This is a genomic window from Enterobacter sp. SES19 (genome assembly GCF_011765665.1).
Lineage (GTDB): Bacteria > Pseudomonadota > Gammaproteobacteria > Enterobacterales > Enterobacteriaceae > Enterobacter > Enterobacter pseudoroggenkampii.
The window spans coordinates 2,855,617-2,970,959 of the sequence record NZ_CP050320.1 but is presented as its reverse complement, the minus strand read 5'-3'; the positions used below and the strand labels follow the sequence as shown (position 1 = coordinate 2,970,959).

The following is a 115,343-nucleotide window of genomic DNA, read 5'->3' as shown; positions in this document are numbered from 1 at the left end:
CCACCCAGTTTGTTGATGCCTTTATTGTTGGAGAGCGGGCCGCCGACGGTGACTTCGGTGAACACTTTCATGCCCTGAACTTCCAGCACTTTCAGCTGTACGCGACCGTCGTCAAGCAGCAGGATATCGCCAGGTACCACGTCAGCCGGCAGGCCTTTATAGTCGATACCGACTTTTTCTTTATCGCCTTCGCCTTTGCCCAGGTTGGCATCCAGCAGGAATTTGTCGCCGATATTGAGGAAAACTTTACCTTCTTTAAAGGTTGAGACACGGATTTTGGGACCCTGCAAATCACCGAGGATAGCCACGTGGCGGCCCAGTTTTGCTGCGATTTCACGCACTTTGTCGGCACGTAATTTATGGTCTTCTGGCGTACCGTGAGAGAAGTTCATACGCACCACGTTGGCACCAGCGGCGATAATTTTCTCAAGATTATTATCGCGATCGGTGGCCGGGCCTAAGGTGGTTACGATCTTGGTTCTGCGAAGCCTTCTGGACATGTAATACTCCGTTGACTGAAACAACTTTGGTGTTGCGTGAACATTGAATCGGTCTTCATCTGCTGCAAGGCAGCGGAGAGTGGACCGAATGCCGTAAATCGTTACATCGTAATTATTGGTTACGTCTTCGTTATCAACTATCAGGGAACATCGCTCTTTATAAGCAATTCTTTATCAAAACGCGATTCCTTCAGCGCTTCCTTGACCCGCTTCAAGTTATCCCGGAATTTTGCGCCCCGACGTAAGGTAAAACCGGTCGCCAGCACGTCAATCACGGTGAGCTGCGCCAGTCTGGAAACCATCGGCATATAAATGTCGGTGTCTTCCGGCACGTCGAGGGTGATTGCCAGCGTTGCTTCACGCGCCAGCGGCGTGCCTGCCGTGGTGAGGGCAATCACCATGGCATCGTTTTCACGGGCCAGCTGCGCCAGCTCTACCTGACTCTTGGTGCGGCCGGTATGTGAAATCAGTACCACGACGTCATCCTCACTGCAATTCATACAGCTCATGCGTTGCAGCACAATGTCATCGGAATAAATAACCGGGACGTTAAAGCGGAAAAATTTGTTCATCGCGTCATGCGCCACGGCCGCCGATGAGCCGAGACCGAAGAACGCAATCCTCTTCGCCTGGGTAAGTAAATCCACCGCGCGATTCACGGAACTCATGTCCAGAGACTGTCGGACGTGGTCAAGCGAAGCCATAGCCGACTCAAAAATTTTCGCGGTATAGGCATCAACGCTGTCGTCTTCATCCACATTACGATTAACATAAGGGGTGCCGTTAGCCAGACTTTGTGCCAGATGCAGTTTAAAATCAGGGAAGCCGCGCGTTTCCAGGCTGCGGCAAAAGCGATTGACCGTGGGTTCGCTAACACCCGCTTCCTGTGCCAGAGCGGCGATGCTTGAATGAATCGCCTGAGCGGGAGAGGCGAGAATGACCTCGGCCACTTTTCGCTCGGATTTGCTAAGGTGTTCCAGTTGAAACTGGATTTTTTCCAGCATGTTCATGTTAACAGGATGCTCATGGGTGTAAACGATTTCATAAATTGATGAAATCGTGATTCGATTTAGCCGATATTACCCTTGTGGCTTCCATTAAGGGTAACAATCGACAAGATAATGTTGTTGTTTTTTTTCATTACTTGATCGGTGTCGGGTTTTACTGTGACCCTGTTGCGCAAAGAAACGACGGTTGTTGCGTCATTAAGCCGTCGTAATCATCCAAAGGGTGAAAAATCGCGGTATCGCACGCGACGATAAGCGCTAATGGTTTCGGGAATGACGTAAAAGCAGTACAGTGCATTGTAATAAAATTACAACGATACCTGGCAGAAGTACCAGGTGATCCAACTGAGGAGAATGACATGGCGGTAACGCAAACAGCCCAGGCATGTGACCTGGTCATTTTCGGCGCGAAAGGCGACCTTGCACGCCGAAAATTGCTGCCTTCCCTGTATCAACTGGAGAAAGCGGGTCAAATTCATCCGGATACCCGTATCCTGGGTGTAGGGCGCGCCGACTGGGACAAGGACGCTTATACCAAAGTCGTCCGCGAGGCGCTCGAAACTTTCATGAAGGAAAAAATTGATGAAAGTTTGTGGGATACCCTGAGTGGACGTCTCGATTTCTGCAACCTGGACGTTAATGACGTCAGCGCGTTTACCCGCTTAGGCGCGATGCTGGATCAGAAAAACCGTGTCACCATTAACTATTTCGCCATGCCGCCAAGCACCTTCGGCGCCATCTGCAAAGGCCTGGGCGAAGCCAAACTGAACGCCAAACCGGCGCGCGTCGTGATGGAGAAGCCGCTGGGTACCTCGCTGGCAACCTCGCGTGAAATCAACGACCAGGTGGGCGAGTTCTTTGAAGAGTGCCAGGTCTACCGTATCGACCACTATCTCGGTAAAGAGACGGTACTGAACCTGCTGGCGCTGCGTTTTGCTAACTCCCTGTTTGTAAATAACTGGGACAACCGCACTATCGACCACGTGGAAATCACCGTGGCGGAAGAGGTGGGGATTGAAGGTCGCTGGGGTTACTTTGACCAGGCCGGTCAGATGCGCGACATGATCCAGAACCACCTGCTGCAGATCCTGTGCATGATTGCTATGTCTCCACCGTCTGACCTGACGGCGGACAGCATCCGTGACGCAAAAGTGAAAGTGCTGAAGTCACTGCGCCGCATCGACCGCTCCAACGTGCGTGAGAAGACCGTTCGCGGTCAGTACACCGCCGGGTTTGCGCAGGGCAAAAAAGTGCCTGGCTACCTGGAAGAAGAGGGCGCGAACAAGTCCAGCAACACCGAGACGTTCGTGGCAATCCGCGTGGATATCGACGACTGGCGTTGGGCGGGGGTTCCGTTCTACCTGCGCACCGGTAAACGTCTGCCGGCCAAATGTTCCGAAGTGGTTGTTTACTTCAAAAACCCGGAACTGAACCTGTTCAAAGAGTCCTGGCAGGAGCTGCCGCAGAACAAACTGACCATTCGTCTGCAGCCGGACGAGGGCGTGGATATCCAGATCCTGAACAAAGTGCCGGGTCTGGATCATAAACACAACCTGCAGACCACCAAGCTGGATCTGAGCTACTCTGAAACCTTTAACCAGACGCACCTGGCCGATGCTTACGAGCGTCTGCTGCTGGAAACCATGCGCGGTATCCAGGCGCTGTTCGTGCGCCGCGATGAAGTGGAAGAGGCGTGGAAATGGGTCGACTCCATCACCGAAGCCTGGGCTGCCGACCAGGATGCGCCAAAACCGTATCAGGCGGGCACCTGGGGACCGGTCGCGTCGGTGGCGATGATCACCCGCGATGGCCGCTCCTGGAACGAGTTTGAGTAAGATAATCCGCTAGCCCGAAAGTGTTATTTTACCGGTAACATGATCTAACTCAGCTAGTGGCACAATTTTCAACTTTTAAGCTCCGCGTGGATTCACCCGCGGAGCTTTTTTTATTACACTGCCGGAAGTGATTTTGCCCCTGAGCTCCGGACAGCAAGCGTTTCAGCGTTGTTAACAACTGCCAGCGACTTTGTAAACTCCAGAGCCCGGACAGATAAATTAGAGGAGCTTTTATGAATCCGACATTGTTACGCGTAACACAACGCATTATTGAGCGCTCGAAAGAGACCCGCTCGGCCTACCTCGCCCGGATTGAACAGGCAAAGAGCAACACCGTCCACCGATCTCAACTGGCCTGCGGTAACCTGGCGCACGGTTTCGCCGCCTGCCAGCCTGATGATAAAGCGTCGCTGAAAAGCATGTTGCGTAACAATATCGCCATCATTACCTCCTATAACGATATGCTCTCCGCGCACCAGCCCTATGAGGTTTACCCGGATATCATCCGTAAAGCGCTGCACAGCGTGAATGCGGTCGGCCAGGTGGCGGGTGGGGTACCCGCCATGTGCGACGGCGTGACGCAGGGCCAGGACGGTATGGAACTCTCCCTGCTGAGCCGCGAAGTGATTGCTATGTCCGCGGCGGTTGGCCTGTCGCACAATATGTTTGATGGCGCGCTCTATCTCGGCGTGTGCGACAAGATTGTCCCGGGCCTGGTAATGGCGGCGCTGTCGTTTGGGCATCTGCCAGCGATCTTCGTGCCGTCAGGCCCAATGGCGAGCGGTCTGCCGAACAAAGAAAAAGTGCGCATCCGCCAGCTGTACGCGGAAGGGAAAGCAGACCGTCAGGCGCTGCTGGAGGCGGAAGCTGCGTCCTATCATGCGCCGGGGACCTGTACGTTCTACGGTACGGCTAACACTAACCAGATGGTGGTGGAATTTATGGGGATGCAGCTTCCGGGCTCGTCCTTTATCCAGCCGGACGCGCCGCTGCGCAAGGCGCTGACCGAGGCCGCGGCCCGTCAGGTTACGCGTCTGACTGGCAACGGCAACGAATGGATGCCGATGGGCAAAATGGTCGACGAAAAAGTCATCGTCAACGGGATTGTCGCGCTGCTGGCAACCGGGGGGTCAACCAACCACACCATGCACCTGGTGGCCATGGCGCGTGCGGCGGGCATTCTGATTAACTGGGATGACTTCTCCGAGATCTCTTCCGTGGTGCCGCTGATGGCACGCCTGTACCCGAACGGTCCGGCGGATATTAACCACTTCCAGGCCGCGGGCGGCGTACCGCTGCTGATGCGCGAGCTGCTGAAAGGCGGACTGCTGCATGAAGACGTAAATACCGTGGCAGGCTTTGGCCTTCAGCGCTATACCCAGGAGCCGTGGTTGAACAACGGCGAGCTGGACTGGCGCGAAGGGGCGAGCGCGTCTCTTGATGCGCAGGTGATCGCCACCATCGACAAACCGTTCTCTCCACACGGCGGCACCAAAGTGCTGAGCGGCAACCTCGGTCGTGCGGTAATGAAGACCTCTGCAGTACCGGAAGAGAACCAGATTATCGAAGCGCCGGCGGTGGTGTTTGAAAGCCAGCACGACGTGTTACCCGCCTTTGACGCCGGTCTGCTCGACAAAGACTGCGTGGTGGTGGTGCGTCATCAGGGGCCTAAAGCTAACGGGATGCCAGAATTACATAAACTTATGCCACCACTTGGTGTATTATTGGACCGCCGTTTCAAAATTGCGTTAGTAACCGATGGACGCCTCTCCGGGGCATCCGGCAAAGTGCCTTCAGCCATCCACGTGACGCCTGAAGCCTACGACGGCGGGTTGCTGGCGAAAGTGCGCGACGGTGACATGATCCGCGTTAACGGTCAGACAGGCGAGTTAACCCTGCTGGTGGATGACGCCGAGCTGGCGGCACGTCAACCCCATATTCCTGACCTGAGCGCATCGCGCGTGGGGACCGGACGCGAAATGTTCAGCGCGCTGCGTGAGAAGCTCTCCGGTGCGGAGCAGGGCGCAACCTGTATTACGTTTTAAGACGACTTGATTTTAACGATCTGGCGAGAGAAAACTCTGATGAAAAACTGGAAAACAAGTGCAGAAGCAATCCTGACCACTGGCCCTGTCGTGCCGGTTATCGTGGTAAACAAGCTGGAGCACGCTGTACCGATGGCGAAAGCGCTGGTTGCGGGTGGCGTTCGCGTTCTGGAAGTGACCCTGCGTACCGCCTGCGCGATGGATGCCATTCGCGCGATTGCTAAAGAAGTGCCGGACGCCATCATCGGTGCGGGTACCGTGACGAACGTAAAACAGCTGGCTGAAGTGACCGAAGCGGGCGCGCAGTTTGCCATCAGCCCGGGCCTGACCGAGTCGCTGCTGAAAGCCGCGACCGAAGGCACTATTCCGCTGATCCCGGGCATCAGCACCGTCTCTGAACTGATGCTGGGCATGGACTACGGTCTGAAAGAGTTCAAATTCTTCCCGGCTGAAGCGAACGGCGGCACTAAAGCGCTTCAGGCGATTGCGGGTCCCTTCTCTCAGGTACGCTTCTGCCCGACGGGGGGTATCTCTCCTGCCAACTACCGTGACTACCTGGCGCTGAAAAGCGTGCTGTGCATCGGTGGCTCATGGCTGGTTCCGGCGGATGCGCTGGAAGCGGGCGACTGGGATCGCATCACAAAACTGGCTCGCGAAGCGGTGGAAGGCGCGAAGCAGTAAGCCATTCGCCGCATGAAAAACGGGCCTTTCGGCCCGTTTTTTTATCCCGTTACCTTAACGCTTGCTGCGGCTGCTTTCGCTCTCGCCACGGCGTCGTCAACGTTATCCCCGGTGGCTAATGCCACGCCAAGACGACGGGTACCGTCGATCTCCGGCTTGCCGAACAAACGTACCTGCAACCCGGCACCCACTGCCGCGTCGACGTTTTCAAACGTAACGTTCTGGCTGGTTAACTGCGGCAGGATGACCGCCGAGGCGGCCGGGCCGTACTGACGGATACCGCCGACGGGCAGGCCGAGGAAGGCGCGCACGTGCAGGGCGAACTCGGAAAGATCCTGCGAAATCAGCGTGACCATGCCGGTGTCATGCGGGCGAGGGGAGACTTCACTGAAAATCACCTCATCACCGCATACAAACAGCTCTACGCCGAACAGGCCATAGCCGCCCAGCGCGAGGACGGTTTTACGGGCGATCGCCTGAGCACGCTCCAGCGCCAGGGCGCTCATCTGCTGCGGCTGCCAGGATTCGCGGTAATCGCCATCTTCCTGACGGTGGCCAATCGGATCGCAGAAATGGACGCCGTCAACGGCGCTGACGGTCAGCAGGGTGATCTCGAAATCAAACTTCACGACGCCTTCAACGATGACGCGACCGGCGCCGGCGCGGCCACCCTGTTGGGCGTAATCCCACGCCTTATCGAGCGTGCTGCTGTCGCGAATGAAGCTCTGCCCTTTACCGGAGGAGCTCATCACCGGCTTAACGATACACGGGTAGCCAATCTCCTCTACGGCCTGCAGGAACGCGGCCTTATCGCCCGCAAAACGATAGCTCGAGGTGGGCAATCCCAGCTCTTCTGCCGCCAGGCGACGAATGCCTTCACGGTTCATGGTCAGCTTTGCGGCTTTCGCACAGGGCACCACGCGCTGGCCTTCCTGCTCCAGGGCGATCAGCGTATCGGTGGCAATCGCTTCAATTTCCGGTACAACGAAATCGGGCTTCTCGCGCGTAATCAGTTCGCGAAGGGCATCGCCATCCAGCATGTTAATCACATAAGAACGATGGGCGACGTGCATGGCGGGTGCGTCGGCGTAACGGTCTACGGCGATGACTTCCACACCTAAACGTTGGCACTCAATGGCGACCTCTTTTCCCAGCTCGCCCGATCCCAACAGCACCACTCGCGTCGCCGCAGGTCGCAGCGCAGTTCCTAAACGAATCATAACAATCCCCCTAAAAAAGTTGCGCGCAGTATAAACGAAAACGTTTGCGTCTGTCTTGCGCAGGGATAAACGCGAGGGCAGAAATTTGCGCTTCTTTAGCCCGACCAGACATTTCCTGACGCCCGCTCGCTTACGCTGTGGAACATGTTCACCGTTAAGTGAGGGAAACCATGTCTGGCTGGTTAAATCAATTGCAATCCCTGTTAGGGCAGAAAACATCTTCTGGCGAACGGGACCTGAGCAAACTGCTGGTACCCGGGGCGCTCGGCGGGCTGGCAGGCCTGCTGGTCGCGAATAAATCCTCACGCAAGCTGCTGGCAAAATATGGCACAGGTGCACTGCTGGCCGGCGGCGGCGCTATCGCGGGCACCGTGCTGTGGAATAAGTACAAGGACCGGGTACGGACCGCGCACAGCGATGAACCGCATTATGGCGAGCACACCTCGCCGCTGGATCTGCGTACCGAACGGCTCATTCTTGCGCTGGTTTTTGCCGCGAAAAGTGACGGGCATATTGACGATAAAGAACGATCGGCGATCGAGCAGCAGCTGCGTGAAGCCGGCGTTGAAGAGAAGGGCAGAGCGCTGGTGGCGCAGGCCATCGAACAGCCGCTTGAGCCGCAGCGTCTTGCGCAAAGTGTGAAAAATGAGGAAGAGGCGCTGGAGCTCTATTTCCTCAGCTGTGCCGCCATCGATATCGATCACTTTATGGAGCGGGGCTACCTTAACGCCCTGGGTGATGCGTTAAAGATCCCTCAGGACGTGCGCGAGGGCATTGAGCGGGATATCCGCGAACAAAAACAGGCGTTACAGGGATAGCCTCCGCCGTCGCGACGCTGTTTCGCTTGCATCATGCGTGGGTTTTGCCAACCTTATAGGGTGTAAAACTTAAAAGAATGATGACATGCCACCGAAAGCTCGACGTACTCCTTATGCGATCACCACGCATGGCGATACGCGCATAGACAACTATTACTGGCTGCGGGACGATTCGCGCTCCCGGCCAGAGGTACTCGACTACCTGCACGAGGAAAACGACTATGGCCGCAAGGTCATGTCCAGCCAGCAGACGCTTCAGGACCAGCTGCTGAATGAGATGGTGCAGCGTATTCCTCAGCGCGATATCTCCGCGCCCTGGACCAAAAACGGCTATCGCTATCGCCATATTTACGAGCCCGGCAATGAGTATCCCATCTACCAGCGTCAGTCGGTATTAAGCGCCGAATGGGATGAGTGGGATATTCTGCTGGATGCCAACCAGCGCGCCGCCCACAGCGAATTTTATACCCTGGGCGGCATGTCCATTTCGCCGGATAACGCGGTGATGGCGCTGGCGGAGGATTATCTCTCCCGTCGCCAGTACGGCCTGCGTTTTCGCAATCTGGACACCGGCAACTGGTATCCGGAAATGCTGGAAAACGTCTCCCCGGATTTTGTCTGGGCGAATGATTCCGAGACGGTTTACTACGTCAAAAAGCACGCCTCGACGCTGCTGCCTTATCAGGTGTGGCGACACACCGTGGGAACGGACTCCGCTGACGACGAGCTGGTCTATGAAGAGAAAGACGAAACGTTCTATGTCAGCCTGCATAAAACCTCCTCGCGCCACTATGTGATTATCTTCCTGGCCAGCGCGACGACCTCGGAAGTTCTGCTGCTGGATGCCGAACTGCCCGACGCCCAGCCGCTCTGTTTCCTGCCGCGCCGCAAGGATCACGAGTACAGCCTGGATCACTTCCAGCACAGCTTTTATTTGCGCTCTAATCGCGAGGGCAAAAACTTTGGTCTCTATAAAACCAAAGTGCGCGATGAGCGCAAATGGGAGGTGCTTATCCCCGCGCGGGATCAGGTGATGCTTGAAGGGTTCACCCTGTTTACCGACTGGCTGGTGGTGGAAGAGCGTCAGCGAGGGCTGACCAGTATCCGGCAAATCAACCGTAAAACGCGGGAAGTGGTGGGGATCGCGTTCGACGACCCGGCCTATGTGACGTGGATTGGTTTCAACCCTGAACCTGAATCCTCGCGGCTGCGCTACGGCTACTCATCGATGACCACGCCGGACACCCTGTTTGAGCTGGATATGGATACCGGGCAGCGTCAGGTGATTAAACAGACCGAGGTCAAAGGGTTTGAGTCTGAAAACTACCGCAGCGAGCACCTGTGGGTCACCGCCCGGGATGGCGTCGAGGTCCCCGTCTCGCTCGTCTATCACAAAGCCCACTTCCAGAAAGGCAAAAACCCGATCCTGGTGTACGGTTACGGTTCGTATGGCTCAAGCATGGACGCCGATTTCAGCAGCAGTCGGTTAAGCCTGCTCGATCGCGGCTTTGTCTTCGCCATCGCCCATATTCGCGGTGGCGGTGAGCTGGGGCAGCACTGGTATGAAGACGGGAAATTCCTGAAAAAGAAAAACACCTTCAATGACTACCTCGACGTCTGCGATGCGCTGATTGAGCAGGGCTACGGGGATCCGCAGCTTTGCTTTGGGATGGGCGGCAGCGCGGGCGGCATGCTGATGGGGGCGGCGATCAACCAGCGTCCCGACCGCTTTAAGGGGATTGTCGCGCAGGTTCCGTTTGTCGATGTGGTGACGACCATGCTCGATGAATCCATCCCGCTTACGACAGGGGAGTTTGAAGAGTGGGGTAATCCGCAGGATGAGATGTACTACCGCTATATGAAAACGTACAGCCCGTACGATAACGTGGAGGCGAAAGCCTACCCGCATATGCTGGTTACCACCGGTTTGCATGATTCTCAGGTGCAGTACTGGGAGCCAGCAAAATGGGTGGCAAAACTGCGGGAGCTGAAAACCGATGACAACCTGCTGCTGCTGTGTACCGATATGGACTCCGGTCACGGCGGGAAATCGGGACGATTTAAATCCTACGAAGGAGTTGCCCTGGAATATGCCTTTTTAATAGGCCTGGCGCAGGACACGCTGCCAGGCCGTGCGGAGCGTTAAGCGTCGCCCAGATAATGTTTCAGCGTTAAGCGCAGTTCCGGGCTCATTCTGTCGAGGTTGTTATACAGCCAGCGCAAATAGCCCGGGTCTTTATCCGCCACCTCGGACACCGGCTTCCCGCGATATTTCCCAAAGGTAAATGTGGTCAGAAGTGCAGGACGGCCGGTGATGGTCGCCATATCATCCGGCGTCCAGCCAGAGATATTCATAATATCTATCAGTAACGCGGCGGTGATATAGCAGTCATACAGGGCCCGGTGATGGTGCAGTCCCTCAGGCGTTCTGACGCTGAGCTTGCGGGACTTGTACAGCGCCATGTTGCTGTATTTAATTCCCGGCCAGAGGCGACGCGCCAGCTTCATGGTACAAATCCATTCCCCCGGCATTTCAGGTAACACCCGGCGGTCAAAACTGGCGTTATGCGCGACGTACCACGGGCTACCGTAGTAGTGCGGAATGATCTCTTCGATCCACGGCTTATCCGCTACCATCGATTCGGTAATGCGATGGATAGCCATCGCCTGAGGGCTGATGGGGCGGTCGGGACGCACCAGATGGCTCATTGGATTGACGATTTTACCATCAACCACGTCGACAGAAGCCACTTCCACTATTCCGCCCTGAAGATCGCAAGTTTCGGTATCGATGACGCGCAGCATTGAACACTCCTGAGCTTAAAACGCCTAGCCTAAAGGAATGATATCGCCTTGCCAACCCTCTCCGCCGAGCGTGCCGGTCAACAGCAGCTCGCCTCGATCTGCGCGGACGATCAGCTGGCCTTTTTCATCCCACAGCGCGCTACCGCCGCAGGCGTTCGCCATCAGCACCGCAATGGCATATTTATGCGCGAAGCGCTGCAGGGTACTGATGGACTGCCGCCAGCGGTGATCCTCTACGGACTGACTGCTGGTAAACAGCGACGCTCTGGGATCGAGATTGGGTGAATCGGCATGCGCATCAATAATGCTGAGCTGTTTCTCCCCCGGCACCAGGCTGGCACCGCTACCTTGCGGGTAGCGCAGGATGCGGTGACGGGCGGGCGTGAAGAGCGCGAGGCCTTTCTGGCGCTGACCGTTCCGTTCCAGGGGGAGCCCGGCAATCACGGTAATCCGGTAAAAATGTGCCGCGTCAAGCAGCGGTTCCAGCTGCGCGTCATCGGGTGGGGGAGGTAACGTCGGTGCGCCTGAGCCCGTTAATGAGAGTTCAGGGAAGACCAGCAAATCACATCGCTGCCGTGCTGCTTCGGCGATGAAGCGCAGGTGGTGCGTAACATGGTCATCCACACTCTGGTGCTGACCGCCATACTGAGCTGCCGCTATATTCCAATGTGACATCGTGACTTCCTTATACACTGAGTCGCAGAGATTTAAGAATACACCTAAATTTATCAGGGTTTTCTTATCCTGCCAGATTCCGCGTAAGGAAGTGTAACGGCTCGTTAAGCTTATTTAACTTTAGGTTCGTACGGTAAACGGGAGAGGTTAACCGAGGCGAGACGGTGGGCGATGAGTCTTTCGCGAAACCAGTCGCGCAGATGGGCGGGCTGTTCCCGTTCAACGACTTCAGCCACAACAGGCATGTTGTAACGCTCTTTAAACGCGACGCCAGCGGCAGCGAGATCGACATTTACTTTATCCATCTCGTCCTGTGGAAGGGCGGCCAGATTGATCTTCATTACCTTCTCCTTTTTATGCGGCGGCAACGTTACCGCGATTGCACGACGATGACAAGCGGAGGCAGGATGTTCCTCGACTCGCTTATTATACAGCGTTATTCTTTAGCATACAGACATAACAAAAAGGAATGATTGCGATGGGTTTCTCCGCTTCCCGCGCGGTATGCGCACTGGTTTTTCTGACCTCTACAATGATGACCTCCTCCGCGCTGGCGCATGCGCATCTTAAGCAGCAGATCCCAGCAGCGGACAGCGTGGTGAGCGCTCCGCAGGCACTTACGCTGCATTTTTCAGAAGGCATCGAACCGGGATTTAGCGGTGTGGTGGTGACGGACGCGCAAAAGCAGGTCATCAAAACGGGTACCGCTACGCGAGACGAAAAGAACAAGGCGCTACTCACCGTTCCGCTGGAACAAACGCTGACGTCAGGGACGTACCAGGTAGACTGGCATGTCGTCTCTGTAGACGGTCATAAAACCAAAGGCAGCTATCACTTTAGCGTGAAATAGCATGCTGGCGCTGTGTTATATCGGGTTGCGCTTTATCCATTTCGGGGCGCTGATGCTGGTTTTTGGCAACGCGCTTTACAGCGTCTGGTTTGCGCCTTCTTCCCTCCAGCGGCTGATGTCCCGGCGTTTCCAGCTGCAGCAGAAAGTGGCGGCCTTGGTGAGCCTGGAGGCTGCACTCCTGATGTTTATGCTTCAGGGCGGACTGATGGGTAACGGCTGGGGAGATGTGTTTGCCCCGCAGGTCTGGTACGGCGTGATGAGGACACAGTTTGGCGGCGTCTGGCTGTGGCAAATGATTCTCGCTGCGATGACGGTCGCTGCGGCATGGCTCGCGCCGCTGAAGGGGTCGCGGCTGCTGCTGCTCGCCATGGGCCAGCTTATCCTGCTGGCTGGGGTAGGTCACGCGGCGATGAACGACGGTCCGATGGGGGCGTTGCAGCGGCTTAACTATGCTTTTCACCTGATCTGCGCTGCAGCCTGGCTTGGCGGATTACTGCCCCTGCTGTTCTGCATGCGTCTGGCGAAAGGGCGCTGGCAGAATGCCGCCATCTATACCATGATGCGCTTCTCGCGCGTGGGCCATTATGCCGTCGCGGGCGTGCTGCTCAGCGGAGCGATCAATACGCTCATGATACTGGGCGTCCATATACCCTGGCAGGCTGGCTACGTGCAGTTTTTGTTGTTCAAATGTGCGCTGGTGGCGTTGATGGTGGTAATTGCGCTGGCAAATCGGTATTTTCTGGTGCCACGGTTTCGTCCGGAGACCGGGCGAGCACAACAGATTTTTATCAGGATGACACAGGCAGAAGTGGTGCTGGGCGCGCTGGTACTGGCAACGGTCAGTCTGTTCGCTACCTGGGAACCCTTCTGACAAGGTTAAATATCATATGAAAAAGACAGTACTTTCTCTCATATTGCTGGCCTGCACGGGGAGCGCGCTTGCCGCACCGCAGGTTATCACCGTCAGCCGTTTTGAAGTCGGTAAGGACAAATGGGCGTTCAATCGCGAAGAGGTGATGCTGACCTGCCGTCCGGGCCATGCGCTGTATGCCATTAACCCGAGCACGCTTGTGCAATACCCGTTAAATGATACCGCAGAGCAGCAGGTAGCCAGCGGCAAGAGTAGCGGCCAGCCGATCAGCATTATTCAGATCGATGACCCGGCGCATCCGGGACAAAAGATGAGTCTGGCGCCGTTTATCGAGCGTGCCGACAAGCTCTGCTAACGTTCAGGTTTCCAATAAAAAACCGCAGATGCTTGCGAAAGCACTGCGGTTTTTCACATTTTATGATGCTCTGGCGCTTTTTTTCCGACCGCTTTAGCTGTGGACTGGAAAACCTGGCGTCGTCATCTATTCTTAAAAGGCAAGGCGACTTAGCCTGCATTAATGCCAACTTTTAGCGCACGGCTCTCTCCCAAGAGCCATTTCCCTGGACCGAATACAGGAATCGTATTCGGTCTCTTTTTATCTGTCTTATATTTCAGTCACTTACGACGCTCTGTCCGAAAATGTCCCAAAATTGTCCGAACTTCAATATCCGGCAATTCCCGTTATACCACACCGTTTTTTAAATTAACAACCAAACTCATGCAATGCTGGGAATGCTCTGCACAGACGATCTCAGAGTTTTGCAACCATGCGATCTCTCGTTTCAAGGCAAGACTGCTTATAAGGTGCGTTTACCTTAACTCGGCGATTCATGATCCTCACACTTCCAGTTGGGAGAATTGAGAACAGACGTCCTTTCGCAAATGCTACAACCCCCATGGTCTGAAAGTCGTTAATGTTAACTACTCCATCATCAATTGTTTCGAAATCAAAAATTTCAGGGTTTGTGGCAAGTAATTGAAGAACATCATTATCTATAGAGTTAAGTACCGAGGCATACGCAGATGCTGTCCCCATGTATGCGTGAGTCTGTTTTTTGCAATCATATGAACTCGAGGAAGGACCCTGCTTACACTGTTGAGTTTGTTAGCAAATGCATAAGAGGCGTAAATCTCAGGATGGTAATTTAAGACCGTAAATGAGAGAAAATGCATTTCGCCAGCCGCCCAGATGATCTGATTATTCCCTCATCGCGCCATATCTCGACCGAAATCGGCCGCACGAAAGCGAAGCTGGCTAATTTTCAGCGTCTGCAGGGGCTGGGGAATGACTGATCTACCGAAATGCCCCAATTGTGGCATGTCCTCTTCACTGAAGGTCCGAAGTCGTGGGTTGAACTGGGGGGGCGCAGAAATTAGGTGCTCTAACGGTTGTTCAAAATGGCGAGTTGGATTCTCTTTTCCGCCAGGAGGGGAGAGGGGGGCTCGAAGAGAGCTTGCAGATAACTGGCATAAGGTTGTGGAGAAAAGTTAACCCACTAATTGTATTATTTGCTTTTATGTATGAAAAAAATTCAACAACACCGACAAAATGGATCGGCTAGCAGATCTGCAATATAATTATTCTATTATTCAATCCACTGACTAAACTCAGAGGGACAAGTTCCAAACACAGGGTAGGTGATATGTCTATGAAGCAAATTAAATCAAGGGATATGACAAACATTGCGGCAAAAAGGATGTATTATATTTTTCTTGTCGGGGTTATACCTTTGCTTCTGATTTTTTTATTATATGCTAACAACCAAGGGAGCGATTTTCTAAATTGTTTGTATACTTTATCTGGTAAAGTTCCTGAGCTGATTTCAGCCAGTAACCCATTATTAAGTGGTGTTATGAGTTTTTATGTTAAAATCGCTCCTTTGTTAGGTGTTTTGTTTTTTTTGATTGCGCGGAGAGAGTTAAATTTAAAAACCACTTTTTCTTTCACGAAAGGTATTTTGGCTTTTATGCTATTCACCGTGTTTTATATTGCAATTGTTTATTATTTGTTGGTGTGTAACGTGGAGTTAACTGAATCAGGACGATTTATGAGGCTTTTATCAGGGAACGATTATCTTCTTACCGTTTTTTTTGTAAGCGTATTTTATGTGTGTTATATACTCACCTGCTATTACATCAGCTATGCTTATGCAGTTTTCTTGATTTTAAAGTTAAAAATAAAGCACCGTTGAAAGCTAAGGGGCAGATAACATCTCTGCCCCTTTTAGATTAATGAGCTGGTCTGATTATTTCATTGTTGATTTTATCAACGATTTTATCGTCAATGAATGAAGCCAGATAACTGATACCGATAATTCCTGCAATTGTTAATGCAGTAATAGGAAGCCCGACGGTTGTCGCAACAAAAGATGCCAGGGCGCCAAAGATTCCCATAGCCACACCGACAGCAATGCCACTAATAACCCAGGACTCTACCTCTAGCATCAATGGACCCCAGTTTCCTGTTTCATACCCTTCAATACTTTTCTCTCGGATTTTTTCGACTTTGATTACCAGATCTGCAGTCTTAAATGCTTTGCTTAGATTGCCGAGTTTGTTTGCCATGTCACTTGCATTCAGACTTTTCCATGCGTTAACGATCGCAGTTTTATCACCTTGATTAATTTTCATCCCCGGATTGGCAATAATCTTATTCAGAGAGGTCATTGCATCATTGTAGTTACGAATTGTTTTACCTTGGAAGTTTTTAACGTTACTTGCGATGTCCCTTGACACATCTTTATATTTTTGCCCCAGGTGACTACCAACTTTTTCCCCCATGTCAGCAATAATTTCGCTGGCTTTTTGTAATGCTTCAATTTGTTTATCTTCATCGAGCATCTTCTGGACATTTTCGCGCAAATTACCCCGGGCTGCTTTTGGTATACTTCCATCCCGCACTGCTTGTTCATATAAGTTCTTAAGCGCTTTTCGGGAAACTTTATCACTGGAGCCATAGTACTTTGCCGTCCTATCCCAGGTAGATGGAGCACTCGTAGTGCTATTTCCATTTTGATTCTGGGAGTTATTACTACCAGACTGTGAACCTGAGTTAACACCATTACCACCGGAGCCTTTACCTGAATGACTGTCTACTCCGGAACTGATAGCAATTGCACCACCGGCAGAAAATACTCCAGCCGCATCACCTCTGTTAGCAGCATTCACCTGTGCACTGTTGTTTGGATCCACAGAAAATCCATTAATATTCTGTGTACGGCCACCATTCCCTCCATTTCCTGATGTACCGGAATGGCTGCCAGAACCAGAGTTACCGATGCCAGGATTTTTGCCACCACTGAACGCATTGTTGTGTGCGTTGTCGCCACCATTACCACTCATAGTTAATTCCTCTTTGACGGTTAAAAGTTAGATAATGCTGTATATAAACACATTGTTATATATACAGTAGTTCGAATCCTACGCCGCTGTTTCTAACGTGTCAATGACAGATTTTGGGGTATGACTGAGAGCGGAAAATCCTGATAAGCTACTGATGGGAATATTGTTTACTGGAAAGGAGATCTTCATGAATAAATCTAACGGATTATTCGTGTGTGCGTTGTTAACATCATCTTTGATGAGCAGCGCATGCACCCCTCAAACAAGTGCAGAACGCCATGCACGCCAGTATGTATATGCTGCAGATGACGGCTTTGACCCGAATGTACGCGTTATAAAAGCCGACAGTATTAAGATGGCGGTGCCATTCTTTAAAACTTTTCATGATCTGGGAGCAAAAGACCGCTTATCAGGCATGTCTTTAGAGGACGCGAACAAGCGTGCAGATAAGTTTCGTAGCGAGGCATTTCTGAACTCCATCCAGAGTGAAACTATTTTTGCGGGCACTCGTTACGTCGACAATAAATCATGGTCTGCTAAACAGCGTAAAGCCATGAGCGATGCTATCTCTGAAGCTTACATTGATGGTTATAAAGGAAGGATGTGAGTATTTATAACAGTAGATTTCGGTACCCGTTTCTGCATTACATTCACGAACACACCTGGTTGTGGATCATTAACATCAAAGTTTTAGTTAGGGATGATTTTATATGGTTTCTCTTGAGTCAGAGAATGGTGTTTAGTGCTTTTTTATTAATCGCTTACCCGCTTGTGCGGTTTTTTGACCCAAATTCTTGACCCTCAGTTTTTAGTTGAGCTCTATAAACATACAGTTAGGTGTTAGGGGGTTATCATGGGTTTTCAATCTCCTGCATTAGACCTCGCTGAAGAGATACTCACTATTACCAACCTTTGCGGTCATGAGGACAACTGCCGAACTATCGAAACATCAGCTGAGTACGTGATAATTAATATTGCCAGAAATCCGGAAATAGGTGACACCATCCTGATTGCGCTCTGCGGTAGGCTGGACTTCGCAAAAGTTCAGGGGAAGGCATTAATAACTCAGGATGGCGAGGCTATAGCGGGTGATTCAGATCATTAAAATTAATGGTGTGAAAGGTAAGTTGATTTTTGCGTATAATAAGCAATCTACTCACATTGGCTGAGGCAGAAGAATGGAAAAGTTGCAATTGAAGATTGGGTTAACTGATTTGGTTTATTCAATTACTGTTCATAGCTTTCATATTTTTTTGGATCGGCATTGGGCTTCTGTTGATAGGTGACATTGGGTTGCTGTTCAGTGGTGCATAGTCCAACATACTGACCGTATTAGGTGGCTATATGATTTTTGTAGCTTTGATAATGGAAGGTGTAAAAGCGCTTTTCAATAAGCTGGTCTGGAAGCAGTTTCTCTAAACTCATAGCCTTTACTCTGTAAGATTTCTTCAGGAACAGCATAAAATAGATCTATGAAATTAGCATTCCTACATACACATTTGTTGTAGTTCTTTTAGAGTAAAGTGATGACTGGAGTTTGTGTAATGGAAGCATTTACTGAATCTGTTTATTTGGCTATTTTTAGAGAGCATGCAGCTAAGGCGGTTCAGGGTATGGAGAGACATGGCTGTTACTGGTTTACGGGTATCAGGCCATCATATGGGATTGTTGTTGAGTTGCTGGAAGATGCTGGGTATTCAGTGATAACTTTCAACCCGCCGCCTGTATACGAGTTCGCAATATATCTCTCTGATAGTTATCCATCTCAAGTTGAGCTGGAGAGAATCGCAATGTATCGACAGTCACTACGAGACAAGGGCGTATCAGAGGATAAATTACCCGTTTCATTAGCATAGCCCCCTACGGGCGGTTTTTATTGTAATACCGCTAACAAGAAAACGAGATGACAGTAAACACAGCTACGCTATGAAATATCCAGGTGTTATCTCACTATGCCTTCAGGCACTCAATGAGTTAAATCATACGGTTGAAAATTTACAATCAGGAAGCCGCAACCCGTAGTATGCAGGAACGGGGGCGGCTGGTAAATTTGATATGAATCGATTCGAAATACGTCCGAATTTGTCCGGAATTTTAAGTAACTATATGATTTTTAGTGCCTGAAAACGCATCACCAGATGTATGCTTTTTAATCTGGTTGATGCGTATGTGTTTGATATACCGCAGAAATATAAATTGCAGGTATAAACAGGAATCGCATTCGGTCTGTTTATCTGTATGAAAGTAAACGAGTAATCCCAATAGTTCTTTCTCATACAGCGCGCTCGTCCTGTTCGACTGCTTAAAACATAACGCAACACAGCATGCGGAAGTCCAGCCCTTTTTGCCTGTTTTGTTAAATTTTCGTGTGCAATCAGTAAAAGCCAGAACCGTGTTTAAAAGCGGGATTTAACGGATGCCTCAATTTCATCAAGCAGTTCAAAGCGACGGCGGTATTCGGCACGCTTTTTACTGGCGATCTCCTCAAGGGATTTGCGCTCCATCTGCAATGGCAACTGCCAACTGAAGGTTGAACGTTTTTGACCGTCGATAGAGGCCCAAAACTCATCGTAGCTGGCGTGGAAATGGCGACCTTTACTCAGACGATAACGCAGTGCACGGAAGATATGACCTTCATCGCTGACCGCATAAATGGCTTTGATGCCGGAAAGTGTGGCCAATTGGAAAAGCACTTCCATCAACACGCGTTTCGGGAAGAGACCATGGCAGGCTCGGGTTGCCTGTTTGATCACATCACGGGATACGCTGCGTCGCGGGCCCTGAAGACCGCCAATCACCAGAACATATTCTCCGTTTTCGCGAGCAACGCAAAATGTCACACTGGCAAGCAGGGTATTTTCGTTATCACGCAGCCACAGCGTACATTCGCCCTCACGCTCTGCTTTACTGGCATTCATGGCGTTGACGTTATAGCTCACGCCATCTTTGGCATGAAACTCAACAATGGATTGCTCTTGTGGTCCGGTTAAGGCCTTGACCAGGCCGACGTCTTTCAGAGAGTCAATCCACTGATAATGGCTGACGATGGCATCAGCACGCGCATTGGCGTTCATGCCACGCATCAGATACTGGCGATGTGTTTTGCTCGGCAGGGTGATCTGCGAAGCCAGTAACTGATCAAAATCGTCGCGGCGAGCCAGCGCATCGAGCATGCGATGCGTAGAAGACCAGAACAGCAATGAACGTAACAGAAATTTAAGACGGTACTCGCGTTTTTGCCAGATAGGGCCTGGAACGAGTTTGCCTTTCACCAGTTCGGAAATGATATGGGTACGATGCGATTGTGGCGCATCGTTTTGCAGGCGCGTATTTGACACGGGAAAACCTCAAAGTTTATGCAATGCATATTTTAGGGGGCATGCAAAAGAGTATTAATACTGGTGAAACATTTATTTATCCTTAGTTTACTGTTTGTTTAGCTTCATGAAAAGCGCTCCTGTGCAGCGTCCCTACACATAAGTCAACTGTAACTATACTTCCTATGGGAGGGCTTATGTATCAGCGAATTGAAGGTGGGATGTGGCGTCACGTCTGGGTTGTCAGCGATATACACGGCTGTTATCAGTGGCTTATGGATGAGCTTAAACGCCGTCATTTTAACCCGTATGAGGATTTGCTTATTTCTGTCGGGGATATCATCGATCGTGGCCCTGATAGCGTGAAATGCCTGCAGTTAATACATGAAAAATGGTTTCGTGCCGTGCGGGGCAACCACGAGCAAATGGCGCTCGACAGTCTGGATAATAACGATTTTTCGCTCTGGACGATGAATGGCGGAATGTGGTTTGCGCATCTTGAACGCGACCAGCAACAGCTTGCGCTGTCGTTGCTTGAGGCCTGTCGCGATTTACCGCATATCATCGAGATAACCTGTGCGAACGGTCTGAATGTGATAGCCCATGCGGATTATCCGGCTGCGGAATACCAATGGCAAAAACCGGTCAGCGCTCAGCGCGTCTTATGGAACCGCGACAGGTTGATGGGATTTATGGTGGGCAAAGGGCAGGGCATCAGCGGCGCGGATCATTTCTGGTTCGGACATACGCCCCTCGACAGAAGGTATGATTTTAATAATCTCCACTACATTGATACGGGCGCCGTATTTGACGGTTACTTTACGCTGGCGCAGCTGCAGTAATAAATAACCCGCCTTCGGGCGGGTTCTCTTTAGGTCAGGCAAGACGCATGACCCAGGCATCGGTTTTACTATCGTAATGCTCACGGTAAAGGACAGAGTGTTCGCCATCAAGTATTGCCGGGACGCTGGTATCTGCATCCCATGCATCGAGCTGCATGCACAAATCCGGGTCGGATTTGCAGGGAATACTTAACGTTCGATCGCCTTGTGCTTCGCCGCGCAGCTCTGCGTCGTCGATCTCAAAAGCGCCAATACGCACGCTGGTTTTCGTCATAGTGCTCTCCGGTTCTGTTGTCAAAATCTGGTATGACCAGTGCAGTCACCCATTTTTGATCGTAGACAAGGAGAGCAAAATCGCCAGTAAAAAAATGCGCTTTTTTTCAGCCCGTGCGATCGTTACCGGTAAACAGCCGACCATCCCGAACCAACTCGCGCGGATAGCTGTTTTTCAGCCTTGAGCCGACCTTTTTTGCCAGCCCCAGCGGGTATCCCTGATACGTCACTATCACTTCATCGCCTGATGGCGCGCTGTCCGGATAGACATCGCGACCACGATACCACTCTTCGGCTTCCTGATGCGTCAGGGCAAAGGTATTCTCGCGTCCGGCAAGCGCGATAACGGCCTCATGCTGCCAGCGATACCCTTTGTTATGCACTTCCGCCAGGCGGATCCCGATTCGCGAAAAACGGACCTTTCCGATGAGCGGCTCGATCTGTGCCGGGAACAGCCATATCTCTTTATCACGCATCCAGGGGCACAGGCTCTCATCCCAGACCAGCCCAACCTTTTTGGCGGCGGCTTCAAGCTGTGCTGCATCGCGACCTTTAAGAGGGGCAAACGGGAAGTTGCCGACCTTGAATTTAGGTGCGGGCAGGGGAGCAACCGCCTGCGTTTTACGAAGACGCGCCACAAAGAACCCTTCGCAGTCGTAAATCTGCGGGAACACGTGGAGGAAACCTTCGGGGGTGACCGCCTCTTGTGCTGAGGCAAACAGATCGTTCAATGGCAGGAACTCGACCGCATCCGGGTAGTTCGCTTTCAACCACAGGCAGACGTCTTCGTTTTCATCGCGGTTTAAGGTGCACGTTGAATAGACCAGCGTGCCGCCAGGGCGCAAAGCGTGAAATGCGCTCTCGATCAGCTCTCGCTGCGTGGCGGCGATCTCCAGGTTGCTTTCCACGGACCAGTTCTTTAACGCATCTGGATCTTTGCGCACCACCCCTTCGCCGGAGCAGGGGGCGTCCAGCAGAATGGCATCGAAGGCTTCCGGTAGGGCGGCGCCAAACACCCGTCCGTCGAAGTGCGTCAGGGCAACATTATGGATACCGCAGCGGCTGATGTTGGCATGCAGCACCTTCACGCGGCTGGCGGAAAACTCGTTAGCAAGGATCGCCCCCTGGTTACCCATCCGGGCGGCAATTTGCGTGGTTTTTGAGCCGGGCGCCGCGGCAACATCCATCACGCGCTCAGGCGAATTGCCATCGGTAAACAGGGCGGCAACAGGCAGCATCGAGCTGGCTTCCTGAATATAGAACAGGCCGCTCAGATGTTCAGCGGTGCTGCCCAGCGGGAGTGAGGCTTCGTCATCGCGCTCGATCCAGAACCCCTCAGCACACCACGGTACCGGCGTAAGCTGCCAGCCGTACGGCGAGACCAGTGCCAGAAAATCATCGACGCTGATTTTCAACGTGTTGACGCGAATACTTCGGCGTAACGGACGCTTGCAGGCGGCGATAAAATCGTCTAACGACAGGTGAGAAGGAAGCGCCTCGCGCATCTGCGCCAGGAATTGTTCAGGAAGAAATACGGAGTTTTGAGCCACGGGCACACCACAGGGAAAAGTTCAGGTGCGCAGTGTAACATAAAGGCTCCGGTGCGTTGACACCGGAGCCTTGCTGTTTAACGTGGCAGGGCGGTTCCCCATTCGCGCCACTCTTTCGGTTCGCTTTCGAGCAGCAGGAAGTGTTTACCTGGCTGCGCTTTCGGCGCCAGCGGCGTTCCCGGCGGCGTGGCAAACGCGATACCGCCGCGAATGAACTGGTTGAAGGTGCCGGTTTTCACCACGCCACCCGTCAGGCCGAAGTCCAGCGAGTAGCCGGATGCCAGCCAGAATACCGAGTTATTTCGAACCAGGTGCTGGTAGCGTTCGCTGATGCGTAACGCCACCATTACGCGGTCGGAGAGCGTACCGAGCGTCAGGCCCGTGACCGTACCTACTTCAATACCGCGGAACAGTACCGGCGTGCCGATGTTCAGCGAGCCTGCTTCCGGCACTTCCACCACGATGCTCAGGCCGCCAAGGTAGCGTGAGTCGGTGATCGTGGCTTCCTGCAGCTCGAAATCGCGACGGGCATTACCCTGGCCGGGCTCAACGTTGATGTACGGCTGCAAAATGGTGTCGAGATGCTCAACGCCCGCGGCCGAGATCTGCGGCGTGACCACCGAGAAGCGCGAGCCCGTGCGGGCGAAGGTCTGCACATATTCCGGGTAAAGCACGGCGGTGGCCTGCACCTCGTTACGTGAGGTAATCAGCGTCAGCTTCTGGATCTGCCCGATATCAATACCCAGATAGCGAATTGGCATGCCTTCCGCCAGCTTACCGGCATCAAACGCGTGCAGGGTAATCTGCCCGCCTACTGCACGTGCGGCGGTTTCGGACGGGAAGAGAATACGCTTATCACCTTTGCGCAGATTCGCACCCGCGCCGCTGAGATTATCGAAGCTAATCGCCCCGCGCAGCGCGCGTGAGAGCGGGGAGGCCTGCACGGTCAGCCCGTTACCGTTAAGCTGAACTTTCGCGCCGCCTTCGGCCCAGAAGACGCTGTTTGGCGTCAGCAGCTTGCGGTACTCCGGCTTGATGTGCAGTTCGATATCAAAGGCGTCCGCACGCGGGCGAACGGTGATCACTTCCCCGACTTCAAATTTGCGATACAGCACCACGGATCCCGCCTGTACGTCCGGCAGCGTTTCGGCGCTTAGCGTCAGCGTGGTGGTCGGAAGATCGCTCAGGCTGTTTTCAATCGCTTTCTCCAGGTTGGCATACAGCGGATAGCTGTCGCGCACGGGGCCTTTATCGCCATGCAAAATACGGATGCCGCCGTTCACCCATTCGCTGGCGCTGGCGCCGAGGAACTCCACGCCGTCCAGACCCACCTTCACATCGACGCGACTGTTCACCACGAATTTGCTGTCACCGTGCACCAGGTCGCTGTATTGCGGATCGATGGCGACCGAGAACGTCACGCCATCCGCGGAGAGCTTACGCTCCAGCACCTGACCGACCTGCACGCCGTGTAAAATTAGCGGCTGTCCGGCTTCGATACCGTAACTTTCTGGCGCATTAAGCGTGACGGTTACCACGCCCGGCTTTTGCAGCAGGGCTTTATCCGCCGGGGCAATCACGAAGCTATTGCTGGGTTCTCCTTCACCGGGAATGAGCTCAAACGTATTGCCGGTCAACAGCGTGCTGAGGCTGGTATCATTCAGAGAGAGCTTTGGACTGCGCATTTCGATGCGCGTTTTCTCGCGCAGGAGATCGACCACGCTTGGATCGACCGTCATTTCGCCGGTGACCGATCCGCCCGGGTTGAGCGTCATTTTGGTGAGCTGGCCGACCTGCAGCCCCTGATACATCAGCGGCGTTGAGCCCGCTTTTAGCCCTTTAGCATCGGGCAGGGCAAGTTTGACGATCACGCCGCGCTGGCTGTGCGCCAGGTCGGCGTACAATCCAAATGAGTCATCAGCGGTGGCAGGGCTTGAGTTTTCCGGGGAGTCAAAGGCAATAGCGCCATTCACCAGCGCGGCCAGACTCTCCAGCTTCACTTTCGCACCGCTCAGGCTGAGGTCCGCATCCACGCCGGAGACGTTCCAGAAGCGGCTGCCTTTTTTCACCAGATTGGTGAAGCGACGCTCGATAAGCACGTCGATGGTGACGCCCTGTTTATTCGGGTTAATCGCGTAGTCGTACACGCGGCCAACCGGGATTTTGCGGAAATAGACCAGTGAGCCACTGTTCAGAGAACCGAGATCCGGCGCCTGCAGATGGATCATTAAATCGCCGTTATTGAGGCGGTACTTGGGCTGCGTATCCAGAGCAACAAAGTGATCCTGCGGCTCGCCTTTACCTGGCATCATGCCAATATAGTTACCGCCCACGAGCGCATCCAGCCCGGACACGCCGGCCAGAGAGGCTTTAGGCGTCACCAGCCAGAACTGCGTTTCGCTGCGCAGGGCATCCTGCATGTCAGATTTAATACTGACCCGCACCTGAATCTTGTTCAGCCCTTTTCCAAGGGAGATGTCCTGAACCGTACCCACTTCAACCCCCTGGAAGCGAACGGGCGTTCGCCCGGCGACGATGCCGTCGGCGGTCTGGAAATCAATGGTGACCGTACTCCCGCGATCTTCATAGCTCGTCCAGATAAGCCAGCCTGCAATCATCAGGGCGATGACGGGCAGCAACCAGAATGGCGAAATGCGGCGTTTTGTTTTAATTCTCGCTTCAGTCGGCGAAGCGGGGGTTTCCTGACTCATGTGCATCCCAAAGTAAGCGGCTATCCAGCCATTCCACAGCAAGAATAGTCAATATCACCGCAGAGCCGAAATAAAAAGCCGCGGGTCCCATTGTAAAAGCAAGTAGCTGGTCGCGATTGATGAGCGACATCATCAGCGAAATCACGAACAGATCTAACATTGACCAGCGGCCAATCCAGGTGACGAACCGCAGAAGCAGAATGCGTGTTCGTAAGCCTTGTTCACATTTAAAGTGAATGCTGATGAGCAGGGTAAACATCACCACCACTTTGGTAAAGGGAACCAGGATACTGGCAATAAAGACGATCGCCGCCACCCCGACGTTACTGTGTGCAAGGGAGATAATCCCGGAGAGGATAGTATCCTCCTGACGCCCGCCATTCACGTAAATGATAGAAATCGGCAGCATATTGGCTGGGATCAGAAACACCAGGGAGGCGATCAGCGCGGCCCAGCATTTTTGCAGGCTATTGTTGCGGCGCAGTCTCAGCGGAATGTGGCACCGCGGGCAGCGTCCACGCGCGTCGGGTAAGCCGGTATAGTGGCATCCCAGACAGACGCGCAGATTTTCATCGGGACGCGTAGCGGGGCGCTGAGGGTAAAACCGTTCCCAGAGCTGCTCAACGTTCAGGTGAATCAGCGTCAGGATGCTTAGCAATACCAGGCAGATGAAAGCAAAGAGCCCGATACCGGGCTGCAAAAAGGCGTAGTCCTGTACCTTTATTGACGCAACGCCCACTCCCACCAGATAGATATCCAGCATCACCCACTCTTTGAGCTTATCCAGCATCAGCAGCACCGGGCGAAGGTTCATGCCGAGGATATTGCCAAACCAAAGATAGGCAATGGCGGCAACCAGCACCAGCGGCGCGCCAACGGTGCAGAACAGCACCATGGCGGCGGTGATGGGATCGCCCTGACGGGTCATCTGCCAGATACCCTGCAGCACGTTGGCGTCAATGCGCACGCCAAGCAGGTAGAGTTTCAGCAGCGGTTCGCTCCAGGCGAAGGGCATCAGCAGCAGCATGGTGACGGCCATGGCGGCGAGACGGGTTAACGACCAGTCTCGGCCGTCGCGAATTTTGGCGTCGCAGCGGGGACAGAAGGCACTTTGGTGCGATTTCATCTTCGGCAACATAAAAAGCGTATCGCACTGGGGGCAACGCTGATAATGTGCACGTGGCAAAGCTTCGCTTACCGTATGGACAGTTATCTTTCTTGTCGGCGTAATTTTGGTTGTTTTTAAGGCCATCAGCTGCGCACAAATAAGTATTGTTGAAAGTTATAATAACTCATGAACGGATTCATCTTGAGCATGAGCGCATTTAATGCTTATTTTAATAGGCTATGCGGTAAATTTGTAAGACAACTAAGTGATTGAATAATGAACAAAACAGAATTCTACGCGGATCTGAACCGCGATTTTAAGGCATTGATGGCGGGTGAGACCAGCTTCTTAGCCACTCTGGCAAATACTAGCGCATTGCTGTTTGAACGTCTCTCTGACGTGAACTGGGCCGGCTTTTACCTTCTGGAAGGTGAAACGCTGGTGCTCGGTCCGTTCCAGGGCAAACTGGCCTGCGTGCGTATTCCGGTAGGGCGCGGCGTATGCGGCACGGCGGTGGCCGAGAATCAGGTCCAGCGTGTGGAAGATGTTCATGCATTTGACGGGCACATTGCCTGCGATGCCGCCAGTAATTCTGAAATCGTTCTGCCTCTGGTGGTCAAAAATCAGATTATTGGCGTTCTGGATATCGACAGTACGGTCTTCAGTCGCTTTACAACCGAGGACGAACAGGGGCTGCGCGAGCTGGTGGCTAATCTGGAAAACGTACTCGCGGCAACCGATTATCAAAAATTCTTTGCGAGCGTCGCAGGATAATCAACGGATAACGTAGCATTTACTGATAGCGTCATTATAATGACGCCTGTTCATGCCTGCGCTTGTTGGCAACGTCCGTTGTAATCAGGAAATTTCATGGAAAATCAACCTAAGTTGAATAGCAGTAAAGAAGTTATCGCATTTCTGGCCGAGCGTTTCCCGCAGTGCTTCAGCGCGGAAGGTGAAGCGCGTCCCCTGAAAGTCGGTATTTTTCAGGATCTGGTGGCACGTGTTGAAGGGGAAATGAACCTCAGCAAAACTCAGCTGCGTTCCGCCTTACGTCTTTATACTTCGAGCTGGCGTTACCTGTACGGTATCAAAGCTGGCGCGACCCGTGTGGATCTCGACGGCAACCCGTGTGGTGAGCTGGACGAGCAGCACGTTGAGCACGCGCGCAAGCAGCTTGAAGAAGCCAAAGCACGCGTTCAGGCACAACGTGCAGAACAGCAGGCGAAAAAACGCGAAGCCGCCGCGGCAAACGGCCAGGAAGATGCGCCTCGTCGTGAGCGTAAACCACGCCCTGCGCCGCGCCGTCACGATAATAACGATCGCAAACCGCGTGCAGACAAACCAGCAGCAAAAGCCCCGCGTGCCCCTCGTGAAGAGCCGCGCCATACGCCGGTTTCTGACATTAACGCCCTGAGCGTAGGTCAGGCGCTGAAGGTAAAAGCGGGTAACAATGCTATGGACGCCACCGTACTGGAAATCACCAAAGATGGCGTTCGTGTACAGCTGACTTCTGGTATGTCAATGATTGTACGCGCAGAACACTTGTTGTTCTGAAACGGAGGCCAAGCCTGGCATGAACACTTTTTTTAAGCTCACCGCGCTGGCGGGCCTGTTTGCCATAACAGGTCACGCTTTTGCAGTGGACGATATCACGCGTGTTGATCAAATTCCGGTTCTCAAGGAAGAGACGCAGCACGCGACGGTGAGCGAGCGCGTGACCTCACGTTTTACCCGCTCGCACTATCGTCAGTTCGATCTCGATCAGGCCTTTTCGGCCAAAATCTTTGACCGCTATCTGAACTTGCTGGATTACAGCCATAACGTTTTGCTCGCCAGCGATGTCGAGCAGTTCGCTAAGCGCAAATCCGAGGTGGGTGATGAGTTGCGCTCAGGCAAGCTGGATCTGTTCTACGATCTCTACAACCTGTCGCAAAAGCGCCGCTTCGAACGCTATCAGTACGCGCTGAAAGTGCTGGAACGTCCGATGGACTTCACCGGCAACGACACCTTTAATCTGGATCGCAGTAAAGCACCCTGGCCGAAAGATGAAGCCGAGTTGAATGCGCTGTGGGACGGTAAAGTTAAATACGATGAACTGAGCCTCAAGCTTACCGGCAAAGACGAAAAAGAGATCCGTGACACGCTGACGCGTCGTTACAAATTCGCCATTCGTCGTCTGGCGCAGACCAACAGTGAGGATGTCTTCTCGCTGGCCATGACGGCCTTTGCTCACGAAATCGATCCGCACACCAACTATCTCTCTCCACGCAACACCGAACAGTTCAATACCGAGATGAGCCTGTCTCTTGAAGGTATCGGCGCGGTGCTGCAGATGGACGATGATTACACGGTGATCAATTCGATGGTTGCGGGTGGCCCGGCATCCAAAAGCAAAGCGATTAGCGTAGGCGATCGTATTGTGGGTGTAGGACAAACCGGACAGAACATGGTCGACGTGATCGGCTGGCGTCTTGATGACGTGGTTGCGCTGATCAAAGGTCCGAAAGGCAGCAAGGTTCGTCTGGAAGTCCTGCCAGCCGGAAAAGGCACCAAAACCCGTATCGTTACCCTGACCCGCGAGCGTATCCGTCTGGAAGACCGCGCGGTGAAAATGTCGGTGAAAACCGTGGGTAAAGAGAAGGTGGGGGTCCTGGATATTCCTGGCTTCTACGTAGGGCTGACTGACGATGTGAAAGTTCAGCTGCAGAAGCTTGAAAAGCAGAACGTCAGCAGCATTATCATCGACCTGCGCAGTAACGGCGGCGGAGCGCTGACGGAAGCGGTTTCACTCTCTGGTCTGTTCATTCCATCGGGTCCCGTGGTGCAGGTGCGCGATAACAACGGTAAAGTGCGTGAAGATGCCGACAACGACGGTGTGGTCTACTACAAAGGCCCGCTGGTGGTCCTGGTTGACCGCTTCAGTGCTTCCGCGTCTGAGATCTTTGCCGCTGCCATGCAGGATTATGGCCGTGCGCTGATCGTCGGTGAGCCAACCTTCGGGAAAGGCACCGTTCAGCAGTATCGTTCTCTTAATCGTATCTACGATCAAATGCTGCGTCCGGAATGGCCTGCACTGGGCTCGGTTCAGTACACCATTCAGAAATTCTACCGCGTGAATGGCGGCAGTACGCAGCGTAAGGGCGTAACGCCGGACATTATGATGCCGACAGGCACGGAAGAGACGGAAACCGGCGAGAAGTTTGAAGATAACGCGTTACCGTGGGACAGCATCAATGCCGCGACCTACGTGAAAGCGGGTGATATGACGCAATTTGGCCCTGAACTGCTGAAAGCGCATAACGACCGCATCGCGAAAGATCCGGAATTCCAGTACATCATGAAGGACATCGCACGCTTCAATGCCCTGAAAGATAAGCGGAATATCGTTTCTCTGAACTACGCACAGCGTGAGAAAGAGAACAACGAAGACGATGCAACCCGCCTGGCGCGTATCAACGATCGCTTCAAGCGTGAAGGCAAGCCTCTGCTCAAAAAACTGGACGATCTGCCAAAAGATTACCAGGAGCCGGATCCGTATCTGGATGAGACGGTGCATATCGCTCTCGACCTGGCGAATCAGGAAAAAGAGAAACCTGCCGTACAGCCCGCTCCGGCAAAATAATCTCCCAACAGGCACAAGAAATTGTGCCTGTTTCTTTTTGTTCTTCATCCTTCCGTCAGCCAGATTTCCAATTGTGTAAAGTTGTGTCTTTCTGGTGACTTACGCCCGCCGGATGCTTGAAAATAACCGGAATACCCATACGATGTGGGTAATCGCATAGTGCGTTTTGTTAAACTGAGGTAAAAAGAAAATTATGATGCGAATCGCGCTCTTCCTGCTCACCAACCTGGCGGTCATGGTGGTTTTCGGGCTCGTGCTAAGCCTGACAGGAATTCAGTCGAGCAGCGTTCAGGGTCTGTTGATTATGGCGCTGCTGTTTGGTTTTGGTGGCTCGTTCATCTCCCTGCTGATGTCGAAGTGGATGGCACTGAAATCGGTGGGTGGTGAGGTTATTGAACAGCCGCGTAACGATATGGAACAGTGGCTGATGAATACGGTGGCTCAGCAATCCCGTCAGGCCGGCATCGCCATGCCGCAGGTGGCGATTTACCATGCCCCGGACATCAACGCGTTTGCCACGGGCGCCCGTCGCGATGCGTCACTGGTTGCCGTCAGCACCGGTCTGCTGCAGAACATGAGCCGTGACGAAGCTGAAGCGGTTATCGCCCACGAAATCAGCCATATCGCCAACGGTGACATGGTGACCATGACCCTGATTCAGGGTGTGGTGAACACCTTCGTGATCTTCATCTCCCGTATCCTGGCGCAGATTGCGGCTGGCTTTATGGGCGGCAACCGCGACGAAGGTGAAGAGAGCAACGGCAACCCGCTGATCTACTTCGCCGTGTCGATGGTTCTGGAACTGGTATTCGGTATTCTGGCCAGCATCATCACCATGTGGTTCTCTCGTCACCGTGAATTCCACGCGGATGCCGGCTCTGCGAAGCTGGTTGGTCGTGAGAAGATGATTGCCGCGCTGCAGCGTCTGAAAACCAGCTACGAGCCGCAGGAAGCGAACAGCATGATGGCCTTCTGCATTAACGGTAAATCCAAATCGCTGAGCGAGCTGTTTATGTCTCACCCGCCGCTGGATAAACGTATTGAAGCGCTGCGCAGTGGGGAATACCTGAAGTAACGCCAGGAACCCTAATAAGCCGGGCAGGAGAACACTCTGCCCGGCTTTTTTTATGCCTGAACCCTGGGCTGTGTCACCCGCAGGCCGCTGACGACCGCCGCGAGGGAAGCAAGGGCACCTGCGGTGAGAAGCGCAATGTGGTTACCGTTTTGTCCGGCAAGGTTAAACATCAGGGCGACCAGTGCCGCACCGCTGCTTTGGCCCAGCAGACGCGCGGTCCCCAGCATACCGCTGGCTCCTCCGCTGCGATGACGCGGCGCGGAGGTGATAATGGTGTGGTTGTTAGGGGACTGGAACAGACCAAACCCCGCGCCGCACAGGATCATGCGCCAGATGATGTCCAGATCGGTTGGCGATGACGGTAGCAATGCCAGCGCGAAAAGGCCTGTCGCCATCACCGCCAGCCCCAAAGCACCCAATAAACCGGCATGGACGCGTTCAATTAAATAACCTGCCAGCGGTGCCATCACCATGGTCGCCAGCGGCCAGGGGGTGAGCAGCAGGCCGGTCTCCACCTCTGAACGTCCAACCACGCTTTGCAGAAAGAAGGGTAGGGAGACCAGTGCCAGCATCTGGGCGCAGAACGAGCAGACAGACGTGCAAATGGAGAGGGAAAAGAGGGGAATACGCAGCAGATCAACAGGCAGTAGAGGCACAGGGAGAGTGAGCTGGCGGCGAACAAAGAAGAAGCCGATCGCCAGCAGGGCGATAAGCTCCGCGCCGGTAAGCATCAGAGACTGTCCCTGCGCAAATCCGCTCAGCGCCGTAATCAACAGGCCAAAGGTCAGGGCATTCATCACCGCACTCGCCACATCGAAGCGCGGCATGGTGCTTTTGGGACCGTTAGCGGGAAGAAAGCGCAGGGCAAAGAAGATGGCGACAATACCCAGCGGCACGTTGATGGCGAACAGCCACTGCCATGACGCAACGGAAAGGATCGCCGCCGCAATCGTTGGCCCGGCGGCAGAAGAGACGGCGACAATAAACGAGTTTATCCCCATTCCTCGCCCCAGATGACGCTGCGGATAAATTAAGCGGATCAGCGCCGTGTTTACGCTCATGAGCGCCGCGCCGCCAAAACCCTGCGCAATGCGGGCAAGCGTCAGGGTATGCAGTGAATCTGAAAGAGCACAGAACAAAGACGTAAAGGTGAAAACCACCAGACCGCACTGATACACCCGACGGTAACCGAACATATCGCCCAGGAAAGAGAACGAGAGCAGGGAAACCACGATCGCAATCTGATAGGCGTTAACAATCCATATCGAACTGGCGGGAGAGGCGTGCAGGTCGCTGGCGATGGTTGGCAGGGCAACGTTTGCGATTGCGCCGTCAAGGACCGCCATTGATATACCGATAATGATGGTCGCTATCGCGCCATACCGCTGGGGTAAAGGCAGGCCATCGGAAAGGGTCTTTTCCATTAGGGTTAAAAAAGCTCAGCGTGAAATTATTCTCAGGGTAACTATTTTAGCATTGTTACAGCCGTGATATGTCGCAGATTTGTAACGAAGTAAACGGGGATTGATTGCAGGTGACATGACGGGAACTTATAATAAAAACCGGTTCTGATTTTTATAAAACACTCGCTATGAGGTGGTAAATGGCTATTGCGGATTTGGATAAACAGCCAGATTCTGTTTCTTCCGTGCTGAAGGTGTTTGGCATCTTACAGGCTCTGGGAGAGGAGCGTGAAATAGGTATTACAGAGTTGTCACAGCGCGTGATGATGTCAAAAAGCACCGTATATCGCTTTTTGCAGACCATGAAATCGCTGGGTTACGTTGCCCAGGAAGGCGAATCTGAAAAATACTCCCTGACGCTGAAGCTGTTTGAGCTGGGTGCCCGCGCGCTACAAAATGTTGACCTGATCCGCAGCGCCGATATTCAGATGCGTGAAATCTCTCGCCTCACTAAAGAGACCATCCATCTCGGCGCGCTGGATGAAGACAGCATAGTTTACATCCATAAAATCGACTCCATGTACAATCTGCGCATGTATTCGCGCATTGGTCGTCGCAACCCGCTCTATAGTACCGCCATTGGTAAAGTTCTGCTGGCGTGGCGCGATCGTGAGGAAGTGAAGCAGATCCTCGAAGGCGTGGAATACAAGCAAAGTACCTCACGAACCATTACCAGCACGGACGCGCTGCTAACGGTGCTCGATCGCGTACGCGAACAGGGGTATGGCGAAGATAACGAGGAGCAGGAAGAGGGACTGCGCTGCATCGGCGTTCCGGTATTTGACCGTTTTGGCGTGGTGATCGCGGGCTTAAGTATCTCCTTCCCAACCTTACGTTTTTCTGAAGAGCGTCTGCATGAGTATGTGGCTATTCTCCACACTGCCGCACGTAAGATTTCTGAACAGATGGGGTATCACGACTACCCGTTCTAATCTCTGTTCACATAAAAAAACGCCGCATCTGTTGCGGCGTTTTTTGTCGGTCATTTACCCGGCTGACTAGCCATTATCAATCACGACGGAAGTCTTACGCAGGACCGGACAGTGGGTTAAGCCAACAATCCCGCTGTCAGTATGCAGATATTGCGCAGTGCTCATTCCTTGTGCTGTTAAGTATTTACACTGAATGCCTAACCCGGCAGCATTTTCGGTGCTTCCCACAAGTACGCCATAACCCGTTAGCAGAAGGCCAATCCAGACAATGGCCAGTGCAATAATTGTTCGAATGATTAAGCGCATCATTACCTCTTTTATCGTTGTTATCATAATGCTAGCGTAAACGGTTTACGAAACGAAACAAGTGCAGGATTCTGAAAAAAGCGCGATGGCGGCACAGTTAGCCCTTGTTTAAGATAAGCGTGATAACCTCGTTACATCAGGTCATTAGACGGAGTGTGGAGTGAAAAAAATACGCTGGGTAATTCTGATTATCGTGCTGATAGCGTGCGTGGTGTTATGGACGCAGACGATCAATGTGATGTGCGATCAGGATGTACAGTTTTTTAGCGGCGTTTGCGCAATCAATAAATTTATTCCGTGGTAACACGCATTTTTTCTCAAGGTGATGTCCTTCCTTCGCGCCAGTGGTAAAATAGACGTTTTTATTGAGGTGGTGAAATGGGTGAGTTACTGAATTCAGGGCTGCTGAATATAGCATCCCTGATGATTTCTTTGGTTGTTCTGCTTGTCGGGCTGGTCATTTGGTTTTTCGTGAATCGCGCCAGTTCCCGTACTAACGAGCAGATTGAACTGCTGGAAGCGCTGCTCGATCAGCAAAAACGTCAGAATGCGCTGCTACGCCGTCTGTGTGAGGCTAACGAACCGGAAGAGAAAGACGCGCCGAAAGACGCAGTCGCTGAAGATAACAAAGACGAAGATGACTTTATCCGCCTGGTGGCTGAGCGTTAATCTTTTTGTCCTGGGAGGTGGCTGTGGTCTGGAAAAACCCCTGGTATGACCCCTCCCTGAAACATCACACCCCGAACGGTTTTCGTAATACCGATCCTGTTGGACATCAACCCGGCGACCTTGACCGCTGGCGTAAAGCGCGTAAAGAGGCCGGATTACCGAAGCCGCCCGCGCTGGGTTATGAAGACTTTATCCGCCAGTGGTGGCAACCGGTTGAGCTTACGCTACCTCAGGAAGATGGGGTATGGTGGCTCGGACACGCGAGCGTGTTGCTGCAGCTGGACGGCAATATCATCCTTACCGATCCGGTGTTTTCTCGACGTGCTTCTCCGCTCCCTTTCCTGGGACCACAGCGCAAAACGCCTCCCGCGCTGTCAGTCGACCAGCTTCATCAGCTTGATGCGGTCGTCATCTCCCATAATCATTACGATCATCTTGATGACGCAACCCTTCGCCGTATCCTCAAACGCTTCCCCGACGTCAGTATTTTTGTTCCGTTGGGCCTCGCCGACTGGTTTCGTCGCCGGGGAGCAAAACGCGTGGTCGAACTCGACTGGTGGCAGAGTTTCACCTCGCAGGGGATGACGCTGACCGCCGTACCGGCACAGCACTGGAGCATGCGCACGCCATGGAACCGCAATCGTTCCTTATGGTGCGGCTGGGTGATGGAAGGACGGCATCACCGTTTCTGGTTTAGCGGTGATACCGGTTATTCACCTGAGCTGCTGTTAATTCCTGAACGCCTGGGCCAGATAGATGCCGCCGCGTTACCGATTGGTGCCTATGCCCCACGATGGTTCATGGCTGTCCATCATATGGATCCGCAATCTGCGGTGGCATTGTGGCAGCAGCTGGGCTCACCTCTGGCGTTCCCTATTCACTGGGGCGTGTTTGAACTGGCAGATGAATCCTTAGATGAACCTGTGCAGGAGTTAACTCACGCACTCGATAATTTAGCACCAGTTAACCATTCTTTCAGGATACTGAAGATTGGTGAATATTTATCCTTATAAACGAAGCGATAAATTGTTGCATATATTGTTGATGTAAAGGCGCGCAGGAATGTTTTATTTTTATCGAAACGTTTTGCTTGCCTTCTTTTGATGCAGAGTCATAAAAATTTCATTATTTTGGTGCATAACGCTGTTTATTCGCTGGTGCATTTTAATACAGCTGGGCGCGGGTTATTAACACTGTTTTTTCTCTGAAACAATTTGGTCGCGTTACAATGATTTAAGCATAAGTTTTCACAAATTGTTCTAACTCAATCAAGACGTAAGATTTCTTTTCCTGTTTGCTGGACGGTTCGTAATGATTGAGCTATGTTAAAAAAGTCTTAGATTACAGCGGTTGTGAAAGCAACGCTGGGTCTTTGTTACGCAGCAGGGCTGTCTGGACGTGATGCGCATAATTGTGCAAAACCTGACAGGCACTGTTCGAATTTGTGCGGCGGATCGAGACATGTTTAAAAATGGCTTGCCATATTAAACATAGTGTGTGATAACACGTTTTGGGTCAAACGAGGTACAGTTCTGTTTATGTGTGGCATTTTCAGTAAAGAAGTCCTGAGTAAACACGTTGTCGTTGAATACCGCTTCTCTGCCGAACCTTATATTAGTGCCTCATGCAGTAATGTCTCAGTTTTATCTCAGTTAATGCCTGCGGGCTAAGAAAACACTCTAAGGAATTTTGCAAAATGGCAAAGATTAAAGGTCAAGTTAAGTGGTTCAACGAGTCTAAAGGTTTTGGTTTCATTACTCCTGCTGACGGCAGCAAAGACGTGTTCGTACACTTCTCTGCAATCCAGGGTAACGGCTTCAAAACTCTGGCTGAAGGCCAGAACGTTGAGTTCGAAATTCAGGACGGCCAGAAAGGCCCAGCTGCAGTTAACGTAACTGCTATCTGATCGAACCGCTGCTGACTGAAGCGCTTAGCACTTCACTCTCAGACATAAAGCCTCGCATAACGCGGGGCTTTTTTATGTCCTTAATCTTTCAAAATATTACCATTCACGGTCTTGTTAGTAACTTGTTGCAAAGCTGCGAGGTTAGTAGCACTGTTTCGCCTCCCTAAGCGCATCTTTTCCCGTTAAATCAGGGCGTTGTTTAACAGTCCTGGGGTTCAGGTGAAGAAGAAATTGATAATGACCGCTGGCAATTTCACGCCAGCGCGTTTTGCGCTGCTCTGTTTAGCTATTTTCTGTAGTCTGGCCTTTTTACTTGGCCGCGTAGCCTGGCTGCAAATCATCAAGCCTGACAATCTGGTGAAGCAGGAAGATATGCGCTCCCTCCGCCAGCTGGCGATTGATGCGCCGCGCGGCATGATAATGGATCGCGAAGGTCGTCCCCTGGCGGTGAGCGTGCCTGTACGGGCCGTTTGGGCCGATCCTAAAACGGTGCTGGCAAAAGGAGGCGTTGGCGTCGACGAACGCTGGCAGGCGTTGGCAAACGCGCTACATCTCTCCCTGGGCGCACTCTCGGCGCGAATCAACGCCAACCCGCAGGGCCGTTTTATTTATCTTGCCCGTCAGGTCGATCCGGCACAGGCAAAGTGGATAGATAAACTCAATCTGCCCGGCATCAATTTACGCGATGAATCCCGCCGTTTTTATCCTGCCGGCCATGTGGCAGCGAACCTGATTGGCTTCACCAATATTGACGGGCAGGGCATTGAGGGCGTGGAAAAAAGCTTCAACGCGCAGCTGACCGGCAAGGCGGGTGTGCGCCAGGTAAGGGAAGATCGCTATGGACGCGTGGTTGAAAACCTGACGGAAGTTGCGCCCGCGCCGGCGCATAACATCCAGTTAAGTATCGACGAGCGTCTGCAAACCATCACCGAGGATGCGCTCGATAATGCCGTGGCCTGGAACAAGGCCGAGTCTGGGGCCTCGGTGCTCATTAATATCCCCACAGGGGAAATACTCGCCATGGCGAGCTATCCGGATTTCAACCCCAATAACCGGGAAGGCGCAACGATAAACGATTTTCGCAACCGTGCGATCAGCGATACGTTCGAACCGGGTTCCACGGTCAAGCCGCTGGTGCTGATGACGGCCCTGCAGCAGGGGCTGGTGCAGCCGGACAGCGTCATTGACACGCATCCGTATACCCTCGACGGGCATCGTATCCGCGATGTGGGCTATTATCCTGAACTGACAATGACCGGGATCCTGCAAAAATCGAGCGACACCGGCGTGTCCCGACTGTCCCTGGCAATGCCTGTCCAGCATCTTATTGATACCTACCGAAATTTTGGATTCGGCACGAATACGGGGCTTGGCTTAACGGGTGAGAGCGCGGGGCTGTTGCCCCAGCGTAAATACTGGAGCCAGCTCGACCGCGCGACATTTGCCTTCGGCTACGGGCTGATGGTGACGCCGCTCCAGCTGGCGCACGTCTACGCCACGATTGGCGGCTTCGGGCTTGAGCGACCTCTCTCGATTACGCGTATCGATCCCCCTGTTATCGGGCAACGCGTCATGCCAGAAGAGATTGCGCACGAGGTGGAGCATATGATGGAGAGCGTTGCGCTGCCGGGCGGCGGAGGGGTTAAGGCCGCCGTTCGTGATTACCGGGTGGCGGTGAAAACCGGTACGGCGAAGAAAATTGACGATAGCGGGAAGTATGTCGATAAATACGTCGCCTACACCGCAGGGGTTGCACCTGCCAGCAATCCGCGTTTTGCCCTGGTGGTGGTGATTAACGATCCGCAAAATGGTGCCTACTACGGCGGGGCCGTCTCCGCCCCTGTCTTCAGTGAGATTATGGGCAACGTGCTGCGTCTGGAAAATGTGAAACCTGACGGGTTACCGGCAGGGTCCGATCACCTTATCGTTATGCGTTAACCGGGCGTTTATAACCAGGGCGAATAGCGGTACACTTCGCCCTTTGATTATGCTCCGGAGTCACCATGTCCTTCAGCTGTCCCCTTTGCCACGCCCCCCTGACGCACTCAGATAAAAGTTATACTTGTCCGCAGGGGCATCAGTTTGATAGGGCAAAAGAAGGCTACGTGAATCTTCTGCCGGTGCAGCATAAACGCTCCCGCGATCCAGGCGACAGTGCAGAGATGATGCAGGCGCGACGCGCATTTCTTGATGCCGGGCACTATCTGCCGCTGCGGGAGACCGTCGCGCAGATGCTGGATGACATTCTGCCGGATTCAGCCACCGCCATGCTCGATATCGGCTGTGGGGAAGGATACTACACCGCACGGTTTGCGGAGGTTGCTCGTGAGAAGGGCGCACAGACGTTCGGTCTGGACGTGTCGAAAGTGGCGATTCGCGCAGCGGCAAAGCGTTACGCGGACGTGACGTTCTGCGTGGCGTCCAGCCACCGGCTGCCGTTTGACGATGCCAGCATGGACGCGGTTATTCGCATTTACGCGCCCTGCAAGGCGGAAGAGCTGGCTCGCGTGGTAAAACCGGGCGGATGGGTAGTCACCGTGACGCCGGGCCCGCGTCATCTGATGGAGCTGAAAGGGCTGATCTACGACGAAGTGCGTCTGCATGCCCCGCATTCTGAGCAGCTGGCCGGTTTTACCCTGAAGCAAGCGGAATCGGTGGCGTACGAAATGACGCTGAAAGGGGAAGAGGCCGTCGCGTTATTGCAGATGACGCCGTTCGCGTGGCGGGCAAAACCGGAAGTATGGGAAGCGTTAGCGGCACACTCAACATTTGGCTGCCAGACGGACTTCAGTATCCACCTCTGGCAGCGCGAAGATTAACCGGCGAAGTGTGCCCAGAGGATTTGGGCACCAATGCCAATCAACACAATCCCCCCCAGGATCTCAGCGCGTTTACCCAGCAGCGGGCCGATAAACCGTCCGACCATCATGCCCAGCGTGGACATAATCAGGGTTGCGCAGCCGATGGCCAGCGCGGTGGCAATGATATTGACCTGCAGGAATGCCAGACCGACACCGACGGCCATCGCATCAAGGCTGGTGGCAATGGCCGTGGTGACCAGCAGCCAGAACCCGTGGCGGTGCTGAGGCTCCTCGTCTTCTTCATCGCTGCCGCGAAAACCTTCAATCACCATTCGGCCACCGAGAAATACCAGCAGGACGAACGCAATCCAGTGGTTCCACTCCAGCACGAACTGGCTGGCGAGCATGCCAAGACCCCAGCCGATAAGCGGCGTCAGCGTTTCGATAGCGCCAAAAATCAGACCGGTACGCAGGGCTTCTGAGAACTTAGGTTTGTGGAGCGTGGCGCCTTTTCCGATGGAAGCAGCGAATGCGTCCATGGACATGCCAAAAGCGAGAAGGATCGTAGCGGAGATATTCATAACAGCGTCCAGACCGGGGATATCCATATGACACATCACTGCCCCCAGTAAACAGCAGTTGATGTATCTATGGTCTCGCCTGATCGCGCTGCACATAAGATGTGCTGTCAGCGATCCGTACGTGCCACGTTTTTCAACGAGTATGTTGACACGTACATTTCCTGCGAACAGGAAATCGGCTACTCCCCAACGACGGGCGCAACCTTAACATATTTTGAGAATATAAAACAACATTGAAGAGGCATTATTTAAAACACTTGTTGATAACGATTTTCATTTGTCTTTAAGCGTGAAAATATCGTTAACAAATAGAGATAAAATTAACGAAGGAGATATAGCTTTGGCTATATTTCTTGCGCAAGATAAACGCAATATATAGCCATTGCTATATATCTAACTCATTGAGTTTTAACGAGTAACTTGTATATCTTTTCCAGGTCGTCAATATTCTTCACCCGAATAAGCAGGCGGCGTTGTTCTAATTGCATCACCAGCACGCCGTCTTCGGATAAATTCATCTCTTTAATACGGTTATATTCTATCCACACATTGGCGAAGAAAAATCCGTGGGATTTAAAAATGATTTTCGGCGTGCGGATCCAGAACAGATAAATCGCCATTAATGCCAGCGCACATAATAACCATGTGGTTAATAATGCACCATGGCTGGTAACGTTATTGTAAATAAGAATGGCGATGAGACCCACGAAGATAAAGGCATCCACGCGCCCGCGTCGCAGAAGGGGAAGGGAGAGCAGCGTCTCGCCGTGACGGCGGGGCATGATGAACTCGTCATAGATCGCGTAAGCCAGAAGGGCAACAACAAATAAAACCAGTACGATGTCCGTGACAGTCATTCATCCTCCAGATAAAAAAAACCGGGGGCAAGCCCCCGGCCTATAGCATTGATACTTACAGACCCAGCAGGCCGACGGCGTAGCCCGCAATACCGATGACGAAGAAGCCAACGATGATCCACAGCGGGTTCACTTTCTTACGCAGCAGCCACATGCAGGCGAAGGTCAACAGCAGCGGGACCAGGCCCGGCATCAGCTGATCCAGAATCGTCTGCACGGTGGTGACGCGCGTCTGACCATCCTGCCCGGTGATGGTTGATACCACCAGCGGGATGTTCACGTGCGTCCACTTGTTAACCAGTGCCCCCATGACAAACAGGCCGAGGATTGACGCCCCCTCAGTCAGTTTCTGCAGGAAGCCGCCGCCCATGTCCTTAACGATGTCCACCCCTTTACGGTAGCCATAGGCCACGCCGTAGTAACGGGTCAGCAGACGCACGGCGTTGAACAGGATGAAGAACAGCAGCGGGCCAAGCAGGCTGCCGCTCATCGCGATACCGGCACCCAGTGCCGCGAAGACCGGACGCACGGTACCCCAGAAGATAGGGTCACCGACACCGGCCAGCGGACCCATCAGACCGACTTTGATACCGTTGATAGCACCATCGTCAATCTCTGCGCCGTTTGCACGCTGTTCTTCCATTGCCAGCGTTACGCCCAGTACGGGAGCCGCAACGTAAGGATGGGTGTTAAAGAATTCCAGGTGACGCTTGATGGCCTGACGGCGCGCTTCGTTGTTTTCCGGGTACAGGCGTTTGATCGCCGGTACCATGGAGAAGCAGAAGCCCAGCGCCTGCATACGTTCGAAGTTCCATGAACCCTGAAACAGGTTAGAACGGATGAACACGCCACGAATATCACCCGGAGTGAGTTTTTTCTCGGTGGTAGTTTTTGTCATATCAACCATTTCGCTCACCTGTTAGTCCAGTTCGTTATCGAGATCGTTGTTACCAGCAGCCTGCGCTGGGGCACCCGCGACGCGGTTATATTTCGGGCTGAGCTGGATGTAGAGAATCGCCATCACCGCACCGATCACACCCAGTGCAACCAGGTTGAAGTTGGTGAAGGCCGCGGTCACGAAGCCGAGGTAGAAGAACGGCATCAGGTAGCCTGCGCGCATCATGTTGATGACCATCGCATAACCAACGACCACGATCATACCGCCCGCGATGTTCAGGCCGCCGGTGACCACTTCAGGAATGGCGTTCAGCATGCTCTGGACTTCACTGGTACCCACAGAGATCGCCACGATAACCGCCGGGATCGCGATACGCATCGCCTGCAGGAACAGGGATGAAACGTGGATCCATGACAGGGCCGTGAGGTTGCCGTTGTCGGCCGCCTTATCCGCCGCGTGCTGGAAGGCAACGGTAATAGTACGAACGATGATGGTCAGAACCTGGCCTGCGGCTGCCAGCGGGATTGCCAGGGCGATACCTGCACCAATACTCTGGTGACCGGCAATAACCAGAACGGTCGAAATGATAGAGGCCAGCGCGGCATCGGGCGCAACCGCCGCGCCGATGTTCATCCAGCCCAGGGCGATCATTTCCAGGGTACCACCGATGATGATACCGGTTTTCATGTCACCCAGAACGGCCCCAATCAGGGTACAGGCCACCAGCGGGCGGTGGAACTGAAATTCATCAAGTACGGATTCCATACCCGCAATACATGCGACCACGAACACCAGCACAATCTGAAGAGTGGTAATCTCCATTGCACTTCTCCTATTACGTAAACTTTATATGAGAACCGGCGCGGGCTTATTTCCCAACTTTGCCGATCAAATCCATCATTTTCAGTTTTTGATCCGTGGAAACCTTACGGGCTTCCAGCTCAATACCGCGCGCATTCAGCTTGTTGAATGCCTCGATATCTTTCGCATCGACTGAAATGGCGTTGTTGACCTGCGTTTTGCCCTGACGGAATGCCATACCACCAATGTTCACGGAGGTGATTTTCACGCCGCCTTCAACAATGCGCTCAACGTCTGTCGGGTTAGTGAACAGCAGCATCACGCGTTCACCCGCGTATTTCGGGTTGTTGTAAACGCGGATCATCTTGGCGACATCCACGACGTGCGCGGTAACGCCAGGAGGAGCAACCTGAGTCAGAAGGGTTTTACGAACGGAATCGGCGGCCACTTCGTCGCTGACCACGATAATGCGTCGAACGTTGGTCTCTTTGGTCCAGCGCGTGGCGACCTGGCCGTGGATTAAACGGTCATCAATACGCGCAAGGCCGATAACCATGTAATCGTTCGGGCCCATCGGTTTTGCCGGTGCTACCGCTTTCGGTGCCGCTGCAGGCGCAGGGGCAGGTTTTTCAACCGGCTGCGCTTTCAGGGCCTTAACCCCTTCGCGACCAGTTTCAACGGCCAGTGCCACCAGCTCATCGAACGCCGGATTGTCGTCGCGCGCCATGAAGGTTTCCACCAGCATGGGAATGTTGACCCCGGCGACAACTTCATAGTGCTCTTTATCGACGACAATGCGGCTGGCAGCATTGAACGGGCTGCCGCCCCATGTATCAACGAGAAACAGCACGCCTTTGCTGGTATCCAGCTTCTCGAGTTGAGCGTTGTACTTCTCAATCAGCGTCTCGGCGTTTTCACCGGGAACGAAATCGATCCAGCCGACGTTTTCCTGCTCGCCCAACAGCATCTCTGCCGTTTTGAGTAGCTGCTCAGCAGCCCAACCATGTGTGCCTATGACAATAGCAATGGTCACTTGCTACCTCCTTTTATTATCATTAATACGCCTGCCAGGCAGTCGTACTGAGAATCGTATTGGCGAACCGAATCGATTCAGATAAGGGTTAGAGTTCAAAAAACTAAGACTTCCGCGAATTATTTTAGATAGTGAAAAAATAATTTATGTGATGAAGATCCGTAATTTAGCCACGCGTTACAGATTTATCTGTAGCGTAAAGCGGCTGTGTTACAGAACTTTGCAAAGGAACGTAAATCTTTGCTAAAAACACAGTGTCTCTGATATGTTTAGCCTCCGTTTAATTGTTCAGGAGTATAGGGCTACAGCCCACTATATGGACCGTCACCGACGTCAGTCATCTACCAGGCCATTTCGCGCCTTATTCACCGGCGATCCTCGCCACGTATCGACTCTGTTTACCTCTGTTTTGCCCACATTGAGTGGGGCACCGTTTCGTCATTCCTTTAGCAGGAGCTTGTCATGGAATTCTTAATGGACCCGTCAATCTGGGTGGGATTGCTCACGCTGGTGGTGCTGGAGATTGTTCTCGGCATTGATAACCTGGTGTTTATCGCCATCCTTGCGGACAAACTGCCGCCAAAACAGCGTGATAAAGCGCGTCTGATTGGTCTCTCGCTGGCGCTGGTCATGCGACTGGGGCTGCTCTCCGTCATCTCCTGGATGGTCACGCTGACCAAACCGCTGTTCTCCGTCATGGATTACACCTTCTCCGGGCGTGATTTAATCATGCTGATTGGGGGGATATTCCTGCTCTTCAAAGCGACGACAGAGCTTCACGAGCGGCTGGAAAACCGTCAGCACGATGATGGGCACGGTAAAGGCTATGCCAGCTTCTGGGTGGTGGTACTGCAGATCGTGGTGCTTGATGCGGTCTTCTCGCTGGATGCGGTGATCACGGCGGTCGGCATGGTGAACCATCTACCGGTAATGATGGCGGCTGTCGTTATTGCAATGGCGGTGATGCTGCTGGCCTCGAAGCCGCTGACGCGCTTCGTCAACCAGCATCCAACGGTGGTCGTGCTGTGTCTGAGCTTCCTGCTGATGATTGGTCTGAGCCTGGTGGCGGAAGGCTTTGGCTTCCATATTCCGAAAGGCTACCTGTACGCCGCGATTGGCTTCTCGATCCTGATCGAGCTGTTCAACCAGATTGCGCGTCGTAACTTTATTAAGCAGCAGTCGAATCAGCCGCTGCGTGCCCGTACCGCAGATGCCATTCTGCGCCTGATGGGCGGTCGTCGTCAGGTGAACGTTCAGTCTGATTCCGAAAACCATAATCCGGTTCCGGTCCCGGAAGGGGCGTTTGTGGAACAGGAACGCTACATGATTAACGGCGTGCTCTCCCTGGCCTCCCGTTCGCTGCGCGGCATCATGACGCCGCGCGGGGAAATCAGCTGGGTCGATGCTAACCTGAGCGTGGATGAAATTCGCCAGCAGCTGCTCTCTTCACCGCACAGCCTGTTCCCGGTGTGTCGTGGTGAGCTGGATGAGATCATCGGCGTCGTGCGGGCGAAAGAGATGCTGGTGGCCCTGGAAGAGGGCGTCAACGTGGAAGCCGTTGCTGCGGCGTCGCCTGCGATTGTCGTGCCGGAAACCCTGGATCCGATCAACCTGCTCGGGGTGCTGCGTCGCGCTCGCGGTAGCTTTGTTATCGTCACCAACGAGTTTGGCGTGGTGCAGGGGCTGGTCACGCCGCTGGACGTGCTGGAAGCGATTGCCGGTGAGTTCCCGGATGCAGACGAAACGCCAGAGATTGTTGCCGACGGTGAAGGCTGGCTGGTTAAAGGTACCACCGACCTGCACGCGCTCTCGCACACGCTGGGGCTGGAAAACGTGATTAACGATGAAGAAGACATCGCGACCGTTGCCGGTCTGGTGATCGCCGTTAACGGGCAAATCCCGCGCGTCGGAGATGTGATCGAGCTTTCGCCGCTGCACATTACGATCGTTGAAGCCAACGACTATCGCGTTGATATGGTTCGTATTGTTAAAGAACAATCAGCCCACGACGAAGATGAGTAAGCCGGCTTAGCGCAGCGGCATTAAGGGCACGATGTGCCCGTTATGATGCGCTGGCGGGGGCGCGCTCCCCGCCAGCCACTTCGGAAAATCCCGTAGCGGCATGGGCCGCGCATAGAAAAAGCCCTGCAGGACAGGCACGCCGTGGCGGCGCAAATAGCGCGCCTGCTCCTCTGTCTCGACCCCCTCAGCAACCAGTTCAATATCAAGCCGCTGGCCCAGCGCAATAATCATATCCGTCACCGTCGAGTTCACGGCGTCGGTGCCGATGGCGGTGGTAAAGGACTGGTCGATTTTCAGTACGTCCGGGTGCAGCTTCTCAAGCCAGGAGAGAGAGCTGTTTCCGGTGCCAAAATCGTCGATGGCGAGCTTCACCCCTTTGCGATGCAGTTCGCGCACGATGCGATAATCCGCATCCAGCAGCGCATCCCGTTCCGTGAGTTCTATCACCAGCTGCTGGCGCGGAAAGGCGCTGAACCAGAGACGGTTCAGGTCCTGTATCAACACCGCGTGACGGAAATGGCTGGCGGCAACGTTAATGCCGATGTGAAAACCGGCGCTGGAAGGGAAGTAGCCTATCTGGCGCACCGTTTCGGCGATGACATAGCGGGTCAGGGGGACAATCTGGTTATGTTCTTCTGCCAGAGGAATAAACACCTCCGGGGTGATCCAACCCTGACGGGGGTTGTTCCAGCGCAGCAGGATCTCCACGCCAGTACACGCCTGGGTGCGGGCATTCACCAGCGGCTGGCAGAAAAGCTCAAATTCCCGCCCCGCAATGCCCATATCAATCTCCCACGTAAAGCTCATCCGGTTTGCCGTCGCCAGCCAGGCGAGATAGCCCAGCAACAGGCTCAGCATAAGCCCCAGCGGCAGCTGGGCTGGCAGGCTTTTTAAGGCTAATGCTCCAGGACCTGGCCCGCTGACCGTAATGGTGAAAGGATTTCGGGTTGATGACTGCTGGAAAAGAGAGTCTTCATCATCAAACGTCAGGCTGTCGCTGACGCGTTGACCATAGCGCAGAAAGCGATCGCCCACGGTCAGCGCCACGTCATTGATAAGCGGGCGCTGGGGCTCGAGGATCATTTTGGCGATCAGATCGATATTGATGATCTCGATGACGCCTGCTTCACCGTCCTGAGAAACGGGATACCACTGAATCAATATCGGGCTGTCCTTAAGCAACCACTGGTCGGTGGATAAAATCAGCTTCGTCGTGCTGGCGGGGAGTTCTTTCAGGAAGTCACGAACGGGCACATCGCGGCTTCCGAAAATACTCGAGCAGTACAGGATACCGTCTTTAATCAGGGCGATAGAGCGTACCGTCTGCAAAATGGCGGCCTGCTTTCGCAGCGCCAGGTGCGCCTGGGGACAGGGCTGTCCCACCAGGGGCTGCAGCACGCTGCGGCGGTTCTCCAGAGAAAGCAGTATGTTATCAAGAGCGCGGACGGTGTGGCTGGTAAAATCGAGGATCCGCTGTTGGTTAACATTGCGCTGTGAAATAAAGCGAATGCCTAACGTCAGGATGAGTGTGAGGAGCGCAACCGTGACACAGACGATAACGCGTTTTCGGCGATAGTTTTTAATGATCGTTTGTGCAGTTTGCATGAACGGTCGCCTGATAAGCCACCAGCCACAAAAGCCGGACGCAACAGTGAAAGTGTAGTGGGGAAAACAGCGGGAGACGAGGAAGAAGAGGGAAATTCGCCCATCCGTTGCAGATGGGCGAAAGGCAGTATTAGTCGCACTGCACCTTAATGGCCAGGCCACCACGGGACGTCTCGCGGTACTTCGCGTTCATGTCTTTGCCCGTTTCGTACATGGTTTCAATCACCTTATCCAGCGATACGCGAGGTTCGCTGGTACGGCGCATCGCCATACGTGAGGCGTTGATGGCTTTCACCGAGGCAATCGCGTTACGCTCGATGCACGGCACCTGCACCTGGCCCGCGACCGGGTCACAGGTCAGACCGAGGTTATGTTCCATACCGATTTCAGCCGCCACGCAGACCTGCTCAGGGCTTGCGCCCAGCAGCTCTGCCAGACCTGCCGCCGCCATGGAACAGGCCACGCCGACTTCACCCTGACAGCCCACTTCCGCACCGGAGATGGAGGCGTTCATCTTGTACAGCGCACCGATGGCACCTGCCGCCAGGAAATAGCGAATATAGATGTCCGGCGTCACGGGCTCAATAAAGTGGTCGTAATACGCCAGCACCGCAGGAACAATACCGCACGCGCCGTTGGTTGGCGCCGTCACGACGCGGCCACCGGCGGCGTTCTCTTCGTTAACGGCCAGGGCAAACATGTTTACCCAGTCAACCACGTTCATCGGGTCGTTGGAAAACTTGTCCGTGGTCACCAGCATACGGCGCAGGGCGGAGGCACGACGCGGTACGCGCAGTGGACCCGGCAGAACGCCTTCGGTGTTCATCCCGCGATCGATACAGGCGCGCATGGTTTGCCAGACGTTCGCAAAATAGTCTTCAATCTCTTTTTTGCTGTGCAGGGCCAGTTCGTTCTGCATCACCATACCGGACAGTGAAAGACCGGTCTGTTTGCAGTAACCCAGCATCTCGGTCGCCGATTTGAACGGGTACGGTACGTTGACGTCGCCGACGCTGTCTTTGCCAAAATGCTCTTCATCCACGATGAAACCACCGCCGATGGAGTAGTACGTCTTGCTGTAGATCTCTTTTTCACCGCTCCAGGCGTGAATGGTCATGCCGTTTTCATGCAGCGGCAGGTTGTCGCTACGGAAACGCATGCCGTCATCCTGCGGAAAATCGACTTCCTGCTGGCCGTTTGCCAGCAGCAGGCGGCCGCGTGTTTCCACGTCGCGGATAAATGCCGGGATGGCATCAATATCAACGGTATCCGGCATGTTGCCTGCCAGACCCATAATAATGGCGATATCGGTGTGGTGGCCTTTACCCGTTAATGACAGCGAGCCGTAAACATCCACGGCGACACGGGTAACGCTTTCCAGTAATCCTTTTTCGACCAGATCATCGACGAACTGTTTACCGGCCTTCATCGGGCCAACAGTATGGGAAGACGAAGGGCCAATTCCCACTTTGAACATGTCGAATATACTAATCACTTTCACACTCCTGACAGGGTTACCGGGGTTCCAGTAACGATGTTATAACTGCGCATAGTGTAAGAGGGAACACCGACCTCGGCTTAACTATTCACATGAATTAAACTAATGGTTAACGATGGGTTTTGCTAATAGCGCGACGCAGATCGCAAACCTGGCAGAAGAGGGCGGAATGTAAAGTATAGTCAAGGCTTCAGGCCGATTTGCAACGCCAGCTCACGAATAATGCCCGCCGTCATGCCCCAGACAAAATAATGCTGATACCAGGACAACCAGACCCGATGGTCATGCCCACGACGCTGAATATCCAGCGGGTGGTAACGACTCAGTCGGAGGGCTTCCTCCAGCGGCATTTCAAACACCGCGGAGACTTCATCGACGCTGGCGTGATACTGCAGGCCTGGCGGGATAATGCCGACAACCGGCGTGACCTGAAAACCGGTGACGCTGTCGACGGGCGGCAGCACGCCGATGACCTCAACGGCCTCCGGCGGAATGGCCACCTCTTCCTGCGCTTCGCGCAGCGCGGCGGCAATCAGCGAGGCGTCGGAGCTGTCTACCGCGCCCCCCGGAAAAGCGACCTGACCCGCGTGCTTGCGTAAATGGGCGGAACGCTGGGTGAGCAGCAGGCCCGGCTGCGCGCGACGCACGACCGGGATCAGCACGGCCGCCTGACGTTGATTCAGCGCTTCGCGGTTAACCTGCGGCCGTAATAGCTGAAAACGCGATAAAAAGTCATCCAGCGTCAGGTTCTCTTTTTCCACCCGTGATTACTCCAGTTGTTTCAGGATACGGTTAACTTTATCAAAGGTTTCCTGATATTCCGCATCGACCTCACTGTCGGCAACAATGCCGCCCCCGGCCGAACAGTAAAGGTTTCCGTTGCAGGCGGTCAGCGTACGAATGGTAATGCTGGTATCCAGCGTGCCGCACAGACTGATATAGCCGATGCTGCCGCACCAGGCGTTGCGGCGGTGCGGCTCCAGCTCATCAATGATCTCCATCGCCCGCACCTTTGGCGCGCCGGTGATGGAGCCGCCCGGGAACGCCGCGCGCAGCAGGTCGCAGGCCGTGCGCGAGTCAGGCAGCCGCGCGGTAATGGTGCTGACCAGATGATGCACCGCCGGGAAAGGCTCGACGACAAACAGTTCCGGCACGCGGACGCTGCCCGGAACGGCCACCCGGCCAATGTCGTTACGCATCAGATCGACAATCATCAGGTTTTCGGCGCGGTCTTTCGGCGAGGCGGCGAGTTTTTCCGCCTGCTTGCGGTCGGCGTCGGGATCGGCAAGACGCGGCAAGGTGCCTTTAATCGGACGGGTTTGAATCGTGCCCTCGGCCAGATGAATAAAACGCTCGGGCGACAGGCTGAGGATCGCCCCCTGTTCCAGACGCACAAACGCGCTAAACGGCGCCTTATTGCTGGCATTAAGACGGGTAAACGCCTGCCACTCATCTCCCCGATATGTCGCCTGGAAGCGCTGGGCAAGGTTAACCTGGTAGCAGTCGCCGCTTTGCAGATACGCCTGAACGCGCGCGAATTTTTCGCCATACTCCGCGGCGCTCATGTTCGAGCGCCAGTCGGAGGTCAGCGTGAATGGCCCGGCAGGTGCAGGCTGCTGTGCCTCAAGCCACGCCAGACGCGCCTGCACGTCACGATGGCTCAGCAGGGAAACCGTTTTTTTCTGGTGATCAACAACTAACGCCCAGTCATACAGCCCCACGGCCATGTCGGGCAGGGAAATATCAGCCTGCGCATGCTCCGGCAGCGTTTCGAAACGGCGACCCAGATCGTAGCCAAACAGGCCCAGCGCGCCCCCCTGAAAAGGAAGGTCCGGGTTGGGTGTGGCAGATAAGCCCAGCGCGTTAATGTCGTGCTGAAGCTGCACCAGCGGATCGTCCGTCAGCGAAAGGTCATCGGTTGTCAGCGTCTTCAGCGGATCGGCGACCAGAATATCAAAGCGGCTATAGGGATGATCCGCATGGCCGGAATGCAGCAGCATCGCAAACGGAAGATGGCTCAGGCGGGCAAACCAGTATTCAGCGGCGTCTGTCCGCCAGGGCAGGGTAATAACAGTGGGGAAGCGCATGTTCATGTATGGCATACTACCGGGCAGCGTGAAATAATTAGCGCGAATAATTTAGCAGGAGTTGACGATGTTTGCAGGTTTACCTTCTCTGAGCCATGAACAGCAGCAGAAAGCGGTTGAGCGAATTCAGGAACTGATGTCCCAGGGGATGAGCAGCGGACAGGCGATTTCCCTGGTGGCGGAAGAACTGCGCGCCACGCATACCGGCGAGCGGATCGTGGCGCGTTTCGAGGATGAAGATGAAGAGTAATCGGGCTTAAACGGCCGCGATAATCTTAATCTCGACCTTGTATTCCGGCTTCATCAGCGTGGCCTGTACGGTGCAGCGTACAGGCGCGTGACCCGCCACCACCCACGCATCCCAGGCTTTGTTCATTGCCGCGAAGTCATCTTTGTTTGCCAGGAAAATCGTCGCATCCAGAATGCGGGATTTGTCGCTGCCCTGTTTTTCCAGCACCGCGTCAATCTGCGCCAGGGTATTTGCCGTCTGCTCGAACGCATCCGCGTCCAGGTTAGCCGGGACGCCGGTGTAGTAGAGCGTCTGGTTATGGATCACCACATCAGACCAGCGGGCTTCGGCATCAATGCGCACAATTGTCATAAACGTTTCCTCGTTATTTTTCGTCATCAGGCGGCAAGACTGCCATATTGTTCTCCTGTCGTCACTATTTGGGGTGGCACATGAGAGGATGGGCTGACATAATCCCTGTGCAAAAATACAGTGAGAGAGCACCGTGGCAGACGATTTTTCCCCTGAAGGTCAATTAGCGCTGGCTATCCCCGGCTTCAAACCCCGTGAGCCTCAGCGACAGATGGCGCACGCCGTTGCACGCGCCATCGATAAGGCTCAGCCGCTGGTGGTTGAAGCCGGTACCGGCACGGGTAAAACCTATGCTTACCTTGCGCCGGCGCTGCGGGCGAAAAAAAAGGTGATTATTTCCACCGGTTCAAAAGCGCTGCAGGATCAGCTCTACAGCCGCGATTTGCCCACGGTAGCTAAGGCGCTGAAATACAAGGGACGTCTGGCCCTGCTGAAGGGGCGATCCAACTATCTCTGCCTGGAGCGCCTTGAGCAGCAGGCGCTGGCGGGCGGCGATCTGCCGGTACAGACGCTGAGCGACGTCATTATCCTTCGGTCATGGGCGAACCAGACCGAAGAGGGCGATATCAGCACCTGCGCGAGCGTGCCGGAAGATTCCCCGGCCTGGCCGCTGGTGACCAGCACCAACGACAACTGCCTCGGCAGCGACTGCCCGCTGTATAAAGACTGCTTCGTGGTGAAAGCGCGCAAAGCGGCGATGGACGCCGACGTCGTGGTGGTAAACCATCACCTGTTTCTCGCGGATATGGTGGTCAAGGACAGCGGTTTCGGCGAGCTGATCCCCGAGGCGGACGTGATGATCTTTGATGAAGCGCACCAGCTTCCGGATATCGCCAGCCAGTACTTCGGCCAGTCGCTCTCCAGCCGTCAGCTGCAGGATCTGGCGAAAGATTTCACCATTGCGTACCGGACCGAACTCAAAGATACCCAGCAGCTGCAGAAGTGCGCCGACCGCCTGGCGCAGAGCGCGCAGGATTTCCGCTTACAGCTCGGCGAGCCGGGCTATCGCGGTAACCTGCGCGAGCTGCTGGCGGACAAAAATATCCAGCGCGCGCTGCTGCTGCTCGATGACGCTCTGGAGCTCTGCTACGACGTAGCGAAACTGTCCCTCGGCCGCTCCGCGCTGCTGGATGCAGCCTTCGAGCGCGCTACGCTCTATCGCGGTCGGCTCAAACGGCTGAAAGAGATCAACCAGCCGGGGTACAGCTACTGGTACGAGTGCACCTCGCGGCATTTCACGCTGGCGCTCACGCCGCTGACGGTGGCTGATAAATTTAAAGAGGTGATGGCGCAAAAGCCGGGAAGCTGGATCTTTACCTCGGCAACCCTGTCGGTGAATGACGATCTGCACCACTTCACCGAGCGCCTCGGCATTGAGCAGGCGGAATCGCTGCTCCTGCCCAGCCCGTTCGACTACGAAAAACAGGCGCTGCTCTGCGTTCCCCGTAATCTGCCGCTGCCGAACCAGCCGGGTGCGGCGCGCCATCTGGCTGCAATGCTAAAACCGATGATCGAGGCCAACAACGGCCGCTGCTTTATGCTCTGCACCTCCCACGCCATGATGCGCGATCTCGCCGAGCAGTTCCGCGCCACCATGACGCTACCGGTGCTGCTGCAGGGCGAAACCAGCAAAGGCCAGCTGCTGCAGCAGTTTGTCAGCGCCGGTAATGCTCTGCTGGTGGCAACCAGCAGCTTCTGGGAAGGGGTGGACGTGCGCGGCGACACGCTTTCGCTGGTGATCATTGATAAGCTGCCGTTTACCTCCCCGGACGATCCGCTGCTGAAGGCGCGGATGGAAGACTGCCGTCTGCGCGGCGGCGATCCGTTTGACGAGGTACAGCTGCCGGATGCGGTCATCACGCTTAAGCAAGGGGTAGGGCGCTTAATCCGTGACGTCACCGACCGCGGCGTGCTGGTCATCTGCGATAACCGGCTGGTGATGCGTCCTTACGGGGCGACTTTCCTCGCAAGCCTGCCGCCCGCGCCGCGGACGCGGGACATAAAACGCGCGGTGCGTTTCCTGGCAAACCCAACGGCGGAGTAATTTACCCCGGAGTGTGCTAAGATGCGCGCCATTTTGTGACTGACCCTTGCGAGAGCGCGACGACCGATGCGAATTCTGGCTATTGATACCGCGACAGAGGCTTGCTCTGTTGCTCTGTTGAACGACGGTGCTGTTTCTGCCCATTTCGAAGAGTGCCCCCGGGAACACACCCAACGCATTCTGCCCCTGGTAAAAGCCATTTTAACCCAGGGCAACACCTCCTTAACCGACCTCGACGCGCTGGCCTTTGGCCGCGGCCCCGGCAGCTTTACGGGCGTACGTATCGGGATAGGCATTGCGCAGGGGCTGGCGCTGGGCGCCGAACTGCCGATGATCGGCGTATCTACCCTCGCCACCATGGCGCAGGGCGCATGGCGCATGACCGGGGCAACGCGCGTCCTGGCCGCAATAGATGCCCGCATGGGCGAAGTCTACTGGGCCGAATACACCCGCGACGAGCAGGGCGTGTGGCACGGTGAAGAGACGGAAGCCGTGCTTAAGCCAGAAGCGGTCACAGAACGACTGAAGCAGCTGTCCGGCGAGTGGGCGACCGTCGGCACGGGCTGGCCAGCGTGGCCTGAGATGGCGAACGACACCGGATTGACGCTGGTGGACGGCAACATGCTGCTCCCGGCTGCTGAAGATATGCTTCCGATTGCCAGCCAGCTGCTCGCAGCAGGAAAAACCGTGGCCGTTGAACAGGCGGAACCGGTTTATTTGCGAAACACCGTCGCGTGGAAGAAACTTCCGGGCCGCGAGTGAATCTCAGTAACAGGAACTGAGAAAAAGGAGTCGCATCATGGCGGTTCAGACTAAAGTAGTACGCCTTATTATGGCAGGCGCAGTTGCCATAGCACTGAGCGGATGCGTTTCCGTTCCTGATGCGATTAAGGGCAGCAGCCCGACGCCACAGCAGGATCTGGTTCGGGTGATGAATGCGCCTGAGCTGTACGTCGGCCAGGAAGCGCGCTTTGGCGGTAAGGTCATAGACGTACAAAACCAGCAGGGGAAAACCCGTCTGGAGATCGCGACCGTTCCGCTGGACAGCGGCGCGCGGCCTGTACTGGGCGAGGCCTCCCGGGGACGTATCTATGCGGACGTCAGCGGTTTCCTCGATCCGGTCGATTTCCGCGGACAGCTGGTGACCGTCGTCGGGCCGATTACCGGCGCCGTGCAGGGCAAAATCGGCAACACGCCGTACAAATTTATGACCATGCAGGTCAACGGGTATAAACGCTGGCGGCTTGCACAGCAGGTGATCATGCCGCCTCAGCCGATGGATCCGTGGATGTGGGGTCCACATCCTTATCGTTATGGCTACCCGGGCTGGGGTTGGTACAACCCGGGCCCTGCACAGGTTCAGACGATCGTTACTGAGTAACTTACTGTTATTGTTAGAAAAGAGACAGCGGCTCAGCCGCTGTCTCTGTTTTTTTACGGATAAAACGAAAAAAAAGAGTGACGCGCTTCGCAACCTTAAATCTGAACAATTAATAAACTGGTACGCTGAGTTAATATAATGTTAACAAACTGTTTATTATCGGGGTTGTGATGACGACGAACACTCATTTCAGAGGTGATGCATTGAAGAAGGTTTGGCTTAACCGTTATCCCGCAGATGTTCCTGCTGAGATCAATCCTGACCGTTATCAATCCCTGGTGGAATTATTTGAACACTCGGTAAGGCGCTATGCGGACCAGCCCGCATTCGTGAATATGGGCGAGGTGATGACGTTCCGTAAGCTGGAGGAGCGCAGCCGGGCGTTTGCGGCGTATCTGCAGGAAGGGTTGGGGCTGCAAAAAGGGGACCGCGTCGCGCTGATGATGCCGAACCTGCTGCAATACCCGGTGGCGTTGTTCGGTATCCTGCGAGCCGGGATGATTGTCGTCAACGTCAACCCATTGTACACCCCGCGCGAGCTAGAGCATCAGCTGAACGACAGCGGCGCGGTTGCGATTGTCATTGTGTCCAACTTCGCCCATACGCTGGAAAAGGTGGTCGACAAAACCCAGGTGAAACACGTTATCCTGACGCGCATGGGGGACCAGCTCTCCACCGCCAAAGGCACGCTGGTTAACTTTGTCGTCAAATACGTCAAACGTCTGGTGCCAAAATACCATCTGCCGGACGCCATCTCCTTCCGCCGCGCGCTGCATGCGGGCTACCGTATGCAGTATGTGAAACCCGAAGTGGTCGCGGAAGATCTTGCGTTTCTGCAATACACAGGCGGGACCACCGGCGTCGCCAAAGGGGCCATGCTTACCCACCGCAATATGCTGGCAAACCTTGAACAGGTAAACGCCACCTACGGGCCGCTGCTGCATCCGGGCAAAGAGGTGGTGATCACCGCGCTTCCGCTGTATCACATCTTTGCGTTGACCATGAACTGCCTGCTGTTTATTGAACTGGGTGGTCAGAACATCCTCATCACCAACCCGCGCGATATCCCGGGCCTGGTGAAAGAGCTGGCGAAATACCCGTTCACCGCCATGACGGGGGTAAATACCCTGTTTAACGCGCTGCTGAATAACAAAGAGTTCCAGCAGCTGGACTTCTCCACGCTGCATCTCTCTGCGGGCGGAGGCATGCCGGTTCAGCAGGCGGTCGCCGAGCGCTGGGTGAAGCTCACCGGTCAGTATTTGCTGGAGGGCTATGGCCTGACGGAATGCGCGCCGCTGGTCAGCGTTAACCCGCATGACATCGACTATCATAGCGGAAGCATTGGTTTGCCCGTTCCTTCCACTGAAGCGAAACTGGTCGATGATAACGATAACGAAGTCGCGCCGGGCGAGCCGGGGGAGCTGTGCGTCAAAGGTCCGCAGGTGATGCTGGGCTACTGGCAGCGCCCCGATGCGACCGACGAAATCATCAAAGACGGCTGGCTGCACACCGGTGATATTGCGGTGATGGATGACGAAGGCTTCCTGCGCATCGTCGATCGTAAGAAAGACATGATCCTGGTCTCCGGTTTCAACGTCTATCCGAATGAGATCGAAGACGTGGTTATGCAGCACAGCGGCGTGCTCGAAGTGGCGGCAGTCGGCGTGCCTTCCGGCAGCAGCGGTGAAGCGGTGAAGATATTTGTGGTCAAGAAAGATCCTTCTCTCACCGAGGAAGCGCTGGTAACGTTTTGTCGTCGTCAGCTGACGGGCTACAAGGTGCCGAAGCTGGTGGAATTCCGCGACGAGCTGCCGAAATCCAACGTCGGGAAGATATTACGACGAGAATTACGTGACGAAGCCCGTGGCAAAGTAGACAATAAGGCCTGAGCTTCACGCTAATCGCCCAGACGCCGGTTAAGCCGGCGTTTTTTATGGGCGCAAACAAAAGAGAACCCGTTTTGAATTACCAGATGATCACGACCAACGACGAGCTGGCTTCGCTGTGCGAAGTGACGCGCGACTTTCCTGCCATTGCCCTGGATACCGAGTTTGTCCGTACCCGGACCTATTATCCGCAGCTGGGTTTGATTCAGATGTACGACGGTAAACACGTGTCGCTGATCGACCCTCTCGGCATTACCGACTGGACGCCGATGCGTGACCTGCTGCTCGATACCGCCGTGACGAAATACCTGCACGCAGGCAGTGAAGATCTGGAAGTCTTTCTGAACACCTTTGGCATCATGCCTCAGCCGCTGATTGACACGCAGATCCTCGCGGCATTCAGCAATCGTCCGCTCTCATGGGGCTTTGCTGCCATGGTAGAGGAGTATACGGGCCTGACGCTGGATAAAAGTGAATCCCGTACCGACTGGCTGGCGCGTCCGCTAACCGAGCGTCAGCTGGAGTATGCGGCGGCAGACGTGTTTTACCTGCTGCCGATTGCCGGACAGCTGATGAAAGAGGCAGAAGCCTCCGGATGGCTGCCTGCGGCGCTCGACGAGTGTCGTATGACCCAGCAGCGTCGTCAGGAAGTGGTTGACCCGAAAGAGGCCTGGCGCGATATCAGCAACGCCTGGCAGCTGCGTACGCGTCAGCTGGCGTGCCTGCAGCTGCTGGCAGACTGGCGTTTGCGTAAAGCGCGCGAGCGCGATCTGGCCGTTAACTTTGTGGTTCGCGAAGAACATCTCTGGGCGGTGGCGCGCTATATGCCGGGCAGCCTGGGCGAGCTGGACAGCATTGGGCTTTCGGGCAGCGAGATCCGCTTCCACGGCAAAACCCTGCTGGCGTTGGTCGCAAAAGCGCAGGAGCTGCCGGAAGATGCGCTACCGGAACCGCTGCTGAACCTGATGGATATGCCGGGCTATCGCAAAGCGTTTAAGGAGATCAAAGCGCTGGTGCAGAACGTTGCAACGGAAAGCAAGCTAAGCGCTGAACTGCTCGCCTCACGTCGTCAGATTAACCAGCTGCTGAACTGGCACTGGAAGCTGAAGCCGCAGAATGGCGTACCGGAAATGATGGCGGGATGGCGCGGGGAATTGATGGCCGATCGCCTGAATACCCTGCTGGAAGGTTATCCGCGATAAAAAATATGCCGGGTGATAAACCCGGCATATTCCCCCGGTGGCGCTGCGCTTACCGGGGCTACGAAATCACAAACCTACGGACGCGACTCTTCCGCTTCCGGGAGCGTAACGTTCAGCTCCAGAATCGAAATATCCCCGTCTTTTTGTTCCAGCTGCACCGTCACCATCTCCGGGTCAATCTGCACGTACTTACAGATCACTTCCAGGATGTCCTTACGCAGCTGTGGCAGGTAGTGAGGCTCGGCGTCGCTACGACGACGCTCCGCAACGATAATTTGCAGACGTTCTTTTGCGATGTTGGCGGTGTTCTTTTTCCGCGAGAGAAAAAAGTCCAGTAATGCCATAACTTATCCTCCGAACAGGCGTTTGAGGAAACCTTTCTTCTCTTCTTCAATGAAGCGGAAAGGACGTTCTTCTCCCAGCAGACGGTCAACGGTATCGGCGTAAGCTTTACCTGCATCTGCCAATGTATCAAGGATCACTGGCTCGCCCTGGTTAGAAGCGCGTAACACGGACTGATCTTCCGGGATAACGCCCACCAGCTTAATGCGCAGGATCTCCAGCACGTCTTCCATGCTCAGCATGTCACCTTTGTTCACGCGGCCGGGATTGTAGCGGGTGAGCAGCAGGTGTTCTTTAATCGGGTCTTCGCCATTTTCCGCACGACGGGATTTAGAGGCGAGGATCCCCAGAATGCGGTCTGAGTCTCGCACGGATGAAACTTCAGGGTTAGTGGTGATGATCGCTTCATCAGCGAAGTACAGTGCCATCAGGGCACCGGTTTCGATACCGGCAGGGGAGTCACAGACGATGAAGTCGAAATCCATTTTTTTCAGCTCATCGAGCACCTTTTCCACTCCTTCACGGGTCAGGGCGTCTTTGTCACGCGTCTGAGAGGCCGGGAGAATGTAGAGGTTCTCGGTGCGCTTGTCTTTAATCATCGCCTGGTTCAGCGTGGCATCGCCCTGAATGACGTTCACGAAGTCATACACGACGCGACGCTCACATCCCATGATGAGGTCGAGGTTACGCAGACCGATATCGAAGTCGATAACGATGGTTTTCTTTCCCTTCTGGGCCAAACCAGTAGCGATGGCCGCGCTGGAGGTGGTCTTGCCAACGCCTCCTTTACCCGAAGTAACAACAATAATGCGTGCCATAGAAATTCCTTGTTAAAAAGGGATCAATTCAACGGTTGAACGGTCAACGCGTCGTCTGCCAGAAGCAGGCGAGCCGCTTTGCCATAAAATTCGGCTGGGATCTTGTCGCTCAGCCAATATTCACCTGCGATGGACACCAGTTCCGCCGTCAGGTGAGTACAAAATATTTGCGCGTCTCGATCGCCACTTGCACCCGCGAGCGCACGTCCACGCATCATACCGTATACGTGAATGTTGCCATCTGCAATCAGCTCAGCGCCAGCACTGACGTGGCTTGTAACAATCAGATCACAGTTTGGTGCATAAATGCGCTGACCGGAACGAACCGGCACATCAATCATTCGCGTTTTTGTGACGGTAGTAACGTTTTGCACCGCAGGAGGGGGCGTTTGCACGGCAACGGGTGCCGCACGCGAGGCTTTTTCTTTGCCCTCATTCAGAAGAGGCAGCCCCGCACGCTCAATTTCCGCTTTCAGCTCAGTATCTTTGCAGCCGCTGATGCCCACGATACGCAGTCCGGTCGAGGAGACGGCCTGCTGGAGAAGTTTCCAGTTAACCGGAGCCTCAAGACCGCTAACGTTGATAACAACAGGGGCGTGCTTCAGAAAGGCGGGAGCCTGGGCGATTTTGTCCTCTAACGCCTGACGAATAACCTCGGGTTTTGCATCATGCAAATGTACCACTGATAAGGTGAAGCTACTGCCTTTAAGCTCGATGGGCGTGTTTGACATCCTGGCCTTACTCAATTTGCTATTAACCGCAACCACTCGCTGCGATATTCCGAAGAGTATCAGGCATGTTATAGTCAGGAGTATATTGAGGCAAGCAACCACCCATTAATTCAGAGTAAAAACATGTTTTGTGTGATCTACAGAAGTACAAGCCGTGACCAGACCTATCTTTATGTCGAAAAGAAAGACGATTTTTCACGCGTGCCTGAAGAATTAATGAAGAACTTTGGCCGACCACAGCTGGCGATGCTGCTGCCGCTTGATGGTCGTAAGAAACTGATTAATGCCGATCTGGATAAAGTAAAAACGGCCTTAGCCGAGCAAGGCTATTATTTACAGCTTCCACCGCCACCCGAGAATTTATTAAAACAGCATCTTGAGGCGAACGGTAAAAAATAGTCTCAACTGTTTTTGGGCACAACACATCAACCGTTTAGGGGTCGACCATGTATCAACATCACAACTGGCAAGGTGCATTACTGGATTATCCCGTCAGCAAAGTCGTCTGCGTGGGCAGCAACTATGCAAAACATATTCAGGAGATGGGCAGCGCGACGCCAGAAGAGCCGGTTCTGTTCATTAAGCCTGAAACGGCGCTTTGCGATATCCGCCAGCCGCTGGCCCTGCCGCAGGGGCTCGGCTCGGTGCATCACGAAGTTGAACTCGCCGTGCTGATCGGCGCAACGCTGCGTCAGGCCTCCGAAGATCATGTTCAGAAAGCGATTGCCGGCTACGGCGTGGCGCTGGATCTGACGCTACGTGACGTGCAGGGCAAAATGAAGAAAGCCGGGCAGCCTTGGGAAAAAGCCAAAGGGTTTGATAATTCCTGCCCGATCTCGGCGTTTGTGCCGGTGAGCGAATTTACCGGCGATCCGCAGGACACCCCGCTCAGCCTGAAGGTTAACGGTGAAATCCGCCAGCAGGGCACCACGGCAGACATGATCCATAAGATTGTGCCGCTGATCGCCTACATGAGCCGCTTCTTTACCCTGAAGCCGGGCGATGTGATCCTGACCGGAACCCCAGAAGGTGTTGGCCCGCTGCTCAGCGGTGACGAGCTTGAGGTCGGTTTTAACGGCCTGTCGCTGAAAACCCGCGTGCTGTAACCTCCTCTTGCCGCCTGAAAAGGGCGGCAAAACTTGCATCGACGTGCCAGACTCGTTATAAGGTGCGCTTTCTTTTGACGTGTGGACATCCTGATGAACGACATCCCTTTCTGGCAAAGCAAAACTCTCGACGACATGACGGACGCGGAATGGGAATCCTTATGCGACGGCTGCGGTCAGTGCTGCCTGCACAAGCTGATGGATGAAGACACGGACGAAATCTACTTCACCAACGTTGCCTGCAAGCAGTTAAACATTAAAACCTGCCAGTGCCGTAACTATGAGCGCCGCTTCGAGTTTGAGCCGGATTGCATCAAGTTAACCCGGGATAATTTGCCCACCTTTGAATGGCTGCCGCATACCTGCGCGTATCGCCTGCTGGCGGAAGGGAAAGGTCTGCCTGACTGGCATCCGCTGTTAACCGGTTCAAAAGCGGCGATGCACGGTGAGCGCATTTCAGTGCGCCACATCGCGGTGAAAGAGTCCGAGGTGCGTGACTGGGAAGACCACATCATGAACCACCCGACCCGTTGAGATAAAAAAACCCGCCTAGGCGGGTTTTTTCTTGTGTTTGTGCGGCCTGATGCCCTCACCCCAACCCTCTCCCACGGGAGAGGGCGCAAACACTAAAAACGGCAACCTCGGTTGCCGTTTTGCTTTTACCTTCCGAACAAATCGCGTTTCTTCGGTTTGAACGGCTGGGCAATCAGCACCAGCAGCGCCACGACGAAGTATGCGGCAAAAATGCCCACCAGCCACTGCGGCATCTCCAGCGTCAGGAATTCCCACTGACGAACGGAGCAGTCACCGGATGCGACAAACACCTGCGGCAGCCATTTGTCCAGCGGCAGCCAGCTCGGGAAGCGGGCGGCAAAATCACAGGTCATAAACGGTGACGGATGCAATTGCATCATGGTGTGCTGCCAGGAGAGTTCAATTCCTTTCCAGGCGCTGTATATCCAGATGGCAATACCGGCATAGCGAAGCGGCGATTTTGGGGCAATCGCGCCCACCAGGCCCGCACCCATAATGCCGAACAGCGCGCAGCGTTCATAAATACAAAGCACGCAAGGTTTGAGTCCCATTACATGCTGGAACCACAGCGCGACCATTTCCAGCGCAAAGGCGGTCAGGGCCATTAACAACCACGCTCCGCGACCGCGGGAGCACTGGTTTAAAAATCTCAACATAATCATTTCCCTGGAACATGCTTAGAAATCGCAGTGTAAACGAATTCGTTTTTCGCGCCACCTGTACCTGGCGAAATAAAACGTAATTGGATGTTTATCGTGCGAAAAGGCAAACGGGCAGCGAACTGCCCGAGATGCAGTGTTTATTGCGCCGCAAGTATACCCGCTTGTATCAACCATTGCGTACAGGGAATGAGGGTAATTTTGACGCAAAGCAATCCCACGATCGTGAGCACCAGCGTATAGGGCAGCGCCATCCACACCATCCTGCCATAAGAAAGTCGTATGAGCGGCGCGAGGGCGGAGGTCAGGAGGAACAGGAAGGCGGCCTGGCCGTTTGGCGTCGCCACCGATGGCAGGTTGGTGCCGGTATTGATCGCCACGGCCAGCAGCTCAAACTGTCCGGCGCTGATAACGCCTTGCTCCATAGCCGCTTTGGCCTCGTTGATATAGACCGTCCCGACGAAGACGTTATCTGAGATCGACGAGAGCAGGCCGTTGAACAGGTAAAACAGCGACAGCTGAGCATCCGGCGATGCCTTTAAGACAAAGGCAATAATCGGCGCGAACAGATGCTGGTCGATTATCACCGCCACGACGGCAAAGAACACCGCCAGCAGGGCGGTAAATGGCAGGGCTTCGGTAAACGCCTTACCGATGGTATGCTCGTCCGTCACGCCGGTAAAGGTGGTGGCGAGAATAATGACCGACAGGCCAATCAGCCCCACTTCGGCAAGATGGAACGCCAGCGCGGCGATCAGCCAGACGCCGATGATCCCCTGGGCAATCAGACGCAGCGTCTCCTGGCGCGTCCGCTGGCGTCGGCTCTGCAGATCGAATTTATGCAGCTCCTGACGTACCGGCTCCGGGAGCTGGGCCCCATAGCCAAAGAGGCGAAACTTCTCCACCAGCAGACAGGTCGCCAGCCCGCAGAAAAGCACCGGTATGCTCACCGGCGCCATTCTCAGGAAGAACTCACCGAAGTGCCAGCCCGCCGCTTTGGCAATGATCAGGTTTTGCGGTTCGCCCACCATGGTCATCACGCCGCCCAGCGCGGTACCGACGCCAGCATGCATCATCAGGCTGCGCAGGAAGGCGCGAAACTGTTCCAGTACCTCACGATTATGCGCATCGACGTGGCTGTCATCCTGCAAATCCTCGCCCGGACGAGAGGAGGCCACGCGGTGATAAATACCGTAAAACCCCACCGCTACGCTTATCACCACCGCGACGACCGTCAGCGCATCCAGGAAGGCCGACAGGAAGGCGGCCGCAAGGCAAAACGCCAGCGAGAGCAACATTTTCGACGGAATGCTGAGCAGCAGGCGCGTGAAGATAAACAGCAGCAGCTGTTTCATAAAGTAGATGCCCGCCACCATAAACATCAGCAGCAGAAGCACTTCGAGATTGGATGCCAGCTCGGCTTTGACGTGCTCGGCGCGGGTCATGCCGATGACGACGGCCTCAAACGCCAGCAGTCCGCCCGGCAGCAGGGGATAGCATTTCAGCGCCATGGCCAGGGTGAAGATAAACTCCGCCACCAGCAGCCACCCGGCAATGAACGGGTTTACGCTAAAGAGGAGAGGGTTAACGACCAGGAACACCAGAAGTATAAGTTTGTACCAGTCCGGAGACTGGCCTAAAAAGTTGCGCCACAGTGCGCGCCCAAAAGAAATTTCCACGACAGACGTCCATCCCCGTCAAGTAAGACAAAACATCAGTATACGCAAAAATCGCGGCCTGGAGGCGGATAAGGCTGCATTGTAAATTTCATAAAAATGAAACGGCGATCCCTCTTTTCTCTCTTTGCCGTGCTACCTGCCACTGGCTGCCTCTGGTATGATGAGTCCAATTTGCTAAAGCTGTGTAATGGAAATCTCACTATGGTCATTAAGGCGCAGAGCCCGGCGGGTTTCGCGGAAGAGTACATCATTGAAAGCATCTGGAATAATCGTTTCCCTGCGGGGTCCATTCTTCCGGCTGAACGCGAACTCTCTGAACTGATTGGCGTCACTCGCACCACGCTGCGTGAAGTGCTCCAGCGGCTGGCGCGCGATGGCTGGTTGACTATCCAGCACGGCAAGCCGACGAAAGTAAACAACTTCTGGGAAACGTCCGGGCTGAACATTCTTGAAACGCTGGCGCGTCTCGACCATGAAAGCGTGCCGCAGCTCATTGATAATCTGCTCTCCGTTCGCACCAACATCGCGACGATCTTTATTCGTACCGCTTTCCGTCAGCATCCGGAAGACGCCCTTGCGGTGCTGGCCACAGCGAACGAGGTGGAAGATCACGCCGATGCTTTTGCCACCCTCGATTACAACGTGTTTCGCGGCCTGGCGTTTGCCTCCGGCAACCCGGTGTATGGCCTGATCCTCAACGGTATGAAAGGGCTTTATACCCGCATCGGCCGCCACTACTTTGCCAATCCGGAAGCGCGTAGCCTGGCGCTGGGCTTCTACCATAAGCTGAGCAAGCTCTGTACCGAAGGCCTGCACGATCAGGTTTATGAGACGGTGCGCCGCTACGGTCATGATTCCGGTGAAATCTGGCACCGCATGCAGAAAACGTTGCCGGGCGATTTGGCGATTCAGAGCCGCTGAAATAAAAAACCTCTCGTATGAGAGGTTTTTTTTCGTCGGGTGGCGGCTACGCCTTACCCGACCTGCGGGTCTTGTAGGCCCGGTAAGCGTAGCGCCACCGGGCAAAAAAGGCTGCACTACAGCGTATTCAACCGCGCCGGGCAGCGTTCCAGCAGCTCGACGCTCCCGTCTTCATTCTGCTGCTCCAGCTGCACGTCAAAGCCCCACAGGCGATGCACATGCTTCAGCACCTCTTTGCGCCCTTTATCCAGCGGCGCGCGATTGTGCGGGATATAGCGCAGCGTCAGGGAGCGGTCACCGCGCAAATCGACGTTCCACACCTGAATATTCGGCTCAAGGTTGCTCAGGTTGTACTGGGAAGAGAGGCGAGAGCGGATCTCACGGTAACCCTCCTCGTTGTGGATTGCGGAGATCTCCAGATAGTTGTTGCGGTCGTCGTCCAGCACGGTGAAGAAGCGGAAGTCACGCATGATCTTCGGCGACATAAACTGGCTGATGAAGCTCTCATCCTTGAAGTCGCGCATCGCAAAGTGCAGCGTTTCCAGCCAGTCAGAGCCGGCGATATCCGGGAACCAGTACTTGTCTTCTTCCGTTGGCGACTGGCAGATACGCTTAATGTCCTGGAACATGGCAAAGCCAAGCGCATACGGGTTAATGCCGCTGTACCACGGGCTGTTGTAAGGCGGCTGGAACACCACGTTGGTATGGCTGTGGAGGAATTCCATCATGAACCGCTCGGTAACTTTACCCTCGTCGTACAGATGGTTGAGGATGGTGTAGTGCCAGAATGTCGCCCAGCCTTCGTTCATCACCTGCGTCTGCTTTTGCGGATAGAAATACTGGCTCACCTTGCGCACGATGCGCAGGATCTCACGCTGCCACGGCTCCAGCAGCGGGGCGTTCTTCTCCATAAAATAGAGCAGGTTTTCCTGCGGCTCGGACGGATAACGACGCGCTTCGGCGACCGCTTTTTCTTCCTCACGCTTCGGCAGGGTGCGCCACAGCATGTTCACCTGGCTCTGCAGATACTCTTCGCGGCTTTTCTGCCGCGCTTTCTCCTCCTGCAGGGAGATTTTCTGCGGACGTTTGTAGCGGTCCACGCCGTAGTTCATCAGCGCGTGGCAGGAGTCGAGCAGTTTTTCCACTTCGTCCACGCCGTAGCGCTCTTCGCAGTCGGTAATATATTTACGGGCGAAGATCAGGTAATCGACGATGGAGCTGGCATCCGTCCAGCTGCGGAACAGGTAGTTATTCTTGAAAAAGGAGTTGTGCCCGTAGCAGGCGTGCGCCATCACCAGCGCCTGCATGGTAATGGTGTTCTCTTCCATTAAATAGGCGATACACGGATTGGAGTTAATGACAATCTCATACGCCAGCCCCTGCTGGCCGTGCTTATACAGCCGCTCTGTTTCAATAAATTTTTTACCAAACGACCAGTGCGGATAGTTAATCGGCATCCCGACGCTGGAGTAGGCGTCCATCATCTGTTCGGACGTAATGACTTCAATCTGATGAGGATAGGTATCCAGACGATACAGTTTTGCGACCCGGTCGATTTCGGCGAGGTAAACATCCAGCAGCTCGAAGGTCCAGTCGGGTCCATCGCTCAGACGTGTGTTGTCCTTGTTCAGGGAATCAATAGTAGCCATTAGCGCGCCCTCGTTGTGGGTGCTCTCTCTGTCTGGAGAGCCTCCTTTCAAGCATAGATCAACGTGTTAAAAAGCGTGCTGGGGCAGAAATTTTTTCTTTGCGATTTCGCGTTTTTGATACGGCAAAAAAACGGTATGTCTCAGCATATTATGCTGGTTAAAAATAACGCGCAGCAGGAGATCCCAAATTAGCACTATCCCCTGATGCTGGGGGATGTGTGAGGTAAGTCACCATAAAAAAGTCATATGTTGAATAATATTTTCAACTAGGTTATCAATCTGTAATTAGAAGATTGTTCTTTTGCACATAATGGAGTGGCTATGCGTGTTGTCATACTGGGAAGTGGTGTCGTTGGGGTAACCAGCGCCTGGTATTTAAGTCAGGCGGGACATGACGTAACCGTTATCGATCGTGAATCCGGTCCGGCGCTCGAAACCAGCGCGGCGAACGCCGGGCAAATCTCTCCCGGCTATGCCGCTCCGTGGGCTGCGCCGGGCGTTCCGCTGAAAGCGATTAAATGGATGTTCCAGCGCCATGCGCCGCTGGCCATCAGCCTTGACGGCACGCAGTTCCAACTGAAGTGGATGTGGCAGATGCTGCGCAACTGCGACACCCGCCACTACATGGAGAACAAAGGGCGCATGGTGCGCCTGGCGGAATACAGCCGCGACTGCCTGAAAGCGCTGCGCGCGTCGACGGGGATTGAGTACGAAGGCCGTCAGGGCGGAACGCTGCAGCTCTTCCGCACCGAGCAACAGTACGAAAATGCCACCCGCGATATCGCCGTGCTGGAAGATGCCGGCGTACCGTATCAGCTGCTGGAAGCCAGTCAGTTAGGGCAGGTTGAACCGGCGCTGGCGGAAGTGGCGCATAAGCTGACAGGCGGCCTGCGCCTGCCGAATGACGAAACCGGCGACTGCCAGCTCTTTACGCAACGTCTGGCGCAAATGTGCGAGCAGGCGGGGGTGAAGTTCCGCTTTAACACCTCTGTCGACAAGCTGCTGTCGGAAGGGGAAAAAATTTACGGCGTGAAGTGCGGCGACGAGGTGATCAAAGCCGATGCCTACGTGATGGCGTTTGGTTCGTACTCCACCGCCATGCTGAAAGGCATTCTCGACATTCCGGTCTACCCGCTCAAGGGCTACTCGCTGACCATTCCGGTGAAAGAAGAGAGCGGTGCTCCGGTATCGACCATTCTGGATGAAACCTACAAAATCGCCATTACCCGCTTCGATAACCGCATCCGCGTAGGCGGCATGGCGGAGATTGTCGGCTTCAACACCGAGCTGCTGCAGCCGCGTCGTGAAACGCTGGAGATGGTGGTGGGCGATCTCTTCCCGCGCGGTGGCTTTGTGGAGCAGGCGACGTTCTGGACCGGCCTGCGTCCGATGACCCCGGACGGTACGCCGATTGTGGGCCGCACGCCGTTTAAAAACCTGTGGACCAATACCGGCCACGGCACGCTTGGCTGGACGATGGCCTGCGGATCGGGCCAACTGCTGAGCGACCTGATTTCCGGGCGCACGCCGGCAATTCCATTTGACGATTTAAGCGCCGCACGCTATCAATCGGGGTTTACGCCTTCGCGTCCACAGCATCTGCACGGCGCGCATAACTAAGGAGCTGTCATGTCCCGTCCTGTTCTGGCCCAGCTGAACCTGCAGGCCCTGAAGGATAATCTGCAAATTGTTCGTCGGGCGGCACCTGGTTCGCGCGTCTGGTCGGTGGTGAAAGCGAATGCCTACGGCCACGGCATTGACCGTATCTGGAGCGCCCTGAGCGCCACCGATGGTTTTGCCTTACTCAATCTGGAAGAGGCCATTCTGCTGCGCGAGCGCGGCTGGAAAGGGCCGATACTGCTGCTGGAGGGCTTCTTCCACGCCGACGATCTGCCGCTGCTGGATAAGTACCGTCTGACTACCAGCGTGCACAGCAACTGGCAGATTAAGGCGATTCAGGATGCGAAGCTCCATGCTCCGCTGGATATCTATCTTAAGGTGAACAGCGGCATGAACCGCCTGGGCTTCCAGCCTGAGCGGGTGCATACGGTCTGGCAGCAGCTGCGCGCGCTGAAGAACGTAGGTGAAATGACGCTGATGGCGCATTTTGCCGACGCGGAAAGACCGGACGGCATTGCCGATGCCATGGTCCGCATTGAGCAGGCGGCAGAAGGGCTGGACTGCCCGCGCTCGCTGTCGAACTCGGCGGCCACGCTGTGGCATCCCGAGGCGCACTATAACTGGGTGCGTCCGGGGATCGTTCTGTACGGCGCGTCTCCCTCAGGCCAGTGGCAGGATATCGCCAACAGCGGCCTGAAGCCGGTCATGACCCTGCGCAGTGAAATCATTGGCGTGCAGACGCTCAAGACCGGCGACACGGTGGGCTACGGCAGCCGCTACCGGGCAAAGGGCGAGCAGCGGATTGGCATCGTGGCGGGCGGCTATGCCGACGGCTACCCGCGCATCGCGCCGACCGGTACGCCGGTCTGGGTCGATGGGGTTCGCACGGGAACGGTGGGCACCGTCTCAATGGATATGCTGGCCGTTGACCTGACGCCCTGCCCGCAGGCGGGCATCGGTTCACCGGTCGAGCTGTGGGGTAACGAAATTAAGATTGATGACGTTGCTGCCGCGGCGGGCACGGTGGGGTACGAATTGATGTGCGCGCTGGCACCGAGAGTGCCGGTTGTGACGGTGTAACCTTTGTTCGCCGGGTGGCGCTAACGCTTACCCGGCCTACGTTCGAGGTTTTTTTGCCGGGTAAGGCGAAGCCGCCACCCGGCAAAAAAACCGCTACTCCGCTTCCTCTTCCATCGGCCTCAAACCGACTTTCCGCACCGCGTTATCTTCTTTTTCGGCAACGGTCCAGATCATCCCGGCAAACTCCACCTGGTCTCCCACGACCGGGGCAGCGCCAAGCCGCTGCTGGATGATTTCGCCCAGCGTTTGCTGGTTATCTCCGTCTTCAGCACCTTCATCCAGGCCGTAGATCAGCGCGACATCGGCAAACCTGGCGCTGGCTTCCAGAATAAAATCGCCAAAGAAACGCTGATCCAGCGCCACCGGAGGCGACTGGCTGAACAGTTTGCCCAGCGCGGGCAGGTCGCGCTCGCGGCCAATCACGCAGAGAATATCCCCTTCGCGCAGGCGGGTGCTGCCGGTGGGGTGCAGCAGAACGTTGTCGCGGAACAGAGCGGCAATGCGCGTTTCGGCCGGCATGTGCAAATCGCGCAGTGAAGCCCCCACGCACCATTTGTCGGCGCTCAGCTGATAGACGAACTGTTCCCACGGGTTTTCCGGATGAATGTCGAGCCCCACGCGGGAGACCGGCCAGCCCACGGGAGGGACCACCACTTTGGCTTTTTTCGCCGCCCACCCGAGCGAGGTTCCCTGGAACAGCAGCGAAATCAGCACCACGAAGAACGCCACGTTAAAGAACAGCCGCGCGTTATCCAGACCGGCCATCATCGGGAACACCGCAAGGATAATCGGCACCGCGCCGCGCAGGCCCACCCAGCTGATGAAGATCCGCTCGCGCAGGTTGAAGCCACGAAACGGCAGCAGGCCTGCAAATACCGACAGCGGACGGGCAAAGAAGATCATCCATGCAGAGAGCAGCAGCGCCGGAACGGCGATCGGCAGCAGGTCCGATGGCGTAACCAGAAGACCCAGCACCAGAAACATGCCGATCTGCGCCAGCCAGGCCAGACCATCGAAGTTCTGTAAAATGGCATGCCGGTTACGAATAGGGCGGTTGCCCATCAGGAACCCGCAGAGGTAGACGGCGAGAATGCCGCTGCCGTCCACTGCGGTAGTGACGGCAAAAATGAGAATGCCGCCGCTCAGCGCCAGCAGCGGGTAAAGCCCCAGAGGAAGCGATATACGGTTGATCGTCTGCTGGAGCAGATATCCCCCTGCCAGGCCGATGACAATCCCCAGGCCAAACTGCTGCAGAATATGTAACGCAAACGTCCAGCTCAGCCCGCTTTCATGCTGCTGAATCATCTCGATAAGCGTAATGGTGAGAAACACCGCCATCGGGTCGTTACTGCCGGATTCAATCTCAAGCGTGGAGCCCACGCGTTCGTTAAGCCCTTTTCCGCCGAGCAGAGAAAACACCGCTGCCGCATCGGTTGAGCCAACAATCGCGCCAATCAGCAAACCTTCCATGATGTTGAGATGGAAAAGCCACGCGGCCATCATTCCGGTGAGGCCGGAGGTTATCAACACGCCAACCGTCGCGAGCGACAGCGCGGGCCCTAAGGCCACGCGGAAGGAGCTCGCCTGGGTGCGCATCCCGCCGTCCAGCAGGATCACCGCCAGCGCCAGGTTACTCACCATGTAGGCGAAAGGGTAGTTATCGAAAGGGATACCACCAATGCCATCAATGCCGGCCAGCATGCCGATGGCGAGGAAAATGACAAGAATAGGTATGCCGAGACGCGATGAAAATGAACTTAATAAAATACTGCTGGTTACAAGGACGGAACCCAAAATGAAAAGGCTGATTATCGCTGCGGCATCCAATGTTCTCTTACTCCCACCTCAATGTTAACGCTGTTACTAAAACCCTAACATATTAACGACGGCAACAGCGTTTTATTAAGGGGGTATAACGGCTTTTTTATGCCTTTATGACTGGATGGCCGCTGATGGTCAGCCGACTGCCGGAATCATTGTGGATCAGCGAGGCGTGTGCCCCCAGTGCCAGGGTCACGGTGCGCTGCTCATGGCCGAAATCCAGACCGGTGATGACCGGAATATCCAGCCGCGAGCGAATGAACTCAACCATGGTCTCCAGGGAGTAACCCGCGTCATAGTCATTCGGCGCAGAACCGCTGAAGCTGCCCAGCACAATCGCGGACTGGCGTTCAAGAATACCGGCATGATAGAGCTGCAACAGCATGCGTTCGACGCGGAACGGATGTTCATTGATATCTTCCAGCACCAGAATGCCGTCCTCGATGTGCGGCATCCACGGCGTGCCGATAAGCGAAACCAGCATCGCCAGGTTGCCGCCCCAGAGCTGACCTTCGCATTCCCAGTGCGGCCCATTGCCTTGCCACTCCACGCTGTAGGTGGGATTGCGCAGCGCGCGCCAGAAGTGTTCCATGGTAAACGCATTCAGCTCCGGGGCGCCGAAGTTACCGGCCAGCATCGGGCCGCTGAAGGTGATAGCGTTATGCAGCGCCAGCAGCCCAAGCTGGATGACGGTGAAATCGCTATGGCCGCAAATCAGCAGCGGATCATGCTGCTGGCGCTGCGCCAGACCCTGCCAGTCAATGCTCTCCAGCAGCCGGCTCGCGCCATATCCTCCGCGCACCGCCAGCACAATCTGGTTTTCGCCCTTCAGGTTCACCAGGCTGTTGATATCATTCAGCCGCTGCGCTTCTGTACCGGCAAAACGCTGCTGGCGGCGGGGGATAATCGTCTGATTTTCTACCTGATGACCCGATTCCAGCAAACGCTGAACGCCCCGCTGCGCCGCGTCCTGGTTAATGCAGTAGCCAGACGGCGCGATGAGATGAAACTGAGACATGGCAATTCCTTGCTGAATGAGAAACTAATTGTCTATATCATGCCGCGTATACGACGCCTGCTTCAAGAGGCGGCGCACCGCGATGACCGGCTATAAGGATAGATGACGTGAAATTGAGATGGTTTGCTTTTTTGATTGTGTTGCTTGCTGGCTGTAGTTCAAAACATGATTATCAAAACCCACCCTGGAACCCGGAAGTGCCGGTGAAACGGGCCATGCAGTGGATGCCGATCAGTGAACAAGCCGGGAAGGCCTGGGGCGTCAGTCCGCGTCTTATCACGGCGATCATTGCGGTGGAGTCCGGCGGTAACCCTACGCTTGTCAGCAAATCCAACGCGGTGGGGCTGATGCAGCTTAAAGCGTCAACGGCGGGGAAAGAAGTTTACCGCTATATGGGCTGGAGCGGTCAGCCGTCAACCAGCGAGCTGAAGAACCCGGAACGTAACATTTCAATGGGCACGGCCTATCTGAGCATCATGGAGCACGGCGTGCTGAAGGGCATTAAGGATCCGGAGGTGATGCAGTACGCGCTGGTGGTCTCTTACGTTAACGGTGCCGGCGCGTTGCTCAGAACCTTCTCCTCTGACCGCAAAGAGGCGATAGAAGAGATTAACGGCATGGACAAAGACGAATTCTTTGAGCATGTAGCGAAAAATCACCCGGCACCACAGGCGCCTCGTTATATCTGGAAAGTACAGAAAGCGATGGATGCCATGTAATGCCGCAGACGGGCGGCGGTCACGCTGCCCGATTTTCTTACAGAACTTTATTTGCGCGTTCCCGCGCCTCCCGCTCCAGCGAATAGATGATGCGCTGAAGCTCACGCTCTGCACCGGGCCCGACGTTCAGGAAGCGGAAGCTCAGACGCGGCGTGGTGATGGTTTCATTTTTGCTGTCCACGACGGTACGGTCGCTGATGGCAATCAGCTGTGCATCGAAATAAAAGCGACCCCAGCCCCCCATATCCAGTTCAATTTGCGTAAACCGCATGCCTTCTACCAGTCCGTCGGGTTTCGGCGTATCCATCAGCGCACCCATGCCGCCCAGTGACAGATCGAAGAGGCGGAAGCGGATCTCTTTTTTATCCGGCATTTTGGCCTTACAAAAATAGGCGGGGTGAAGCGGAGCGCTAATGCGGAAATATTCACGACGCTGAACAAACCAGAGATTGGTGGGAAGTGGGGTAGCAAAAGCAGGGAGTCCCTGGTACTCGCTCAGTTCCAGTCGCGACAGGACAAACTCCACTTTGGCGCCCTGCGTTTCGGCCATCACCGCGATATTCTCCGCCTTCAGCGCCGCGCGGTTTTCATACTCCTGACTGCCTAAATCAATCACCAGCCGCTCCTGCGAGGCGTCAAGGATCTTGCTGATGAACTGATTATTCGACCAGCTGATGCGCAGCGGCACTTCACCTTTTTGCAGGTCGCGTAATACCCCTAATACAGCCAGCGGATTTTGCTTGAGGAACTGCTCACTGTAATGACTCACGCCGGATGGCTCCTTGATTGATGACAGACTGTCTTAGCGTTATCGGCAATCTGCAATGAAACTTAATACAAACCGGTGAGTTTTTTTTGGCTGTTTACGTAAAGATAAGTCGGTGAGATGAAAATGGTTTTCCGGCGATGACCTATACTTAAGTTAGCTGTGCAGAAGGTTTTCTGCGCACGCGTTAAACCTGCAAGAGGGCATCGCTATGGGTATCATCGCCTGGATTATCTTTGGTCTTATTGCTGGCGCTATCGCGAAATTGATCATGCCGGGAAACGATGGCGGCGGCTTTATTTTGACCTGCGTACTCGGGGTCGTTGGTGCGGTTGTGGGCGGCTGGCTGGCGACGATGTTTGGCTTCGGAGGCAACATAAGTGGTTTTGACCTGCACAGTTTTCTGGTCGCTGTCGTGGGCGCCATTGTGGTGCTGGGCATATTCAGGTTACTGCGACGAGCATAACATGACGTAAACGGCTCTCTGCGGAGGGCCGTTTTTTTGCCTGCGTATTGATTTGTTAATCTAAATGATAATAATTGTCGTTCCGTATCGCATCTAACAACAAGACGACATTATGACTCCCTCACGTTTTACGCTATGCGCCCTGGCAGGCGCCGTCACGCTCGCACTGCACGTTCCGGCTTTCGCCGAAGAATCCACTATCGTCGTCACCGGCGCAGAGCAGGGCAGCGCGCTGCCGGCCTGGACGAACAGCGCCACGAAGTCAGCCGTTGCTGAAAGTAAAACGCCGCAGGTCATCACGACCGTCTCTGCGCCGGAAATTGAAAAACGCCATGCGAATTCGGTGAATGAAATCCTGCGCTATGCTCCGGGCGTCTCAACCGAGGTGCGGGGGAATACCTCCTACATGAGCGAATATAAAATTCGTGGCTTTACCGTCGACCAGGAGTTCTACAACGGGCTGCAGCTGCCCTATAACGTCATCGGCAATACCAAAGCGCGCATCGATCCGCTGTTGATTGACAGCGTTGATATCCTGAAAGGTCCCTCATCGGTTCTTTACGGCGGTGGTTCGCCGGGCGGGCTGGTGAATATCCAGAGTAAAAAGCCGCAGCGTGAAGCGCGAACCGAATTCGGTTTTAACACCGGCAATCGCAACCTGAAAGAGGGCTATCTCGACTCAACCGGGCAGATTGCCGACAGCGACTGGAACTACCGTCTGCTGGGTAAAGCGACGGAAAACGACGATCAGCCGCACACCACCCGGTATGAAAACTATCTGGTTGCTCCGTCCGTCACCTGGCAGCCCGACAGCAAAACCCGCCTGACCCTGGACGCGCTGGCGCAAAACACCCCAAGCCTGACGCCGTCAAACCCGCTGCCGCTCGCCTACCTGCGCTCGAAATACGCGGGCAAGCGCGATTACGCCGGTGATGAGTGGAATGGGTTTAAGCAGCGTCAGTGGATGCTGGGCTACAGCTTTGAACATGCCTTCGACAGCGGCTGGGGCTTTAACCAGAAGGCGCGCTATTTCGACGTCGACACGCATCAGCGCAGCGTCTATGCAACGGGCACCGGGAGTGAGGTCTATCAGCTCAACCGCTTTGCCTACACCACCGATGAAGATCTGCAGAGCTTCAACATCGACAACCAGGTCACCAGAACCGTGGCGCTGGGCGACTGGAAACACCATCTGCTGGCCGGGTTTGACTACCAGAAGCTGAACTCCCATTTCCACTACCGTTACGCGTCGACCACGCCGGGCATGGATATGCGTCATCCTGACTATTCGCAAATCAGTGAAAGCGCATTAGGGCTGTATACCGCCCAGAAAAACCGGCTGAGCTATCAGCAGAACGGCTACTACCTGCAGGATCAGGTGGAGTGGGATGGCTTAAATCTGCTGGGTAGCCTGCGCTACGACGATTATCGCTCCGTCACCACCAATTATCTGCAAAACGGTGATAAGGACTGGGTATCGCAGGATCGCGTCACCAAACGCCTGGGCGCGCTTTACGCTTTTGATAATGGTCTGTCACCGTTTATCAGCTATTCCGAAGGCTTTGCGCCGGTGTCGCCGAAGGGAACGCTCGCGGCGAAAGACGTCAAGCCGACCACCAGCAAGCAGGTGGAAGGTGGAGTGAAATATCTGCTGGCCGACTACGCCACCACCTTTACCGCTTCGGTGTTCAACATCCGTCAGAAAAATGTCGTCACCTCCGATCCGGGCTTCCTGAACTATCGTCAGACCGGGGAGGTGGAATCCAAAGGGGCAGAGCTGTCTGCCATCAGCCGCCCGGCGGACAACCTGACGCTGATTGCTAACTATGCCTACACCCACGCGATCAATACGGAAGATGATAAATACAAAGGGAAACGTCCAACGCAGGTGCCGGAGAATGCCTTCAACCTCTGGGGGGATTACACCTTTGAAAACACGCCGCTGAAAGGGTTGATGCTGGGGGCGGGCGCGCGCTATACCGGCCCGATGGAAATCTCTCCGGCTAACGATGCGGGTAAACTGGGCGGCACTACCCAGTACGATCTGGCGGCCTCGTACCGGATGGGCGAGATCCTGCCCTCGCTGGCAGGGCTAACGCTTAAGGCCAGCGCGCAGAACATCACCAACAAAGAGACGCTGACCTGCTACGACGCGACCAACTGCTGGATTGGGCGCGACAGAACGTATCAGCTAGGGGCGAGTTACAGCTTCTAAGCAAAGCCCTGTGAGTTTAAAAAGTAGGCCGGGTAAGGCGTAGCCGCCACCCGGCAATACTCACTTACTGCGCCGTCGCTTTTACCGGCGCCACCTCATCATTCGCCGCAGGCCGATTCTCCGGCACGCTGTCGCACGGTTTCTCTTTCGGGCAGACCCGATCCAGCATCTTCAGCGTCACCCCGTTGCTCCAGCCGAAGCCGTCCTGCAGCGGATACTCGCCGCCGCCGCCGCCCGTACCGGTTGTCGACACGTCGTATTTCTCGACCAGTTTCTTTTCCCGGTCATAAGTATGCTGAACGTTTTTCAGGAAGCGCCAGGTCACATCCATCGAGACCTTCTCTTGCCCGTAATTCTGCAGCCCTTCCGCGGCCACCCATTGCAGCGGGGCCCAACCGTTTGGTGCATCCCACTGCTGGCCACTGTTGACGGTGGTGGTCGCAATACCGCCTGGTTTCAACAGGCGCGATGAGGTTGCCGCGGCGACTTTATCGGCCCGATCCTGCGCCGCCGCCTTCACGTAAAGCGGGAACAGGGCCGCAGCCGTGAGCTGATTGCGTACCTTCTTGCTCTTCAGATCGTAATCCGCGTACCAGCCCTCTTTATCATTCCACAGGTGGCTCTCGATGGCTTTCTGACGCGCCGTTGCCAGCGCCTCATATTTGCTTGCGCTGGCGGCGTCGCCACTCTCCTGGCCTGCTCGCGCCAGCAGTTTTTCCATCTTGAACATCAGGGCATTCAGGTCCACGGGGACAATGCTGGTGGTCCGGATGGTGCCGAGTTTTTGCGGATCGTCCATCCAGCGGGAGCTAAAGTCCCATCCCGAGGCCGCGGCGGAACGCAAATCACGGTAGATCTCGGTCGCAGGTCGGTTAGGGTTACTTTTGGCGGTATTTACATCGTCAAGCCAGGACTCCGGGCGCGGAGTGTCGCGGTCATCCCAGTAGCGGTTGAGAACAGCGCCGTCATCCAGCTTCACCACGCGCTTGTTGGCCTGACCCGGCTGAAGGGCGTCGACGCCGTCCATCCAGTAGGCATACTCTTTTTCCATCTGCGGACGATACTTCTTCAGCGCATCACTGTCGTGCGTTGCCAGCAGTTCCACCATCAGCGAGAAGAACGGCGGCTGGGATCGGCTCAGGTAATAGCTGCGGTTGCCGTTGGGAATGTGGCCGAAGGTGTCAATTTCATAGGCAAAGTTATCCACCATGTCGCTGATTTTGTCCCAATGATCGCTCTCTGCCAGGCCCAGCATGGTGAAATAGCTGTCCCAGTAGTAGACCTCGCGGAAACGTCCGCCGGGCACAACGTAAGGTTTGGGTAACGGCAGCAGGGAATCCCATTTGTTGCTAGCTTTATCCGTGGTGCGCGTCAGTACGGGCCAGAGATCGTCAATATGCTCACGTAGACTTTGTCCAGCAGGCGGAACATATTTTTCCCCTTCCGCAGGGAGCGTAAAGTTCATCTCGACAAAGTGGCGTAAGTCAAAGCTGGACTGCGTGTGCTGCATCCGATAGTCCGCCAGAATCATCAGCGGGTCGCTTTTGGGGACGGCATCCGCAAAGGTTTTCTGATCGGGAAACAGTTTGGCGCTCTGCACATCATTAAACAGCGGGCCCAGCAAAATATCGGGTGAGGCTGTCTGGGCTGCGGGGCTATCGTCGGCATAACCGAATGTCGTTACGCCGAGCAGCGCGCCGCCCAACGCAAGGGTCAAGAACGCGGGGCGTAGTGTACGAGGTCTTATCATCAGTTCGTCTCCTGTCTTCACTAAACAGCGTGACCGCTGTTGTCAATCACCTGAAAACCTTAGACGAATATTGCCCGCTTCGCGTTAAATATTGCTGGCCAGTCAGACCTCTTCCGGCGTCTGGCTGGCTTCCCGCAGCGTGCCCGGCGCATGTCCAATAATGCGCTTAAATGCCCGGCTAAATGCCGCCAGAGAGCCGTACCCCAGCCGCAGCGCGACGGTTTCTATCGGCTGATTTTCATGGCGAATGTACTGGATGGCCAGGCGCATCCTCAGCTCGCTGAGATATTTTGCCGGAGTGGTTCCCGTCGCGGCCAGAAACCGTTCGGCGAACACGGAGCGGGACGTGCCCGCTTCTTTTGCCAGATCCGCGACGCTCCAGTTCAGGCCCGGCTGCTGGTGCATGGCGTAAATGGCCCGGCTCAGGCGCGGGTCGCGCAAAACCTGCACCCAGCCGGTGGCTTTACCACAGCCGCCTTCAACCCAGCCGCGCACAATTAACGCCGCGACCACGTCGGCCAGTCGCGCAAGGATCCCGGCAAACCCGGCCTGACGTGCCACGGACTCCCGCTCCATCGCCGCCAGCAGCGGGTGGATCTCCGGCCAGGTGGACATTAACCGGCTGACCATCATCACTTCCGGCATTGCCTTGATCAGCGGCTGCATTCCGCCCAGCTCAAAATCCATGCACCCGCTAAAGATGAGGGTGTTCTCGCTCTCCGGGCAGGGCTCGCAGGTGATGGCGCAGACCGAGCTGCAGATAGGCTCGCTCGGAAAGGCGTTGACAGAGGTAAGAGGAGCCTGCTCGTCAGAGAGCAGGGCATGGGAATTCCCGCCGGGAATAAAGAGGGCGTCGCCACCGCTCAGTTCGAACGTTGCTCCGCTCTCCATGCGCAGCAGAGCGCTACCGTGGCTCACAAAATGAAACTGCGCCCGGCCGGGAGCCTGATGAAACGCGACGCCAAATGGCGCACTGGCTTCAATGCGCCGGTATTTCACGCCCGACAGGCGCATGCCGCGTAAAAGTTCGCTGATCAAATCGGGTGACTGTACGGTCATGGCGCAACTCCGGACGAATAATCAATAAGTGGAGATTATATGTCATAGATCGTCCAGGGTGAACCTTCTATTCTTTTGCGACTGTAGTCACATTTTTATAACGGGAGATCAACAGATGAGTTCATGTGTCGCGGCGAGCGAGGCGGTAGCGCCTGCAAAACCCGCCTGGCGGGCCGTTTATTCACTGGGGCTGGGGGTATTTGGTTTGATTACGGCAGAATTTCTGCCGGCCAGTTTGTTAACGCCAATGGCCGCGAGCCTGGGCGTGACCGAGGGGATGGCCGGACAGGCCGTCACCGCCACCGCGCTGGTGGCGCTGGTGACCGGGCTGCTGATCACCCCGGCAACCAAAAGTATCGACCGTCGCTGGGTGCTGATGTTTTTCTCGGTGCTGCAAATTATCTCCAGCCTGCTGGTGGCCTTTGCGCCCAATCTGCACGTCCTGCTGATGGGGCGCCTGCTTCTGGGGATAGCCATCGGGGGATTCTGGGCGATGTCGACGGCCACGACGATGCGTCTGGTTCCGGCGGATAAAGTGCCGAAAGCACTGGCGGTGATCTTCTCCAGCGTATCGATTGCCACGGTAGTCGCGGCGCCTCTGGGCAGCTATCTGGGCAGCCTGATCGGCTGGCGTAACGTCTTTATCCTCTGCATTCTGCCAAGCATGCTGGCGCTGCTGTGGCAGCTCTGGGTCCTGCCGTCCATGAAACCTGAGAGCAGCGGCAGCCTGAGTACGCTGTTCCGCGTGCTGCGTCGTCCGGGGATGATCGGCGGCATGCTGGCGACCATTCTGATCTTCAGCGGCCATTTCGCCTTCTTTACATACCTGCGTCCGTTCCTGGAAACGGTGGGCCAGGCGAGCGTGGAGACCATTTCACTGATCCTGCTGGGCTTTGGTATTGCCAACTTTGTGGGCACCTCCGTTGCCGGGCATCTGCTGGCACGCAATCTGCGCCTGACGCTGGCGCTGGTGCCGTTTGCGATGGGCGTACTCGCGCTCATGATGGTCGCCTTTGGTCATCTGGCCATGCTGGACGGGCTGCTGGTCGCGCTGTGGGGCTTTGCATTTGGCCTGGTTCCGGTGGGCTGGTCAACCTGGCTTGCCACCACTGTTCCGGATGAAGCCGAAAGTGCAGGGGGGCTGTTGGTGGCCTCAATCCAGCTGGCGATAAGCGCCGGTGCGGCCGGAGGCGGGGCAGTATTTGACCTCAACGGCGCCAGCGGCGTATTCGCGGGCAGCGGTTTCCTGCTGGTGATGGCGATGGTGATTGTGTTTATGGCTGTGAAAGTGAAAGCGGAATGATTTTTGGCCGGGTGAGCGTTAGCGCCACCCGGCCTCAGGCTTACAGCCCTTTCTTATCCATCAGCACCGCCAGATCCACCAGGCGGTTGGAGAAGCCCCACTCGTTGTCATACCACGCCAGGATCTTCACCATGTTACCGCCAATGACCAGCGTGGAAAGCCCGTCGATAATCGACGATCGCGGGTCGCCCTGGTAATCGCTGGAGACCAGCGGCTCATCGCTATACCCCAGAATGCCTTTCAGGGGCCCGCTGGCGGCCGCGTTGCGGAACGCGTCATTCACCTCTTCGGCGGTCACGTTGCGGCTCAACGTCACGGTTAAATCCACAATCGACACCACCGGCACCGGCACGCGCAGGGAGTACCCGGTCAGCTTGCCGTCCAGGGAGGGGATGACTTTCCCCAGCGCTTTCGCCGCGCCGCTGGAGTAGGGCACAATCGACAGCGCCGCCGCGCGTGCGCCGCGCAGATCTTTCTCCGGCTGATCGTGCAGCGCCTGACTGTTGGTGTAGGCGTGCGTCGTGTTCATCAGGCCATGCTCAATCCCGAACTGCTGGTGCAGCACCTGCGCGGCCGGTGCCAGACCGTTGGTGGTGCAACTCCCGTTGCTTACCACCGCGTGCAGGGCGGGATCGTACTGGTCATGGTTAACGCCCATCACAATCGTCAGGTCGTCGTTCTTGCCGGGAGCGGAAATGATGACGCGCTTAGCGCCGCCGTGGGTGATATGTACCGCCGCTTTCTCCCGCTCGGTAAAGAAGCCCGTGGCCTCAATCACCACGTCGGCGCCGACATCACGCCACGGAATATTCGCCGGATCGCGTTCGCTAAACACCGTGATCCGCTGCCCGTCTACCTGCAGCGCGCCGTCAGCCGCTTCAACGGGTGCGGGCAGCTTGCCCAGAAGGGAATCATGTTTCAGCAGGTGGGCGAGGGTTTTACTGTCCGTCAGATCGTTAATGGCCACAATCTGCAGATCCGGGTTACCCAGCGCCGCGCGCAGGAAATTACGTCCGATACGGCCGAAACCGTTAATACCGACCTTAACCATGGTGCACTCCTTATCTCTGTTGTCTGGAGTCACTGTAGGCGTCGGGCTGGTTGGCGTAAACGACAAAAAAGGATCAGATTACGCCATCTTGCGGCAATGGAATCGCTGGCGGTACTCGCCGGGGGTAAGGTGAAGCTGTTTCTCAAAGATGCGGCGCAAATTAATGCTGGTGCCAAACCCGCTTTGCTCAGCAACGCGCTCAAGGGGATCGCGGGTCTGCTCAAGCAGCTGGCGGGCGGCGGCCAGACGCGCTTCGGTCACGTAGCGGGCCGGAGAGACCCCGGCCTCGCGGGTAAACACGCGGGTGAAATTACGCGGGCTCATTGCCGCTTTCTCGGCCAGATTTTCCACGCACAGATCGGCGGTGAGGTTCTGCAGGATCCAGGTTTGCAGTTCGCTTATCGGGCCCGATGCGCCGGGCTGCTGCAGGCTGTAACGACTGAACTGCAGCTGGCCGCCGGGACGACGGAGATACATCACCATATCCTGCGCCACGTCGCGGGCGAGGGTAAATCCGTAGTCGTCCTCCACCAGCGCCAGGGTCAGATCGAACCCGGAGCTTACGCCGCCGGAGGTCCAGATGGGGCCGTCCTGAATATACAGCGGACCGCCTTCGACGTGGATAGCCGGATACTGGGTTTGCATCGTCTCCAGCAGCCGCCAGTGGGTGGTGGCGCGACGACCGTCCAGCAAGCCGGTCTGGGCCAGCAGCATCGCGCCGCCGCAGATAGAGGCTACCCGCCGGGCATGCGGTGCAGCGAGGTGCAGCCAGTCCACCACCGCCGTGCTCTCCAGCTCGTTCATGCCGCGTCCGGTGATGATAATGGTATCCAGCGGTTCACGCGGCTCCAGCTCAGGCAGACGATAGTCCGCCAGCAGGTTCAGGCCGGACTGGCCGTGGATCACCTGGTGAGGCTGCGTGGTGGCGATGATAATCCGGTAGCGGGGCTGCGCAAGCCCTTCCGGATGCAGCCGGTTGGCCTGCATCAGAATGTCGGCGATACCGGCGGCTTCAAACAGCATGCCGCCGTCGGGAACGATAATCAGGATCTTCTTCATGTCCTGAAAAGTACCTTTATCACAGAATAAGTCAAGCAACGCGTGCGCTCTGTGTTTCTGGCAAAGCAAAGCGATTTAAGTTCTTTGTTATTTCAGGCGTTATCCCCGATCGTCAGGGCTCTGTCTCTGGCGAAACGGCGTCCGAAGAAATGAGTCAACGAAGCTCCCTCTATTTACATCCGCAACAACGCGAACAAATCCGCCATCTCGCATCGGGTTTTATATGGCGAAGCGAACTGCCCACCTGGCTTTTGATTATCACTGTTTATGCAGGCTGGTTTGGCACGCTGACGTTCTGGCAAACGCTCGGCCTGCTGCCCGCCACGCTGCTGCTCGTCTGGTTTAGCGCCTGGTACATGTCCCTGCAGCATGAGCTGATCCACGGACACCCCACGCGTTTTGCCTGGCTTAACCAGCTGTTTGGCACGCTCCCGCTGGCGGTCTGGTATCCGTACGGCCTGTACCGGGACTCCCATCTTGCCCATCATCGGCACCATAGCCTGACCCATCCGGTGGATGACCCGGAGTCGTACTATTTTACCGACGAGAGTTGGGGGCGCTTTTCTCCCAGGCAGAAGCGCCTGATCCGGGCCCGAAATACCTTTGCCGGTCGGCTTCTGCTGGCGCCGCTGCTGGATATCGTCCAGACGCTGGGCAGCGCCGCGGCGGCGTTTCGTCATCTTCACCTGAGGGCGATGACGATGTGGCTGGTTCACATCACGCTGCTGGCGGTACTCTTCGTCTGGATGACGCATATCGATTTTTCACCCGTCTGGTTCGTGCTTGCGGTCAGTTATCCCGCGCTCGCGCTGACCAAGGTGCGATCGTTTTTCGAACATCGTGCGGCGGACGATCCGCTGGCGCGCTCCGTCATTAACGAGGCCGGGCTGTTCTGGCGGGTGCTGTTTTTGAATCTCAACTACCATTCAGTACATCACGATCTGCCGGGCGTTCCCTGGTACGGGCTGAAGACGATCTACCAGCAAAACCGGGAGGCGTACCGGGAGCGAAACCGTGGTTTTCTCGTCAGGGGCTACGGTGAATGGCTGCGCCGGTTCTGGGTCAGACCCGTCGACGTCACCGTTCACCCCGGAAAACAACAGGGGGAAGGGTATGAGTAACCTGCTGGCGTTTCCCATGTATGCGGTGGATCGCGCCGACACGCGCGCGCTCTGGCTGGCGGTTAAGGGATTGCTGGCTGCACGCGGTGTGCCCGTCGATGATGTCCCCGACTGGCCGGAGTCCGATCTGCTCACGCACTGGCAACAGCCCGGGCTTATCCTTAGCCAGACCTGTGGTTACCCGCTGGTCACGCAGCTCCCGGACGTGCAGGTGGTCGGCTGTTTTCACTACACGGCACCGGGCTGCGAAGGGATCCAGTACCGCAGCTTTCTGGTGGTGCGCGAGGAGGATCGACACCTGACGCTGGCGGACTTTCGCGGACGACGGGCGGTCTGTAACTCTGCGGATTCCCAGTCTGGCTACAATGCGCTGCGAAAAAAAGTGGCTCCCCTGTTGAGTGGCGGTCCATTTTTCGCGCAAACGTCCTTTAGCGGCAGCCATCGCCAGTCGCTGATTGATGTGAAACGCGGGGCAGGGGATATCGCGGCCATCGACTGCGTAACCTGGGCACTGCTGCAGCGCCATGAGCCGGAACGGCTTGCGGGGCTGGCGATCATTGACCATACCCCGCTGACGCCGGGACTGCCGCTGATCGCTTCGCATAACACCTCACCTGAAACGCTAAACGCCATTCGCGATGCGCTCCATGCGCTGGTCAGTTCACCGGAACATCGGGCGATTTGTGACGCGGTGCTGATCGGCGGTTTTAGCGTGGTGACGCGCGAGGCCTACGCCTCATTGTCCGCGTGATAAATCTCCTGCGCGTCGGTAAAACAGCGCAGCGCCAGCGAGGAGATAGGCTTTTGTCTGCGCATAATCAGGCCGACAGGGGCCTCAATGTTCGCGTCAGCGATGGGGACAATCCTGAAATGGCTGTTCAGTGCTTCCAGCCCGTTGTTCAGCGGCATGACGGCGCAGCATACGCCGCTCTGAACCGCCTGAATGATCTGGAACGTCGAGTCGCTCTCGAAAACGGCCGTCGGTTCAATGCCGAGAGACTTAAAGCCGGCCTCCATATGCGCCCGGTAGTGCATCCCTTTGGTCAGGAACCCCAGCGGAAAATCCGTCAGATCGCGCCAGGTCAATGTCTCCTGGCCGAGCTGGAAATGACGGACGTCATGCAGCAGGCCCATCTTCGTTTTGGGAAGCTGGATAATATCGAACTGGCTGGTGTCAATGCTGTTGAGGTAGCAAATTCCCAGCTCAAGCTGATTGCGGCTGACGCCGTCGGCAATCTGCGCGGAGGACATAGAATAGAGGCTGTAGGTCAGCTCCGGGTATTTTTGCGTCAAATGGCGAATAAAAATCATCGGATCCACGCTCGCCAGCGGCACCATCCCCAGACGGAGTTCGCCCACCACCTGGCCTTTGCACAGCGCGGCTTCCGCCTGTAGCCCGTCATGCGCGGCCAGCAGCGAGCGGGCCCACGCGAGGATGCGTTCACCCTCCGGCGTAAACCCTTCAAAGCGCTGCCCGCGCACAATCAATACCAGCCCGAGCTCCTCCTCCAGGCTGCGGATGCGCATGGAGAGGGTCGGCTGGGTAATGTTGCACTGCGAGGCAGCCTTGCCAAAATGGCGGGTCTCGTCGAGCGCGATTAAATATTTTAACTGTTTAATATCCATCTTTTTCTCTGCGCGAACAGCCTTACAGCATGCGGATCTCTTTTGAGCGCAGGGTGATGCGAACCGGAACGGATTTATACGACGGCGTACCGCTGTCCTTATCCAGATAATCAAGCGGTACCAGCACGTTGGCTTCCGGATAATAGGCGCCGACGGTCCCCGGCGCGATGTTGTACGCCACCACGGTAATGTCTTTCAGACGCTGAACGCTGCCGGGCAGGGCGGTTTCGATATCCACGCGGTCGCCGTGTTCCAGCCCTGACTGCGCCATATCGTCTTCGTTCATAAACAGAACGTCGCGACGGCCAAATACGCCACGGTAGCGGTCGTCCAGGGCGTAAATGGTGGTGTTGTACTGGTCGTGGCTGCGCAGCGTGATCAGGCGCAGAACATGCTCACCTTCACCGCTGGCGTTCTCGTGAACCCCGTCGAACACCGAGAACATCGCTTTTCCCGTCGCCGTTGGCCAGATACGTTGCGTCGGTGGCAGCGGCATACGGAAACCACCGGGAACGCGGATCCGCGCGTTATAGTTCTCAAAGCCCGGAATGGTCTGCTCGATCAGATCGCGGATGCGGTCGTAATCCTCAACCAGCGTCAGCCAGTCCACGCGGGTATCCGGCAGGGTGGCTTTCGCCATGCCGGCGACGATAGCGGGTTCCGACCGAAGCAACGGCGAAGCGGGCTTCAGCTTGCCGGATGAAGCATGCACCATCGACATGGAGTCTTCGACGGTAATGGACTGGCGGCCGGTGGCCTGAACATCCAGCTCTGTACGGCCAAGACACGGGAAAATAAAGGTCTCTTTGCCCACCAGCAGATGGGTACGGTTGAGCTTGGTGCCGACGTGCACGCTCAAATCCAGGTTACCCATCGCCGGAAAACCCCGCTCGTGATCGGGCATCGCGACGGCAAAATTGCCGCCGAGGCAGATGAGCGCTTTCGCGCGGCCGTCGATCATCGCCTGCGTGGCCTGCACCGCGTCGTGTCCGTGGTGCGACGGTGGCTCAAAGCCGAACACGTCCGTCAGGCGATTAAGGAATGCCGGCGTGGGTTTCTCGCTAATCCCGACGGTACGGTTCCCCTGCACGTTTGAGTGGCCGCGCAGCGGGCATATTCCCGCGCCGGGCTTGCCGATATTCCCCCGCAGCAGCAGCACGTCGGCAATCAGGCGGACGTTGGCCGTCCCTTTGTTGTGCTGCGTAATCCCCATCCCGTAGGTAATGATGGTGGCCTTCGATTTTGCATAGGCTTCGGCGACCTTTTTGAGCGCCGCCAGGCTCAGACCCGACTCGCGTTCGATGTCGTCCCAGCGGGTTTGCGCGATATCGGCGGTGAACGCCTCAATGCCCTGGGTGTGTTCGGCAATAAATGCGTGGTCCAGCACGTCACCGCGTTCGGCCTCCATTTCCAGCAGGTGTTTGGCAATGCCTTTCAGCGCGGCGGCATCGCCCCCGGCCTTCACCTGGAAATAGGTCGAAGCGATATCCGTGGAGCTGTAGGTTGCCATTTCAATCACGCTTTGCGGGTCGGCGAAACGTTCCAAGGCACGTTCGCGCAGCGGGTTAAAGACGATAATCGGCACGTTCCGGCGGGCCAGCTCGTGGAGGGTCCCCATCATTCGCGGATGGTTGGTGCCGGGGTTGTGACCAATGGAGATCACCAGCTCGGTCTTATCGAAGTCGTCCAGCGAAACGGTGCCTTTTCCGATGCCAATTGAACGCGGTAAACCGACGCTGGTGGCCTCGTGACACATATTCGAGCAGTCGGGGAAGTTGTTGGTGCCGTATTCGCGAGCAAACAGCTGGAACAGATACGCCGCTTCGTTAGAGGCGCGTCCTGAGGTATAGAATTCGACCTGGTCCGGATCGAGCCCGCGCAATACTTCGCCGATGCGTTGAAACGCCGCGTCCCAGTCGACGGGGCGGAAGGTGTCGCTCGCCCGATCATAGCGCAGGGGGTGCGTGAGTCGACCGTAGCCTTCCAGCTCAAAGTCCGATTTTGCCAGCAGCGAGGAGACGCTGTTTTCAGCCAGAAACGCGGGGGTGACGCGTTTGCTGGTCGCTTCCCAGGTCACCGCTTTGGCGCCGTTCTCGCAGAACTGGAACGTCGATTTGTGTTCTTTATCAGGCCACGCGCAGCCCGGGCAGTCGAAGCCGTCAGGCTGGTTGGTGCGCAGCAGCGTCGCGGGAGCGTCAAGGGTATCCATTTGGGTACGTACCGCGATGGCCGTCGCTTTTAGTGCCCCCCAGCCGCCGGCAGGGCCGTCATAGTGTCTGATGCCTGGCACCGAGCGTCTTTTCTTGTTCATACCCACTCCTGATTTGTTCGGTCAACAACATCTGAACCCATAGAAGCGCTGCACAGGACAATAAGCAAAAGCAATGACGACCGTATGGCTACGCGCATGCGGTGCGGGAAGGTGCCTTATCTTAAATTCTTTTTATTACAGCGGTTTATGGGATTTGATGTTTAAATATTTAAAGAAATTATAACGAAATTTTATCATTTTAATAATAAATCTTATCTATCGGTCGGTAGGCGAGATAGATGACGGTGAGTAAGGAAGGATGTAGTACCAGTAAAACTTCGAATGAAGCTGATGCGCTGGAGATATCGCCACGATTCACGTCTGGCGGGCTGCTGGAGGCATTTTGGGTTTGAGGAAATGACAGGAAGGTTTACTCAGGCTTAATGAATAATAGATATAAGGTATACCTTACTGTGGAATTATCACGACATAAAATATACAGTTTTTTTGCGGCATGAAATTAACGTCGGGCTGCATTAAGTGAAATATTCTCACCCAAGCGATGAAGCGTGTTCAATATTAAAGATACCTTGTTAGTGCAACAAATAATTCATCGGAGATATATTCCTTTGACATCAAAAAAACGCGAATTCTACTAATTATGGTAGTGGCGATAATAGCGTTATTGCGTTAATGAAAGTGGTTCTCTTTTGTGTTTTTAATATATAAAACATCATGTTATGTGGTTTTGCAGTGAGGAAATAAGAAAGGGTGGGGCAAATCGTTTTTTTTTCATAGGATTAATCCTATAATTTTCCGACTGCTTCATTTACCAACAGTTACGCGGCGGTAAATATTGAATTGATGCGAAGCTCATGTAAACTTGCTTACCGTTTGTCAAAATATGTCAGGAAGATGCTGGGCCTTATTCTGAAGGGCTCGTGCGGTAGCTATGCCCTTAACATAGTAACGCCCCGAAAATATCCTGGCTATTTTAACAATAGCACTTAAGTCAAACTTCATCCCCTTATCTCCATCATCGAAATATCGCTACGGAAAAGCATATGAAAATGCGCGTACTGTTTTCACTTCTGTTTGTAATGGCGGTGGCGGGCTGTAAAGCGCCGCAAAAACCTGTGATCAACGACGATACGATCGAGACCAGCCAGGTCAACGGCGTTACCTTAACCCACCGTCACGCTGTGACGCCGCCGACGGAGTTCACGCCGGTCAACGAACCGTATCGTGCCATGTATCCGGCTTCCCTGATGAGCCGACCTGACTTCGGCGGCAAAGTTATCCGTAATCTCGAGACCGGAAAAACGTACGTGGTGCTGGGGCAGGTTGAACACTACTGGATGGCGCTTGCCGACGAAGGCAACGATCAGCTGATTGGTTACGTCCCGATGCGTGCGGTTATCAAGGCCGACCAGTACGACGCCGCCGTGCGTAAACAGGCGATTCGTCCAAAGGTGCGTAAAAAAGCGACCTGTGTCGATGTCGATGGCAACAGCAAAGCCTGCAAAGACAGCGCTAACGGTACCTGGATCCTGAACTAAACGGCTTTCATGAGCGCATTTTTATGAATAATAAAAATTTTCATAAGCTGTGGTTATTCTTTTACGCGGCGATTTTCGCCCTGGTCAGTGGTTGTACGTCGTCTTCACACAGCGACCCCTCCCGCTACAATCTGCAGTTTCAGGCTCATCCACAAATCAATGAATCTGCGCCGCTTAAGGTCCGGGTGCTGTTGCTGAAATCCGATGCGGATTTCATGTCCAGCGACTTCTACTCCCTGCAGAACAACGCGTCAGCCACGCTTGGCGCGAATCTGCTGAACAGCGACGTGTTCTTCCTGATGCCGGGACAGCTGTCCAAAACCCTCAGCGGGCAAAGCTCTCCGGAGGCCCGCTACATCGGCGTGATGGCGGAGTATCAGGTGCTGGATGGCAAAAAATGGCGCGTTTCACTCCCTCTGCCTGTGCCTGGCGAAAATCATATCTACCAGTTCTGGAAATGGTCCGCAGATGAACTTCAGGCCAACGTTTTTCTCGACGTGAACGGCATTCGTGTCATCAGCCAGTAACGCGCTTCAAAACAGGAAACACATCATCATGACGAAAGCAGAAAAGGTCGTCTGGACCGAAGGCATGTTCCTGCGTCCACACCATTTTCAGCGGACTGAAAGCTATCTGCTCAACCATGTTCGTGAATGGGGCGCACTACAGCGGTCGTATCTCTGGGGCTTTCTCGACGTTGAACTGGATGAAGCGATGCTTCGTCAGGGATGCATTGCCCTGAGCTACTGCAGCGGTTTGCTGCCGGACGGCACCTTTTTCCAGGTACGTAACGGGCGCAACGGCCCTGCACCGCTGAAAATTCCTGACAATCTCACTAACGAAAAGGTGGTGCTTGCGCTGCCGGTACGTCGTGGCGAGAGAGAAGAGGTGATTTTTAGCGAAGAACCGGCCTCGCTGGCGCGCTTCATCGCTTACGAGCAAGAGGTGGAAGACGATAACGCCATGTCGGTGGGGGATGCCACCGTCCAGTTTGGCCGCCTGCGTCTGACCCTGATGCTGGAAAAAGACCTCACGGCAGAGTGGACCGCCATCGGCGTGGCGTTTGTGACCGAGAAGCGTAACGACAACCACGTGCGGCTCGACAACAGCTACATCCCGCCGATGCTCAACGCCAACAACAGCCCGCAGATCTACAGCATGATCAACGATCTGCACGGTCTGCTGGTGCAGCGCAGCCAGCAAATTGGCGGTCGTTTGCGCCAGCCCGGTCGCTTTAATACCTCCGAGCTGATTGAGTTCACGCTGCTGTCGCTGGTTAACCGTCATCTGGGCGAGGTTTCTCATTTAAAAACCCTCCCGCTGCTGCATCCGGAAACGCTCTGGCGCAGCTGGCTGCCGTTTGCGACCGAGCTTGCCACCTGGACGTCCCAGCGTACCGCTGAAAGCGTGCTGCCGATTTACGATCATGACGATCTGGCAAACTGCTTCAGCAAGCTGATGCTGATGCTGCGTCAGGGGCTGTCGCTGGTGATGGAAGACCACGCGATTCAGCTGCCGCTTAACGAACGCTCTCACGGCCTGAACATCGCCACGGTGCCTGAAACCAGCATGGTGCGTGAGTTCGGCTTCGTGCTGGCGGTTAAAGCCAACGTGCCAGGCGAACACCTGCAAACCCATTTCCCGGCGCAGATGAAGGTCGCGCCGGTCTCGAAAATCCGCGATCTGGTTCAGCTTCAGCTGCCGGGCATTATGCTGCGCGCCATGCCGGTCGCGCCGCCGCAGATCCCGTGGCATGCCGGCTATAGCTACTTTGAACTGGAGAAGGGCAGCGAGCTGTGGCACGAGATGGATAAGTCCGGTGCATTCGCCCTGCATCTTGCAGGGGAATTCCCGGGGCTGGATATGGAGTTTTGGGCCATCCGTAGCCCGACAGAATAATAAAGCGAGCGCTTAATATGCAGGAACGACAGGACACCGGCAGTGATGCCGCCTTTACCGGAGCCAGTAGCAACAATCAGCTGGTGGCGGCCGCCAATCCGCTGCTCAATGCGATTCCGCAGATCCGTCACTCAATCTCCCATGACGATCAGGTGGCGTTACGCCAGCGCCTGATTGATGAGATTCGCCGTTTCGAAGTCCGCTGCCAGCAGGCGGGACTGCCCTACGAAGTGATCGTCGGGGCTCGTTACTGCCTGTGTACGGCGCTCGATGAGGCCGCCGCGCTCACCCCCTGGGGCAGCAGCGGCGTCTGGTCAAGCAACGGTCTGCTGGTGACGTTCCATAACGAAACCTGGGGCGGCGAGAAGTTCTTCCAGCTGCTGGCGCGCCTGTCGCAAAACCCGCGCGAGCACATTCTGCTGCTGGAGATGATCAACTACTGCCTGCTGCTGGGCTTCGAAGGACGCTATCGGGTGCTGGATAACGGCCGCACCCAGCTTGAAACCATCAAGCAGCGGCTGTGGCAGATGATCCGCGGTGTGCGCGGCAGCTATCCGCCGCCGCTTTCACCCCATCCGGAAGATCGTCCGGTGCTGCGCAAGCTCTGGCGGCCGATGGTTCCCCTGTGGGCCTGCGTGGCGCTGGCCGGGTTTATCGCCTGTCTGTTTTATATCGTGCTTAACTGGCGTCTTGGCGATAACACCAACCCGGTGCTGGCGAAGATTTATCAGTCCCAGCTGCCGGAAACCACTATTCAGCAACCGGCGCGTCAGCTTCCGGCTGTGCTGAACCTGCGCGGCTTCCTGAAACCTGAAATCGAGGCTGGCCTGGTCGCGGTGAAAGACGAAGCGGATCGCAGCGTCGTTATCCTGAAGGGCGACGGGCTGTTTGCTTCTGCCTCTACAGTCGTGCGTGACCGCTATGAACCGGTCATCCACCGCATTGCGCAGGCGATGAATAACGTCAGCGGCAAAATTCTGGTGGTGGGCTACAGCGACAATGTGCCGATCCGCAGCGCGCGCTTTGCCTCTAACTATGAACTCTCTCTTGAACGCGCCCGCTCGGTACAGAAAATGCTGCAGGGAAGCCTCTCTCAGCCTGGCCGCGTGAAAGCGGAAGGGCGGGGCGAGATTAACCCGGTGGCGCCGAACACGACGCCTGAAAATCGCGCCCGTAACCGCCGTGTGGAAATTACTCTGCTGGTGTCGCCTGAAAACACTCAGGCTGAGCTGAACGGATTGCCGCAAGGAAACTAAGGAATGCTGACTACACTTCTTTCCATTTTGACCAACCGCATTCTGTGGAGCTTCCTCGGCGTCACGGCGCTGGCGGCGGTGATCTGGATGATTGGTCCCCTGTTGTCCATCGTGGACACCCGACCGCTTGAGTCTGAGCAAAACCGTATTATCAGCATTGCCGTGGTCTATCTGCTCTGGGCGCAGGGCCACATTCTGCCGCGCCTGTACAACGCCTGGCTGAACCGCAAGCTGATGGACAAGCTCAAGGAGAATACCGCCAGCCCGGAAGCGGCGGATCCGCAGAAGCGGCTGAACAGCGAGGAGCAGATCCTCGCCAGCCGTTTTGATGAAGCCGCGCAGATGCTTAAAAAAGCGCACTTCAGCAAAGCGGGCCAGGGCGCCCAGTGGACGCAGCGCTTCAGCACGCAATATCTCTATCAGCTGCCGTGGTACGTCATTATCGGCGCGCCGGGCTCCGGTAAAACCACGGCGCTGGTCAATTCCGGGCTGCAGTTCCCGCTGGCCGATCGTTTCGGTAAGACCGCGCTGCGGGGAATTGGCGGCACGCGCAACTGCGACTGGTGGTTCACCAATGAGGCGGTGCTGCTGGACACGGCGGGCCGCTATACCACCCAGGAGAGCGAGCAGGTGCAGGACGCCGGCGAATGGCTGGAGTTCATGGGGTTACTGCGTAAGTATCGCCGCCGCCAGCCGATCAACGGCGTCATCATCACCATCAGCATTTCTGACCTGCTCACCCAGTCCGCCGAGGCGTCCCGCCAGCAGGCGGTGAACCTGCGCCAGCGTCTGTCCGAGCTGCACGAGCAGCTGGGTATCCGCTTCCCGGTGTACGTGATGGTGACCAAGGCCGACCTGCTTAAAGGCTTCCGCGCGTGGTTTGCCGACTACGATAAAGCGCAGCGCGACCAGATCTGGGGCTTTACGCTGCCGTGGGAGCAAACCAAGCACGCTGATTACGACCTGATGGGCAACTTCCAGCAGGAGTTTTCTCTGCTACAGCAGCGCCTTGATGCCGGGCTGCCGGAAACCATGCTCAAAGAGCATGACGCGAAAACCCGCGCAGAAGCGTATCTCTTCCCCCAGGAGTTCGCCGCGCTGCGTCCGCTGCTGGCAGACTACCTGAGCACGGTCTTTGCCCGCTCCAACTTCGAAACCGAGTTCTCCCCGCGCGGGATCTACTTCGCCAGCGGGACGCAGGAAGGCATGCCGTTCGACCGCGTGATGGGCGAACTGAACCGCGCCCTGTCGCTGCCGGAAGGGGGCGAGGCGGATAACTGGGATTCGGTCAGCAAAGAAGCGCCTATCCCGGGTGCTAAAGGCCAGAGTTTCTTCATTAAGAACCTGCTGCAAAACGTTATCTTCCAGGAAGCCGGGATCGCCGGGGAAAACCGCTGGTGGGAGCTGCGCAACCGGGCGGTGATCTGGTCCGGCTACGCGGCGCTGCTGGCCCTGCTGGTTATCCTCGGCGGTCTGTGGCTCACCAGCTATGCCAAGAACAAGACCTATCTGGCAGAGGTGGATGCGAAGGTGCCGCTGCTCGACCAGCAGAGCAAAGCGCTACAGAACCAGCCGCAGCGTGACCTGTTCGATCTGCTGCCGCTGCTGAATGGTCTGGTTGACCTGCCGAAAAGCGACGCGTTTGATGTGAACGATCCGCCCGTATCCCGCCGCATGGGGCTCTATCGCGGGGATGACGTCAGCGATGCCGCGCAGTCTCTGTACCAGAAAGCGCTGGATCAGATGCTGCTCCCTGCCGTCGCCATGCACATCACTACCTGGCTTCGCAACGACAACGGCAGCGATGTGGAATACAGCTATGAAGCGCTGAAAGCCTATCAGATGCTGTATCAGCCGAAGCACTATGACGGCAAATTCCTGCATTCGTGGGTGATGCTCAATCTGCAGCGGAATCTGCCGCAGAACGTCACGAAGGCGCAGCTGCAGCAGCTTGAATGGCACCTGACGCAGCTGCTGGAACCGAAAATTCAGGCCTCGCCGTACGCGCAGGATGAATCTCTGGTTGCCCGCGAAAGAGCGATGATCAACCAGCAGCCGCTTTCAACCCGCGTCTACGGTCGCCTCAAGCGCCTGCTGGAACATGATGACAACCTGAAGCCGGTCTCACTTTCCGACCTCGGCGGACCGCAGAGCGAGCTGGTATTTTCCCGCAAAAGCGGCAAGCCGGTGAGCGAAGGCGTACCGGGTCTTTATACGCCGGACGGCTACTGGAAAAGCTTTAACGGCCAGATTGACAGCGTTACCACCGCCCTGCACGAGGATGACGCCTGGGTGCTGGGGGCCGCCACGGCGCAGGAAGATAAACAGCAGATCGATAACGCCGTGCGCCAGCTCTACATGCGCGACTTTATCGCCAACTGGGATCGCTTCCTCGCCGACATTCAGCTCAATAACAGCGCCGACCTTTCCCAGCGCATCAACACCGCGCGTCTGCTCTCCGGCGGCAATTCGCCGCTGCGCCGTCTGGTGCAGAACCTGAGCCAGGTCCTGACGCTGTCACGCAATGCGCCAGCGCCAGAAGATGCAGGCAAAGCGCAGGATCAAAGCAACCGCGCCACCCGTACGCTGGAAGCCCTGTTCAGCAACAATGACGCAGCGCCGACCCAGGCCGCCGTGGTCACCCAGTCGCCGGAACAGCTGGTCACCGACCACTATGCGCCGATGATTGAGCTGGCGCAGCCGCTGGAGAAGGGGGGAAAGACCATCGTGTTTGATGATTTTCTCAAGCAGGTGGATGAACTCTATCGCTACCTGACCGCCGTTCAGGACGCGGCCAACAGCGGGATGCCGGCACCGGGCGGTGAGGCGATCAGCCGTCTGCAGGCCAGCGCCGGTCGTCTGCCGGGCGGGCTGCAAACCATGTTCAGCAACATGGCGGTGGGCGCCAGCAGCGATACCCAGCGTCGTGATCTGGAAAACGTGCGTAAGCGAATTAACGTTGAAGTGGGCGGTTTCTGCCGTCAGGCGATTGCCGGTCGCTACCCGCTGGTGCGCAGCGCCAGCACCGAGGTCACCCCTGACGATCTCGCGCGCATGTTTGCGCCGGGTACCGGGCTCATGGACGCCTTCTTCCGCGACAATCTGACCAATAAGGTGGACACCACGCAGGCCAACTGGCGCTTTATGCCGGGCATCGACGGGAAAACGCTGCCGGGAAGTGAAGGGCTGCTGAGACCGTTCCAGCAGGCTCAGTCGATTCGCGACGCCTTCTTTGCTAATGGCGCAACGACGCCGTCCTTCAAGGTGACGGTTCGCACCGTGCGAATGGATAACACCATTCTGAACCTGACCCTGGACGTTGACGGCCAGCTGCTGCGCTACAGCCACGGTCCGCAGGCCGTGCAGATCATGAACTGGCCGGGGCCGGGCGGCACCAACCAGGTACGCATGCAGCTGGGGCTGGCGAACGGCAGCACGGCGACGCTGGTCACCAACGGCGCCTGGGCGCTCAACCGCTTCTTCGATAAAGCGAGCACCAGCCCGGGCGCGGGTAGCCTGAGCCGTCAGGCCACCTTCAACGTCGACGGACATCAGGTCACGCTGGAGTTTGCGCCAAACAGCATTCGCAACCCGTTCCAGCTTCCCCGTTTCTCATGCCCATAACCGCAAGGACAGCCGTATGACGAATACCCCTGCGATGAACCGCTACAGCTGGTATGGCAAATTACCCAGCGCCGGAGATTTTTTGCAGCGTCGCTTTCCTGACACTTTACAGCGCCAGTGGTCACACTGGTTTCAGGTCGGTCTGCTGGCCTGGCAGCAGGAAGAGCAGCGCAGCGGCGAGCGCCAGTTCCAGAAAGCGCCAGTCTGGAATTATGTGGTACCGCCCATGCTGGGCAGCCAGATGATCCAGATGGGCTGTCTGCTGCCCGGCCGCGACAGCGTTGGCCGACAGTACCCGGTTTGCCTTCAGCTGAGCTTCGCCCCGTCAGAGTGGTCGACCAGCCTGCTCAGCCAGGCAGAAAGCTGGTACCAGCAGATTGGGCGCCTGGGGCTGCACGCGGTGCGCAACAGTTTTTCCGCCTCGCAGCTGGATGAGATGCTGATGACCATTCCGGCGCCGCAGCCCGTCAAGCCGCAAAAGCGCTCCGACATCCTGGATGTGATTGGCTATGACGAGGACGGCCAGAGTACGCTGGGCTGGCCTCAGGCGGCGGAGTGTTTTGATCCGCTACGTCAGACCAGCTACTGGTGGACCAACCGCTGCGACGGTTACCCGCTATACACCCACGTGCACAGCGGTAACTTTACCGGGCAGCTTTTCACCCTGCTGTTCGACCCGGCAGGGGGCGCCCGTCCGGGGCGTCACGGTCTCTATCCGCCCATGTTTGAATAAGCAGGGATCTTATGAATATCGAAGAATTTCTCGCGCCAATAAGCTCCGACAAGCCCTGCGGCGAAAACCTGGAGTACGACGCTGACTTCCAGATCATGAATCAGGCAAGTCTTGGGAAAGCGGAACAGCAGTTTGGCGACACCATTATCCCGGCAGAGCCCGCAGACTGGAACACGGTAGAAAAATACGCCACCAGCCTGCTGACCCGCACCAAAGATCTTCGCGTCCTGCTGGCGTTAACCCATGCCTGGACGCGCCGCCGCGGGCTGGCGGGCTACGCGGACGGATTATTGCTGGTGCAGGAGGCGATCGCCCGTTACTGGGAACCGCTCTATCCGCTGCTGGAAGAGTATGGCGAAACCGATCCGTTCTATCGCATTAACGCCCTGGCGGGGCTCAGCGATAAATCCGACCTCACCGTCGCCGTGCGAAACGCCTCGCTTCTGCGTTCAAACGGCGATGAAATTTCGCTCCGGGATGCCCAGGCCCTGCTGGACGGCAGTAAGACGGAATGTCCGGACTATCCCGGCGGCCGTCCACGGCTGATTGACGAGCTGGCCCGCGGCGACCAGCCGGGAACCGCAGCGGTTATCGTCATTAACGAACGGCTGCTGGCGATTCGCGAGCTGCTCACCGGGCATCTCGGTGAAAGCGGCGTGCCCGAGATGGAGCAACTGCTGAAAACCGTCGGACTGGTAGCCAGCGCGTGTCAGGTGACCGACATCAGCAAGCTGCTGCCGAACCGTGAGGCGCAGGCAGAACCACAGGCCGGGCAGCAATCGGCGGCAACGCAGCCCGCTCAGCCGGTCACCGACTGGCGAAGCGTACAGGTCACCAGCCGCGCCGACGCGCAGCTGATGCTGGAAAAAGCGAAGCAGTATTTTGCGCAGTACGAACCGAGCCACCCCGCACCGCTGATGATTGAACGGGTGCAGCGGCTGTCAGAACTTAACTTTATGGACATTATTCGCGACCTGGCGCCAGACGGCGTTAACCAACTGGAAAACATCTTTGGGCGCCGCGAATAGCGCGTCCAGGCATTATGACGACAGGCATGGAGCCTGCCGTTTCACCTTCACCGCGCATCTTTGATGGAGAACATCATGGCAATGAGTAACAGTGGGCAGAAATTCATCGCACGTAACCGTGCTCCCCGCGTGCAGATCGAGTACGACGTAGAGATCTACGGTGCAGAACGTAAAATTCAGCTGCCGTTTGTGATGGGCGTCATGGCCGATCTGGTCGGCAAACCGGTGGAAAACCTGCCGGCCGTAGACGAGCGTAAATTCCTCGAAATCGACATCGACAACTTTGACGAACGCATGAAGGCGCTGAAGCCGCGCGTAGCGTTCCAGGTGGATAACACGCTGACCGGCGAAGGTAAGCTCAACGTGGATCTGACCTTCGACAGCATGGACGACTTCCTGCCGGATGCGGTGGCCCGCAAGGTTGAGCCGCTGAACAAGCTGCTTGAAGCGCGTACCCAGCTCTCTAACCTGCTGACCTACATGGACGGCAAAAACGGTGCGGAAGAGCTGATCGCTAAAATTCTGCAGGATCCGACGCTGCTCAAATCCCTGAGCCAGTTGCCGAAAAATGACGAAAGCGCGAAAGGTAGCGAGGAATAATCGATGAGCAACCAGACTCAACAACACGAGCAGCAGGCGGGTCAGGCGTTCAGCCAGGATGAATTCAGCGCGCTGCTGAACAAAGAATTCCGCCCGAAAACCGATCAGGCCCGCTCCGCCGTCGAAAGCGCGGTCAAAACCCTGGCGCAGCAGGCGCTGGAAAATACCGTCACCTTCTCGAACGATACCTACCGTACCATTCAGAACCTGATTGCCGGTATCGACGAGCAGCTGTCGCAGCAGGTGAACCAGATCATTCACCACGAAGAGTTTCAGAAGCTGGAGAGCGCCTGGCGCGGTCTGAGCTACCTGGTGAACAACACTGAAACGGACGAGATGCTGAAGATCCGCTTTATGAGCATCTCCAAGCAGGAACTGGGCCGTACCCTGAAGCGCTTCAAGGGCGTGGGCTGGGACCAGAGCCCGATCTTCAAGAAAATCTACGAGCAGGAGTACGGTCAGTTCGGCGGCGAGCCGTTTGGCTGCATCGTGGGCGACTACTACTTCGACCACAGCCCGCAGGACGTTGAGCTGCTGGGTGAAATGGCGCGCATCGGCTCTGCGGCGCACTGTCCGTTCATTACCGGTACCGCGCCGGGCGTGATGCAGATGGAGTCCTGGCAGGAGCTGGCCAACCCGCGCGACCTGACCAAGATCTTCCAGAACACCGAATACGCCGCCTGGCGTTCGCTGCGTGAATCGGAAGATGCCCGCTATCTGGGCCTGGTGATGCCGCGCTTCCTGTCGCGCCTGCCGTACGGTATTCGCACCAACCCGGTCGACAGCTTTGACTTTGAGGAGCAGACCGACGGCGCGAACCACAACAGCTACTCGTGGGCGAACGCCGCGTACGCGATGGCCGCCAACATCAACCGCTCCTTTAAAGAGTACGGCTGGTGCACCTCGATTCGCGGCGTGGAGTCCGGCGGGGCGGTGGAAAACCTGCCGTGCCATACCTTCCCGAGCGATGACGGCGGTGTGGACATGAAGTGCCCGACCGAGATCGCCATCAGCGATCGTCGTGAAGCCGAGCTGGCGAAAAACGGCTTTATGCCGCTGGTTCACCGCAAAAACTCCGACTTTGCCGCCTTCATCGGCGCGCAGTCCCTGCAGAAACCGGCGGAGTACCACGACCCGGATGCGACCGCTAACGCGCGCCTGGCATCACGCCTGCCGTACCTGTTCGCCTGCTGCCGCTTTGCCCACTACCTGAAGTGCATCGTGCGCGACAAAATCGGCTCCTTCCGCGAGCGCGAAGAGATGGAGCGCTGGCTGAACGACTGGGTCATGAACTACGTCGACGGTGACCCGGCGAACTCCTCTCAGGAGACCAAGTCCCGTAAACCGCTGGCAGCTGCGGAAGTGCAGGTGCAGGAGATTGAAGACAACCCGGGCTACTACGCCGCGAAGTTCTTCCTGCGTCCACACTACCAGCTGGAAGGTCTGACCGTTTCTCTGCGTCTGGTATCTAAACTGCCGTCGCTGAAGACGAAAGACGCGTGATGCAGATAGCCGGCCTCCTGGGGCCGGCAGCCTTATTGTGAGTACGAGATAGCTAATGAATTTACCTGTGAAAGCGATAACAAGAAAATTCATCATCTATTTAATGGCTTATGCGTTGTTAATTATTTCATTCATGCTGTTTGTGACGGTATCCGGCTACTATCTGTTTATCTTTGACTGGCCAGAAGATGTCCCGCGAATCGCAATGCATGGATTCTTATGTGCTGGACTTAATGCATTAGCGATAGGTATCTACGTTGTTGCAGAGAAATGGAAAGAGAAACGTTAATACCTCGTGCTGGCTTGTATTTAATTAAGGTATTCCACTAACGCGATATTACAATGAATAAAATAAACCTGTTTGCAATCGTTTTGTTGTTTATCGCGTCTCTGGCTGAAGCACAAACGGGAAATGATTCTTATCCTGACGCAACAGCATTACCGCAGGATGATACGTCAAATTTGCTTCGCGACCCGGGCTTATTAACGGGGTACGATTTCAATCTCAGCGCAGCGCGCTTCGCCAGTGCCTGGCTTTCAAAAACGAATGAACGCGAGCGCATTAAGGCGGATATGTATCTATTAGGCGTGGTTGATGCATCAGAGGGGAAGGCCTGGTGTAAAGGTCATCCGGTTTTGCCCAATACGGTTCATGAATTTCTTTACTCTCGCTTTGCCCATTTATCTGAGCAGGAGAGCAAACAGCGGGCTTCTGAAATCATTACCGATGCAATGGGAGAATTAAGCCCCTGTCAACATCGGACTGGCTTATAGAACGCTCCACTGCTGAACCGGTTGGAATTGGATAGCTGATGCGCTGTGGGGCCGATGGCAAAGGATATAAGGTGAAACATTTCTGTTTTTTCCTCGTATTTATGACCTTTTATGTGTGTGCCGGAAATAACTATCCTGATTTTTATCAGCAGCAAACATACCGGCAGGTTTTAAAAGATTTAGTTCTGGCGCGCTGTCTTGCTCAGGTGGCAGATAAAGGCAGTCAGTTTTCTGCTGATGCGGCCAGAAGTGCGAGCGCATTTATTGAGTGGATACCTTTTGATGCTGAAAATGGCACGGATAAAGTGAATGCCCTCATCGAAAAATATAAAAATCAAATTAATGGTTTTCATTCAGAGCGAAAACCCGATGTCAAAGGCGTAACCTTAAACTGTATACGTCTTTATCATAGCGACGAACTGAACAAACTGGTTCCGCAAGTCATCATTGGCGATCCTGACCGTAGCTGGATCCAGGATAACCCAGAGTAGTAAAAGACTTCACATTCTTTCCATTTATTCCGGGAGAATGTAAGACTGTCAAATGACACGGGTCATTTGATATGAGGCAGAGGTAAAATATGGACGGTTTTATTCAGCCCCATGCTTTCCTGTTTGCCATATAAGTGCTTTTTCGAAAGCAATATTGTTCATCCACGAAGAGTAGATATTATGGCTATTGATATGTTTCTGAAGGTCGAGGGTGTTACGGGCGAATCGAAAGATTCTAACCACACCGGCTGGACTGATATTACCTCCTTCTCCTGGGGCGCTTCCCAGCCAGGTAATATGAGCGTTGGCGGTGGCGGCGGTGCCGGTAAAGTTAACTTTAACGACCTGCACGTTAACGCGCTGATCGACAAATCCACCACCGCTATCCTGAAACACTGCGCCAGCGGTAAACACCTGACCAAAGTTGAGCTGTCCGTCTGTAAAGCCGGTGGCCAGCAGGTGGAATACTCCCGCATTACGCTGGAAGATGTGCTGGTGACCTCTGTTCAGTACACCGGTGCTGACAACGGCGACACCGTTGGTGTGACCTATGCATTCCAGGCTGCGAAAGTGAAACAGCAGTACTGGGAGCAGACCACGTCGGGTGGTAAAGGTGCTGAAAGCAGCGCTGGCTGGAACATCAAAGAGAACAAAGAAGCGTAATAATAGTGGGCCCGAAAGGGCTCACTTTATCCGGAGCTTCTTATCAAGGAGAAACAAGATGTCTCAAATGCGTCCTGCTTTTGGTGCCGCCTGGAACAGATTCAGAGAAGTGAACGTAAGCGTAGAACAGGTTGGCAAATTGTTGGGTGGAAAAGTTCAGCATAATATCGACGCCGGTATTTTTAAAAATGCCTGCCCAATTCGTATGAGCTACGTTTTAAATTACTGTGGCATTCCTATTCCTGCTAACAGTAAATATGCGACAGTGACCGGAAACGACAAAAAGCGCTATATGTTCCGCGTTAAAGATATGATTGCATTTCTACCCACGGTACTGGGCAATGCCGATATGTCTGTCTCTTCTCCCACTCCTGCGCAATTTGCAGGCAAACAAGGCATTATCATCTTTACCGGGCACGGCTGGAGCGACGCAACCGGGCATGTCACACTCTGGAATGGTAATATTTGCTCTGATGATTGCCATTTTCTGGGCTCACCGGGTAATGGTTCGTTTATTCCGACCAACGCAACATTCTGGAGCCTGAAATGAAACGTTTATTACTGCTGGTATTGGCTATAAATGCCTCTGCTGTTTATGCCCAAACCCTGCCTGATGTCAGCGCTTTTTCTCAGCAACAAATCTTTGAAAACTGGGTGCAAAATCGATGCATCAGTAAGATTGCGGACAGTAAAAGTCTGAAAGACGATGCAGAGGCCAGCGCGGCCGCATGGCTGGAAGCAAGCAATCTCCCTGCAGAGAATTTTGAAAAAGCTGACAAGGCGATTGTTTCTTTACTGAAAGAGAAAGTAGGCGGTACCGAACCGGGTCAATATCAGGTTTTAAAGTGCAGCTTAATCGCCAACAGCGACGCGATTCGTCCGCTCAAAACCGCAAAATAGAATCAATGGAATCCGGCCCCAAACGCCGCCGTTCTCGTCCCGAGAGCGGCAGCGTTTGAGCGCTAATCATACCAGCAGGAATACGCCATGCGATTCACGATTATTTCTACGAAACCCGGTCATCAGCCGCCGCAAAGCAGCTGTGATTTTTACGCCCCGGGCGGCACCATTGGGCGCGGTACGGATAACAATCTGGTTTTGCCGGATAATGACCGCACCATCTCTCGTCTGCAGGCCATTGTTCACGTGGACGCCCAGGGCGAATGCCGCGTGACCAACCGTGGCAGCGTCACCCGCGTGGTATTAAATGACATTCCGCTGGAGCGAGGGCGTCAGGTTGAACTGCAGGATGGCGACATTCTCGGTATTGATGACTACCGTATCGAAGTGACCGAACTGATCCACGATACCCAGCCCGTGAGCCGTATGGCGGCCAGTCTGCACCAGCAGGCGCGTCCGACAGCCGCACCCGCGACCGCGCCAGCGCCTCAACCGAAACCGGCAAGTGCCGCACCGCGCGGGAAAGCCGAGCCGACCGCCGTGCCAACGGAGATCTGGGATAGCCTGATGCAGGAGTTCTCCATCTCCGACAGCATCTCCAGCAACCGTACAAAACCGCAGCCTGCTGCATCGCACGATCCGTTCTCCCAGCCTGCGGCCCCGGAGCGTAACGCCGAAGATCCGCTGGCGATGTTCAACGACAGCGATCCAAAGCTCGAGCGTAAGCATGTCGACCCGGACACGCTGTTCAGCGACGAAGCGTTGTTCAAAAAAGAGAGTATTTTTGACGACGTCACCCCGTCAACGCTGGTGCCGCCGGGCGAGACGAGCCCCGTGAAGCCAGAAGAAGAGGCGACGGATGAGCTCGATCCGCTGGCCCTGTTTGGCGGTAAGGCCAGCGCGCCAGCCGCGCGTAATGACGACCCGCTCGGGCTGATGGGCGGCGCGCCACTAACCCATCCGGATGACATTATTGCCGAGAAGCCTGCGCCAGTGCCGGAACCTGAACAGGAAGAGGACGTGCTGGCCGATTCTCCGCTGTTCGCCCCAGAGCCGCAGGAAGAACCGCGTGCTGAAGAAGAGCCCGCGCGACCGGATTACGCAGGCTTCACCATGCCTACGCCACAGGCCGTTGCGCGCAGTAGCGCTCAGGCCCCGAAGGGCCGCCTGCGCATCGACCCGGTCAATAACGCCGCCTCACCAACCACCACGGCAAACAGCGGTGAGAAGGGCGAAGTGTTGCAGGGCGAGCTGCTGGAGGCACTGCTGGAGGGGATGGGGCTGAGCGAAATGCAGCCCGTCCCGCAGTTTGACCGTGAAAATATGCGTCAGCTGGGGCAGATCCTCGGCATGTTCTCTCAGGGGACCGTGGCGCTGCTTTCCTCGCGCTCCATCCTCAAGCGCGGCGTGAAAGCCGATATGACCATGGTGCTGGACGATGCCAACAACCCGTTCAAGCTGTTGCCGACCGGCAAAACTGTCCTGATCCAGATGTTTGGCACCCCAATGCCGGGCTTTATGCCGCCGACAAAATCGGTGCGCGACGCCCTGATCGATCTGCAGGCGCACCAGCTGGGCATGATCTCCGGCATCCGCGCCATTATTGCCGCGATGCTGCAGTCCTTTAACCCGGAGCAGCTGGAAGAGCAGGCGAAGCAGAACGGGATGACCTCTCGTCTGGCGCTGCCGGGCAGCCGCAAAGCCGCCCTGTGGGACTACTTTGTTCGCAGCTATGGCGAGACGGCGGGCGAGATTGAGGATGACTTCCACACCCTGTTCGGCGAGGCCTTCCTTCATGCGTATGACATGGAGGTCAATCAGTACAAAGACTCACAGAGCGGATCGGAAGACAAATGAATATCGCAACGGCTTCTCTCTCCCGCCAGGGGACGCGCGCCAGCAACCAGGATCAGACGGGAGAAACCATAGGGGAACGTTCAGCCTGCTTTGTCGTCTGCGACGGCATCGCGGGGCTGCCGGGCGGCGAGGTGGCCGCAGCGCTGGCCCGCAACAGCATTATCTCCCGCTTCGATGGCGACAAACATCTTAATGCGCAGCACATCCGCGACTACGTGCAGACGGCGAACCGCACCATTCTCAGCGAACAGCAGGCCGTACAGGACTATCGCCGGATGGGCACGACGCTGGTCAGCCTGTTCATTGATCGTGATTACGGGCTGGCCTACTGGGCGCACGCCGGAGATAGCCGCCTGTACCTGTTTCGCCGGGGATGGCTGTGGCATGTGACTACCGACCACAGCCTGGTGCAGCAGATGAAAGATGCCGGGCACCAGACCGACAACCTGAACAGCAACCTGCTCTATCTGGCGCTGGGGATTGAAAACGGCGGGCCGGAAGCGAGCTACAGCGATGTGGTGCAGGTTGAGGACGGCGATGCCTTTTTACTGTGCACCGACGGGTTCTGGCACGGCGTCAGCGAAGAGCAAATGAAGCAGTCGCTGCATATGGTCAATACGCCGCAGGAGTGGCTGACCTTAATGAACCAAATCATTCAAAAGAATGGCGAACAGGAGGGGAATGCTCAGGATAACTATACTGCCCTGGCGGTATGGATGGGCAACCCTCAGGACACCACTTTGCTGCACACCCTCTCTGACGCAGCACAATTTCTTCCCTGCGGAACTGATTAGACACACAAGGAACGATATGAAACTTTGGCTATCGGGTTTGGCACTTCTGGCGGCGACCTCCACCGCGCAGGCTGAAAATTTCCGCATCGTGCAGTCTCCTGCGCAGAAGCTGGATATCTGGATCGACAACATCAAAGACAACACGCCGCAGAGCTGGTGTAAGCCTGAGGTGGCGCTGCGCATTGTGGCAAACGGCAAGAAAGACGTCTCCGTGCTGGAGAACTTTGTGCCGCGTCTTGGCTCACTGCTGGAACACCAGTGCAGCAAAGTGAATAAGCTTAGCTGGACGCTCAACGATCCGGCGGGTTCCACGCTGGCGCAGGGCACGGCTGGCAAAGCGCAGGACTGGGCGCTGGTGGTGAAACAGGAGCAGGCCGCACCTGCTGCGACCGTCACCGCAACCCCAGCCAGCGGCGCGTTACTGCCGCCAGACCAGAACGCTGCATCCCGCACTGTCGCGGCCGACCGCACGCCGTGGCAGGAATTCACCCTGCAGGACGGCTGCCACCTGCGCACCTTCTGGGAAGGTGGCGCTTCCGCTCCGGCGCTCTTTATTCCGGATTCTGACACCACCCGCTGCGGGAACGGCAGCTGGCTGAGCGGACACACCGTTGTGTCGCAGTCCCGCAACGGCGGGCAGAAAGAGATGGCGGTGACCTACATTCATGGCTTCCCGGTGACCGGACTGAATCAAAGCGCCGATCCGGAAAACGCGCTGATCACTTCCGTCAACAAAGAGCGCATGGTATTCAGCACCCCAAACAGCGACCAGAGCTGGATGATCCTGCCTTACGACAATGCCCTGAACAGCTGGAAGAGCAACGGCACGGTCGCGGTGGAGATTTCCCGTGAAACCGCCAGCGATGATGCAAAACTGCAGGCGCGTATCGCGGCGGTGAAAAAAACCTGGAGCGCCTGGGTGGCACCCGGCACGCCGCTGAATATCGTTCTGATTGACACCCTGCGTCCTCAGCTGCGCGATCCGGCCGTCGGCGCATGGCGCGCGGCAAATTAAGGAATGGCAATGAATACGCTCTATCAACACCTGGCGGGTGAGTCGCTTAACGACGCGCTCGCGCGTCTGGAAGCAGAAATCAAAGCCCGTCCGGCAGATGCCGACCTCCGCGCCGCGTTCGTGCAGTTTTTAACCCTTAGCGGCAACTGGACGCGTGCCCTGACCCAGCTGAAAAGCTGGCTGGCGTTGAAGCCGCAGGCGAAGCCCACCGTCACGCTGCTGGAGCAGTCCATTCAGGGCGAGCTGCAGCGCGCGCAGGTGATGGCGGGACAGGCGCGTCCGGCGATGCCTGAAACCCAGTGGCCGTGGCTGACCACCCTTGCCGCGGCGCTGAGCGAGGAGGGCGAGCGCGCGCAGGCGCTGCGTCTGGAAGCCCTTGAACAGGCGCAGGCAAACCCTGGTAGTGTCACCCTTGAAAACGAGGAGACGCAGGCTTTTGACTGGCTGATGGACGGCGACGCCCGTCTCGGCCCGGTCTGCGAAACCATCGTCAACGGCCGCTATTTCTGGCTGCCGTTTAACGCCATCGCGGAGATCCGTTTCCAGGCGCCTGCCAGCGTCACCGATCTGGTCTGGCGTCACGCGCTGGTGCGCCTGACCGACGGAACGGAACAGGTGTGTCAGATCCCGGCGCGTTACCCGTTTGCAGCCGATGCCTCTGATGCGGTCAAACTGGGGCGCACCACCGACTGGCACCCGCTCGATACTGACGGCACGCTGTATGAAGGCCAGGGCCAGAAGGCCTGGCTGAGCGAGCAAAGCGAAAGCCCGCTGCTGTCCTTGAGCCTCGTGACGTTCGCGACGGATGGAGCCGATGAGTAATCCCGCTGGCGAAGGCGATCTGCTGCGCAGCGGCTGGCAAGCCCGCAGCAAGCAGGAGAAGGTGGGGGCGCGCGACAAAATGCAGCCTTCGCTGCTCGATCGCCTCACTGATAACGACCCGGAAAAAAAGCGCGAGTCGGCCAACAGCAATCTGATCACCCATGCCGCCCTGCGTCGCAATGTGCTGCGGGATCTGCAGTGGCTGTTTAATACCATCAACCACGATGCCTCCGGTGATTTGAGCGCGTTACCGCACGTGAGCCGCTCGGTGGTTAACTTCGGCGTCGCGCCGCTGGCCGGGAAAAGAATGTCGGACATCGAATGGCACGACATTCAGCGCAAGCTCACCGAGGCCATCATCAATTTTGAACCACGCATTTTGCCGCAGGGGCTGCAGGTCCGCTGCGTGTCGGATACCTCCTCTCTGGATCTGCACAACGTGCTCTCCATCGAGATCAAAGGGCGTTTATGGTGTGTGCCTTACCCGCTGGAGTTTCTGTTTCGTACCGATGTCGATCTGGAAAACGGCCATTTTGAACTGAAAGATGCGGGGTAATCATGGAAAGTAAACTGCTCGAATACTACAACCGTGAGCTGGCCTACCTGCGCGAAATGGGGGCCGAGTTTGCCGAACGCTATCCTAAAGTCGCCGGGCGGCTGGGCATGCGCGGCATCGAGGTGGCGGACCCGTATACCGAACGTCTGATGGAGGGCTTCGCCTTCCTGACCTCCCGCGTGCAGATGAAAATGGACGCGGAGTTTCCGCGCTTCTCTCAGCGTCTGCTGGAGATGATTGCGCCGAACTATCTTGCGCCCACGCCGTCGATGGCGATCGCAGAGATTGAGCCCGACAGCAGCAGGGGTGACCTGAGCAAGGGCTTCATTGTGCCGCGCGGTACCATGATGGACAGCCTGGCGCTGAAAAAAACCGGCGTGACCTGCAGCTATACCACGGCCCACGAGGTCAACCTGCTGCCGCTGAAAATCGACAAGGTCGAGCTGGGCGGCGTGCCCGCCGATCTGCCGCTCGCGCAGCTGGGGCTGAGCCAGCGGGGGATCGGCAGCGCTCTGCGGATCCGCATCGCCTGCGATGGCCCGCAAAACCTCGGGCATCTGGATTTCGACCGTCTGGAATTTTTCCTCGGCGGTCCGGACATTGAAGCGCTGAAGCTGCTGGAGCTGGTGATGGAGCACCACGTTGGGATCGTCTGTCAGACGGTCGGCCCGCAGCCGCAGCGACAGCTGCTGGCGTCGGATGCGCTGCGCCAGGAGGGTTTTGAGCCTGACCAGGCGCTGCTTCCGGACGATCTGCGCAACTTTGACGGCTATCGCCTGCTGCAGGAGTATTTCGCCTTTCCGGCCCGTTTCCGCTTCATTAGCCTCAGCGGCCTGAGCAAGCTCATCCAGCGCTGTGCAGACGAAAAAGCCTTCGATATCTTTATTCTGTTGGATAAGTCGGATGAACAGCTGGAGCGCGTGGTCGATGCCAGCCACCTGGCGCTGCACTGCACGCCGGTCATCAACCTGTTCCCAAAGGTCGCGGCGCGTCAGAAGCTGAATGAAGGCCAGCATGAATACCATCTGGTGGTGGATAACATCCGTCCGCTGGATTATGAAATTTATGCGGTCAAAAAAATCTATGGCAGCGCGGACGGCCAGCGTGATGACCAGACGTTTCGTCCGTTCTGGAGCACCTGGAGCGGCGATGCGGGCAACTACGGGGCCTATTTTTCCCTGCGCCGCGAACAGCGCGTGCTGTCCGAGCACGCCCTGCGCTACGGCACGCGAACCGGCTATATCGGCTCGGAGGTCTTTGTCTCGCTGGTGAATGAACAGCACGCCCCCTGGCAGGAAAACCTGCGCTATATCTCTGCCGAGGTGCTCTGCACCAGCCGCGATCTGCCGCTGATGCTGCAGCAGGAGCTCGGGCAGTTCATTATGGCCGATTCCATGCCGGTGAAATCCCTCACGCTGCGTAAAGGCCCGACGCCGCCGCGTCCGGCGCTGGCCGAAGGGTTCAGCACCTGGCGGCTCATCAGCCAGCTGCAGATGAACTACCTCAGCCTGATGGACAGCGAAAACGAAGAGGGCGCAGCCGCGCTGCGACAGCTGTTAGGGCTGTACGCCAACCTGGCAGAAACGCCCGTGGCGCGTCAGGTGGAAGGCGTTCGTCACTGCGTGCTGGAACCGGTTCACCGCCGCGTGCCTGAACCCGGCCCGGTGGTGTTCGCCCGCGGGATCGGCATTACCCTGACGGTGGATGAACGAGCCTTTTCCGGCGCCAGTCCGTGGCTCTTCGGCAGCGTGATGGAGCGTCTCTTTGCCCGTCTGGTGTCGATCAACAGCTTTACGGAGTTCACCCTGAAAAGTCAGCAGCGCGGCGAGATTGGCTACTGGGCGCCGCGCATGGGTAAAAGGGCGCTGATATGAGTGACGCCGCCACTGTACCGCTGCGCGTGCATCGCCTGACGAAGCTGCCGGATGCGTTCTGGCACGGGGTGCGCGAGACGCCCTGGCGCTACGATCTGTTTCAGCTGTTAAGGCGCATTGATGCCCAGGGCGGCGAGCGCTACCCGCTGGGCCGCGCGCCGCTGCCGAAATTTGAACCGCTGCGCATCGGCCAGCAGCCGTCGATGAGTTTTGCGCCGTCGACGCTGGCTCAGGTGCGTCAGCGGGAGGAAAGCGGGCTGCATGAGGTATCTATCCTCAGCTTCGGCCTGTTTGGCCCGAACGGCCCGCTGCCGGTCCACATGACCGAATACGCCCGCGAGCGTATTTATCATCATCAGGACACCAGCCTCAGCGCGTTTGCCGATCTGTTCCATCACCGCCTTGCGCTGCTGTTTTACCGTGCCTGGGCGGATGCGCAGCCCACCGTCTCGCTGGATCGCGCCGATAACAGGCGTTTTGAAGGCTACCTGGCGTCGCTGATTGGCATGGGGCAGCCGGGTCAGATGAACAAAGGCAGCCTGAGCTCGCATGCCCGCTTTACCCACGCCGGGCACCTGACCCGTCACGGGCGGGATCCGGAGGGGCTGGAGAAGATCCTGCGCAGCTATTTTAAGGCGCCGGTTAAGCTGGTGAGCAACGTGCCGCAGTGGATGCCGCTCTCCACGCGTGAGCAGGCGCAGCTGGGAGCAGGACGCCGCATGCCGCGCATGGGGGAGTCCGCCTTTCTCGGCGTCGCCGTCCGCGACGTGCAGCATAAGTTTCGCATCGACATTGGCCCGCTGAGCGCGGAAGAGTACAACCGTTTTCTGCCGGGGGAAGCGTGGGTCACCGAGCTGCGTGACTGGGTGCGTCAGTACGCCGGGGTGGAGTTTGAATGGGAAACACGGGTGATCCTGCGTGAAGACGCGGTGCAGGGCACCACGCTCGGCGGTGCCGGGCGATTAGGCTACAACACCTGGCTGGGCCTTCAGCCGCGGCCTGTCCCGCGTGGCGATCTGGTGTATTGCGCAGAGCGATAATTTTTCTAACGCATTGTTATCAATGGAACCGAACATGTCAGAAATAAGCCGTGCCGTGCTTTTCGGCAAACTGGATACGCTGTTATTTACCTCTCTGGAAAGCGCCACTGCGTTCTGCAAGCTGCGCGGCAACCCCTATGTTGAGCTGGTGCACTGGCTGCATCAGCTGATGCAGCAGCAGGATGGCGATCTGCAGCAGGTCATCCGCCACTTTGCCCTTGATGAACAGCAGCTGACGCGCGATATCGTTGCCGCGCTGGATGTCCTTCCGCGCGGGGCGAGTTCCGTTTCCGATCTCTCCGAACACATCGACAGCGCCGTGGAGCGCGCCTGGGTCTTCGGCTCGCTGAAGTTTGGCGTCAGCCGCATTCGCGGCGGCCATTTGCTGATCGGCATGCTGAAAACCTGGAATCTGGCCAACGTGCTGAAAAGCATCTCGTCGCAGTTCACCCGCCTTAACGTCGAGGTGCTGATTGAGCAGTTCGACGCTATTTGCGCCAACAGCAAAGAGACGCAGCAGGCCGCTGCCGCCGTCGATGCGCCGGCGGGTGCAGTGCCGGCTGCGCAGGGGACGCTGGCCCAGTACGGCCAGGATCTGACCGCCCGCGCCCGCGACGGGAAGATTGACCCGGTTGTCGGGCGCGACGAGGAGATCCGCCAGATGGTGGATATCCTGATGCGTCGTCGCCAGAACAACCCGCTGCTGACCGGGGAAGCCGGGGTCGGGAAAACGGCGGTGGTGGAAGGTCTGGCGCTGCGTATCGCCGACGGCGACGTGCCGGAGCCGCTGCAGAACATTCAGCTGTGGCTGCTGGATATCGGCATGCTGCAGGCTGGCGCAGGTATGAAAGGGGAGTTCGAGGCCCGGCTGCAGGCGCTCATTAATGAAGTCCAGTCCAGCGCCACGCCGATTATTCTGTTTATCGATGAGATCCACACCCTGATTGGCGCAGGCGGCCAGCAGGGGACCGGTGATGCGGCAAACCTGCTGAAGCCCGCGCTGGCGCGCGGTCAGCTGCGCACCATCGGCGCCACCACCTGGGCGGAATACAAAAAGTACATCGAGAAAGACCCGGCGCTGACCCGTCGTTTCCAGACGGTGCAGGTGCACGAGCCGGACGAAGCGAAAGCCATTCTGATGCTGCGCAGCACCGTGTCGCCGCTGGAGACGCACCACCAGGTTCTGCTGCTTGACGAAGCGGTCAGCGCGGCGGTGAAGCTGTCGCATCGCTACATTCCGGCGCGTCAGCTGCCGGACAAAGCCGTTGCCCTGCTCGACACCGCCTGCGCCCGCGTCGCGGTCAGCCAGAGCGCGCCGCCTGCGCAGCTGGAAGACTGCCTGCGCCATCTTGCCGCGCTGGACGTGGAAATTGAGATCGCAGAACGCGAGGCGCGCGTCGGTGCCGGAGATGCTGAGCGCGTAGCAACGTTACGCGCCGAACGCGACGCGTATGAGACAAAACGCGAAGCCCTGTCCCGGCGCTGGGAAGAAGAGCGCAGTCTGGTGCAGGAGATTATCCGCCTGCGCGCCGCGCTGTTCGCGGCGGGCGAAGAAGATACCGCTGAGCTGCGCGGCAAGCTGACGGAACAGCAGCAGGCGCTGAACGCCTTACAGGGTGATGAACCGCTGCTGTTTGCGGCGGTGGATGAAAACGTGGTTGCCGCGGTGGTCTCTGACTGGACCGGGATCCCGCTGGGCCGGATGGTGAAAAACGAGATCGACGCGGTGCTCAACCTTGCCGACACGCTGAACCAGCGCGTTATCGGCCAGCGTCACGGTCTGGATCTGATTGCCCGCCGCGTGAAAACCTCGCGGGCGAAGCTCGACGATCCCAACAAACCGGTGGGCGTCTTTATGCTGTGCGGCCCGTCCGGCGTCGGTAAAACCGAAACCGCGCTGGCGCTCGCGGAGTCGCTGTACGGCGGCGAGCAGAACGTTATCACCATCAACATGAGTGAGTTCCAGGAAGCGCACACCGTGTCCACCTTAAAAGGTGCGCCTCCGGGATACGTAGGGTATGGTGAAGGCGGCGTGTTGACCGAGGCCGTGCGCCGCCGCCCGTACAGCGTGGTGCTGCTGGACGAAATTGAAAAAGCGCACCCGGACGTCCACGAAATCTTCTTCCAGGTCTTTGATAAAGGCTGGATGGAAGACGGAGAGGGGCGCCACATTGATTTCCGTAACACCATCATTATTCTGACGTCTAACGTCGGCACCGACCTGATTAGCGCCATGTGCGCCGATCCGGAGCTGGTGCCGGAGCCGGACGCCTTGAGCGGCGCGCTGCGCCAGCCGCTGCTGGAGGTGTTCCCACCGGCACTGCTGGGCCGTCTGCTGGTGGTGCCGTATTACCCGCTCAGCGACGAGATGCTGGGGCAGATTGTTCGCCTGCAGCTCAAGCGCATTCAGCGTCGTCTGGAAGAGAATCACAGCATTATTTCTGAGTTTGACGACAGCGTGGTGGAACAAATCGTTCAGCGCTGTACCGAGGTGGAGTCCGGCGGCCGCATGGTGGACGCTATTCTGACCAACACTCTGCTGCCTCAGATGAGCCAGATCTTACTTACCGCCAGCCGCAGCGACGAGCAGTACCGACGTCTGCACGTCACCTGCGAGCAGGGCGAGTTTCACTGTCAGTTTGCCGCGTAATAATCATCAAGAGAACTGTAAAAGATGACGGATAATGATAACAATCGGACTGTCCCAAACGCGCTCCCGGTCGGGTACCGCTTCAACGAGTTTGAAATCAAAGAGGTGATCGGCGGCGGCGGTTTTGGCATCGTCTATCGCGCGTGGGATCACCAGCTCGAACGCACTATCGCTATCAAAGAATTTATGCCTTCCTCGCTCGCCGTGCGCGGCGACGACATGACCCTGGTGCTGCGCAGCGAGCGCTTTGGCAAAGCGTTCTCCGCGGGCCTGAACAGCTTTATTCAGGAAGCACGTCTGCTGGCGCGCTTTAACCACCCGAACCTGCTGCACGTCCTGCGTTTCTGGGTGCAAAACGACACGGCCTATATGGGGACGCTGTTTTACAGCGGCACCACGCTGTCGCGCCTGCGCGAAGAAAAGCCGGAGCTGATCAACGAAGCCTGGATCCGCCGCACGCTGCCGATGCTGTTCGGTGCGATCAAGACCATCCACGACGAAGGCTACCTGCACCGCGACATCTCTCTGGATAACATTCAGATCCAGGATAACGGCCTGCCGGTGCTGCTCGATTTCGGCTCCGCGCGACGCACCATCGGTAATCTCTCCGACGAAACGGAAACCATGCTGCGTCCGGGATTTGCGCCGATTGAGCAGTACACCGACGACAACGAAAGCGAGCAGGGCCCGTGGACGGATATTTACGCCCTCGGCGCGGTGCTGCGTACCCTGATTGTGGGTTCTCCGCCGCCGGTCAGCGTGGTGCGCTCTATTCAGGATACCTGCAAACCGCTGGTGGAAATCATGCCGCAGGGCTATTCCATTCCGCTGCTGCAGGCCATTGACCGCGCGCTGGCGCTGCACATGGAGGACCGTCCGCAGTCCATCGACGAGTTCGCCGCGCTGATAGAGATGCCGGTCGCCGGTATCAACGATGTGCTGACGGCGAAAAAGCCCGGCACGATGCTGGTACCGGTGGAGGAGGAACAACCTGCTTCGCTGCTCGACTGGCGCCGCTACAAGATCCCGGGCATGGTTGCCGCAGGGGTGCTGGTGGGTATTGTCGCCGGGGCGATGCTGTTCAGCAGTAGTAACGATACGCCTGAGCAGGCTGCACAGGCACCGGCAGAGGCGCGTTCGACCGAAACCGCCGCGAACGCGCCAGACGTGAAGCCGGAAACAGCGAAGGTGAGCGAGCAGGCGACGGCGCAACAGACGCCACCGCCTGTCGCGAGCCCTGTTGCGTTGGTCTATATCCGCATCCTCGACGGCGAAACGCTGAAAGTGAACGGCGAGCCAAAAGCGCTGCGCCCGGGAACCAACGGCTATGCATCGCTCAAGCTGCCGGCCGGAGAGGCGAAGATTGAACTGCAGGGCAACGGAAGAACGCGTGGCCAGACGCTGGATATTGCCAAGCCGGGCACCTGGCTGGTGAATCCGTAGGAATTTAAACAGGAGAGACTATGGAAGTGTACGCTCTTCGAAGCCAGAGGCTTCATCCAGGGAATTCGAGAAGATTGTCTCTCCTGTTTATGCGTTTTGAATTTAATCCTAACCCGGAGAGTTGAGTTGAAGCCAACATGTGCCTCCCCATTTTTGTAAATAACAATATCGGGCGTACGCAAAATAACCTCACTCATTTAAATAGCAAATTATGGTATTTCTGGGGAAGTATGGATCTTCTCGCAATATTGCTTTATTGCGTGAATTCAGTTCGCCACGACAGAATTCCATTCATTTCTGATGCAAAAGCGTTTAGTGATTCGTTGCATTATTATGCAGGTGATGGTTTCAGCATTTTGGTCATGCTTTTTTTTGTGCTTGACTTACTTTTATTACTCTCTTTGTGTACTTCGGCCTGGTTATTCTTCAAGCGAAAGATCGGAGCGATTAAATTTGCCCTTGCTCAGGAATTATTTCGCTTGATTTCATTCAGATGTTCGGTCTCATTTTTCCCTCTTTTAGTAAGTATGTTTGATATTTCAAACATCTGGTTGAATGTAGGCTTATTTGTCACTTCAGAGTTACTGAAAATCTACTCTCTTGTTTTTTGGATGATCAAGAGGGAAAAGCCCCTTTCTTGAATGACGCTTTATCACAGATGCGAACCCCTTTTCTGCATCGCATAAGCTAGATGGAATAAAGATTATGCTCAACCGAATTACCGTTCAGCTCCCGGTGGAGGGGCTTCTGTTCTGGAAACTGACGGGCCGCGAGGCGATGTCCGAGTCGTTCGCGCTGACGCTGACCGTGCTCGGCACGGACGCGCGCATCGACCGCAGTAAGCTGCTGGGCCAGCCGGTCACGGTGACCATCCCGACGCAGAATCTGCTGACGTCCCGCTATGTTAACGGCAAGATTACCCGCGTGGCGGTCAGCGCCGTTGAGCTGACGGGCACCCGCTATGCGGTGTACCAGCTGACGGTGGAGCCTGACCTGTGGCCGATGAAGCGCGACCGTAACCTGCGTATTTTCCAGGGGCAGACGGTGCCGCAGATTGTGAAAACCCTGCTCGGTGAGCATCAGGTTAACGTTGAGGATAAACTCACCGGCAGCTACCGGGTGTGGGACTACTGCGTGCAGTATCAGGAGTCGAGCCTGGACTTCATCAGCCGCCT

Annotated in this window: 109 protein-coding genes, 1 pseudogene and 1 riboswitch (1 of these 111 running past the window's edge); of the genes and pseudogenes, 71 read left to right on the top strand and 39 right to left on the bottom strand. The window is 56.0% G+C overall.

Annotated elements, in window-relative coordinates; all coding sequences use genetic code 11:
* A protein-coding gene (gene pyk, locus GXP72_RS14190; protein WP_008500455.1) for a pyruvate kinase crosses the window boundary here: on the bottom strand, positions 1 to 500 show its start. 943 nt of this gene lie to the left of the window's left edge; the window shows 500 of its 1,443 coding nt (coding positions 1-500); its start codon is at positions 498 to 500; the stop codon falls past the left edge of the window.
* Positions 501 to 640: 140 nt separating this feature from the next.
* Entirely contained in the window at positions 641 to 1,510 is an 870-nt protein-coding gene (locus GXP72_RS14185; protein WP_023312229.1) for a MurR/RpiR family transcriptional regulator, read from the bottom strand.
* Between the two features lie 356 nt (positions 1,511 to 1,866).
* Here GXP72_RS14185 and zwf point away from each other — a divergent pair, with 356 nt between their 5' ends.
* From zwf to kdgA, 3 genes are all read left to right on the top strand, one after another.
* Positions 1,867 to 3,342, top strand: coding sequence for a glucose-6-phosphate dehydrogenase (gene zwf / locus GXP72_RS14180; RefSeq protein ID WP_023312228.1), 1,476 nt, complete (start codon positions 1,867 to 1,869; stop codon positions 3,340 to 3,342).
* Between the two features lie 233 nt (positions 3,343 to 3,575).
* A complete protein-coding gene (gene edd, locus GXP72_RS14175) occupies positions 3,576 to 5,387 on the top strand; it encodes a phosphogluconate dehydratase (protein WP_023336101.1) in 1,812 nt (603 codons plus the stop codon).
* 39 nt (positions 5,388 to 5,426) lie between these two features.
* Positions 5,427 to 6,068, top strand: a complete 642-nt coding sequence (gene kdgA, locus GXP72_RS14170; RefSeq protein WP_024909698.1) for a bifunctional 4-hydroxy-2-oxoglutarate aldolase/2-dehydro-3-deoxy-phosphogluconate aldolase — start codon at positions 5,427 to 5,429, stop codon at positions 6,066 to 6,068.
* Positions 6,069 to 6,109: 41 nt separating this feature from the next.
* On the opposite strand, the gene purT is transcribed toward kdgA, so the two are convergent.
* Positions 6,110 to 7,288, bottom strand: coding sequence for a formate-dependent phosphoribosylglycinamide formyltransferase (gene purT / locus GXP72_RS14165; RefSeq protein WP_090419766.1), 1,179 nt, complete (start codon positions 7,286 to 7,288; stop codon positions 6,110 to 6,112).
* 170 nt (positions 7,289 to 7,458) lie between these two features.
* On the opposite strand from purT, the gene GXP72_RS14160 reads away from it, so the two are divergent.
* Both GXP72_RS14160 and ptrB read left to right on the top strand, forming a co-directional pair.
* Positions 7,459 to 8,106 carry a DUF533 domain-containing protein gene (locus GXP72_RS14160; RefSeq protein WP_090419768.1) on the top strand — a complete coding sequence of 216 codons (648 nt, stop codon included), beginning with the start codon at positions 7,459 to 7,461 and terminating at the stop codon, positions 8,104 to 8,106.
* 85 nt (positions 8,107 to 8,191) lie between these two features.
* Positions 8,192 to 10,252: an oligopeptidase B gene (ptrB, locus tag GXP72_RS14155; protein ID WP_032647775.1), complete on the top strand. Its 2,061-nt coding sequence runs from the start codon at positions 8,192 to 8,194 to the stop codon at positions 10,250 to 10,252.
* Here the strand turns inward: ptrB and exoX are convergent.
* The 3 genes from exoX to GXP72_RS14140 all read right to left on the bottom strand — a co-directional run bounded on the left by exoX (position 10,249) and on the right by GXP72_RS14140 (position 11,927).
* The gene (gene exoX, locus GXP72_RS14150; RefSeq protein ID WP_010432611.1) at positions 10,249 to 10,911 is read right to left on the bottom strand and encodes an exodeoxyribonuclease X; all 663 of its coding nucleotides are present in this window, start codon (positions 10,909 to 10,911) and stop codon (positions 10,249 to 10,251) included. The two genes, ptrB and exoX, sit on opposite strands and share 4 nt — an antisense overlap.
* 24 nt (positions 10,912 to 10,935) lie before the next feature.
* Positions 10,936 to 11,586 carry a carbon-nitrogen hydrolase family protein gene (locus GXP72_RS14145; protein WP_024909702.1) on the bottom strand — a complete coding sequence of 217 codons (651 nt, stop codon included), beginning with the start codon at positions 11,584 to 11,586 and terminating at the stop codon, positions 10,936 to 10,938.
* A gap of 110 nt (positions 11,587 to 11,696) precedes the next feature.
* Positions 11,697 to 11,927 (bottom strand): DNA polymerase III subunit theta, encoded by a 231-nt coding sequence (locus GXP72_RS14140; RefSeq protein WP_008500465.1) that lies wholly within the window; start codon positions 11,925 to 11,927, stop codon positions 11,697 to 11,699.
* Positions 11,928 to 12,064: 137 nt separating this feature from the next.
* Here GXP72_RS14140 and yobA point away from each other — a divergent pair, with 137 nt between their 5' ends.
* The 5 genes from yobA (at position 12,065) to cui (ending at position 15,499) form a co-directional block, all read left to right on the top strand.
* Positions 12,065 to 12,436: a CopC domain-containing protein YobA gene (gene yobA / locus GXP72_RS14135; RefSeq protein WP_024909703.1), complete on the top strand. Its 372-nt coding sequence runs from the start codon at positions 12,065 to 12,067 to the stop codon at positions 12,434 to 12,436.
* 1 nt (position 12,437) lies between these two features.
* On the top strand, positions 12,438 to 13,307 hold the full coding sequence (gene copD, locus GXP72_RS14130) for a copper homeostasis membrane protein CopD (protein WP_208763020.1): 870 nt from the start codon (positions 12,438 to 12,440) through the stop codon (positions 13,305 to 13,307).
* Positions 13,308 to 13,323: 16 nt separating this feature from the next.
* On the top strand, positions 13,324 to 13,662 hold the full coding sequence (locus GXP72_RS14125) for a YebY family protein (protein WP_024909705.1): 339 nt from the start codon (positions 13,324 to 13,326) through the stop codon (positions 13,660 to 13,662).
* A gap of 812 nt (positions 13,663 to 14,474) precedes the next feature.
* The gene (locus tag GXP72_RS22790) at positions 14,475 to 14,600 is read left to right on the top strand and encodes a hypothetical protein (RefSeq protein ID WP_265589657.1); all 126 of its coding nucleotides are present in this window, start codon (positions 14,475 to 14,477) and stop codon (positions 14,598 to 14,600) included.
* 350 nt (positions 14,601 to 14,950) lie between these two features.
* Positions 14,951 to 15,499 (top strand): colicin immunity protein Cui, encoded by a 549-nt coding sequence (gene cui, locus GXP72_RS14120; RefSeq protein WP_208763019.1) that lies wholly within the window; start codon positions 14,951 to 14,953, stop codon positions 15,497 to 15,499.
* Positions 15,500 to 15,536: 37 nt separating this feature from the next.
* Here cui and GXP72_RS22785 read toward each other — a convergent pair whose 3' ends face one another.
* Entirely contained in the window at positions 15,537 to 16,649 is a 1,113-nt protein-coding gene (locus GXP72_RS22785; RefSeq protein ID WP_208763018.1) for a colicin-like pore-forming protein, read from the bottom strand.
* Between the two features lie 187 nt (positions 16,650 to 16,836).
* Here GXP72_RS22785 and GXP72_RS14110 point away from each other — a divergent pair, with 187 nt between their 5' ends.
* The 3 genes from GXP72_RS14110 (at position 16,837) to GXP72_RS14100 (ending at position 18,505) form a co-directional block, all read left to right on the top strand.
* On the top strand, positions 16,837 to 17,256 hold the full coding sequence (locus GXP72_RS14110) for an Exc2 family lipoprotein (RefSeq protein ID WP_048992217.1): 420 nt from the start codon (positions 16,837 to 16,839) through the stop codon (positions 17,254 to 17,256).
* A 246-nt stretch (positions 17,257 to 17,502) separates the two neighbouring features.
* Positions 17,503 to 17,754 (top strand): hypothetical protein, encoded by a 252-nt coding sequence (locus tag GXP72_RS14105; protein ID WP_053084266.1) that lies wholly within the window; start codon positions 17,503 to 17,505, stop codon positions 17,752 to 17,754.
* A gap of 439 nt (positions 17,755 to 18,193) precedes the next feature.
* Positions 18,194 to 18,505 (top strand): hypothetical protein, encoded by a 312-nt coding sequence (locus GXP72_RS14100; RefSeq protein ID WP_024909712.1) that lies wholly within the window; start codon positions 18,194 to 18,196, stop codon positions 18,503 to 18,505.
* Between the two features lie 540 nt (positions 18,506 to 19,045).
* On the opposite strand, the gene GXP72_RS14095 is transcribed toward GXP72_RS14100, so the two are convergent.
* The gene (locus tag GXP72_RS14095) at positions 19,046 to 19,987 is read right to left on the bottom strand and encodes a VirK/YbjX family protein (RefSeq protein ID WP_061714879.1); all 942 of its coding nucleotides are present in this window, start codon (positions 19,985 to 19,987) and stop codon (positions 19,046 to 19,048) included.
* Between the two features lie 176 nt (positions 19,988 to 20,163).
* On the opposite strand from GXP72_RS14095, the gene pphA reads away from it, so the two are divergent.
* Positions 20,164 to 20,808: a protein-serine/threonine phosphatase gene (gene pphA / locus GXP72_RS14090; RefSeq protein ID WP_208763017.1), complete on the top strand. Its 645-nt coding sequence runs from the start codon at positions 20,164 to 20,166 to the stop codon at positions 20,806 to 20,808.
* Positions 20,809 to 20,842: 34 nt separating this feature from the next.
* Here the strand turns inward: pphA and GXP72_RS14085 are convergent, their stop codons facing one another.
* The 4 genes from GXP72_RS14085 to yebS form a co-directional block, all read right to left on the bottom strand.
* Positions 20,843 to 21,082, bottom strand: coding sequence for a YebV family protein (locus GXP72_RS14085; RefSeq protein WP_008500472.1), 240 nt, complete (start codon positions 21,080 to 21,082; stop codon positions 20,843 to 20,845).
* Positions 21,083 to 21,188: 106 nt separating this feature from the next.
* A complete protein-coding gene (gene rsmF / locus GXP72_RS14080) occupies positions 21,189 to 22,637 on the bottom strand; it encodes a 16S rRNA (cytosine(1407)-C(5))-methyltransferase RsmF (RefSeq protein WP_196761051.1) in 1,449 nt (482 codons plus the stop codon).
* A gap of 71 nt (positions 22,638 to 22,708) precedes the next feature.
* Positions 22,709 to 25,342: a PqiB family protein gene (locus GXP72_RS14075; RefSeq protein WP_208763016.1), complete on the bottom strand. Its 2,634-nt coding sequence runs from the start codon at positions 25,340 to 25,342 to the stop codon at positions 22,709 to 22,711.
* Complete coding sequence (gene yebS, locus GXP72_RS14070; protein WP_032647758.1) at positions 25,311 to 26,594, bottom strand: membrane integrity lipid transport subunit YebS; 1,284 nt, start codon at positions 26,592 to 26,594, stop codon at positions 25,311 to 25,313. Before yebS ends, GXP72_RS14075 begins: the two co-directional genes overlap by 32 nt.
* Positions 26,595 to 26,726: 132 nt before the next feature.
* Here yebS and GXP72_RS14065 point away from each other — a divergent pair, with 132 nt between their 5' ends.
* The 4 genes from GXP72_RS14065 (at position 26,727) to htpX (ending at position 31,150) form a co-directional block, all read left to right on the top strand.
* On the top strand, positions 26,727 to 27,224 hold the full coding sequence (locus GXP72_RS14065; protein WP_008500476.1) for a GAF domain-containing protein: 498 nt from the start codon (positions 26,727 to 26,729) through the stop codon (positions 27,222 to 27,224).
* A 96-nt stretch (positions 27,225 to 27,320) separates the two neighbouring features.
* Entirely contained in the window at positions 27,321 to 28,007 is a 687-nt protein-coding gene (proQ, locus tag GXP72_RS14060; protein ID WP_024909719.1) for an RNA chaperone ProQ, read from the top strand.
* Positions 28,008 to 28,026: 19 nt separating this feature from the next.
* Positions 28,027 to 30,075, top strand: coding sequence for a carboxy terminal-processing peptidase (gene prc / locus GXP72_RS14055; RefSeq protein WP_024909720.1), 2,049 nt, complete (start codon positions 28,027 to 28,029; stop codon positions 30,073 to 30,075).
* Between the two features lie 193 nt (positions 30,076 to 30,268).
* Positions 30,269 to 31,150: a protease HtpX gene (htpX, locus tag GXP72_RS14050; protein WP_014884290.1), complete on the top strand. Its 882-nt coding sequence runs from the start codon at positions 30,269 to 30,271 to the stop codon at positions 31,148 to 31,150.
* A 50-nt stretch (positions 31,151 to 31,200) separates the two neighbouring features.
* Here the strand turns inward: htpX and GXP72_RS14045 are convergent, their stop codons facing one another.
* Positions 31,201 to 32,574: an MFS transporter gene (locus GXP72_RS14045; RefSeq protein ID WP_024909721.1), complete on the bottom strand. Its 1,374-nt coding sequence runs from the start codon at positions 32,572 to 32,574 to the stop codon at positions 31,201 to 31,203.
* Positions 32,575 to 32,753: 179 nt separating this feature from the next.
* Between GXP72_RS14045 and kdgR the strand changes: the two genes are divergently transcribed.
* Positions 32,754 to 33,545 (top strand): DNA-binding transcriptional regulator KdgR, encoded by a 792-nt coding sequence (gene kdgR, locus GXP72_RS14040; RefSeq protein WP_023312208.1) that lies wholly within the window; start codon positions 32,754 to 32,756, stop codon positions 33,543 to 33,545.
* Between the two features lie 66 nt (positions 33,546 to 33,611).
* On the opposite strand, the gene GXP72_RS14035 is transcribed toward kdgR, so the two are convergent.
* A complete protein-coding gene (locus GXP72_RS14035) occupies positions 33,612 to 33,851 on the bottom strand; it encodes a YobH family protein (protein WP_090419798.1) in 240 nt (79 codons plus the stop codon).
* A gap of 160 nt (positions 33,852 to 34,011) precedes the next feature.
* On the opposite strand from GXP72_RS14035, the gene mgrB reads away from it, so the two are divergent.
* The 7 genes and pseudogenes from mgrB (at position 34,012) to rlmA (ending at position 39,245) form a co-directional block, all read left to right on the top strand.
* Positions 34,012 to 34,155: a PhoP/PhoQ regulator MgrB gene (gene mgrB / locus GXP72_RS14030; protein WP_006175995.1), complete on the top strand. Its 144-nt coding sequence runs from the start codon at positions 34,012 to 34,014 to the stop codon at positions 34,153 to 34,155.
* A 74-nt stretch (positions 34,156 to 34,229) separates the two neighbouring features.
* Positions 34,230 to 34,520, top strand: a complete 291-nt coding sequence (locus GXP72_RS14025; RefSeq protein ID WP_024909723.1) for a YebO family protein — start codon at positions 34,230 to 34,232, stop codon at positions 34,518 to 34,520.
* Positions 34,521 to 34,543: 23 nt separating this feature from the next.
* Positions 34,544 to 35,533, top strand: coding sequence for an MBL fold metallo-hydrolase (locus tag GXP72_RS14020; protein ID WP_208763015.1), 990 nt, complete (start codon positions 34,544 to 34,546; stop codon positions 35,531 to 35,533).
* Positions 35,534 to 36,058: 525 nt separating this feature from the next.
* A pseudogene (locus tag GXP72_RS14015) lies at positions 36,059 to 36,203 on the top strand (DUF2627 domain-containing protein).
* A gap of 13 nt (positions 36,204 to 36,216) precedes the next feature.
* Positions 36,217 to 36,426 (top strand): transcription antiterminator/RNA stability regulator CspE, encoded by a 210-nt coding sequence (gene cspE, locus GXP72_RS14010; protein WP_001062678.1) that lies wholly within the window; start codon positions 36,217 to 36,219, stop codon positions 36,424 to 36,426.
* Positions 36,427 to 36,663: 237 nt separating this feature from the next.
* Positions 36,664 to 38,364, top strand: coding sequence for a peptidoglycan glycosyltransferase FtsI (gene ftsI, locus GXP72_RS14005; protein WP_090419808.1), 1,701 nt, complete (start codon positions 36,664 to 36,666; stop codon positions 38,362 to 38,364).
* Positions 38,365 to 38,429: 65 nt separating this feature from the next.
* Positions 38,430 to 39,245 carry a 23S rRNA (guanine(745)-N(1))-methyltransferase gene (gene rlmA / locus GXP72_RS14000; RefSeq protein WP_048992199.1) on the top strand — a complete coding sequence of 272 codons (816 nt, stop codon included), beginning with the start codon at positions 38,430 to 38,432 and terminating at the stop codon, positions 39,243 to 39,245.
* Here the strand turns inward: rlmA and mntP are convergent.
* From mntP to manX, 5 genes are all read right to left on the bottom strand, one after another.
* A complete protein-coding gene (gene mntP / locus GXP72_RS13995; RefSeq protein ID WP_048992281.1) occupies positions 39,242 to 39,808 on the bottom strand; it encodes a manganese efflux pump MntP in 567 nt (188 codons plus the stop codon). The two genes, rlmA and mntP, sit on opposite strands and share 4 nt — an antisense overlap.
* A gap of 10 nt (positions 39,809 to 39,818) precedes the next feature.
* Positions 39,819 to 40,008, bottom strand: a riboswitch (yybP-ykoY riboswitch).
* A gap of 198 nt (positions 40,009 to 40,206) precedes the next feature.
* On the bottom strand, positions 40,207 to 40,665 hold the full coding sequence (locus tag GXP72_RS13990) for a DUF986 family protein (protein ID WP_048029444.1): 459 nt from the start codon (positions 40,663 to 40,665) through the stop codon (positions 40,207 to 40,209).
* A 55-nt stretch (positions 40,666 to 40,720) separates the two neighbouring features.
* Positions 40,721 to 41,572: a PTS mannose transporter subunit IID gene (locus GXP72_RS13985; RefSeq protein WP_006810994.1), complete on the bottom strand. Its 852-nt coding sequence runs from the start codon at positions 41,570 to 41,572 to the stop codon at positions 40,721 to 40,723.
* A 12-nt stretch (positions 41,573 to 41,584) separates the two neighbouring features.
* The gene (gene manY / locus GXP72_RS13980; RefSeq protein WP_024909729.1) at positions 41,585 to 42,385 is read right to left on the bottom strand and encodes a PTS mannose transporter subunit IIC; all 801 of its coding nucleotides are present in this window, start codon (positions 42,383 to 42,385) and stop codon (positions 41,585 to 41,587) included.
* A 46-nt stretch (positions 42,386 to 42,431) separates the two neighbouring features.
* Positions 42,432 to 43,397 carry a PTS mannose transporter subunit IIAB gene (gene manX / locus GXP72_RS13975; RefSeq protein WP_148770121.1) on the bottom strand — a complete coding sequence of 322 codons (966 nt, stop codon included), beginning with the start codon at positions 43,395 to 43,397 and terminating at the stop codon, positions 42,432 to 42,434.
* A gap of 462 nt (positions 43,398 to 43,859) precedes the next feature.
* Here manX and yoaE point away from each other — a divergent pair, with 462 nt between their 5' ends.
* Positions 43,860 to 45,419, top strand: coding sequence for a CNNM family cation transport protein YoaE (yoaE, locus tag GXP72_RS13970; RefSeq protein ID WP_032647743.1), 1,560 nt, complete (start codon positions 43,860 to 43,862; stop codon positions 45,417 to 45,419).
* Between the two features lie 6 nt (positions 45,420 to 45,425).
* Here yoaE and GXP72_RS13965 read toward each other — a convergent pair whose 3' ends face one another.
* The 4 genes from GXP72_RS13965 to pabB form a co-directional block, all read right to left on the bottom strand.
* Positions 45,426 to 47,024 (bottom strand): cyclic diguanylate phosphodiesterase, encoded by a 1,599-nt coding sequence (locus GXP72_RS13965; protein WP_208763014.1) that lies wholly within the window; start codon positions 47,022 to 47,024, stop codon positions 45,426 to 45,428.
* 130 nt (positions 47,025 to 47,154) lie between these two features.
* Positions 47,155 to 48,519 carry an L-serine ammonia-lyase gene (gene sdaA, locus GXP72_RS13960; protein WP_208763013.1) on the bottom strand — a complete coding sequence of 455 codons (1,365 nt, stop codon included), beginning with the start codon at positions 48,517 to 48,519 and terminating at the stop codon, positions 47,155 to 47,157.
* 185 nt (positions 48,520 to 48,704) lie between these two features.
* Complete coding sequence (locus GXP72_RS13955; RefSeq protein ID WP_048029449.1) at positions 48,705 to 49,283, bottom strand: CoA pyrophosphatase; 579 nt, start codon at positions 49,281 to 49,283, stop codon at positions 48,705 to 48,707.
* Positions 49,284 to 49,289: 6 nt separating this feature from the next.
* Positions 49,290 to 50,615: an aminodeoxychorismate synthase component 1 gene (gene pabB, locus GXP72_RS13950; protein WP_208763921.1), complete on the bottom strand. Its 1,326-nt coding sequence runs from the start codon at positions 50,613 to 50,615 to the stop codon at positions 49,290 to 49,292.
* 61 nt (positions 50,616 to 50,676) lie between these two features.
* Between pabB and GXP72_RS13945 the strand changes: the two genes are divergently transcribed.
* Positions 50,677 to 50,859 (top strand): YoaH family protein, encoded by a 183-nt coding sequence (locus tag GXP72_RS13945; RefSeq protein WP_061714889.1) that lies wholly within the window; start codon positions 50,677 to 50,679, stop codon positions 50,857 to 50,859.
* 6 nt (positions 50,860 to 50,865) lie between these two features.
* Here GXP72_RS13945 and GXP72_RS13940 read toward each other — a convergent pair whose 3' ends face one another.
* Positions 50,866 to 51,210, bottom strand: coding sequence for a RidA family protein (locus GXP72_RS13940; protein ID WP_008500498.1), 345 nt, complete (start codon positions 51,208 to 51,210; stop codon positions 50,866 to 50,868).
* A 133-nt stretch (positions 51,211 to 51,343) separates the two neighbouring features.
* On the opposite strand from GXP72_RS13940, the gene GXP72_RS13935 reads away from it, so the two are divergent.
* From GXP72_RS13935 to rnd, 5 genes are all read left to right on the top strand, one after another.
* Positions 51,344 to 53,254, top strand: coding sequence for an ATP-dependent DNA helicase (locus GXP72_RS13935; RefSeq protein ID WP_208763012.1), 1,911 nt, complete (start codon positions 51,344 to 51,346; stop codon positions 53,252 to 53,254).
* Positions 53,255 to 53,320: 66 nt separating this feature from the next.
* A complete protein-coding gene (tsaB, locus tag GXP72_RS13930; protein ID WP_024909864.1) occupies positions 53,321 to 54,016 on the top strand; it encodes a tRNA (adenosine(37)-N6)-threonylcarbamoyltransferase complex dimerization subunit type 1 TsaB in 696 nt (231 codons plus the stop codon).
* A 37-nt stretch (positions 54,017 to 54,053) separates the two neighbouring features.
* A complete protein-coding gene (locus GXP72_RS13925; RefSeq protein ID WP_061714891.1) occupies positions 54,054 to 54,635 on the top strand; it encodes a Slp family lipoprotein in 582 nt (193 codons plus the stop codon).
* Between the two features lie 203 nt (positions 54,636 to 54,838).
* Complete coding sequence (gene fadD / locus GXP72_RS13920; protein ID WP_073961507.1) at positions 54,839 to 56,524, top strand: long-chain-fatty-acid--CoA ligase FadD; 1,686 nt, start codon at positions 54,839 to 54,841, stop codon at positions 56,522 to 56,524.
* A 71-nt stretch (positions 56,525 to 56,595) separates the two neighbouring features.
* Positions 56,596 to 57,723, top strand: coding sequence for a ribonuclease D (rnd, locus tag GXP72_RS13915; RefSeq protein ID WP_152680667.1), 1,128 nt, complete (start codon positions 56,596 to 56,598; stop codon positions 57,721 to 57,723).
* Between the two features lie 74 nt (positions 57,724 to 57,797).
* Here rnd and minE read toward each other — a convergent pair whose 3' ends face one another.
* The 3 genes from minE to minC are packed head-to-tail and all read right to left on the bottom strand — an operon-like array spanning position 57,798 to position 59,614.
* Positions 57,798 to 58,067 (bottom strand): cell division topological specificity factor MinE, encoded by a 270-nt coding sequence (gene minE, locus GXP72_RS13910; protein WP_008500504.1) that lies wholly within the window; start codon positions 58,065 to 58,067, stop codon positions 57,798 to 57,800.
* 3 nt (positions 58,068 to 58,070) lie between these two features.
* A complete protein-coding gene (gene minD, locus GXP72_RS13905) occupies positions 58,071 to 58,883 on the bottom strand; it encodes a septum site-determining protein MinD (RefSeq protein ID WP_024909869.1) in 813 nt (270 codons plus the stop codon).
* Between the two features lie 23 nt (positions 58,884 to 58,906).
* The gene (gene minC / locus GXP72_RS13900; RefSeq protein ID WP_023312186.1) at positions 58,907 to 59,614 is read right to left on the bottom strand and encodes a septum site-determining protein MinC; all 708 of its coding nucleotides are present in this window, start codon (positions 59,612 to 59,614) and stop codon (positions 58,907 to 58,909) included.
* Between the two features lie 123 nt (positions 59,615 to 59,737).
* Between minC and GXP72_RS13895 the strand changes: the two genes are divergently transcribed.
* The 3 genes from GXP72_RS13895 (at position 59,738) to GXP72_RS13885 (ending at position 61,254) form a co-directional block, all read left to right on the top strand.
* On the top strand, positions 59,738 to 60,013 hold the full coding sequence (locus GXP72_RS13895) for a YcgL domain-containing protein (protein WP_029742143.1): 276 nt from the start codon (positions 59,738 to 59,740) through the stop codon (positions 60,011 to 60,013).
* A gap of 47 nt (positions 60,014 to 60,060) precedes the next feature.
* Entirely contained in the window at positions 60,061 to 60,720 is a 660-nt protein-coding gene (locus GXP72_RS13890) for a fumarylacetoacetate hydrolase family protein (RefSeq protein ID WP_048992179.1), read from the top strand.
* Between the two features lie 93 nt (positions 60,721 to 60,813).
* On the top strand, positions 60,814 to 61,254 hold the full coding sequence (locus GXP72_RS13885; protein WP_024909872.1) for a YcgN family cysteine cluster protein: 441 nt from the start codon (positions 60,814 to 60,816) through the stop codon (positions 61,252 to 61,254).
* Between the two features lie 125 nt (positions 61,255 to 61,379).
* Here GXP72_RS13885 and dsbB read toward each other — a convergent pair whose 3' ends face one another.
* Both dsbB and nhaB read right to left on the bottom strand, forming a co-directional pair.
* Complete coding sequence (gene dsbB, locus GXP72_RS13880) at positions 61,380 to 61,910, bottom strand: disulfide bond formation protein DsbB (protein WP_024909807.1); 531 nt, start codon at positions 61,908 to 61,910, stop codon at positions 61,380 to 61,382.
* Positions 61,911 to 62,053: 143 nt separating this feature from the next.
* Positions 62,054 to 63,592 carry a Na(+)/H(+) antiporter NhaB gene (gene nhaB, locus GXP72_RS13875; RefSeq protein WP_090419823.1) on the bottom strand — a complete coding sequence of 513 codons (1,539 nt, stop codon included), beginning with the start codon at positions 63,590 to 63,592 and terminating at the stop codon, positions 62,054 to 62,056.
* Positions 63,593 to 63,793: 201 nt separating this feature from the next.
* Between nhaB and fadR the strand changes: the two genes are divergently transcribed.
* Positions 63,794 to 64,513 carry a fatty acid metabolism transcriptional regulator FadR gene (fadR, locus tag GXP72_RS13870; RefSeq protein WP_024909809.1) on the top strand — a complete coding sequence of 240 codons (720 nt, stop codon included), beginning with the start codon at positions 63,794 to 63,796 and terminating at the stop codon, positions 64,511 to 64,513.
* Positions 64,514 to 64,629: 116 nt separating this feature from the next.
* On the opposite strand, the gene GXP72_RS13865 is transcribed toward fadR, so the two are convergent.
* Positions 64,630 to 66,162 (bottom strand): SpoVR family protein, encoded by a 1,533-nt coding sequence (locus GXP72_RS13865; RefSeq protein WP_024909810.1) that lies wholly within the window; start codon positions 66,160 to 66,162, stop codon positions 64,630 to 64,632.
* A 321-nt stretch (positions 66,163 to 66,483) separates the two neighbouring features.
* Between GXP72_RS13865 and GXP72_RS13860 the strand changes: the two genes are divergently transcribed.
* Both GXP72_RS13860 and dadX read left to right on the top strand, forming a co-directional pair.
* Positions 66,484 to 67,782, top strand: a complete 1,299-nt coding sequence (locus GXP72_RS13860; protein WP_032647721.1) for a D-amino acid dehydrogenase — start codon at positions 66,484 to 66,486, stop codon at positions 67,780 to 67,782.
* Between the two features lie 9 nt (positions 67,783 to 67,791).
* A complete protein-coding gene (gene dadX, locus GXP72_RS13855) occupies positions 67,792 to 68,862 on the top strand; it encodes a catabolic alanine racemase DadX (RefSeq protein WP_048992169.1) in 1,071 nt (356 codons plus the stop codon).
* 93 nt (positions 68,863 to 68,955) lie between these two features.
* Here dadX and GXP72_RS13850 read toward each other — a convergent pair whose 3' ends face one another.
* A complete protein-coding gene (locus tag GXP72_RS13850; protein ID WP_032647718.1) occupies positions 68,956 to 70,689 on the bottom strand; it encodes a potassium/proton antiporter in 1,734 nt (577 codons plus the stop codon).
* A gap of 97 nt (positions 70,690 to 70,786) precedes the next feature.
* Entirely contained in the window at positions 70,787 to 71,701 is a 915-nt protein-coding gene (gene ldcA / locus GXP72_RS13845; protein ID WP_208763011.1) for a muramoyltetrapeptide carboxypeptidase, read from the bottom strand.
* 107 nt (positions 71,702 to 71,808) lie between these two features.
* Here ldcA and emtA point away from each other — a divergent pair, with 107 nt between their 5' ends.
* Positions 71,809 to 72,420: a membrane-bound lytic murein transglycosylase EmtA gene (gene emtA, locus GXP72_RS13840; RefSeq protein ID WP_024909815.1), complete on the top strand. Its 612-nt coding sequence runs from the start codon at positions 71,809 to 71,811 to the stop codon at positions 72,418 to 72,420.
* A gap of 37 nt (positions 72,421 to 72,457) precedes the next feature.
* On the opposite strand, the gene GXP72_RS13835 is transcribed toward emtA, so the two are convergent.
* Positions 72,458 to 73,189 (bottom strand): flagellar brake protein, encoded by a 732-nt coding sequence (locus tag GXP72_RS13835; protein WP_024909816.1) that lies wholly within the window; start codon positions 73,187 to 73,189, stop codon positions 72,458 to 72,460.
* A gap of 208 nt (positions 73,190 to 73,397) precedes the next feature.
* Between GXP72_RS13835 and GXP72_RS13830 the strand changes: the two genes are divergently transcribed.
* Positions 73,398 to 73,652, top strand: coding sequence for a GlsB/YeaQ/YmgE family stress response membrane protein (locus tag GXP72_RS13830; RefSeq protein WP_008502662.1), 255 nt, complete (start codon positions 73,398 to 73,400; stop codon positions 73,650 to 73,652).
* Between the two features lie 112 nt (positions 73,653 to 73,764).
* The gene (locus GXP72_RS13825) at positions 73,765 to 75,867 is read left to right on the top strand and encodes a TonB-dependent siderophore receptor (RefSeq protein ID WP_208763010.1); all 2,103 of its coding nucleotides are present in this window, start codon (positions 73,765 to 73,767) and stop codon (positions 75,865 to 75,867) included.
* A 64-nt stretch (positions 75,868 to 75,931) separates the two neighbouring features.
* On the opposite strand, the gene GXP72_RS13820 is transcribed toward GXP72_RS13825, so the two are convergent.
* Both GXP72_RS13820 and GXP72_RS13815 read right to left on the bottom strand, forming a co-directional pair.
* Positions 75,932 to 77,617, bottom strand: a complete 1,686-nt coding sequence (locus GXP72_RS13820) for an alpha,alpha-trehalase (RefSeq protein WP_148770141.1) — start codon at positions 77,615 to 77,617, stop codon at positions 75,932 to 75,934.
* Positions 77,618 to 77,719: 102 nt separating this feature from the next.
* A complete protein-coding gene (locus GXP72_RS13815) occupies positions 77,720 to 78,676 on the bottom strand; it encodes an AraC family transcriptional regulator (RefSeq protein ID WP_208763009.1) in 957 nt (318 codons plus the stop codon).
* Between the two features lie 115 nt (positions 78,677 to 78,791).
* On the opposite strand from GXP72_RS13815, the gene GXP72_RS13810 reads away from it, so the two are divergent.
* On the top strand, positions 78,792 to 79,979 hold the full coding sequence (locus GXP72_RS13810; protein ID WP_208763008.1) for an MFS transporter: 1,188 nt from the start codon (positions 78,792 to 78,794) through the stop codon (positions 79,977 to 79,979).
* A 40-nt stretch (positions 79,980 to 80,019) separates the two neighbouring features.
* On the opposite strand, the gene gap is transcribed toward GXP72_RS13810, so the two are convergent.
* Positions 80,020 to 81,030: a type I glyceraldehyde-3-phosphate dehydrogenase gene (gap, locus tag GXP72_RS13805; protein ID WP_208763007.1), complete on the bottom strand. Its 1,011-nt coding sequence runs from the start codon at positions 81,028 to 81,030 to the stop codon at positions 80,020 to 80,022.
* A 78-nt stretch (positions 81,031 to 81,108) separates the two neighbouring features.
* On the bottom strand, positions 81,109 to 82,089 hold the full coding sequence (locus GXP72_RS13800; protein WP_208763006.1) for a helix-turn-helix domain-containing protein: 981 nt from the start codon (positions 82,087 to 82,089) through the stop codon (positions 81,109 to 81,111).
* Between the two features lie 149 nt (positions 82,090 to 82,238).
* Here GXP72_RS13800 and GXP72_RS13795 point away from each other — a divergent pair, with 149 nt between their 5' ends.
* Positions 82,239 to 83,210, top strand: coding sequence for a fatty acid desaturase (locus tag GXP72_RS13795; protein WP_024909823.1), 972 nt, complete (start codon positions 82,239 to 82,241; stop codon positions 83,208 to 83,210).
* The gene (locus GXP72_RS13790; protein WP_024909824.1) at positions 83,203 to 83,961 is read left to right on the top strand and encodes a PhnD/SsuA/transferrin family substrate-binding protein; all 759 of its coding nucleotides are present in this window, start codon (positions 83,203 to 83,205) and stop codon (positions 83,959 to 83,961) included. Before GXP72_RS13795 ends, GXP72_RS13790 begins: the two co-directional genes overlap by 8 nt.
* Here GXP72_RS13790 and GXP72_RS13785 read toward each other — a convergent pair.
* Both GXP72_RS13785 and GXP72_RS13780 read right to left on the bottom strand, forming a co-directional pair.
* Positions 83,940 to 84,836 carry a LysR family transcriptional regulator gene (locus GXP72_RS13785; RefSeq protein ID WP_024909825.1) on the bottom strand — a complete coding sequence of 299 codons (897 nt, stop codon included), beginning with the start codon at positions 84,834 to 84,836 and terminating at the stop codon, positions 83,940 to 83,942. The two genes, GXP72_RS13790 and GXP72_RS13785, sit on opposite strands and share 22 nt — an antisense overlap.
* 22 nt (positions 84,837 to 84,858) lie before the next feature.
* Entirely contained in the window at positions 84,859 to 87,147 is a 2,289-nt protein-coding gene (locus GXP72_RS13780) for an FdhF/YdeP family oxidoreductase (protein WP_208763005.1), read from the bottom strand.
* Between the two features lie 1,004 nt (positions 87,148 to 88,151).
* Here GXP72_RS13780 and GXP72_RS13775 point away from each other — a divergent pair.
* The 26 genes from GXP72_RS13775 to GXP72_RS13650 all read left to right on the top strand — a co-directional run.
* Complete coding sequence (locus GXP72_RS13775) at positions 88,152 to 88,646, top strand: hypothetical protein (protein WP_024909827.1); 495 nt, start codon at positions 88,152 to 88,154, stop codon at positions 88,644 to 88,646.
* Between the two features lie 23 nt (positions 88,647 to 88,669).
* Complete coding sequence (gene tssJ, locus GXP72_RS13770; protein ID WP_024909828.1) at positions 88,670 to 89,173, top strand: type VI secretion system lipoprotein TssJ; 504 nt, start codon at positions 88,670 to 88,672, stop codon at positions 89,171 to 89,173.
* A 28-nt stretch (positions 89,174 to 89,201) separates the two neighbouring features.
* Complete coding sequence (gene tssK / locus GXP72_RS13765) at positions 89,202 to 90,545, top strand: type VI secretion system baseplate subunit TssK (RefSeq protein WP_208763004.1); 1,344 nt, start codon at positions 89,202 to 89,204, stop codon at positions 90,543 to 90,545.
* Between the two features lie 17 nt (positions 90,546 to 90,562).
* Entirely contained in the window at positions 90,563 to 91,801 is a 1,239-nt protein-coding gene (locus GXP72_RS13760) for a DotU family type VI secretion system protein (RefSeq protein ID WP_024909830.1), read from the top strand.
* A gap of 3 nt (positions 91,802 to 91,804) precedes the next feature.
* On the top strand, positions 91,805 to 95,425 hold the full coding sequence (gene tssM / locus GXP72_RS13755; protein WP_208763003.1) for a type VI secretion system membrane subunit TssM: 3,621 nt from the start codon (positions 91,805 to 91,807) through the stop codon (positions 95,423 to 95,425).
* Positions 95,426 to 95,441: 16 nt separating this feature from the next.
* Positions 95,442 to 96,158, top strand: a complete 717-nt coding sequence (tagF, locus tag GXP72_RS13750) for a type VI secretion system-associated protein TagF (RefSeq protein WP_208763002.1) — start codon at positions 95,442 to 95,444, stop codon at positions 96,156 to 96,158.
* Positions 96,159 to 96,169: 11 nt separating this feature from the next.
* A complete protein-coding gene (tssA, locus tag GXP72_RS13745; protein WP_208763001.1) occupies positions 96,170 to 97,186 on the top strand; it encodes a type VI secretion system protein TssA in 1,017 nt (338 codons plus the stop codon).
* 75 nt (positions 97,187 to 97,261) lie between these two features.
* On the top strand, positions 97,262 to 97,786 hold the full coding sequence (gene tssB / locus GXP72_RS13740; RefSeq protein ID WP_008502644.1) for a type VI secretion system contractile sheath small subunit: 525 nt from the start codon (positions 97,262 to 97,264) through the stop codon (positions 97,784 to 97,786).
* Between the two features lie 3 nt (positions 97,787 to 97,789).
* Complete coding sequence (gene tssC / locus GXP72_RS13735) at positions 97,790 to 99,289, top strand: type VI secretion system contractile sheath large subunit (protein WP_014884232.1); 1,500 nt, start codon at positions 97,790 to 97,792, stop codon at positions 99,287 to 99,289.
* A gap of 67 nt (positions 99,290 to 99,356) precedes the next feature.
* Positions 99,357 to 99,578: a hypothetical protein gene (locus GXP72_RS13730; RefSeq protein WP_208763000.1), complete on the top strand. Its 222-nt coding sequence runs from the start codon at positions 99,357 to 99,359 to the stop codon at positions 99,576 to 99,578.
* Between the two features lie 53 nt (positions 99,579 to 99,631).
* On the top strand, positions 99,632 to 100,063 hold the full coding sequence (locus tag GXP72_RS13725) for a Rap1a/Tai family immunity protein (RefSeq protein ID WP_208762999.1): 432 nt from the start codon (positions 99,632 to 99,634) through the stop codon (positions 100,061 to 100,063).
* 71 nt (positions 100,064 to 100,134) lie between these two features.
* Entirely contained in the window at positions 100,135 to 100,554 is a 420-nt protein-coding gene (locus GXP72_RS13720) for a T6SS amidase immunity protein Tai4 family protein (protein WP_024909836.1), read from the top strand.
* A gap of 180 nt (positions 100,555 to 100,734) precedes the next feature.
* Entirely contained in the window at positions 100,735 to 101,217 is a 483-nt protein-coding gene (locus GXP72_RS13715) for a type VI secretion system tube protein Hcp (RefSeq protein ID WP_008502640.1), read from the top strand.
* A gap of 58 nt (positions 101,218 to 101,275) precedes the next feature.
* On the top strand, positions 101,276 to 101,767 hold the full coding sequence (locus GXP72_RS13710) for a type VI secretion system amidase effector protein Tae4 (RefSeq protein WP_061714909.1): 492 nt from the start codon (positions 101,276 to 101,278) through the stop codon (positions 101,765 to 101,767).
* A complete protein-coding gene (locus tag GXP72_RS13705) occupies positions 101,764 to 102,117 on the top strand; it encodes a T6SS amidase immunity protein Tai4 family protein (protein WP_208762998.1) in 354 nt (117 codons plus the stop codon). The genes GXP72_RS13710 and GXP72_RS13705 overlap by 4 nt, the downstream gene beginning before the upstream one ends.
* An 87-nt stretch (positions 102,118 to 102,204) precedes the next feature.
* Complete coding sequence (gene tagH / locus GXP72_RS13700; protein ID WP_208762997.1) at positions 102,205 to 103,974, top strand: type VI secretion system-associated FHA domain protein TagH; 1,770 nt, start codon at positions 102,205 to 102,207, stop codon at positions 103,972 to 103,974.
* Positions 103,971 to 104,768: a protein phosphatase 2C domain-containing protein gene (locus GXP72_RS13695; RefSeq protein WP_008502637.1), complete on the top strand. Its 798-nt coding sequence runs from the start codon at positions 103,971 to 103,973 to the stop codon at positions 104,766 to 104,768. The genes tagH and GXP72_RS13695 overlap by 4 nt, the downstream gene beginning before the upstream one ends.
* Positions 104,769 to 104,784: 16 nt before the next feature.
* Positions 104,785 to 105,783 (top strand): hypothetical protein, encoded by a 999-nt coding sequence (locus GXP72_RS13690; RefSeq protein ID WP_024909840.1) that lies wholly within the window; start codon positions 104,785 to 104,787, stop codon positions 105,781 to 105,783.
* A 9-nt stretch (positions 105,784 to 105,792) separates the two neighbouring features.
* Complete coding sequence (locus tag GXP72_RS13685; RefSeq protein WP_039266575.1) at positions 105,793 to 106,605, top strand: type VI secretion system accessory protein TagJ; 813 nt, start codon at positions 105,793 to 105,795, stop codon at positions 106,603 to 106,605.
* Positions 106,598 to 107,161, top strand: a complete 564-nt coding sequence (tssE, locus tag GXP72_RS13680; protein WP_024909842.1) for a type VI secretion system baseplate subunit TssE — start codon at positions 106,598 to 106,600, stop codon at positions 107,159 to 107,161. The genes GXP72_RS13685 and tssE overlap by 8 nt, the downstream gene beginning before the upstream one ends.
* Before the next feature lie 2 nt (positions 107,162 to 107,163).
* Complete coding sequence (gene tssF, locus GXP72_RS13675; RefSeq protein WP_024909843.1) at positions 107,164 to 109,035, top strand: type VI secretion system baseplate subunit TssF; 1,872 nt, start codon at positions 107,164 to 107,166, stop codon at positions 109,033 to 109,035.
* Positions 109,032 to 110,075 (top strand): type VI secretion system baseplate subunit TssG, encoded by a 1,044-nt coding sequence (gene tssG, locus GXP72_RS13670; RefSeq protein ID WP_208762996.1) that lies wholly within the window; start codon positions 109,032 to 109,034, stop codon positions 110,073 to 110,075. The genes tssF and tssG overlap by 4 nt, the downstream gene beginning before the upstream one ends.
* Positions 110,076 to 110,109: 34 nt before the next feature.
* The gene (gene tssH / locus GXP72_RS13665) at positions 110,110 to 112,725 is read left to right on the top strand and encodes a type VI secretion system ATPase TssH (protein ID WP_024909845.1); all 2,616 of its coding nucleotides are present in this window, start codon (positions 110,110 to 110,112) and stop codon (positions 112,723 to 112,725) included.
* Between the two features lie 24 nt (positions 112,726 to 112,749).
* A complete protein-coding gene (locus tag GXP72_RS13660; RefSeq protein WP_208762995.1) occupies positions 112,750 to 114,168 on the top strand; it encodes a serine/threonine-protein kinase in 1,419 nt (472 codons plus the stop codon).
* A gap of 230 nt (positions 114,169 to 114,398) precedes the next feature.
* Entirely contained in the window at positions 114,399 to 114,809 is a 411-nt protein-coding gene (locus GXP72_RS13655; protein ID WP_228117491.1) for a hypothetical protein, read from the top strand.
* Positions 114,810 to 114,873: 64 nt separating this feature from the next.
* On the top strand, positions 114,874 to 115,343 hold a 470-nt coding region (locus GXP72_RS13650; RefSeq protein WP_280115396.1), incomplete at its 3' end, for a contractile injection system protein, VgrG/Pvc8 family.

Coding starts and splice junctions, on each gene's coding strand:
- GXP72_RS14185 (WP_023312229.1), bottom strand. CDS start 1,510: ATGAACATGCTGGAAAAAATCCAGTTTCAACTGGAACACCTTAGCAAA.
- zwf (WP_023312228.1), top strand. CDS start 1,867: ATGGCGGTAACGCAAACAGCCCAGGCATGTGACCTGGTCATTTTCGGC.
- edd (WP_023336101.1), top strand. CDS start 3,576: ATGAATCCGACATTGTTACGCGTAACACAACGCATTATTGAGCGCTCG.
- kdgA (WP_024909698.1), top strand. CDS start 5,427: ATGAAAAACTGGAAAACAAGTGCAGAAGCAATCCTGACCACTGGCCCT.
- purT (WP_090419766.1), bottom strand. CDS start 7,288: ATGATTCGTTTAGGAACTGCGCTGCGACCTGCGGCGACGCGAGTGGTG.
- GXP72_RS14160 (WP_090419768.1), top strand. CDS start 7,459: ATGTCTGGCTGGTTAAATCAATTGCAATCCCTGTTAGGGCAGAAAACA.
- ptrB (WP_032647775.1), top strand. CDS start 8,192: ATGCCACCGAAAGCTCGACGTACTCCTTATGCGATCACCACGCATGGC.
- exoX (WP_010432611.1), bottom strand. CDS start 10,911: ATGCTGCGCGTCATCGATACCGAAACTTGCGATCTTCAGGGCGGAATA.
- GXP72_RS14145 (WP_024909702.1), bottom strand. CDS start 11,586: ATGTCACATTGGAATATAGCGGCAGCTCAGTATGGCGGTCAGCACCAG.
- GXP72_RS14140 (WP_008500465.1), bottom strand. CDS start 11,927: ATGAAGATCAATCTGGCCGCCCTTCCACAGGACGAGATGGATAAAGTA.
- yobA (WP_024909703.1), top strand. CDS start 12,065: ATGGGTTTCTCCGCTTCCCGCGCGGTATGCGCACTGGTTTTTCTGACC.
- copD (WP_208763020.1), top strand. CDS start 12,438: ATGCTGGCGCTGTGTTATATCGGGTTGCGCTTTATCCATTTCGGGGCG.
- GXP72_RS14125 (WP_024909705.1), top strand. CDS start 13,324: ATGAAAAAGACAGTACTTTCTCTCATATTGCTGGCCTGCACGGGGAGC.
- GXP72_RS22790 (WP_265589657.1), top strand. CDS start 14,475: ATGCATTTCGCCAGCCGCCCAGATGATCTGATTATTCCCTCATCGCGC.
- cui (WP_208763019.1), top strand. CDS start 14,951: ATGTCTATGAAGCAAATTAAATCAAGGGATATGACAAACATTGCGGCA.
- GXP72_RS22785 (WP_208763018.1), bottom strand. CDS start 16,649: ATGAGTGGTAATGGTGGCGACAACGCACACAACAATGCGTTCAGTGGT.
- GXP72_RS14110 (WP_048992217.1), top strand. CDS start 16,837: ATGAATAAATCTAACGGATTATTCGTGTGTGCGTTGTTAACATCATCT.
- GXP72_RS14105 (WP_053084266.1), top strand. CDS start 17,503: ATGGGTTTTCAATCTCCTGCATTAGACCTCGCTGAAGAGATACTCACT.
- GXP72_RS14100 (WP_024909712.1), top strand. CDS start 18,194: ATGGAAGCATTTACTGAATCTGTTTATTTGGCTATTTTTAGAGAGCAT.
- pphA (WP_208763017.1), top strand. CDS start 20,164: ATGTATCAGCGAATTGAAGGTGGGATGTGGCGTCACGTCTGGGTTGTC.
- GXP72_RS14085 (WP_008500472.1), bottom strand. CDS start 21,082: ATGACGAAAACCAGCGTGCGTATTGGCGCTTTTGAGATCGACGACGCA.
- GXP72_RS14075 (WP_208763016.1), bottom strand. CDS start 25,342: ATGAGTCAGGAAACCCCCGCTTCGCCGACTGAAGCGAGAATTAAAACA.
- yebS (WP_032647758.1), bottom strand. CDS start 26,594: ATGGCCTTAAAAACAACCAAAATTACGCCGACAAGAAAGATAACTGTC.
- GXP72_RS14065 (WP_008500476.1), top strand. CDS start 26,727: ATGAACAAAACAGAATTCTACGCGGATCTGAACCGCGATTTTAAGGCA.
- proQ (WP_024909719.1), top strand. CDS start 27,321: ATGGAAAATCAACCTAAGTTGAATAGCAGTAAAGAAGTTATCGCATTT.
- prc (WP_024909720.1), top strand. CDS start 28,027: ATGAACACTTTTTTTAAGCTCACCGCGCTGGCGGGCCTGTTTGCCATA.
- htpX (WP_014884290.1), top strand. CDS start 30,269: ATGATGCGAATCGCGCTCTTCCTGCTCACCAACCTGGCGGTCATGGTG.
- GXP72_RS14045 (WP_024909721.1), bottom strand. CDS start 32,574: ATGGAAAAGACCCTTTCCGATGGCCTGCCTTTACCCCAGCGGTATGGC.
- kdgR (WP_023312208.1), top strand. CDS start 32,754: ATGGCTATTGCGGATTTGGATAAACAGCCAGATTCTGTTTCTTCCGTG.
- GXP72_RS14035 (WP_090419798.1), bottom strand. CDS start 33,851: ATGCGCTTAATCATTCGAACAATTATTGCACTGGCCATTGTCTGGATT.
- GXP72_RS14025 (WP_024909723.1), top strand. CDS start 34,230: ATGGGTGAGTTACTGAATTCAGGGCTGCTGAATATAGCATCCCTGATG.
- cspE (WP_001062678.1), top strand. CDS start 36,217: ATGGCAAAGATTAAAGGTCAAGTTAAGTGGTTCAACGAGTCTAAAGGT.
- ftsI (WP_090419808.1), top strand. CDS start 36,664: ATGACCGCTGGCAATTTCACGCCAGCGCGTTTTGCGCTGCTCTGTTTA.
- rlmA (WP_048992199.1), top strand. CDS start 38,430: ATGTCCTTCAGCTGTCCCCTTTGCCACGCCCCCCTGACGCACTCAGAT.
- mntP (WP_048992281.1), bottom strand. CDS start 39,808: ATGAATATCTCCGCTACGATCCTTCTCGCTTTTGGCATGTCCATGGAC.
- GXP72_RS13990 (WP_048029444.1), bottom strand. CDS start 40,665: ATGACTGTCACGGACATCGTACTGGTTTTATTTGTTGTTGCCCTTCTG.
- GXP72_RS13985 (WP_006810994.1), bottom strand. CDS start 41,572: ATGGTTGATATGACAAAAACTACCACCGAGAAAAAACTCACTCCGGGT.
- manY (WP_024909729.1), bottom strand. CDS start 42,385: ATGGAGATTACCACTCTTCAGATTGTGCTGGTGTTCGTGGTCGCATGT.
- yoaE (WP_032647743.1), top strand. CDS start 43,860: ATGGAATTCTTAATGGACCCGTCAATCTGGGTGGGATTGCTCACGCTG.
- GXP72_RS13965 (WP_208763014.1), bottom strand. CDS start 47,024: ATGCAAACTGCACAAACGATCATTAAAAACTATCGCCGAAAACGCGTT.
- pabB (WP_208763921.1), bottom strand. CDS start 50,615: ATGAACATGCGCTTCCCCACTGTTATTACCCTGCCCTGGCGGACAGAC.
- GXP72_RS13945 (WP_061714889.1), top strand. CDS start 50,677: ATGTTTGCAGGTTTACCTTCTCTGAGCCATGAACAGCAGCAGAAAGCG.
- GXP72_RS13940 (WP_008500498.1), bottom strand. CDS start 51,210: ATGACAATTGTGCGCATTGATGCCGAAGCCCGCTGGTCTGATGTGGTG.
- tsaB (WP_024909864.1), top strand. CDS start 53,321: ATGCGAATTCTGGCTATTGATACCGCGACAGAGGCTTGCTCTGTTGCT.
- GXP72_RS13925 (WP_061714891.1), top strand. CDS start 54,054: ATGGCGGTTCAGACTAAAGTAGTACGCCTTATTATGGCAGGCGCAGTT.
- minE (WP_008500504.1), bottom strand. CDS start 58,067: ATGGCATTACTGGACTTTTTTCTCTCGCGGAAAAAGAACACCGCCAAC.
- minD (WP_024909869.1), bottom strand. CDS start 58,883: ATGGCACGCATTATTGTTGTTACTTCGGGTAAAGGAGGCGTTGGCAAG.
- minC (WP_023312186.1), bottom strand. CDS start 59,614: ATGTCAAACACGCCCATCGAGCTTAAAGGCAGTAGCTTCACCTTATCA.
- GXP72_RS13895 (WP_029742143.1), top strand. CDS start 59,738: ATGTTTTGTGTGATCTACAGAAGTACAAGCCGTGACCAGACCTATCTT.
- GXP72_RS13890 (WP_048992179.1), top strand. CDS start 60,061: ATGTATCAACATCACAACTGGCAAGGTGCATTACTGGATTATCCCGTC.
- GXP72_RS13885 (WP_024909872.1), top strand. CDS start 60,814: ATGAACGACATCCCTTTCTGGCAAAGCAAAACTCTCGACGACATGACG.
- dsbB (WP_024909807.1), bottom strand. CDS start 61,910: ATGTTGAGATTTTTAAACCAGTGCTCCCGCGGTCGCGGAGCGTGGTTG.
- fadR (WP_024909809.1), top strand. CDS start 63,794: ATGGTCATTAAGGCGCAGAGCCCGGCGGGTTTCGCGGAAGAGTACATC.
- GXP72_RS13865 (WP_024909810.1), bottom strand. CDS start 66,162: ATGGCTACTATTGATTCCCTGAACAAGGACAACACACGTCTGAGCGAT.
- GXP72_RS13860 (WP_032647721.1), top strand. CDS start 66,484: ATGCGTGTTGTCATACTGGGAAGTGGTGTCGTTGGGGTAACCAGCGCC.
- dadX (WP_048992169.1), top strand. CDS start 67,792: ATGTCCCGTCCTGTTCTGGCCCAGCTGAACCTGCAGGCCCTGAAGGAT.
- ldcA (WP_208763011.1), bottom strand. CDS start 71,701: ATGTCTCAGTTTCATCTCATCGCGCCGTCTGGCTACTGCATTAACCAG.
- GXP72_RS13830 (WP_008502662.1), top strand. CDS start 73,398: ATGGGTATCATCGCCTGGATTATCTTTGGTCTTATTGCTGGCGCTATC.
- GXP72_RS13825 (WP_208763010.1), top strand. CDS start 73,765: ATGACTCCCTCACGTTTTACGCTATGCGCCCTGGCAGGCGCCGTCACG.
- GXP72_RS13820 (WP_148770141.1), bottom strand. CDS start 77,617: ATGATAAGACCTCGTACACTACGCCCCGCGTTCTTGACCCTTGCGTTG.
- GXP72_RS13815 (WP_208763009.1), bottom strand. CDS start 78,676: ATGACCGTACAGTCACCCGATTTGATCAGCGAACTTTTACGCGGCATG.
- GXP72_RS13810 (WP_208763008.1), top strand. CDS start 78,792: ATGAGTTCATGTGTCGCGGCGAGCGAGGCGGTAGCGCCTGCAAAACCC.
- gap (WP_208763007.1), bottom strand. CDS start 81,030: ATGGTTAAGGTCGGTATTAACGGTTTCGGCCGTATCGGACGTAATTTC.
- GXP72_RS13800 (WP_208763006.1), bottom strand. CDS start 82,089: ATGAAGAAGATCCTGATTATCGTTCCCGACGGCGGCATGCTGTTTGAA.
- GXP72_RS13795 (WP_024909823.1), top strand. CDS start 82,239: ATGAGTCAACGAAGCTCCCTCTATTTACATCCGCAACAACGCGAACAA.
- GXP72_RS13790 (WP_024909824.1), top strand. CDS start 83,203: ATGAGTAACCTGCTGGCGTTTCCCATGTATGCGGTGGATCGCGCCGAC.
- GXP72_RS13785 (WP_024909825.1), bottom strand. CDS start 84,836: ATGGATATTAAACAGTTAAAATATTTAATCGCGCTCGACGAGACCCGC.
- GXP72_RS13780 (WP_208763005.1), bottom strand. CDS start 87,147: ATGAACAAGAAAAGACGCTCGGTGCCAGGCATCAGACACTATGACGGC.
- GXP72_RS13775 (WP_024909827.1), top strand. CDS start 88,152: ATGAAAATGCGCGTACTGTTTTCACTTCTGTTTGTAATGGCGGTGGCG.
- tssJ (WP_024909828.1), top strand. CDS start 88,670: ATGAATAATAAAAATTTTCATAAGCTGTGGTTATTCTTTTACGCGGCG.
- tssK (WP_208763004.1), top strand. CDS start 89,202: ATGACGAAAGCAGAAAAGGTCGTCTGGACCGAAGGCATGTTCCTGCGT.
- GXP72_RS13760 (WP_024909830.1), top strand. CDS start 90,563: ATGCAGGAACGACAGGACACCGGCAGTGATGCCGCCTTTACCGGAGCC.
- tssM (WP_208763003.1), top strand. CDS start 91,805: ATGCTGACTACACTTCTTTCCATTTTGACCAACCGCATTCTGTGGAGC.
- tagF (WP_208763002.1), top strand. CDS start 95,442: ATGACGAATACCCCTGCGATGAACCGCTACAGCTGGTATGGCAAATTA.
- tssA (WP_208763001.1), top strand. CDS start 96,170: ATGAATATCGAAGAATTTCTCGCGCCAATAAGCTCCGACAAGCCCTGC.
- tssB (WP_008502644.1), top strand. CDS start 97,262: ATGGCAATGAGTAACAGTGGGCAGAAATTCATCGCACGTAACCGTGCT.
- tssC (WP_014884232.1), top strand. CDS start 97,790: ATGAGCAACCAGACTCAACAACACGAGCAGCAGGCGGGTCAGGCGTTC.
- GXP72_RS13725 (WP_208762999.1), top strand. CDS start 99,632: ATGAATAAAATAAACCTGTTTGCAATCGTTTTGTTGTTTATCGCGTCT.
- GXP72_RS13715 (WP_008502640.1), top strand. CDS start 100,735: ATGGCTATTGATATGTTTCTGAAGGTCGAGGGTGTTACGGGCGAATCG.
- GXP72_RS13710 (WP_061714909.1), top strand. CDS start 101,276: ATGTCTCAAATGCGTCCTGCTTTTGGTGCCGCCTGGAACAGATTCAGA.
- GXP72_RS13705 (WP_208762998.1), top strand. CDS start 101,764: ATGAAACGTTTATTACTGCTGGTATTGGCTATAAATGCCTCTGCTGTT.
- tagH (WP_208762997.1), top strand. CDS start 102,205: ATGCGATTCACGATTATTTCTACGAAACCCGGTCATCAGCCGCCGCAA.
- GXP72_RS13695 (WP_008502637.1), top strand. CDS start 103,971: ATGAATATCGCAACGGCTTCTCTCTCCCGCCAGGGGACGCGCGCCAGC.
- GXP72_RS13690 (WP_024909840.1), top strand. CDS start 104,785: ATGAAACTTTGGCTATCGGGTTTGGCACTTCTGGCGGCGACCTCCACC.
- GXP72_RS13685 (WP_039266575.1), top strand. CDS start 105,793: ATGAATACGCTCTATCAACACCTGGCGGGTGAGTCGCTTAACGACGCG.
- tssE (WP_024909842.1), top strand. CDS start 106,598: ATGAGTAATCCCGCTGGCGAAGGCGATCTGCTGCGCAGCGGCTGGCAA.
- tssF (WP_024909843.1), top strand. CDS start 107,164: ATGGAAAGTAAACTGCTCGAATACTACAACCGTGAGCTGGCCTACCTG.
- tssG (WP_208762996.1), top strand. CDS start 109,032: ATGAGTGACGCCGCCACTGTACCGCTGCGCGTGCATCGCCTGACGAAG.
- tssH (WP_024909845.1), top strand. CDS start 110,110: ATGTCAGAAATAAGCCGTGCCGTGCTTTTCGGCAAACTGGATACGCTG.
- GXP72_RS13660 (WP_208762995.1), top strand. CDS start 112,750: ATGACGGATAATGATAACAATCGGACTGTCCCAAACGCGCTCCCGGTC.
- GXP72_RS13655 (WP_228117491.1), top strand. CDS start 114,399: ATGGATCTTCTCGCAATATTGCTTTATTGCGTGAATTCAGTTCGCCAC.